We start from the raw sequence: 111,949 nt of genomic DNA, 5'->3' as shown, positions 1-111,949 counted from the left end.
TGAAGAACTACACCGGGGACGTACTGAACTTCGACATGGCGGCGGAGCTCGCCGAGGACGAGGGCATCCAGGTGGCGAAGGTGCTCGTCAACGACGACGTGGCGGTGACCGACAGCCTCTACACGGCGGGGCGGCGCGGCACCGGCGCGACGCTGTTCGTGGAGAAGATCGCGGGCGCCGCGGCGCAGGAGGGCCAGTCGCTGGAGCGGGTCGAGGCGGTTGCCCGTCAGGTCAACGAGAGTTCCCGCAGCTTCGGTGTCGCCCTGAGCGCCTGCACCACTCCGGCAAAGGGCAGCCCCACCTTCGATCTCCCGTCCGGTGAGCTGGAGTTGGGCGTCGGCATCCATGGCGAGCCCGGCCGTGAGCGGCGCGCGATGATGACGTCGCGGGAGATCGCCGACTTCTCGGTGAACGCGATCCTGGAGGACCTGAGCCCCAGGAATCCGGTGCTGGTCCTGGTCAACGGCATGGGTGCGACGCCGCTTCTGGAGCTGTACGGCTTCAACGCGGAGGTGCAGCGCGTGCTGACCGAGCGTGGCGTCGCCGTGGCGCGCACACTCGTCGGCAACTACGTCACCTCGCTCGACATGGCAGGAGCCTCGGTGACGCTGTGTCAGGTCGACGAGGAGCTGCTGCGGCTGTGGGACGCTCCGGTGCGTACGGCGGGCCTGCGCTGGGGCATCTGACCTGAGACCGGTCAACTCCCTTGCCAGGCAAGCACCCAGACCAGCACTACGACTACGCAAGCACCATGCGAGGAGATCCTGTGCTCGACGCCGACTTCTTCCGCCGTTGGATGACGGCAACCGCCGCGTCCGTCGACCGCGAGGCGGCGCGGCTCACCGCCCTCGATTCGCCGATTGGCGACGCCGACCATGGCAGCAATCTGCAGCGCGGCTTCACGGCCGTGACGGCCACGCTGGAGAAGGAGGCGCCGGGCACGCCGGGTGCCGTCCTCATGCTCGCCGGGCGTCAGCTGATCTCGACGGTGGGCGGTGCGTCGGGTCCGCTGTACGGCACGCTGCTGCGCCGTACCGGGAAGGCGCTCGGGGACGCGGAGGAGGTCAGCGAGGAGCAGCTCACGGACGCGTTGCGCACCGGGGTGGACGCGGTGATGCAGCTCGGCGGGGCGGCGCCCGGCGACAAGACCATGATCGACGCGCTGGTGCCCGCGGTCGACGCGCTCGGAGATTCCTTCGCGGCAGCGCGGGCCGCCGCCGAGGAGGGTGCCCTGGCCACCACGCCCTTGCAGGCCCGCAAGGGCAGAGCGAGTTATCTGGGTGAGCGGAGCATCGGGCACCAGGATCCCGGTGCCACCTCCTCCGCCCTGCTGATCGCGGCTCTCGAGGAGGCGGCCGGTGAGTGACGAGAAGCTGGTGGGGATCGTGCTCGTGTCGCACAGCGCCGCGGTGGCCGCCTCGGTCGCCGACCTGGCGGCAGGGCTCGCGGGCGGTGGCACGACCGCGCCGGTGGCTCCGGCAGGCGGGGTCGAGGGCGGCGGCCTCGGCACCAGCGCCGAGCTGATCTCCGCCGCGGCGGCCTCCGTGGACCGCGGCGCCGGTGTCGCGGTCCTCACCGACCTCGGCAGCGCGGTCCTCACCGTGAAGACGCTCCTCGCCGAAGGTGACGAACTCCCGGCCCACACCCGCCTCGTGGACGCCCCCTTCGTCGAGGGCGCGGTCGCCGCGGTCGTCACCGCATCGTCGGGAGCGGACCTCGCGGCGGTGGAAGCGGCGGCTGCGGAGGCGTACACGTACCGAAAGGTGTGACCCGGCCACGGCACAGCCGTGATCGGGGGGCCGGCCGGCTTCTCGGCGGAGCGGACGGTGACCACGGGGGCGGCCGGGCGCTGGTGAGGGCATGCGGTTGGATCGGGCCGCCAGTCCGGTGACATGGCGTGGCGCGCGGTCCCGGTGCGCCGTACGGAGGACTCTGTCACCTGACCGGGCCCGCCCCGCGTGCGGAGGCCGTGAAGGGCACGTTGGCTCGTCCCAGGGCAGCACGGGCGTTTCCCAACCCTCGGCGGCGCATGGGATGTACCGCCAACCGTGCCGCCGGAGGGCAGTCCAATGCGTACTACTCAGACGTTCGTCCGCGCCGGTCTGACCGTGGCGGCCACCGCCGCGCTGCCACTGGCCCTCACTGCCGGGCCCGCCGCCGCGGTGAACACCCAGATCACCGTGACCTCCAGTGGGTCCACGGTCCAGGTCAACACCACCTCGTGCCCGAGCGGCGGCGACGCCTCGCTGCTGTCCAGCGGCCAGACGAACTTCGCTCAGGGACGCCAGGTGGCGCTTTCTGGCACCGGCACCCAGAGCGCCTCGTGGTCGGGCGTCAGCGCGGGCACGTACACCGTCATCGTGGTCTGCGAGAACGGCACGACGGCGGGCACCCAGTCCATCACCGTGTCCACGGGCACAAGCCCCACGATCTCCGCGACGGCCACCCCATCGCCGTCTCCGACGCGGACGCCCTCGCCGACGGCGACGACGACGCGCGGAGTCATGGGCGGTACGGGCGGCAGCGCGAAGGACTACAGCACCGTCACCTACACGGCGGGCGGGGTCCTGGTGGCGACGGGCGTCGGGGCGACAGCCTGGGTCCTGCGCCGCCGCGCGAAGCCCAACCGGCTCTGATCACACCGTCGAGTCCCGGGAAGCCGGGTCCTGCGCGGGCAGTCGCCCGAACTCCTCCAGCGCATCCGTCAGCCAGCGGGTCCAGAACGTCTCCAGGTCGATCCCGGCGCGCAGGATGAGGTGCTGGAGCCGTTCCTGGGGCGTCTGTCTGCCGGGCGGGAAGTCCCGCTGCTGGATCTCCTCGTAGTCCGCCAACTGCTGCCGGTGCAGGTCGAGATGGTGGCGCAGATCCGCCTCGATGCCCGCGGTGCCGACCACGGCCGCGGCGCGCAGACGCAGCAGCAGCGGGTCGCGCAGGGGCTTCGGGTCCTGGGAGGCGGCGGTCCAGCGGGTAAGCTCGGCACGGCCCGCGGGCAGGACCTCGTAGCTCTTCTTCTGCCCGCGGGCCGGCTGCTCGGCCGGCAGGGCCCGGATGTAGCCCTCGGTTTCCAGTTTGCTCAGCTCGCGATAGATCTGCTGATGCGACGCCGACCAGAAGTAGCCGATCGACCTGTCGAAACGCCGGGTCAGCTCAAGGCCCGACGACGGCTTCTCCAGCAGGGCGGTGAGGATGGCGTGCGGCAGTGACATGAACTCATCCTAGGTACGCGGCGGTACGCCTCACGGGCGGGCAGGACGCCCGCAGCCGGTGCACTCGAGCGCTGCGCCCGAAAGCTGATCGATCGCCTACAGCGCCGCCGCCAGCTCCGTGCCCTGCCTGATCGCGCGCTTGGCGTCCAGTTCGGCGGCCACGTCCGCGCCGCCGATGAGGTGCACTCTGCGACCGGCGGCGCGCAACTCGTCGTACAGGTCGCGGCGCGGCTCCTGCCCGGTGCAGAGCACGATCGTGTCGACCGGCAGGACGGTGCTCTGCCCGCCGACGGTGACGTGCAGGCCTGCGTCGTCGATCCGGTCGTACTGGACACCCGGGATCATGGTGACCCCGCGGTGCCTGAGCTCCGTGCGGTGGATCCAGCCGGTGGTCTTGCCGAGCCCGGCGCCGACCTTGGAGGCCTTCCGCTGCAGGAGGTGGACGGAGCGCGGCGACGGGAGCCGCGCGGGCGCGGCGAGGCCGCCGGGCGCCCGGTGGTCCATGTCGACGCCCCACTGCCGGAAGTACGTCGCCGGGTCCTCGCTCGCCTTGTCGCCGCTGTCGGTCAGGTACTCGGCGACGTCGAAGCCGATGCCGCCCGCGCCGAGGATCGCGACGCGGTCGCCGACGGGCACACTGTCGCGCAGCACGTCGAGGTAGCCGACGACGCTCGGGTGGTCGACGCCGGGGATCTCCGGGGTACGGGGCGTGACGCCGGTGGCGATCACCGTCTCGTCGTAGCCGGCGAGGTCGTCCGCGGTCACGTACCTGCCCAACCGCACCTCCACTCCCCGCAGTTCGAGCTGCGTACGGAAGTAGCGCAGCGTCTCGTCGAACTCCTGCTTGCCCGGGACCTTGCGGGCCACGTTCAGCTGGCCGCCGATCTCCCTCGCGGCGTCGTAGAGCGTGACGTCGTGGCCGCGTTCGGCGGCGGAGACGGCGCAGGCGAGTCCGGCGGGGCCCGCCCCGACGACGGCGACACGCCGACGCCGCCGGGTCGGTGAGAGGACCAGCTCGGTCTCGTGGCAGGCGCGCGGGTTGACCAGGCAGGAGGTGATCTTGCCGCTGAAGGTGTGGTCGAGGCAGGCCTGGTTGCAGCCGATGCAGGTGTTGATGGCGTCGGGGCGTCCGTCGCGTGCCTTGTTGACGAACTCGGGGTCGGCGAGCATCGGGCGGGCCAGGGACACCATGTCGGCGTAGCCGTCGGCGAGCAACTGCTCGGCGAGATCAGGGGTGTTGATGCGGTTGGTCGTCACCAGCGGGATCGAGACGGCGCCCATGACCTTCTTGGTCACCCAGGCGTACGCGCCGCGCGGCACCGAGGTCGCGATGGTGGGGATCCGCGCCTCGTGCCAGCCGATACCGGTGTTGATGATCGTCGCTCCGGCGGCCTCGACGGCCCGGGCCAGCGTGATCACCTCGTCCAGCGTCGATCCGCCGGGCACCAGGTCCAGCATCGACAGCCGGTAGATGATGACGAAGTCCTCGCCGACCGCCTCGCGTACGCGGCGGACGATCTCGACGGGGAAGCGCATACGGTTCTCGTACGGGCCGCCCCAGCGGTCCTCGCGGTGATTGGTCTGCGTGGCGATGAACTCGTTGATGAGATAGCCCTCGGAGCCCATGATCTCGACGCCGTCGTAGCCGGCCTGCCGGGCGAGGCGGGCGGCGCGGGCGTAGTCGTCGATCGTCCGCTCGACCTCGTCGTCGGTGAGCGCGTGCGGGACATGGGGGCTGATCGGGGCCTGGAGGGCGCTGGGCGCGACGAGGTCCTGGTGATAGGCGTACCGCCCGAAGTGCAGGATCTGCATCGCGATTCTGCCACCCTCGCGGTGCACGGCCTCGGTGATGACGGTGTGCTGCCCGGCCTCCGCCTCGGTCGTGAGCTTGGCTCCGCCCTCGTACGGCCGTCCCGCCTCATTGGGCGCGATACCGCCGGTGACGATGAGCCCCACTCCCCCGCGGGCCCGGGCCGCGTAGAACTCCGCCATGCGCTCGAAGCCGCGCTCAGCCTCCTCCAGGCCCACGTGCATGGAGCCCATGAGTACGCGGTTGGGCAGGCTCGTGAAGCCCAGGTCGAGCGGGGTCAGCAGATGCGGGTAACGGCTCATGGGCCCCTCCGTGCGCGGTGTCGTCACGTCTGTTGTAGACGAGGGGCCGAGCTTTATGCAACTAGTTGCACAATGATGGCGGGGCCGATGTGACTAGGACCTCGTTCCGATGACGACGGTGCTGTACAGCTCCTCCGACACGGCCAGGCGCGGAACCAGCCCGGCGTCGGCGAAGGTTTCGACGGCGACGGATGCCTGGCGTTCGCTCGTCTCGACCAGGAGGGAGCCCGCGGGGGCCAGCCACAGCGGGGCCTCGGCCGTCACCCGGCGCAGGATGTCGAGCCCGTCGCCTCCGCCGTCGAGCGCCACGAGGGGTTCGTGGTCGCGGGCCTCCGGCGGCAGGAGGCCCACCTCTTCGGTGGGGACGTACGGCACATTGGCGGCCAGGACGTCGACGCGACCACGGAGGGTGCGCGGCAGCGGCTCGAAGAGGTCGCCCTTGTGGACGTGGCCGCGCTCGCCGACGTTCTGGCGGGCGCAGCGCACCGCGGCCGGGTCGATGTCGGCGGCGTGCAGCTCGGCACCGGGGAGGGACGCGGCGAGCGCGGCGCCCACCGCGCCCGAGCCGCAGCACAGGTCCACGACGACGGCCGGTGCTTCCGGGGCCGACGCGAGTGCCTGCTGGACCAGGAACTCGGTACGTCGGCGCGGCACGAAGACGCCCGGCTCGACGGCGATGCGCAGACCGCAGAACTCGGCCCAGCCGAGGACGTGTTCGAGGGGCAGGCCCGCGGAGCGGCGGTCCACCATGGCGGTGAGTTCGGCCGGGGTGCCGGCCGTGGAGACGATCAGCCGCGCCTCGTCCTCGGCGAAGACACAGCCCGCGGACCGGAGCGCAGTGACGACGGCGGCGTACGAATCGGAGGGGATGGAGGAGAAGGGCATGGAAGCCGAGAGCCTTTCGGGAACCCGAAGGGAGCTCTCCCGGTCACCTGGCGGCGGTGAACCCCTGAGGCGAGAGCACCCGAGCTGACACAGCGGTAATGGGGCTCACCTCCTCGGTCCCTGCACGGCTGGGGCGGTCCGCAGCCGGACGGCAACATTACACGGCCCCCGGAGGCCCGCCACGAGGCGGTCGACCGCCGTTCCACACGCAGTGCTCAGCCGGTGACCTCGATGACGGTCTTCCCGCGGGCGTGGCCGTCCTCCACCAGCCGCAGTGCCTCCGCGGCGCGGGTCAGGGGGAAGGTCTGCGTCACGAAGGGGTTCAGCTTGCCGTCGGCCACGAGGTGGGCGACCTCGTCGAGGACCGCGGCGGTGCGGGCCCGGGCGACGGGGGCGCCACCGAGGCGGCGCACTATGTCCTTGCCGCCCGCGGTGATCAACTTCGTGCGGTCGGTGAGGAGTTCGGCCGCGGCTTCGAGGACCTCGCCGCCGATGAGGTCGTAGACCGCGTCCACGCCGTCCGGGGCGGCGGCCCGTACATCGGCCACGAAGTCCGGGCCCGAGGGCACATGCACGGCGCCGAGCGACTCGACGAAGTCCTTCTTGCCCGCGCCGGCCGTGCCGATGACCTGCACCCCGAATGCGCGCGCGATCTGGGTGGCCGCAACGCCCACGCCACCGCCGGCACCCGTGATCAGCAGGGTCGAACCGGCGGGCAGGTCGAGCTGGCGGATGCCGTCGTACGCCGTCGCCCCCGCGACCGCCAGGACCGCGGCGTCAGTGAAGGAGACCGAGTCGGGCTTGTGCGCGGTCACCGCGACGGGCAGCAGGGTGTACTCGGCATAGCCGCCGCCGACCGGATTGCCGAACACGGCGTCGCCCACCGCGAAGCCGGTGACTCCCTCACCGATCTCTTCGACCACTCCCGCGGCCTCGTTACCGAACACCGCGGGCAGCTCGCGCGCGGCCTGGCCGGGGCGGGCGTAGCCGTTGCGCTGCTTGTAGTCGACGGGGTTCACGCCCGCCGTCCGTACGGAGACCAGGAGTTGACCGGGGCCGGGGCTCGGCCGGTCCTGGTCGACGAGGGCCTCGGTCTCCGGACCGCCGAACCGCGTGAAGACGTACGCCTTGGGCATCTCGTTCCTCTTTCTCCACCGGGATTCTCCACCGGGCTGCGCCTGCTCAGCTCAGCATGCCGGGAAGATCGCCGGGCGGCCATTCCCCGAAACCACTCCCCGCGCAGGCGCCGGGTACCGTGGATCGATGCATGTCACCCGAGGCTTCACCGGACGCCCGCACGTCCCCAACGCGGGGCTGCCGCCCGGTCAGTACGACGCGGGCGACGACTGGCCGGTCCTGTCCGCGGAGGTCACGCCCGAACTGGCGCCCGCGGACTGGACGTTCACCGTCGACGGGCTGGTGGCCGAGCCGCGCACCTGGTCCTGGGACGAGGCCCACGCGCTGCCGGCGTCGGCGTACGAGGGCGACATCCACTGCGTGACGAGCTGGTCGAAGTTCGGGGTGCGCTTCGGGGGCGTGTCGCTGGACACGTTCCTGGACCTCGTACGCCCGGCCCCGGAGGCGACGCACGCGGTCGCGTACTCCCACACCGGGTACACCACCAACCTCCCGCTGGCCGATCTGACCGGCGGGTGCGCCTGGATCGTCTGGGAGTACGGCGACGAGCCGCTGCCCGCGGAACACGGCGGTCCGGCGCGGCTGCTCGTACCGCATCTGTACTTCTGGAAGAGCGCCAAGTGGATCGCGGGGCTCAGACTCCTGGACCACGACGAGCCGGGCTTCTGGGAGCAGAACGGCTACCACCACCGCGGCAACCCCTGGGAAGAGCAGCGTTACTCCGGTGACTGAGACTCCGACGACCGAAGACCTTCACGTGACCGGGACGTTCACGCCCCCGACCCGGTTCGCCGTGCCCGGCCGCATCGCCGTGAACAACGACACGGCGACGACCTGGCAGTGCGCCACGCTCACCGAGATCCGCCGCGAGACGCCGCGCGTGGCCACCTTCCGGTTCGCCGTGCCCGGCTGGCGCGGCCATGTGCCCGGCCAGCACGTGATGCTGCGGCTCACGGCGGAGGACGGCTACACCGCCCAGCGGCACTACTCGATCGCGTCGCCACCCGACGACTTGGGGCACATCGAGCTCACACTGGACCATGTCGAGGGCGGCGAGGTGTCGGGCTGGTTCCACACCGTCGCCGAACCGGGCGACCAGGTCGAAGTCCGCGGCCCGAACAGCGGCTTCTTCGCCTGGACCGGCGACCGGCCCGCCCTGCTCGTCGGCGCGGGCTCCGGTGTCGTACCGCTGATGTCGATGGTCCGCCACCACCGTGCGCGCGCCCTGTCCGTGCCGCTGCGCCTGCTCGTCTCGGCCCGCGGACCGGAGGAGTTGATCTACGCGTCGGAATACGGCGCCGAGACCACGCCCGTGTTCACGCGCAGCGCGCCGCCCGGCGTGCCCGTGGGGCGCCTGTCGGCCGCGCAGGTGGCGGCGCTCCTGGCCGACGGGCCGGACGGCGGCTGGGAAGCCTACGTGTGCGGCTCCAACGGGTTCGCCGAGCACGCCTCACGGCTCCTCGTCGAGGCGGGGCAGCCGGTGGCCCGTATCCGGATCGAGCGCTTCGGCTGACGCTGCTCCGCGCGCCCTGAGCGGACTTGCCGAAGTCCGGTGCGGTACCGCCCTCGCTTCAGGGGCCGCAGGCCCCGATAGGGGCGCGGGGCTGTGACATATGCGGCTCCGCCGCGATGGGGGTCCCCCCCGGCTCATGGGGGTCCCCCCGCTCGAGCGGAGCCGAGAGTGGGGGAGAAGCCGAGAGTGGGGGAGCGACCAGCCACAACGAACCCGCAGCTTCGAACCGAACCTCCAGCGGAGCGCTAGTCGTGGGGGACCACCGCGACCGGGCAGGTGCAGTGGTGGATCACGAAGTGGGCCACGCGGCCGAGGCTCCCGCCGACCGTGGTGCGGCGGCCTATGACCAGCAGCCCCGCCTGGATCGACGCCTTCAGCAGGTGGTGTCCCGCCGGGCCGAACACCACCTGCTCCACGACGGTCGTCTCCGGGAACTTGTGCCGCCACGGCTGCAGAATCACCGCCAGGGAGCGGCGGTTGGCGTCCTCCTGCCCGGCCGTGTCGTCCCACGTTCGCGCGCCGACGGCGTAGCCGGGCGGCGGGGGCAGCGTCCAGGCGTGCACGACGTGCAGGGGTGCCGCGCGGACAGCCGCCGTGTCGAAGGCGTAGCCGATGAGGTCGTCGGCCGGGCGCGCCAGGTCCAGGCCGAGGACCACCGGCAGGTACGGGGCCTCGGCCGGCGGTGTCCCCTCGCCGACGGGCACGCGCTCGTCCTCGGGGAGTTCGCCCGCACGCACCAGCACCACCGGGCGCTCGGCGCGGGAGGCGACGGCGAGGGCGACCGAGCCGACCAGGAAACCGGCGAAGTCGCTGAAGCCGCGGGAGCCGAGGGCCAGCGCCTCCGACTCCGCGGCTGCGGCGAGCAGCGCCGGGACCGCGGGGGTTTCGGTGCGGCGGGCCATGATCTCCAAGGCCGGGTGGGCGTAGGCGAGTTGGACGGCGGCCCGGTCGAGCGTCGCTCGGGACGGCCCGCCGTCCGACGGCGATACGGGGTCGGGGCCGGCATGCAGCAGGCGCAGCGCGAGGTGACGGCGGTGAGCCTCGCGGGCCGCCCAGTCGGCGGCGTCCAGGCCGGCGCGGGAACCGTCGATGCCGACGGTGATGGCCCGGGTGTCCTTGCTCATGGCTCGCGCCGCCTTTCCTCGTGCCCTTCCGCGGGTTCCACGTGGGGCGCGGATCAGTCGTGGGCGGGCGGATCCGGCGGGCGCGTGCACTGACCGCCACAGGATGACGACTCAGAGGGTCCGTTCGGCGCCGACGGGGAACTCGGGTGGCGTACGACGCTGACCAGCCGCTCCGGAACCGGACGGAGACGGGGACAGCCGGACGCGAGCGATGAGGAGGTGTGGACATGGGCACGCGGGTGCGCGGCTGGCGTTGGCGGCCCAATCCGCTGCGCCGCCGCTGTGACGTGGTCGAGGCGTGGACGGCCCTGATCGTCGCCGTCCTGCTGTGCGTCGGCGCCCCGCTGACGGGGCTCGCCATGGGCTGGCAGGCGTACGACGCGGCGCGGGGCGCGGCCGCCGAGCAACGGGCCGAACGCCATCGGGTGCGCGCGGAGGTCACCGAGCAGGCACCCGCCGCGATACCCAGCGCCACGGGCGCCAAGCAGCCCGCCTACTGGGTCGGCGTGCGCTGGACCGAGCCCGGCGGGCGAGAGCGCACGGGCGAGGCCCGGGTCCCGGCCGGCACCCGCCCCGGCGACCACACCCATGTGTGGCTGGACGACGCCGGCCGGATCGTCGCCGCTCCGGCGGACAGCACGGCGATCTGGCAGCAAGCGCTCGCGGTGGGAGGCTGCGCCACGGTCGGCGCCGCGACCGCCGTCCTGGCCGGGCGCTTCGTCGTACGCCGGGTCGCCCTCCACCACCGCATGGCCGAATGGGAACGCGAGTGGGCCCGTACGGGACCGGAATGGGGCCGCCGCTGGGCATGACCGGGCCCGACCGGTGCGCGAAAAAGGGTCTGGTGACCCGCTGACGGCCCCCGTACGGTGTGATCATCCGCACCCCGACCCGTGATCCCGTAAAGGCGGTCATCCATGGCCTTGTTCGACCTGCCCCTCGACCAGCTCCGGAACTACCGCAGCGCGTCCGTCGAGCCCGAGGACTTCGACGCCTTCTGGGCCAAGACGCTTCAGGAGGCGCGCGAGTACGACCTGGACGCCTCCTTCGAGCCGGTCGAGACGCATCTCAAGACCGTGAAGGTGTACGACGTCACGTTCGCCGGGTTCGGCGGTCACCCGGTGAAGGGCTGGCTGACGCTTCCCGCCTGGGCGGACACGCCACGGCCGGCGGTCGTCCAGTTCGTCGGATACGGCGGCGGGCGCGGCCTTCCGCACACGCATCTGCTGTGGGCCTCGGCGGGCTTCGCGCACTTCGTGATGGACACCCGGGGTCAGGGCAGTGGCTGGGGCGGCGGTGACACACCGGACCCGGTGGGCAGCGGGCCCGCGTATCCCGGCTTCATGACGCGGGGGGTCGAGGATCCCGAAAGCTACTACTACCGGCGGGTGTTCACCGATGGGGTACGGGCCGTGGAGGCGGCCCGCTCGCATCCGCTGATCGACGCCTCGCGCACCGCGGCGGTCGGTGGCAGCCAGGGCGGCGGCATCACGATCGCGGTCGCCGGACTCGTTCCGGACCTGGCGGCGATCGCCCCGGACGTGCCGTTCCTGTGCGACTTCCCGCGCGCGACGACGCTGACGGACCGCGATCCGTACCGGGAGATCGGCAACTACCTCAAGACCCACCGCGGCCGCACCGAGCAGGTGCGGCGCACGCTGTCCTACTTCGACGGCGTGCACTTCGCGGCGCGCGGCCGGGCGCCGGCCCTGTTCTCGGCTGCCCTGGAGGACCAGACCTGCCCGCCGTCGACGGTGTTCGCCGCCTTCAACGCCTGGCCGCACGAGGACAAGACGATCGAGGTGTACGACTTCAACGACCACGAGGGCGGCGGCGCGTACCAGGAGGCGGCCCAGCTGGCGTGGCTGCCGCAGCGCCTGTAGAAGGTGCGGTTCCGTCGCGGTCCAAGAGTTCGGGGTCCTCGCCGGAGGGCGAGGACCCCGCCGTTCCGGTTCTGTGTTCAGGCCAGCACGGAGCTGAACACGTAGCCGAGTGCGTTGGTCGCCCAGTGGAGTCCCATGGGGGCGAGCAGGCTGCCGGTGCGGTGTCGCAGGTAGCAGAACAGGCAGCCTGCCGCGGTGGTGAGGAGCACGGCGCCGAGGGTGGCCAGGACGGTGCCGAGGGCCGAATCCCCGAAGAGCGAGCCCACGGCCTGGTTGGAGTCGGTGAGATGGAGCGACGGCAGGATGTGCCAAAGGCCGAACAGCACGGAGGAGAACACGGTGGCCGCGACCGCGCCGCGGGCGCGCAGCACGAGTCCGTAGAGGGCTCCGCGGAAGGCGACCTCTTCCAGCAGCACCGTGCCGATCGGCACTTTGATCAGCACCCGGCCGACGACCTCCGCGCCGCTCAGTCCGCTCGCCCTCTCGTCCTCGAACAGCCCGCGTGTGACGGGCAGCGTCGCCGCACACAGGTACACCGCCGCGACGATCCCGACCAGGGCGAGCGCCCAGCCGAGGCCACGGCGCAGCGTGTCCCGGGACAGTCCGAGGTCGGCCCAGCCGCCACCGGCACGGAACATGATCGCGATCAGCGCGGCAGAGGCGATCGCGGAGGTGAGCACGATCCAGGACGGCGCCCATCGGTTGTTGAGGAGGTTCGTGAGCACCAGCAGCGTGACGGCGGCCACGATCGCTGTCGCGGTGGACATCCGGTGGCTGTGCCTGCGCTGCGAAAGCTGCTCTGTCACCTCAGTCGTCCTCCAGGCCTCGGCTACCCCCGGCGCGTCGCCACCACCATCCGGCAGCGTGGGCTGCCGTCGTCCCTGCGGCCGAACTCGGGAAGTGTGTGCAGGTCCACGACGAAGCCGGCGCGGATCAGTTCGCGGCGTACGTCGCTGAGGCGGAAAGCGCGGTAGTACATGACGAACGGAGGGCGCCACACGGCGTTGCGTACCCGCATCGCCGTGTCGAAGGCGAGGAGCGCCCAGTAGCCGGGTGAGCTGGGGCGGGCCGGGGCCACGACGGGGAAGGCGAACCGTCCGCCGGGCCGCACCACCGAGTGCACCTGGGCGAACAGCCCCGGCAGTTCGCGCGGCAGAAAGTGGCCGAACGCCCCGAAGCTCACCACCAGGTCGAAGGCCGGACCGAACGGCAGGGCCCGGGCGTCGCCGCGTACCCACGCCACCGGCGGCCCGGCGGCACGCGTCCGTTCGCGGGCCACGGCGAGCATGCCCGCGCTGATGTCGACGCCGGTGATCCGCTCCCGGCACACGGTGCGCAGCACGTCGATGCCCGCGCCGGTGCCGCAGCACAGATCGAGCCCGCTGTCGAACGGTCCGATCCGCTCCAGCTCTCGTGCGACGGAGCGCAGTACGGGGTCCGGCGTACGGAACGGTGTGTGGTCGAACTTCGGCGCGAGCAGGTCGTATCCGTGCTCGACGGACGACAGCGCCTGAACGGCGAGCTCGCGGAACGTGGGGCCCTCAGGGGTGAACATCGAGGTCAGCTTAGCCAGGCACAAGCGCGCTGTGGTTCACAAAGAGCGAAGGTCACCTCGTGAACCACAGCGCGCTGTCTTCTTGTTACGGCGGGTGGGAACCGTGGCGGTCATGGTTTCCTCCAGTGTCGTGTGGGTGCTTTCACCCCACGACGAACGCCCCCTACGCCGATCGACACTCCGTGAGCCGCTTCTCCAGAAAGCGCCGCTCGGCATCGTTCTCCACCAGTTCCAGCGCCTGCGCGTACGCCTCGGCCGCCTCCCCCGTCCGCCCCATGCGCCGCAGGAGATCCGCGCGGGTGGCCGGCAGCAGGTGATAACCGGCCAGGTCGCCGGCCTTCTCCAGTTCGGCCAGCAGGGCCAGGCCGGCCTCCGGCCCCTCGGCCTTGCCGACCGCCACCGCACGGTTCAGTTCCACCACCGCGGAGGGCACGAAACGCCTCAACTCCCCGTACAGCGCGGCGATATCGGCCCAGTCGGTGTCCTCGGCCGTGGCCGCGGTGGTGTGGCAGGCGGAGATGGCCGCCTGGATCTGGTACGGCCCTGGCCGGCCGCGCCGCAGGGCGGTCTCCAGCAGGGCGGCACCCTCGTCGATCGCGGCGCGGTCCCATGCCGTGCGGTCCTGGTCCTCCAGTGTCACCAGTTCGCCCGCCGCGTCCACCCGCGTGCCCCGCCGGGCGTCGTGCAGGAGCAGCAGCGCGAGCAGGCCGAGCGTCTCGGGCTCGTCGGGCATGAGCCGGGCCAGCACGCGGGCGAGTCGGATGGCCTCCGTGCACAGGTTCGTACGCACCAGATCGGCGCCGGACGTGGCGGCGTACCCCTCGTTGAACAGCAGGTACACGACGCCCAGCACACCCGTCGTGCGCTCGGGCAGCAGATGGGCGGGCGGTACTCGGTACGGGATTCCGGCGTTGCGGATCTTCCGCTTGGCCCGCACCAGGCGTTGCGCCATCGTCGCCTCGGGTACGAGGAAGGCCCGGGCTATCTCGGGCGTGGTCAGCCCCGCGAGCGTACGCAGGGTCAGGGCGACCCGCGCCTCCATGGGCAGCGCCGGATGGCAGCAGGTGAAGATCAGCCGCAGCCGGTCGTCCGTCACTCCGCTGTCGTCCTCGTCGTCCGGGTCGTACGGCCCGTCGTCCCGCGCCAGCACCGCCACCTCCCGCAGTTTCGCCGCGCCCACCGCCTCCCGGCGCAGTACGTCCAGGGCGCGGTTCCGCGCGGTCGTGGTCAGCCAGGCGCCGGGGCGGCGCGGGACTCCTTCGCGCCGCCACCGGTCCAGAGCCTGCGCGAAGGCGTCCTGCGCGCACTCTTCAGCGAGGTCCCAGTCGCCGGTCACCCGGATCAGGGTGGCGACGACCTGGCCCCATTCCTCGCGGAAGGCGGCAGCCACCGCCTCCTTGACGTCGTTCACTCCCAACCGTTCACTCCCAGACCGGCCGCACCTCGACGGAGCCACCGCCCAGCGCGGCGGGATGCCTCGAGGCGAGCGAGATGGCCTCATCAAGGTCGGCGACCTCGATGATGTCGATGCCGGCGACGTACTCCTTGGACTCCACGAACGGCCCGTCGCTGAGCAGGACTTCGTCGCCCTGGACGCGCACCGTGGTGGCGTCGGTGGCCGGCCTCAGCCGTGCCCCGCCCTTGACGATGTCGCGGCTGCGCACCTCCTCGATGTACGAGGTGAAGCGGGGGTCGTCGGCGATCTCCTCGGGGCTGAGTTCCTCGCCGCCGACGGGGGTGCAGATGAACAGTGCGTACTTCATGACCGGGTCTCCTCCACGCCTGCGTCGAACGGGACCGAGAGGTGCTGGTGGACGATCTGCCAGCGGTCGCCGGCGGCACGGTAGCCGGTGGTCACGCGCACCGTGCTGTCCAGCGGTTCGCCGGTGGTGAGCGTGGCGCGCATCCGGACGAGAGCGTGGCTGAAGGCGACGCTCTCGTCCACCCGGACGCGGAAGTCGAGCACATCACGGCTCACGGGTCCGGTGACGGTGGAGAACCACCACTCCTGGGCCTTGCGGAAGGCGTCGACGCCGCGCTGCTCGAGACCGCTCATGGGGTGGAAGACCTCGACATCGGACGCGTAACAGGCCGCCATCCGGTCGATGTCCCGCTCTCGCGTGGCCCGGGTGAGTTCGTCGTCCAGGCGGCGGATCTCTCCTTCGGCGTCCTCGTCCTCCCAGAACGGGCGCACCTCCATGGCCCCGATCGTCGCCACGGGATGCTTCGAGGCCGCCTCGATGGCCTCCTCCAAGCTGTCGCACTCGAGGATGTCGTACCCGGCGACGTACTCCTTCGTCTCCGCGAACGGCCCGTCTGTACGCAGCACTTCACCACCACGCACCCGTACGGTGACCGCCTCGGCGGGGAGCCGCAGCCGGTGGCCGTGCAACCGTACGCCCTTCTGGACGCTCAGTTCCTCGACCCATGGTTCGACGGGGGCCATGCCGGAGGCGTCGGCGGTGTCGTCTCCGCAGACCAGCAGCATGTACTTCATGATCCCTCCTGGTGCTCATGAGGTTCTTGACACCCCACCGACGAACGGGCCGGCGCCGAATCGACACCTCCCATGATTGTCCTGCCGGATGGCAGCCACATCCGGAGCATCCAGGAGTCCTTCCCACGCGGCGCTCGTCCACGGTTGGATACGACGATGACCGACGAGCACGAGCGGATGATGAGGGCCAACCAGGCCAACTGGGACGCCCGTACCCCCGTCCACCTCGCCAGCCGGTTCTACGGCCTTGACACCTCCCTCGACCCGGAGCGCTGGTTCGCCGACTGGGAGTGGGAGGACCTCGGCGAACTGGCCGGCCGTGACGTGCTCCACCTTCAGTGTCACCTCGGCACGGAGACGATCGCCTTCGCCCATCGGGGCGCCTGGGCGGTGGGCCTGGACATCTCCGAGGCGTCGGTGAAGGCCGCGGCCGGTATCGCCGGGCGTGCGAGCGCCGACGTGGCGTACGTACGGGCCAATGTGTACGACGCCGTCGAAGCCCTCGGCGGGCGGCGGTTCGACGTCGTCTACACCGGCAAGGGCGCCCTGTGCTACCTGCCCGACCTGGACCGCTGGGCGGCCACGGTCGCTCAACTCCTGCGTCCGGAGGGCCGGTTGTACATTGCTGAGTTCCATCCCCTCCTCAACTCCCTCGGCCCGAAACCCGCCGAGGGCGAGGGTTCCGAACTCCTGCTGCGTCACGACTACTTGGGACGAGGGACCGCCGTGCACCGCAGCGGCAGGTACACGTACACGGACGGCCCGCCGGTTCAGGGCGCGACCGACAGCTATGAGTGGATGCACGGTCTCGGCGAGGTCGTGGGCGCCCTTGTCGGTGCGGGCCTGCGGATCGAGCGGCTGCGGGAGAGCGACGAACTGCCGTGGCCCCGCTGGCCCGAGATGGACCGCACCCCCTCCGGCTGGTGGCGCCTGCCGGACAGCTCCCCGCGCATCCCGCTCCTGTACGGGCTCCTGTCCCGCCGCTGAACAGAATCCCTCTGTGCTACGGTTGTTCTAGCACTTGTGTACGCCCTTTCTCGGGCGCCGGTGCCGATCTCATCTCAGTCAGCTGATCCGCCCGTCCCTTTCCGACCGGTGAAGCAGCTTCTCCGCACCACCTCTCTTCACGTACGGCCATGGCGTTCTCGCCCGCCGCACGAGAGGTGATGTCTCCGCCGTACGGGGCGTGCCCATGCCGCCCTGTCATTTCGGCCTCTCCCCCTTCATGACCCCATGACCTCATGGTTTCGTCCGCGAAAGGACCCACTCACATGACCACCACACTCGAACGCCCGCCTACTTCGCACACGCAGGAGCAGGCCACCGGCGTACTCGACATCACCTCCAACGGGCAGGGCCACCTGCGTGCCACCGGCTGCCTGCCCGAGTCCACCGACCTCCAGGTCTCCCCCGCGCTGATCCGCCGGTACGGCCTGCGCAAGGGCGACCTCGTCGAAGGCGTAGGCGGAGGCGGAGGCGGCAAGTCGCGCGCCCTCACCGGGATCGAGCGCGTCAACGGCCGCAGGCCCGAAGAGCTGCGCTCCCGCCCGCACTTCCGTGACCTCACCCCGCTGCACCCGCGTGAGCGGCTGCGGCTCGAGCACCCGGCGGGCGGCCTGACGACCCGGGTCATCGACCTGGTCGCGCCGATCGGCAAGGGCCAGCGCGGACTGATCGTCGCCCCGCCGAAGACCGGCAAGACGGTGCTGCTCCAGCAACTGGCCGCCGCCGTCGCCGGCAACCACCCCGAATGCCATCTGATGGTGGTGCTGCTCGACGAGCGCCCCGAGGAGGTCACCGACATGCGGCGTTCCGTACGCGGTGACGTGCTGGCCTCGACCTTCGACCGGGCGCCGAAGCAGCACATCGCGCTCGCCGAGCTGGCCGTGGAGCGTGCCAAGCGGCTCGTCGAAGCGGGCCGCGACGTCGTGATCCTCCTGGACTCGCTGACCCGGCTGTGCAGGGCGCACAACAACGCTGCCGCCACCGGTGGCCGCACCCTCAGCGGCGGTGTCGACGCCGCCGCACTCGCCGGGCCCAAGCGGCTCTTCGGTGCCGCGCGCCTCGCCGAGGAGGGCGGTTCGCTCACGATCCTCGCCACAGCGCTGGTGGAGACGGGCTCGCGTGCCGACGACTTCTACTTCGAGGAGCTGAAGAGCACCGGCAACATGGAGCTGCGCCTGGACCGCGCGCTGGCGTCCAAGCGGATCTATCCGGCCGTCGACATCACCCCGTCCGGCACTCGCCGCGAGGAACTCCTGGTTCCCGCAAGCGAGTTGGCGGCGGTACGAGGGCTTCGGCGCGCCCTGCACTCCCGCGGCGACACGCAGGCGGGGCTCGAAACCCTGCTGGAGAGGATGCGGGACACGCCGGACAACGCCACGTTTCTGCGTCAGGTCCAGCCGACCGTGCCCGGAGGTCGGTGAGCCTCCCCCGGTTCTCGGCTTGGGCCGCTGCGGCATCCGGGTGCTCGATGCCGCGGCTCGGCCCTGATAGCCGAGGATGCGACCGGAGCGTTCCTACGTTTGCGGTATGACTATCGGATTCTTTTGCCGCGTCGCCGTCTGCTGTTCCACCGCCTGTGTGACCGGCGTGCTGGCCTTCGCGCCGAGCCCTGCCGTGGCAGGTACCGGAGCCGGCGTCTCCACTGCGCCCGCGGGAGCCGAGCCGCTCGCGCCGAGCCCGCCGGCTTCGCGGCCGACGGGGCTGTACAGGTCCGGGACGCAGGTACGGCTCAGGTCCGGGGCGCCCAAGGTGCCCGGCAAACTCTCCGCACGGTCGTGGCTGGTGGCCGACGCGGGCACCGGTGAAGTGCTGGCCGCGCACAACGCGCACCGCAAGCTGCCGCCCGCGAGCACCTTGAAGGCTCTGTTCGCGGTGACCGTGCTACCGGTGCTGCCCGCTGCGGTCCAACACACCGTGACAAAACGCGAGTTGAAGGGGATCGGGGACGGCAGCAGCCGGGTCGGCGTCGAGCCGGGCCGCACCTACCGCGCCTCCGACCTGTGGCGGGGTGTCTTCCTCAACTCGGGCAACGACGCCGTGCGCGTCCTGGCCGCGATGAACGGCGGCTGGCGTGCCACGGCCGCCCAGATGCAGGCCAAGGCCCGCGCGCTCGGTGCCCGCGACACGCGGGTCGTCTCGCCCGACGGGTACGACGCGCCGGGCCAGGTGTCGTCCGCGTACGACCTGGCGGTCTTCGGGCGGGCCGGGCTGCGCAACGCGGACTTCGCGCGGTACTGCGCCACGGTGACGGCCAGATTCCCGGCCAAGGGCAGGTCGTACGACATCCAGAACACCAACCGGCTGCTGACCGGGGCCGACGGAGTCAAGCCCTACCGTGGGCTGGTCGGCGTCAAGAACGGTTACACCTCCAAAGCGGGCAACACACTCGTCGCCGCCGCGCGCCGGGGCGGGCGCACCCTGGTCGTCACGGTGATGGACCCTCGGTCGGGCGACCGTTTCGCCGTCTACGACGAGGCGCGCTCGCTGCTCGACTGGGGGTTCGGGGCCGCCGGGCGTGTCGAGCCGGTGGGCTCGCTGGCGCCCCCGCGTGATGTGCCGCAGCCGGGCCCGGCCCCGTTGCCCGCGGCCATGGTGGTCGGCAGCGGCTCCGACCGGTGGGCGGCGGCGGGGGCGATCTCGGGGGCGGCCTGTCTGGGTGCGGGTGTCGTGGCCGTGGTGCTGCGCGGCAGATGGTTCACGCGTGTTTGACCGACGGGCAGCGCGAGCAGCATGCCGAGGGTGATCCACACGTAGATGTTGCTGCCGAGGAAGCCGTCGATGCCGGACGCGTCGTCGAACCACAGCCACACCACGCTGCTGCACAGCAGCACATAGGACACGCCCGCGGCCCACAGCAGCCGCCGGCGCCGCAGCCCCTCCTCGACGAGGATCGCGAAGGACGGCAGCAGCCACACGAGATGGTGCACCCAGGTGATCGGGCTGACCAGGCAGGCGACGAGCCCGGTCAGCGCGAAGGCCCCCATCAGGTCGCCGGCGGCGATGGCCCGGTGGGCGCGCCAGGCCCACACGCCCATGGCGGCGAGAGCGGCCAAGGCCCAGGCGATACGACTCGGTTCGGCAGGGTCGGCGAGCCGGGCCAGTACGCCCTGCAGGGACTGGTTGGACACATAGGCGAGGCGGCCGATGCGGGTCGTGTCCCAGACGGCCTCGGTCCAGTAGAAGCGGGAGGGCTCCGGTGCCGCCCAGGCCGCGAAGGCGGTGGCGCTCGCGGCGACGGCCGCCGCGACCGAGGCGGCGCGAGGGCGCCGGGCGAGCAGCAGCAGAACGATGAAGATCGCGGGTGTGAGCTTGATCGCGGCAGCGAGTCCGATGCCCACGCCCGCCCAGCGGCCCCGCCCCGTGGACAGCAGCCAGGCGTCGCCGAGGACAAGGGCCAGCAGCAGAAGGTTGACCTGGCCGAAGGTGAAAGTGTCACGGGCGGGCTCGAACATGGCCAGCATGCAGACGACCAGGGCGAAGCCGAACCAGCCGTGCCGACGCAGCTCGCGCGGGGCCAGAATGCCGAGAACCACTGCTGTCGCCACAAGGTTGAGGAGCAGGCCGACGGCGATCGCGGCGTGCAGTCCGAGGAGCGCCATCGGGACCATGCTGACCGCCGCGAAGGGCGGGTAGGTGAAGCCGTACGTCGTCCCGGGCACGTGGTAGTCGTAGATACGGCCGCCGTGATGGATCCAGGCGTCCACGGCCCCGTGGTACACCCGCAGGTCGAACCAGCCGCGCAGCAGCGGCACGGTCGCGGTGAAGACCGTCACGGCGGCGACGAGGACCAGTACGAAGGCGAGCCGCCCCCGCTCCGTACGCGGAAGCCTCATGCGGTCCGCTCCAGGACCGGCGCGTTCGACGTCTGGTGGGCCTGCCAGAGCACGACCACCGCGAGCACGCCGCCCGACACGGCCAGGACCAGCTGCTCGAGGTCCGGCGGGCTGCCGCTGGGCAGGACGCCGAGCGCGAGTACTCCGGTCACGGCGGCGACCCGGTGGCGTACGGACGTGCTGGGTGCCGCGGCGGCGATGAAGAACAGGCCCCACAGGGCGTACCAGGGCCGGATGGCCGGACCGAGGACTGCCACCGTCGCAAGGCTGAGGCCGAGTGCGTAGACGGGGCTGAGCCGGGGGCGGCGCAGCCATATGGCGAGTATGACGACGGCGGTGACCACGAGCCCGAGGGCGTGCCACGCGGGCAGGGCGAGGGGCGCGAGATCGCTGCCCAGGTCCTCCAGCAGGGAGCCGGTGGCGCGGCCGAGGACGCTGGTGGGCGACCAGTTGTGCGGTGAGATGGGTGTATTGAGGGCGCTGATCCAGCCGTATCCCGTACCGGCGACGGCGGTTGCGGCGACGGTGGTGGCGAGCGCCGCGGCCGCCGTGGTCACGGTGGCCTTCAACAGGCCGCGCCCTGCGCGCACTTGGAGCACCACGACGGCTGCCAGTCCCAGTACGGCGGGGACCTTGACCAGGGCGGCGAGCGTGACGAGCACGGCGCCGAGGACGGGCCACCGGCCGAGCGCGGCCACCAGTCCGATGCCGAGGAGCCCGAGCATGATGGCGTCGTTGTGCGCGCCGGCGACGAGATGCAGCAGCACGAGCGGGTTCAGCGCGCCGAGCCACAGCGCTGCTGCCGGGTCGGCGCCGCTGTGCCGGGCGAGCCTCGGCAGGGCGGCGGCCATCAGAGCCACCCCGAGCACCGCGACCACCCGCATCCCGAACAGCCCGGCCGGTACTTCGCCCCGTGTCAGCCCGGAGAGCGCGGATGCGACGGCGAGAAAGGCGGGACCATACGGCGTCGCGGTGTGCTGCCACACGGGCGCCACCTCGTCGGCGAGCGGCCCGCCGAGCCGTGCGGGGCCGTGGGTGTAGACGTCCATGTGCGCGTCGACCATGGCACCCTGCGCGAGATAGCTGTACACGTCCCGGCTGAACAGCGGCGGTGCGAGCAGCAACGGCGCGGCCCACACGCCGAGAACTACCAACAAAGCGCGCGGAGTTGGTGGTTCGGGCCCTCGGATCACCCGCCCCAGCAGGGCCCAGGCGGCGATCAGCAGCACCACCCCGAAGTACACACCGACCAGGCCGAGCGCCGCCCGCGCCGAGGCCGGGGCCAACAGCTCCCGCACCGGCAGGGCTCCGGCCGTCTCACCCCCCGCCGCGAGAAAGCCCGAACCCACAAGCCCGAGCACCTGACAGCGACGCAGATCGACGGAGAAACCCATGGCCAACACTCGGGAAGCGTGTCAACGCCGAGTAGCCGGAAAGCGACGTCCGTCCCTCTGATCGGCAGCCGCGATGTGACCGCCGTCTGACCGAACGGCGACCATCCCTCAAATCCACCTGGAAGCAACCGCCTCAGAACACGGACAGTCCCGTCAGAGTCGTAAAACGCTCAAGGGCCGCGACGCCCGCCACCGAGTTTCCCCGTTCGTCCAGGCCCGGGCTCCACACGCACAGCGTGCAGCGGCCGGGAACGACGGCGATGATGCCGCCGCCGACGCCGCTCTTGCCGGGCAGGCCGACGCGGTAGGCGAACTCGCCCGCGGCGTCATAGGTGCCGCAGGTGAGCATGACCGCGTTGACCTGCTTGGCCTGGCTGCGGGTCAGGAGCCGGGTGCCGTCGGCCCGTATGCCGTGGCGGGCGAGGAATCCGGTGGCGACGGCGAGGTCGGCGCAGGACGCCTCGATGGAGCACTGCCGGAAGTACTGGTCCAGGAGCGCGGGAACCGGATTGCCGATGTTCCCGTACGACGCCATGAAGTGGCCGAGCGCGGCGTTGCGGTCGCCGTGGGCGGATTCGGAGGCGGCGACGTCCTTGTTGATGGCGAGCTGTGCGTTGCCGCTTTCCGCGCGCAGGAAATCGAGGAGGGTGCCGACCGTGTCTCCGGTCTGGGTGTGCAGGCGGTCGGTGACGACGAGGGCGCCCGCGTTGATGAAGGGATTGCGCGGGATGCCGTTCTCGTACTCCAGCTGCACCAGCGAGTTGAAGGGGTTGCCGGACGGCTCGCGTCCGACGTGCTCCCACACGACGTCGCCCCCGCCCGCCAGCACGAGCGCGAGGGTGAAGACCTTGGTGAGGGACTGCGCGGAGAACGGCTGCCGCCAGTCCCCCACGCCGTACACCGTGCCGTCGAGTTCCGCGACGGCCATGCCGAACCGACGCGGGTCGCACGCCGCGAGCGCCGGGATGTAGTCGGCGGGCCGACCACGTGCGGGCATGTTCTCGATCTCTGCGGCGATACGGTCCAGGACGGGCTGGAAAGTGAGGGACGACGAAGACACTGCCATGATCACCATTCTGCCGTTCGGTCCCCGCCGAGGCGGGTGGGCACGGGTGCCCGCGCCATCATCGTGCGCCCGACCAGCACACCGCGGGCACCCGCGCGTCTCAGTTGGCCCGCGAGCCCGCCAGTACCTCCGGCCGCAGCAGCGCCGCCAGCCGGTCGGCAGGCAACAGGCCTTTCTCCAGGACGAGTTCGGCAACTCCGCGCCCCGTGGCGAGGGCCTCCTTCGCGATGCCGGTGGCCGCCTCGTAGCCGATGTACGGGTTGAGCGCGGTGACCAGGCCGATGGAGTTCTCGACGGCCTTGCGCAGCACGTCCTCGTTGGCCGTGATCCCGGCGACGCAGCGCTCGGCGAGGGTCAGGCAAGCGGCGCGCAGGTGCGTGATGCTCTCGGACAGCGAGTGCAGGATGACCGGCTCGAACGCGTTCAGCTGGAGCTGACCGGCCTCCGCCGCCATGGTGATCGTGACGTCGTTGCCGATCACCTCGAAGGCGACCTGGTTGACGACCTCGGGAATCACCGGGTTCACCTTGCCGGGCATGATGCTCGAACCGGCCTGCACCGGCGGCAGATTGATCTCGTTCAGGCCCGCGCGCGGCCCGGACGACAGCAGCCGCAGATCGTTGCAGCTCTTCGAGAGCTTCACCGCGATCCGCTTCAGCATCCCGGACATCTGGACGAACGCCCCGCAGTCCTGCGTGGCCTCGACGAGGTTGGCGGCGGTGACCAGCGGCAACCCGGTGATCTCCGCGAGATGCCGGCGCGAGGCCTCGGCGTATCCGGCGGGCGCGTTGAGCCCGGTGCCGATGGCTGTCGCGCCCAGGTTGATCTCGTGGATCAGCTCGACCGCCTCGGCGAGCCGGCTGCGGTCCTCGTCCAGCATCACCGCGTACGCCGAGAACTCCTGACCGAGCGTCATCGGCACCGCGTCCTGGAGCTGCGTACGCCCCATCTTCAGCACATCACGGAACTCGACGGCCTTGGCGGCGAAGGCGTCCTGCAGGACTGACATCGCCTGGAGCAGCCCGCGCACCGCGAAGATGGTGGCGATGTTGACGGCGGTGGGATAGACGTCGTTGGTCGACTGGCCGAGGTTGACGTCCTCGTTCGGGTGCAGGAACTCGTACGCGCCCTTCGGGTGCCCGAGCAGCTCCAACGCCCGGTTGGCGACCACCTCGTTGGCGTTCATGTTCGTCGAGGTCCCGGCACCGCCCTGGATGACGTCGACGACGAACTGGTCGTGCAGCTTCCCGTCGCGGATCTCCTGGCAGGCCTCCACGATGGCCGCCGCCTTGGCGGGCTCCAGAAGACTGAGTTCCTCGTTGGCGCGGGCGGCGGCCTCCTTGACGGCGGCCAGTGCGTCGATCAGGTGCGGGTAGGCGGAGATCGGGGTGCCCGTGATGGGGAAGTTCTCCTTGGCGCGCAGGGAGTGGATGCCCCAGTACGCCTCGGCGGGGACGTCACGGTCGCCGAGCAGGTCGTGCTCGCTGCGATGGGCTGCGGCGGCGGTCATGTCGGTGCGGCTCTACTTTCAGGAGAAGGGGTGGATCAGGCCTGCCGGAGAAGGGATGGATCAGTCCTGCGTGAGCGGTTCCAGTGCGCGGGCCGGCCGGATGCTCCCGACCACCTCCCCTCCCCCGAACAGAGGCGCCGACGCGAACTCGGCGAGCACGGCCGGGTCGACGCCACAGCGCGCGAGCGCGGCGGCGACCACGGGCAGCCGGGCCCGGTCCGCGCCGTCCGCGATCTTCACGGCGACCGCCCGCCCGTCGGGCAGCGCCGCGACATGTACGCCCTCGAAGCCGTCCTTGGTGAGCAGCCCCGGCACGGCCCGCATCAGCGAGGCGACATCGCGGCCGGAACCGGACGCCATCTCGGCGTGCTCGCGCATCGCGTCGGCGACCCGCGCCTCGGGGGTACCGGGCGGCGCGGTGGTGATCCGGGCGGCGGCACGCGCGAGCCCGTGCAGCGAGACGGAGAACAGGGGCGCACCGCAACCGTCCACCGTCACCGCCGCGATGGCCTGCCCGGTGAGATCCTCGACGATCTCCGCGATCGCCTGCTGGAGCGGATGCGCGGGGTCGAGGTAGTCCTCGAGCGACCAGCCGTTCAGATGTGCCGTGTAGAGCATCGCCGCGTGCTTGCCCGAGCAGTTCTGCGCGAGCCGCGACGGCAGCCGCCCCTCACGCACCCAGGCCTCTCGTACGACCGGGTCGTACGGCAGGTCCGGCACATTGCGCAGAGCGTCCTCGGGGAGCCCGGCCTGTTCCAGGATCCGCCGGGTTCCGTCGAGATGCCGCTCCTCACCGGAGTGGCTGGCCGCGGTCAGCGCGAGCAGTTCCCCGTCGAGCGGCAGACCGGCCCGCAGCAGCGCCACCGCCTGTACGGGCTTGAGCGCCGAGCGCGGGTAGAAGGCCGCCTCGATGTCGCCGATCTGCAGTTCCACCGTGCCGTCGGCGCCGAGCACGACGACCGAGCCGTAGTGGATGCCCTCGATGACACCGCCGCGTACAAGATGGGCGACGGGCGCGTGCAGCGGCTCCCGGATCGCGGGCGCCACGGCGAGCGAACTGCCCTGTTCGGCAAGAATGTGGAGGCGGCTCACGCGTCGGCTCCGGACTTCCGTACGTCCGCCACCCGGCCCCGTACGGCGTACCATCCCGCCACCAGGGCCGCCACGATCAGCGGCAGACACAGCACGGTCGTACGTCCCGCTCCCCCGTCGGCGTACATGAGCACCAGCACGGAGGCGAGGAAGAACAGCGTGACGAGCTCGGTCCAGGGCGAGCCCGGCAGGCGGTAGCTGGGGCGCTCCAGCTCGCCGTCCTGGGTCTTCCGCCAGAACATCAGATGACAGATCATGATCATGCCCCAGGTGGCGAGGATGCCGATGGCCGCGAAGTTCAGCACGATCTCGAACGCGTCGGCGGGGACGACGAAGTTGAGGCCGACGCCGAGGACACAGATACCGCTGGTGAGCAGGATTCCGCCGTACGGGACCTGGCTGCGGCTCATCACCGAGGTGAACTTCGGGGCCGAGCCGGACATCGCCATGGAGCGCAGGATGCGGCCGGTGGAGTACAGGCCGGAGTTCAGCGACGACATGGCGGCGGTCATCACGACCAGGTTCATCACGCCGCCCGCGGCCGGGATACCGATGTTGGACAGCACGGTGACGAAGGGACTCTCACCGGCGCTGTACGACGACCACGGCAGCAGCATCGAAAGGAGCACCACGGAGCCGACGTAGAAGAGACCGACGCGCCACATGATGGAGTTGATCGCCTTCGGCATGACCTTCTCCGGGTTCTCCGTCTCGCCCGCCGCGACACCGACCAGTTCGACGGAGGCGTAGGCGAAGACGACGCCCTGGACGATCAGCAGCATCGGCAGCAGGCCGTTGGGGAAGAGGCCGCCGTTGTCGGTGATCAGGGACGGGCCGGGGGTGTTGCCGTCCACGGGCTGCTGGGTGGCCAGCAGGAAGATGCCGATGAACATGAAGGCGACCAGGGCGCCGACCTTGATGATCGCGAACCAGAACTCCAGCTCACCGAAATACTTCACCGAGATGAGGTTCACGGTGAGGACGACGGCGAGCGCGATGAGCGCGATCACCCACTGCGGGATGTCGGAGAACATGCCCCAGTAGTGGGTGTAGGTGGCGACCGCGGTGATGTCGGCGATGCCGGTGGTCGCCCAGTTCAGGAAGTACATCCAGCCCGCGGTGTACGCGCCCTTCTCGCCCATGAACTCCCGGGCGTACGACACGAAGGCGCCGGAGGAGGGCCGGTACAGAACGAGTTCGCCGAGCGCCCGCACGACCAGGAAGGCGAAGATGCCGCAGACGGCGTACGCGATGAAGAGCGAGGGCCCGGCGTCGGCGAGCCGTCCGCCGGCGCCGAGGAAGAGGCCGGTGCCGATGGCGCCGCCGATGGCGATCATGTTGACGTGCCGGGACTTCAGGGACTTGCTGTACCCCGCGTCGCCGGCGTCGACGTGACTCGCCGGTTTCCGTATGTCCTTTTCGAGGGACTGCTCGCTCACTCCGGAGTCTCGCCTTCTGTGGGGGTGTCGGCGCTCTCGGGGCCGTCGGGGCTTTCGGTGCCCTCGGGTCGCACGATCGCGGTGAGGGTCGTCTCGACGCGGTCGAGGTGATGGGCCATGGCTTCGGTGGCGTCGTGCTCGCTGCCGTCGATCAACGCCTCGACGATCGCCCTGTGTTCGCGGTTGGACTGCTCGCGACGGCCGCCGAGTTCGTTGAGGAACGCGGACTGGCGGGCCAGTGCGTCGCGGATCTCCTCGATCACACGGCGGAAGACCGGGTTCTGCGCGGCCTGCGCGACGGCGAGATGGAAGAGCGTGTCCATGGCCACCCAGGCGGTGGTGTCGGTCTCGCTCTCCATCCGGTCGAGCAGGTGGGCGAGATGGTCGAGGTCCTCGGGTGTGCGGCGGGCGGCGGCGTAGCCCGCGACGGGGATCTCGACATGGCGCCGGACCTCTATCAGGTCGCTGGCCGCGTAGTCGCCGAAGGTGGGGTCGACGACCGGACCGTTCGAGACGACGAACGTGCCCTTGCCGGTACGGGACACGGTCAGGCCCATCGTCTGCAGGGCCCGCAGCGCCTCCCGCAGCACCGGCCGGCTGACCTCGAGGCTCCGGCACAGCTCCGCCTCGGACGGCAGCTTGTCCCCCACGGCGTACTCGCCGTGCTCGATCGCACTCCGCAGATGACTGAGCACCGCTTCCATCGCGCTGACGCGCCGCGGGACCGAGCCACCTGTCTGGCTGTCTGACAGGTTCACGGGGTGATCCTGCGGGGAACGGGAGGTGACTGTCAAGCGTTCGGGACCGGCTCCCGGTCGACCCGGTCGACTACGCCCACAGAGCCTCAGCGACCGAAACCCCGACAAAGGCCGCACCGAGCCCCGCGACCACGCTCGCGATCACATTGACCGCGGCGTAGAAGCGGGCCCCGTCCTCGGCCAGCCGCAGGGTCTCGTACGAGAACGTCGAGTACGTGGTGAGCGCCCCGCACAGGCCGGTGCCGAGCAGCAGTTGGAGGTGCGAGGAGGCCGCGCCGGCCGCAGCCGCGCCTGTGAGTGTGCCCAGGATCAGGCAGCCGACGACGTTCACGGTGAAGGTGCCCCAGGGGAAGACCGTGTCGTGACGGGACTGCACCGCGCGGTCGGTGAGGTAGCGCAGGGGTGCGCCGACCATGCCGCCGGCGATCACCAACAGCCAGTTCACGACGGCTTCTTGCCTTTCCGGCCCGCGGCAGCGGAGTTCTCCTCGCGACCTTCGCGGCCTACGTACCTGATGACCTGGCAGTCGTCGAGGATGACGAGCCCCTCCCCCACCAGCTCGTCGAGCTCCGGCAGAAAGCCGCGTACGCGCTCCTCGGTGTCCACGATGACGATGGCCACCGGCAGGTCCTCGCTCAGCGACAGCAGCCGCGAGGTGTGGATCAGCGAGGACGCGCCGAATCCCTCGATGCCCCGGAAGACGCTCGCGCCCGCGAGTCCCGCCGCGCGCGCCCGGTGCACGATCTGCGAGTACAGCGGTTTGTGGTGCCAGGTGTCGTTCTCGCCGATGAAGATCGTCAGCCGTAGGGCGTTGCCGGTCAGCCTTGTCATCGCCGCCTCCATGCCAGTACCCGGCGGGCCGCCGTCACCGCGAGCCACACCGCCATGAGCGCCGCGACCAGGGTGGCGGCGAGGTAGGCGAAGCCGGTTCGGGGGCGGCCCTCGTCGACCAGTTTCTGGATGTCGACGGCGTACGTCGAGAAGGTGGTGAAGCCGCCGAGGACGCCGGTGCCGAAGAAGGGACGGACCAGCCGGTGCGCCGCCCACACGTCGCTGATCACGACCATGAAGACGCCGATCACGGCACACCCGATGACGTTGACCCAGAACGTGGTCCAGGGGAAGGCGGCGGTCGGCGTGGGCCAGATCAGTGAGGCCCCGTAGCGGGCACTCGCACCCAGTGCGCCACCGGCCGCGACCACCGCCACGATCGGCCCCTGTCCGTGCCACGACGACGGCCGCCCGGCGGGCAGGCGGAACTCCCCGGGTCCGTCCACCTTTTCGGATCGGGGCGCTGTCATGAACGTAAGATCTCCTGGTCGTGGCAGGAGATCAGGCTAACGCTCCGGGGTTCTCACGCGCCCGCCGCCTCCCGTTCGATGCGCTCGAACCGGGCCGCCATCGCCTGCTGGAGTGCCTGGGCGCCGGACAGCGGGCGGACCATGACCGTGAGGTCGTCGATCCGGCCGTCCTCGTCGAAGTGCAGCAGGTCGCAGCCCTGGATCTGCCGGTCGCCCACGCGCGCCTCGAAGACGAGGACGAGGTCGCGGCCGTCCGGGTTCTCGATCTCGCGCACGTAGCGGAGGTCCTCGAAGACCCGCATGACGGCGCCCAGGATCGCCGCGGTGATCGCCTTTCCGGCGTACGGCTTGAACACCACGGGGCTGGTGAACACGACGTCCTCGGCGAGCAGTGCGACGACGGCTTCGTGGTCGCCGTCCTCGACGGCCTTGCGGAAGGGGTTCATGGCCGACCTCATAGTCAATTTGTTGATTAGGTGTGTCGGACAGTACGCTCCTCGCATGGCACTGCGCAACGCTCTGCTGGCCACGCTTCTGGACGGCGAGGCCTCCGGCTACGACCTGGCGAAGACCTTCGACGCGTCGGTCGCCAACTTCTGGATGGCCACGCCCCAGCAGCTGTACCGCGAGCTGGACCGCATGGCGTCCGAGGGGCTGATCGAGGCCAGGGTCGTACGCCAGGAACGCCGGCCGGACAAGCGGCTCTTCGCGCTGACTCAGGCGGGCCGGCGTGCGCTGTACGACTTCACGGCCGCACCGCCCCGGCCCACCGCGATCCGCGACGAGCTGCTGGTCAAACTGCAGGCGGTGGACGAGGGCGACGGCCCGGCGGTACGCGCTGCCGTCGAGGAGCGCATCGAATGGGCCCGGGCGAAACTGGCCCGGTACGAACGACTCCGGTTGCGGTTGCTCGACGGCCGCACCGAGGAGGAGCATCTGACCCGGTCCGAGCGTGTGGGCCCGTATCTCACGCTGTTGGGCGGCATCGAGTTCGAGGAGGCCACCGTCCGCTGGGGTGAGCAGGTGCTGGCGATCCTTCAGCGGCGGGCGACGGCGCGCGAGTCGCGTTGACAGCCGGGGTACGTACAGAGAATCCGCTGACCCGGAGGTGCTGTTGTGTACTACCCGCTGACCGTCCGTGACTTCCTCGACCGCGCGGCCCACGTGTATCCGGACCGCGTCGCCGTCGTCGACGAACCGGAGCAGCCAGGACCGAGCCTCGGAGAGCTCACGTACCGGCAGTTGGCGGCGCTGGCGCGGGCGCAGGCTGCTCGGCTGGACCGGCTCGAAGTGCCGGTGGGCGGGCGCGTCGCGGTGGTCTCGCAGAACTCGGCGCGGTTGCTGACCTCGTTCTTCGGGGTCTCCGGGTGGGGGCGGGTCCTGGTGCCGGTCAACTTCCGGCTGACTCAGCCGGAGATCGACTACATCGTCCGGCACTCGGGCGCGTCCGTCGTCTACGCGGACTCGTCCTGTGCGGACGTGCTCGACACGCTCGATGTGAAGCACAAGTTCGTGCTCGGTGAGAGCGACGACGAGGAGCTCTTTCTGCACGGCACCGAGCCGCGGGAATGTGCCGAGCCGGCCGAGGACGCCACCGCCAGCATCAACTACACGTCCGGAACAACCGCCCGGCCCAAGGGAGTTCAGCTCACGCACCGCAATCTGTGGCTGAACGCGACGGTGTTCGGTCTGCACACCACGATCAGCGACCGTGACGTCTATCTGCACACGCTGCCGATGTTCCACGCCAACGGCTGGGGCATGCCGTACGGCGTGACGGGTGTCGGCGGCCGGCACATCGTGCTCCGCCAGATCGACGGCGACGAGATCCTGCGCCGCGTCGAGCGGCACGGCGTCACGCTGATGTGCGCGGCGCCCGCCGTCCTGAACGCCGTGCTCGACGCGGCGGCCGACTGGGACGGCGAGATCCCCGGCCGCGACCGGGTTCGCATCGTCTGCGCGGGCGCGCCGCCGCCGACCCGGACGATCGAGCGCGTGATGAGCGCTCTCGGCTGGGAGTTCATCCAGCTCTACGGCCTCACCGAGACCTCCCCGCTCGTCACGGTCAACCGTGGCCGCGCCGAATGGGACGACCTCGACACCACCGAACGCGCCCGTCGGCTGGGCCGGGCCGGGGTGCCCGCGCTCGGCGTGCGCGTCGACGTGGACGCCGACGGTGAGGTGCTCACCGCTTCGAACCACAATCTGGACGGCTACTGGGAGCAGCCCGAGGAGACGGCGAAGGCGCAGGCGGGCGGCTGGTTCCACACCGGCGACGGCGGATACGTCGACGACGAGGGCTACTTGGTGATCTCCGACCGCAAGAAGGACGTCATCATCTCGGGCGGCGAGAATGTCTCGTCGATCGAGGTGGAGGACGTGATCACCTCGCATCCGGCCGTGCGCGAGGTGGCGGTCATCGGAATTCCGGACGCCAAGTGGGGCGAGCTGGTCACCGCGCTCGTCGTGACGGACGGATCGGGCGTCACCGCCGAGGAGTTGATCGCCCACTGCCGGACGCGGCTCGCCGGTTTCAAGACGCCCAAGCGGGTCGACTTCGTCGAAACGTTGCCACGTACGGCGACCGGGAAGCTGCAGAAGTTCAAGCTGCGCGAGCCGTTCTGGACGTCCGGCGCCGACGATGGAGGTATCGGCAGCGGCGGTACGTGACGAAAGGGCCCGCCCATGCTTCGCGCGTGGGCGGGCCCTCGGTCAGCCGGTGTCCGTCAGTGCGTCACCGGCGGTTGAACAGTGACATCGCCGGAAGCGGCCGGTCGTCGTAGCCGAACAGGGCCTGGTTCTCCCAGGCGTTGCCCGACGAGGGGTCGGTCGGGTCCCAGCCGTTGCCGTTGACCGCGGTCCAGGTGGACTCCCAGTAGAAGACACCGAGGCCGCGGTTGTTCGGGACGGCCTCCACGATGTTCATGATGTCGCGGAACCAGGCGGTCTGCCCGGCCGTGGTGGCCGGGTATCCGGCCACCAGCTCACCGGTCGTGTTGATGATGTCCTCGTGCGCGTCCTCGCTGCACAGCCGGAACGGGTAGGCCGTCTCGGCGACGTAGACCGGCTTGCCGTAGCGGGTCGCCGCGTCGTCCAGGGTGGTCTGGAAGTCGGTGAGGGAGCCGTGCCAGTAGCCGTAGTACGACAGGCCGATGACGTCGAACTTCACACCGTTCGAGCGTGCGCTGTCGAACCACCAGCGGGTGCCCGCGAGGTCACCGCCCTTGGCGAGGTGCAACGCGACGGTCGTGGACGAGTTGACCGCCTTGACCGCGTCGTAGCCGGAGTTGAGCAGTCCGGCGAGCTGGCCCCAGTTGTCGGTGGAGCCCTCGTTCCAGAGCATGCCGCCGTTGATCTCGTTGCCGACCTGCACCATGTCGGCTGTGGTGCCCTGCGCCTTCAGGGCGTTGAGAACGTCGTACGTGTGGTTGTAGACGTCCGTCTTCAACTGGCTGTACGAGTGCCCGGCCCAGGCGGCGGGCTTGTCCTGGCGGCCCGGGTCGGCCCAGAAGTCCGAGTAGTGGAAGTCCACGAGCAGCTTCATGCCCTGCGCCTTGACGCGCTTGGCCATCGCGAGGACGCGGGCTTTGTTGTTGTAGCCGTCGGCAGGGTTCACCCACACCTTGAGGCGGGCGTAGTTGTGCCCGTGGGACTTGAGGATGGCGAGGGCGTCCCCGGTGCTGCCGGAGCCGGTCCGGTAGACGCCGCCTTTGGCTTCGCTCTTGGCGAGTGACGAGACGTCAGAGCCCTTGATGGCCAGGCCGTTCGTCGTGCCCGCGGTGAAGGTCAGGTCGTCGACGTTGATCCAGTTGCCCGCGTTCGCATCGGAGTTGATGCTGATCGTGCACTGGCTGTTCGTCACCCTGATGGGGACGACGACGCGGATCCAGCCGCTGCTGGAGACCGGCAGATCGGTGCGCTGCTCGGCGCTTCCGCAGTTCTTCAGCGCCATGTAGGCGGACTTCTGGCCGCCGCCCGAGCGCACCCAGGCCCTGAGGGTGTAGTTCCCGTTGGTCAGCCCGGAGAGGTACTGGTACGTCTCCACCTTGTACACGGAGGACGCGTAGTGCGTCAGTCGGTAACTGCCGCTACGGCCACCGGACTCTACGAAGGAGGCGCCGGTGGAGCCGTACTCCGACCAGCCGCTGGGCGTGGCGACACCGGCGCCGTCGGCCTCGAAGCCGGTGTTCTGGAGCGTGCTCGCCGCCTGCGCCGACGGTGCGGGAAGGGCGGTGAAGGCGAGAGCGGCCGCGAGCGGCGGCAGCAGGACCCTGAGTGTGCGTCTGGGATGGAACATCGTCGTCCGTCGTCCCTTCGACGTGATGGGTTGGGGGGTGCCCCTCCGCCCACGGCTCGGATGCTCGCACGGGCGGAGGGGAGTCGGCTCAGCCGTCGAGTCGTACGACCCGGACGGCTCCCGCGGGAACCGCGAGGCGGCCCGCGGCGCGTTCGCCCGTCAGCAGCTCGGTGCCGTGCGCCTCCAGTGGCACCTTGGCGTCCGAAGAGGTGTGGTTGATCGCGAAGAGGTAGGTGCCGGACTCCCCACTGCGGCGCACCACTTCGACATCGCGCGGCAGGTCGCCGCGTGGCGCGATGCGGGCGTCGTCGGCGGCCCAGCCCATGAGGGCGTCGAGGCCGTCGTGGGCGAGGCGGGTGGAGACGTACCAGGCGGTGCCCTCGCCGAGCCGGTGCCGGGTGATGGCCGGGTGGCCCGCGGCGAGCCCGTCGGTGTACGTCCAGACGGTGTCGGCTCCGCGTGGCACCACGAACTCGGTCCATACGTCGGCGGCGAGTTCGGAGCCCTCGGGGCCGGTGATGCGGACGTGGTCGCCGGGGAGCAGCGGCGAGAACTCCTCGACGGTCAGGCCGAGTACGTCCCGCAGCGGGCCCGGGTAGGCGCCGTCGTGCACGGCGTCGTGTTCGTCGACGATGCCGGAGAAGTACGAGACGACGAGGGTGCCGCCGTTCTCGACGTACTCCTGCAGGTTCCGCCCGGCGGCTTCCGTCATCAGATACAGAGCGGGCACGACGACAAGTGGATAGGCCGACAAGTCGGCTTCGGGGTGGGCGAAGTCGACGGTGAGGTGGCGGTCGTAGAGGGCTTCGTAGAAGGCGTCGGCGCGTTCGCGCGCGTCGCTTACGACCGCATCAGCGCCGAGATGGTGCGGCTGCTGCTCGCCCAGATCGGCGGCGAGGACCCGGCGGCGGTGATCCTGCCGACGGAGCTGGTGAAGCGCCGGTCGACCTGAGACACAGGGAACTTTCAGGGTTCGCCGAGCAGTAGCCGTACGCCCTCCGCCGACAGCGTCAGGCCGTCCGGCGAACCGGGGTCGATGATGAGCGAGCGGCTCCCCTCGGGCCAGTGGGCCGGGAGCAGGCCGAGGGGTACGAGGTGGTAGGTCTGCACGTCCGGCAGCGCCTGGGCCATCCGCTCCTCCGAGGTGAAGACCTCCACAACACGGCCCGTCAAGGCAAGTTCCGGGACTTCCGCGTCGTCGAGAGGGTCGGCCGGCACCAGCACTCTGCTCCCGGCCAACAGGGCCCGCGCCTCGCTGTCTTGTCCGTCGTACGCCAGGACACCCAAGGCGCGCAGGATGCCGGCGGACGTGTCTTCGTCGGGAGGGCTGGTCATGGGGGTGGCGTTTCGTTCGTGTCCCGCGGACGAGGTGTTCCGTCCGCGTGGGACCGTCCTTGTGAGACAACTCTCGCCTACCCTCCGTCCGCACACTCATGCGAGGCACGGGCGAACGACCGGTAGACTGAGTGATCGCGAAGGGGAGTAGCCCTGCGAACCGGTCGTCGACACACTGGAGCCCCCGGGCTCCCGGTGGCCGGGCCCGCGTGAACATGCGGGTGGGCGAGACCTTCGGCCAGGCATTGATGTGCTCGCACGCCGTGCGGTGCACCCGTCATGCCGGGCCGATCGGTTCTCCCGTCGCCCCAGCCGAGGGCGCTTCGCGAAGATCCGGAAAGGCCCGGCCCGTACAGAAAGCCACCCGGATGTCTCTCGCCCCTCTGGCGTCCTTCGACCCCCTGGCGATCATCACCGCCTTCGGGCTGATCTTCCTCGCCGAACTGCCCGACAAGACGATGTTCGCGTCGCTGGCCATGGGCACCCGTATGCGGCCCTTGTACGTGTGGTTGGGCACGTCGACCGCGTTCGTCGTGCATGTCGCGATCGCCGTAGGCGCCGGCAGTCTCATCGGCCTGCTGCCCGACTGGACCGTCAGGGCCGTCTCGGCCGCGCTCTTCGCCTTCGGCGCCTTCATGCTGCTGCGCGGCGCAGGAGACGACGAGGAGGCGGACGCGGGCGGCAGCCGGACGGTGACCGGCTTCTGGCCGGTCTACACGACCGCCTTCATGGCCGTCTTCATCAGCGAGTGGGGCGACCTGACGCAGATCACGACCGCCAATCTCGCGGCCACGAACGGAATCGCGTCCGTGGCCGTCGGCTCCGCTGCGGCCCTCATGTCGGTCTCCGCCCTCGCGTTGCTGGCGGGCCGCTTCATCGCCAAGCGTGTGCCGCTGAAGACCGTCCAGCGCATCGGCGGGCTGTGCATGCTCGGCTTGGCCGTGTGGTCGGCGGTCGAGATCTTCACCGGGTGATCTGCGGTCCCGCTGGAGGTGAGCCCCGTGACCCGCTTACATGCAACCGCACTAGTTGCATAGTCAACAAAGGTTCATTTTCTGTTACCGTGCATATATGGCAGCGGAGAAGGCCGATTCCCGGCTCGAGGAGCAGTGGCGGGAGATCCTGACGGTGCATGCGCGCACGATCTGCGAGATCGACCGCGAGTTGCATCCGCATGGCTTGGGCGCCAGCGATTTCGAGGTCCTCGACCGCCTCGTGGAGGTCGCGGCCACGCATCCGGGCGAGAAGTGCCGCGTGCAGGACATCGCCGACCGCGTCCATCTGAGCCAGAGCGCCCTGTCGCGCCTCATCGGCCGTCTGGAGAAGGAGGGCCTGATTACGCGCTCCGTCTGCCAGGAGGACCGCCGCGGGGTGTGGGTCGCGCTCACCCGGAAGGGCCGCGACCTGCACACGGAGGTACGCCCCCTCCAGCGGGCGGCGCTTGCACGCATGCTGAAGGGCGACTGAACCTCCGGGGCTCCGCCCCAGACCCCCGCAAGGCCCGCGCCCCTGGGTGCGTGGTGGGTGCGGGGCCGTGGGCAAGTGCGGATGCATTGTGGCTAACGGCTCCGAGAGCGCCCCGTAGGGGCGCGGGGAACTGCGCGACAAGCCACAACGAACCCGCAGCTTTCAAATCGCACCCAGCGGAGTGCTACCGCACCAGGAGGGTGCGCACACCCTCCGAGTCAAGCGTCAGACCGTGCGGAGAACTCGCGTCGATCGTCAGCGACAGGTCCCCGGACGGCCACTGGGAAGCCAGCGCACCCAACGGCACCAGCCGGTAGCGGGAGACGTACGGCAGCAGTTCGGCCATCCGCAGTTCCGAGGTGAACACCGGCACCAGCGGTTCCTCGCCGTCCTGCTCCAGGACAGGCAGCGCCACCACCGTGGGATCGGCCGCCGCCTCGTCGTCGGAGTCATCGGGCACGGGAACCAGCACATCCGTGCCGGCCAGTGTGTCCAGTGCCGCGTCGTCCTCGGTGTTCTCGGCCAACACGCTCAGCGCCCGCTCCGCCTCCGACGTGACGCTGTCATTCGAGGGTATTTCCATGGCACATCCCGACGTAGTGGCGTTCTCGGGCACCCGGAACACCATTCGCCCCGGGCGCGTGACTCGCGTACCCACCCCGGGCTCCACCATTCCTGCCCCACGCATCACGTATGTCGAACCGGGGCTGATCCGGGGCGTGAGAGAAGCGCACGATCTCGGGGTGTGCTGCCGCACGCCCTCTCCACCGATGACTAACAGAGATCGATATGCACCAGATCTATATACGGAGCGTGACGGATCAGTCGCGCCATGCAGTCACCGTGCCGTAGCAGAACAGGAAGAGGAGACGATGTCGGTCCAGCCAAGTACGGACCCGGCCGCCAGCGCCGATGAGCAGGAGCGGGAGCAGCAGAGCCTCGGCACAGCTGCCGCGCGGACCCTTGCCACGACCACCAAGTCCGAACCCCAGATGCAGGGCATCAGCTCACGCTGGCTGACCCGCATGCTGCCGTGGGTGAACGTGCCGGGTGCCACCTACCGGGTCAACCGGCGCCTCTCGTACACGGTGGGCGACGGCCGCGTGACCTTCGTGAAGACCGGCGCGAAGGTCAGGGTCGTCCCGGCCGAACTGGGTGAACTACCGCTGCTGCAGGGCTTTTCGGACGGCGACGCCCTGGGCGCTCTCGCGGAGAAGTTCGTGCAGAAGGAGTTGGAGCCGGGCCAGGTGATCGCGCAGGCGGGCCGCAAGGCCGACCACGTCTATCTGATCGCGCACGGCAAGGTCGAGAAGATCGGCGAGGGCAAGTACGGCGACGAGGCGGTCATCGGCCTCATGGCCGACGGAGACACCTTCGGCGGACAGGTGCTGGCCGGCGCCGACAGCAAGTGGGAGTTCACGGCCCGCGCGGCGACAGCCACCACGCTGCTCGCGCTGCCGCACTCGGCGTACAAGGCGGTGGCGGAGCGGCACGACAAGCTGCGCCAGCACGTGCACGCGCTCAGTTCCGACGGACACAGGCCGCGCAACAAGTCCGGCGAGGCCGACATCGCGATGAGCTCGGGTCACGAGGGCGAGGCCATGCTGCCGGCCGCCTTCGCGGACTACGAACTCTCCCCGCGCGAATACGAGTTGAGCGTGGCTCAGACCGTGCTGCGCGTGCACAGCAGGGTCGCCGACCTCTACAACGAGCCGATGAACCAGACGCAGCAGCAGTTGCGCCTGACCATCGAGGCCCTGCGCGAGCGCCAGGAGTACGAGCTGGTCAACAACCAGGACTTCGGCATGCTGCAGAACGCCGACTACGACCAGCGGATCTCCACGTTCTCCGGGCCGCCGACCCCGGACGATCTGGACGAGCTGCTCAGCATGCGGCGCGGCACCCGATGCATGTTCGCCCACCCGCGCGCCATCGCCGCCTTCGGCCGGGAGTGCAACAAGCGCGGCATCTACTTCGGCGGGGTGGAGCTGAACGGCCATCACCTGCCCGCGTGGCGGGGCGTTCCGCTGCTGCCGTGCGGCAAGATCCCGGTCAGCAAGACACAGACCTCGTCGATCATCGCCATGCGTACGGGAGAGAACGACCAGGGTGTCATCGGCCTCTACCAAACGGGGATTCCGGACGAGGTCGAGCCGGGTCTGAACGTGCGATTCATGGGAATCGACGAGAAAGCGATCATCTCCTACCTGGTCAGCACCTACTACTCGGCCGCGGTGCTGGTGCCGGACGCGCTGGGCATCCTGGAGAACGTCGAGGTCGCCCGCACGAACGGGGGCTGACGGCGGTGTCGTTGATCTCGCGGGCCCTGGCGCCCGCGGCCGCCCATGACCTGGCGGGCATGGTGGTCGGCCTGCTGCGGGATCCCAGACGCCCTGGCAAAAGGGACGTACTGGCACGGGTCAAGCCCGAGGCCGGACGGACCTCCCCCGGGGCATTACGGCTCCCCAGCGGGCCGACCGGGCTCGGCACTTCGGGAGTACGGATCCCCGTACCGAGCAGACAGCCGACGGCGCCCGCCGTCGGCAGGAGGGCAGTCGCCCCGGACTCGTTCCCCCGTCTCCCTTCGGGCCCGACCGGCCTGGGCACTTCGGGGATCCGTCCGCGACCCGACCCCCCGCAGCCCGCCGCTGCGAAGGGCCCGGTGATCTACTGCCCGCCCGCAGTCCGGGACGATCCCGTGCTCGGCGCTGAGGTCAACGAGCGGCTGGTGGAGTGGGCCGAGGAGTGCGGGATCTACCCGGGCCAGCTCGACCGGGTCCGGTCGGCCGACTTCGGCCGGCTGATCATGCTCGCGCACCCCGACTCGGACGACCCGGACCGACTGCTCGCGGCGGCGAAGTGTGCGCTCTCGGAGTGGGCGGTCGACGACCACTACGTCGACGGCGAGGCGGAGGAGGCCCGGCACGACCTGCTCGGCCGGCGTCTGGCGATCGCCCACTCGGTGATCGACCAGGCCCATCTCCCGCTGCGCTACGCACCCGAGCTGGAGGAGGTCGTACGGAAGGATCCCGTCACGGTCGCCCTCCGCTCCGCCCTGGACAACCTGGCCCGGTACGCCACGGCTGCCCAGGTGCGGCGGCTGAGGCACGAGTTGGCGATCATGTTCGTCGCGTACAACCAGGAGGCCGTCTGGCACACGGCCGAACAGACCCCGCCGGTCTGGGAGTTCCTGATGCACCGGCACGAGAACAGCTTTGTGCCGTGCATGGTGCTGATCGACGCGATCGGCGGCTACGAGCTGCCGACGGCCGAGTTCGCCGACCCGCGCGTGCGCCGCGCGTTCACCATGGCCGGGTCGGCGAGCGTGATCGTCAACGACCTCTACTCGATGGGCAAAGAAGACCCCACGGACCTCAGTCTGCCCAGGGTGATCGCCGCCGAGGAGAAGTGCTCGTTGCGGGAGGCCGTCGAGCGCACCGTCCTCATCCACGACGAGCTGATGCACACGTACGAGGCCGAGGCCGCCGCCCTCGCCGCCACCGGATCACCACAGTTGAGCCGCTTCCTGGCCGGGGTGTGGGCCTGGCTCGGCGGCAGCCGCGAATGGCACGCGGGCAGCGCCCGCTATCACCGGAACTGATCAAGGAGTACGCCCATGACCACGTCCGTCAGCAACGTCCTGCGCACCGCCTACCAGAAGTCAGTGGCCGCTTACTGGAACACCGAGAGGGACCCGGTCAACATCCGTCTCGGCGAGGTCGACGGCCTCTACCACCACCACTACGGACTCGGCGACTACGACCCGTCGGTCCTGGAGGGTCCCGCGGAAACCCGCGACCAGCGGATCATCGAAGAGCTGCACCGGCTGGAGACCGCCCAGGCCGAGGTGCTGCTCGACCACCTCGGCCCGATCGGACGCGACAGCCGCCTCCTGGACGCCGGTTCGGGGCGCGGGGGCACCAGCTTCATGGCCAACCAGCGCTTCGGCTGCCCCGTGGACGGCGTCTCGATTTCCGAGGAGCAGGTGGCCTTCGCCAATCGCCAGTCCGAGGAGCGAGGCGTGACCGACCGGGTCCGCTTCCACTTCCGGAACATGCTGGACACGGGTTTCGCCACCGGTTCACGGCGCGGCATCTGGACCAACGAGACCACGATGTACGTCGATCTCTTCGAGCTGTACGGGGAGTTCGCCCGGCTGCTCGAGTACGGCGGCCGGTACGTGTGCATCACGGGCTGCTCGAACGATGTCACCGGCCTGCGGTCCAAGGCCGTCAGCCGTATCGACGAGCACTACACGTGCAACATCCACCCCCGGAGTGAGTACTTCAAGGCCATGGCCGCCAGCGGCCTGGTCCCGATCAACGTGGTGGACCTGACCGCGCAGACCATCCCGTACTGGGAGCTGCGCGCCAGGTCCTCAGTCGCCACCGGCATCGAGGAGCCGTTCCTGACCGCGTACAAGGAGGGCAGCTTCCACTACCTGCTGATCGCGGCCGACCGCATCTGAACACGGCAACGGGCGTCGGTCCCGGGCTCCTTCGCGGGTCCTGGACCGACGTCCGTCGATTCCGGAGTCGTGCTGCTCGGCCCGCGCATGGTGAAAACGGACCAGTAGTGGTGACCGCCGCCCACGCGCCGCCCATGGCGCCGCGCATAGCGTGGGCGTATGCCGATGCAACCCTGGTTTCCCGACGCCAAGCTGGGCGTCTTCATCCACTACGGCATCTATGCCGTGGGCGGCGCTGCCGAGTCCTGGTCCTTCTACACGGGCGAGATGACGCACGAGCAGTACATGAAACAGCTCGACGGCTTCACCGCGTCGCGCTACGACCCGGACGCCTGGGCCGAGCTGTTCGCCCGCGTCGGCGCGAAGTACGCGGTGCTCACCACCCGGCACCACGACGGCGTCGCCCTCTGGGACACGGACCACCGCAATCTCGACGTCGTCCGCGACACACCGGCCGGGCGCGACCTCGTCACCGGATTCGTCGACGCGCTGCGCGCGCGGGACCTCAAGGTCGGCCTCTACTACTCGCACTCCGACTGGAACCACCCGGACTACCCGAGCGAGCGGCACCCGGGACCGCACCTCGTGGAGCCCAACGCCTACTCGCACGCCGAGCCCGGCAAGGAGGACCCGGAGGCTTGGGCGCGCTACCTCACGTACCGCGACGGCCAGGTCGGCGAACTCGTCGACCGCTTCCGCCCCGACATCCTCTGGTTCGACGGTGAGTGGGAGCGCACGGAGGAGCAGTGGCGGATGCGGGAGCTGGCCGATCTCATCCTCGCGGGCAACCCGGACACCATCCTCAACGGCCGCATGCTCGGCTACGGCGACTACGCCACCCCGGAGCAGGGCGCCCCGCTCCAGGCCCCGGAGGGTCCATGGGAGCTGTGCCTCACGATCAACGACTCATGGAGCTACCGGCCGCAGGACCGCGACTTCAAGTCGGTGCGCCAGTTGGTGCGTTACTTCGCGGAGACGATCGGCATGGGCGGCAATCTGCTGCTCGGCGCAGGGCCCCGGGAGGACGGCACGATTCCCGAGGAACAGGTCGAACGCCTGGAGGGCCTCGGCGCGTGGATCGCCCGCCATGCCGACGCCGTGTACGGGACGGTCGCCGGGCTGCCCGCCGGGCACCACTACGGTCCCAGCACGCTGTCCACCGACCGGCGAACTCTGTACCTGGTGTGCTTCGACACGCCCCGCGAGTCCGTCTCCGTACGCGGGCTGCGCAACCGCGTGCTTCGGGCCACTGTCCTGGGTACGGGCACCGCACTGGGCCACCATGTCACCGGCGGCCTGGACGCGGTACCGGGCGTGACCTGGATCGACGCCCCCGCTGCGGCCGACCTGGACGATCAGGCCACGGTGCTGGCCCTCGAGCTGGAAGGGGAGCTGGATCTGTACCGGGGGGCGGGTCGGGACTGAGGCCCCGCCGCGGTCACGCTCATGGGCCCCCAGTGCTCCGGGTCAGGCGAGGGAGAGGAAGAGCTTCTCCAGTCGGGCCCGCATCTGGTCGCGGTCCATGTCCGGCTCGCCGTTCTCGGGGGCCATGCAGTGCTCCAGCCCGGTTGCGATGATCGCGAACCCGGCACGGTCCAACGCCCTTGAGGCAGCGGCCAGTTGGGTGACCACCTCATCGCATGAGCGGCCCTGCTCGATCATGTTGATCACGCCCGCTATCTGCCCCTGGGCTCGCTTGAGCCGGTTGATCACGGACTTCAGCTCGTCGGCCGCCATCTGCAGTTCCATACGGAGCGCTCCCTCGTCGTATACCCCGCCCGGTATTTTACGCCGTCGTTCCCCGGGCCTGTCGGGCCCTCGGTGCAGAGACGGGTCCGCCCCGGTCGGCGGCTGCCGACCGGGGCGGAACGGGTTCCTTCCGGCGTGTTCGTCTCTCTCGAGCCGAACACCGAACCGTCAGGCCAGCGAAGCCAGCGCCTGGTTGAGGGTCGCCGACGGGCGCATCACGGCCGACGCCTTGGCGGGGTCGGGCCGGTAGTAGCCGCCGATGTCGGCCGGCGAGCCCTGCACCGCGAGCAGCTCGTCCACGATGGCCTGCTCCTGCGTGGTCAGCGTCTCGGCCAGCGGGGCGAACGCCTTGGCGAGCGCCGCGTCGTCGGTCTGCTTGGCCAGCTCCTGGGCCCAGTAGAGGGCCAGGTAGAAGTGGCTGCCGCGGTTGTCGATGCCGCCGACGCGACGGCTCGGCGACTTGTCGTTCTCCAGGAACAGGGCGGTCGCGCGGTCGAGCGTGTCCGCGAGGACCTGGGCGCGCGCGTTGTCCGTGGTCTGCGCGAGGTGCTCGAAGCTGGAGGCCAGCGCGAGGAACTCACCCAGGCTGTCCCAGCGCAGGTAGTTCTCCTTGACCAGCTGCTGGACGTGCTTCGGCGCAGAACCGCCGGCGCCCGTCTCGAAGAGGCCGCCGCCGTTCATCAGCGGGACGACCGAGAGCATCTTGGCGCTGGTGCCCAGCTCCAGGATCGGGAACAGGTCGGTCAGGTAGTCACGCAGGACGTTGCCGGTGACCGAGATGGTGTTCTCCCCGCGGCGGATGCGCTCCACGGAGAGCTTGGTCGCCTCGACCGGGTTCAGGATGCGGATGTCCAGGCCCTCGGTGTCGTGCTCCGGCAGGTACTGCTTGACCTTCGCGATCAGCTGCGCGTCGTGCGCGCGCGTCTCGTCCAGCCAGAACACGGCCGGGTCACCGGTGGCGCGGGCGCGGGTGACGGCCAGCTTCACCCAGTCCTTGATCGGGGCGTCCTTGGTCTGGCAGGCACGGAAGATGTCGCCGGCGGAGACGGTCTGCTCGATGACGACGTTCCCGGCCTGGTCGACGAGGCGGACCGTGCCGGTGGTGGGGATCTCGAAGGTCTTGTCGTGGCTGCCGTACTCCTCGGCCTTCTGCGCCATCAGGCCGACGTTCGGGACCGAGCCCATGGTCGACGGGTCGAAGGCGCCGTTCGCGCGGCAGTCGTCGACGACGACCTGGTAGACGCCCGAGTAGCTGCTGTCCGGCAGGACGGCGAGCGTGTCGGCCTCCTCGCCGTCCGGGCCCCACATGTGGCCGGAGGTACGGATCATGGCCGGCATGGAGGCATCGACGATGACGTCGGAGGGGACGTGCAGGTTGGTGATGCCGCGGTCCGAGTCGACCATCGCCAGCTCGGGACCCTCGGCGAGCTCGGCGTCGAAGGAGGCCTTGATCTCGGCGCCCTCGGGCAGGGACTCGAGGCCCTTGTAGATGCCGCCGAGTCCGTCGTTCGGGGTGAGACCGGCCGCGGCGAGCTTCTCGCCGTACTTCGCGAACGTCTTCGGGAAGAAGGCACGCACCACGTGACCGAAGATGATCGGGTCGGAGACCTTCATCATCGTGGCCTTCAGGTGTACGGAGAACAGCACGCCCTCGGACTTGGCACGGGCGATCTGCTCGGTCAGGAACTCGCGCAGTGCGGCGACCCGCATCACGGAGGCGTCGACGACCTCACCGGCGAGTACGGGTACGGACTCGCGCAGCACGGTGGTGGAGCCGTCGTCGCCCTTCAGCTCGATGCGAAGCGCGCCGGCCTCGGAGATCACCGCGGACTTCTCCGTGGAACAGAAGTCGTCCACGCCCATGGTCGCGACGTTGGTCTTCGACTCGGAGGTCCAGGCGCCCATGCGGTGCGGGTGGGCCTTGGCGTAGTTCTTCACCGAGGCGGGGGCGCGACGGTCGGAGTTGCCCTCGCGCAGGACCGGGTTGACGGCGGAGCCCTTGACCTTGTCGTAGCGGGCGCGGATGTCGCGCTCCTCGTCGGTCTTCGGGTCGTCCGGGTACGCCGGCAGCGCGTAGCCCTGCTCCTGCAGCTCGGCGACCGCTGCCTTGAGCTGCGGGATCGACGCCGAGATGTTCGGCAGCTTGATGATGTTCGCCTCGGGCGTCTTGGCGAGAGCTCCCAGCTCGGCCAGGTCGTCCGGGATGCGCTGCCCCTCTTCGAGGTACTCCGGGAAGAGAGCGATGATCCGCCCCGCCAGGGAGATGTCCCGCGTCTCCACGGTGACCCCGGCCGTCGAGGCGTAGGCCTGGATCACCGGCAGGAACGAATGCGTCGCCAGGGCCGGGGCCTCGTCAGTGTGCGTATAGATGATGGTCGAGTCAGTCACCGGGTGCTCCGCTCCACGTCTGCAACATTGCTCGACATCAAGATATCTCGTGATCGGCCCTCCCCGGACAGGGGCCCGTATCAACGAGCACCTGCCCGGCAAGGTCGGGCTCAGGTCATGGGGTCGAACCACGTGGGTGCGTCGGACAGTGCCTGCTTGATCCGGAACAGTCCGTGCTCGTTCAGCTCCGGCAGGGCGTCGACCGGGAACCAGCCGACTTCCAGCGACTCGTCGTCGTTGACGCGTGCCTCGCCGCCGACGGCACGGCAGCGGAAGGTGATGTCCATGTACTGGCAGGTGTCGCCGTTCTCGTAGGTGACCGGCTCCAGGGCCTGCACCAGGACGACCCGCTCGGCGACGCAGCGCACCGCCGTCTCCTCGTAGACCTCCCGTACCGCACAGGCCGCCGGCTGCTCGCCCGGATCCGGGATGCCGCCGATCACCGACCAATTGCGGGTGTCGGAGCGGCGCCCCAGTAGCACTCTCTCCTCGTCGTCGAGGACGATGGCGGTGACTCCGGGAAGCCAGAGGAGTTGCTGGCCGGCGGTGGTCCGGATGGCGGTGATGAAGTCAGGAGTAGCCATGGAGCGACCCTAACGGCCCGGCTCCGTCACTCCGGCGAGGTGCAGAGAGCGTACGACCGGCGTACGGCTACACGTCACCGGCGCGTCGGGCGCGGACTCCCGCCGTCACCGCCCAGCCGAGGCCGGCGGCGGCGAGCAGCACGAGCGCCAGCTCGGGAAGCTCACCGAGACGCGTGCCCGGGGTCTGCGAGGAGCGCAGCGGCACCTCCTGGACCAGCGAGTTGGCCACGAACATGCCGGTCCTCTGCGTGATCTTCCCGTCGGGCATGATCACGGCGCTGACGCCGCTGGTGACCGGGACGGTGACGGTGCGACTGTGCTCGACGGCGCGGACCCGGGACATGGCGAGCTGCTGGTAGGTCATCTCGCTGCGGCCGAACGTGGCGTTGTTGCTCGGTACGGAGATCATCTGGGCGCCGTCGGTGACCGTGTCGCGCACGGCCCAGTCGAAGGCGGCCTCGTAGCAGGTCGCGAGCCCGACCTCGGTGCCCGCCATGGTGAACACGCCCGGCTCGCTGCCCCGGCTGAAGTTCTGGCGCACCATGGACGTCCAGTCCTCGTTGATGGCGCCGACGAGCGAGCGCAGCGGGAGGTACTCGCCGAACGGCTGGATCTGCCGCTTGTCGTAGGTGTCGCCGGGCCCCTTGTCGGGGTCCCACAGGATCTGCTCGTTGTAGAGCTTGCCGTTCTTCTCGACGACGCCGCCGACCGAGATGGGCGCGCCGATCGCCCTGACGGCCGCTTCGATGACGTCGTGCGCGTCGGGGTTGCTGAACGGGTCGATGTCGGAGGAGTTCTCCGGCCACAGTACGAAGTCCGGCTGGGGGACCTTGCCCGCCTTGACCTGCGCGGCCAGGCGCTCGGTCTCCCGGGCGTGGTAGTCGAGCACGGCGCGCCGCTGGGCGTTGAAGCCGAGGCCCGCGCGCGGGACGTTGCCCTGAACGACGGCGACGGTCGCGGTGCCGTCCTCCGCCGTGTCGCTGACCAGAGGGCGGGCGGCGAAAGCGCCCACTACGGGGAGCAGGAAGCTGAGCAGTGCCGCGGCGGCGGCCCCGCGTCGTACAACATGGGTGCGCCGCGCTTCGACGACCTGGCGGACGATCTCGTACAGCCCGAAGCCGCACAGGACGACCGCGAAGCCGAGCACCGGAGTGCCGCCCACCGCCGCGAGCGGCAGAAAGATCCCGTCCGCCTGGCCGAAGGCGATCTTGCCCCAGGGAAAGCCGCTGAACGGCACGCGCGCGCGTGCCGCCTCGCCGAGGGTCCACAGGGCAGCCGCCCACACGGGCCAGCCGGGCAGTTTCGACACCGCCGCGACGCCGGCACCGACGAGCGCGACGAACACCGCCTCGATGACGACCAGGGCCAGCCACGGACCGGGCCCGACCTCCACTCCGGTCCACACGAGCAGGGGCAGCAGGAAGCCGAGGCCGAAGAGATAGCCGAGCCGTAGGCCCGCCTTCCAGGTGCGGCCGCGCAGGGACCAGCCGAAGGCCGCGAAGGCCGGCAGGGCGAGCCACCACAGGGTGCGCGGCGGGAAGCTGACGTAGAGGAGCACTCCGGAGAGCGCCGCGACGGCGGCCGGACCGAACCGCTGGACCAGCCTTGCCCCGCGCGATGCGGGCCGGGCCTGCGGTCCGAGCTGTTCCGGCTGGTCTACGGATGTTGCTGTGGCGGTCACTCGGGGAGTGTACGGCGCGTGACCTGGTCGCCGACAGCGTGGTCAGTCCGCCCCTGGCCAGGCGGCTCCACCCGATAGCTGCATCGTTTCTGCGCAACTTGTCCACAAAGCGGCGCACCACCCGTTACGGTGTGCCGAAGCCCCTCACGTACGGCCGTATCCGGCCAATCGGTCGGGGTCCGTCATGGGTCGGGGGGCGACGGATGGGGTCCATGGGAATGGCGTCGGCCGAGCCGGTGCCGGCGTACGGCACACGTACCGTTTCGGACGTGGCGGGCGTGCTCGTGCTCGGGGTCTTCGCGACCTGGTCTCTGATCACCGCTTCGGTGCACGGTGGCCGGCCCGAGGGAGCGCTGCTCGCGGTGCTCGCGGTGGCCGCCGGTTACGCCTCGGGGCGGATGTGCGGTTCGTTCCTGCCGGTCGCCGCCCCTGCCGCGGGTGCGCTGGCCGGTCTTGGCCTCGCGATCGCCGCCCCGAACACGGCACCGGGGCCACAGGTCATCTCGCCGCTCGGACAGACCGGCTCCACCGCGGCTCTGCTGACCTTGTCCGCGGGGGCAGCGTGCTGTGCGGCCTGGGCGGCGCGCCCGTCGGCCCTGCGGCTCGGGCTGCGGCTGCTGGCCGCCGGGATCGGGGTGGTCTCGGCCTTCCTGGGCTCGACGGCGGGCTGTGTCGCCTGTGCGGGCGTACTGCTGTGCTCCCTCGCCGCCGACCGCATGCGCCGCGGCCCAGGACTCGCCGGCCTCGCCCTCGCCGCGGGCCTGGTGACCGGCGCGACCTGGGCCATCGCCGAGAACGTGCTGCCGGACGGCCTGACCTCCTCCTTGGAGGGACAGCTCACCCAGCAGCGCGTCCAGCTGTGGCGCGACGCGCTCGATCTGGCCCACCGGGAGCCGGGGCTGGGCGTCGGACCGGGGCGTTTCCCGGAGCTGAGCCCGACGATCACGCAGTCGCCGGCGACGGACGGCAAGCCGTACTCCGCGCCCCTTCAGCAGGCGGCTGAGCAGGGACTCGTCGGTGTAGTGCTCCTCGCGGCGGTGTTCGCCTGGGTCCTGTACGCGCTGTGGCGCACGCCGCGCCCCACGCCGGTCGCGCTCACCGCGGGTGCCGCGCTCACGGCTCTGGCCGCGATCGCCGCGGTCGGCAACGCGCTGAGCTTCCCCACGGTGACGGCGGGGGCGGGTCTGCTCGCGGGACTCGCCACAGCCCGTCCCCTGGCCGGGGGACTCGACGTGCCGGGGAGCTCGGTGGATGCGGAAGGGCGCACCGGCAGCGGGCGGCTGGGGCCCTGACCGGGCGGCGGCTTCAGAGCGCGGGGCCCTGAGTCGTCGATCTCGTCGACGCGAGGCGGGCCCGGATGACCCGCACGGCCGCCTCGGCGTTGTCCACCGTGATCGTGAACGAATGGCCGTCGCCGAGCCGGAGCACCAGGCCCTCACCACGCCGGACGACCACAGCGGTCCCCTTCTCGGGCCGCCAGCGATACCCCCAGCCGCCCCAGTGCCGCGGGGTGACCCGGGGCAGGAAGTCCGCGCCGATGATGTGGGACAGGGGAATCCGACGGCGCGGCAGACCGATGTGGCCGCAGCGCACTTCGAGGCATTCCTTGTCGACCTTCACGGCGACATGCACGAACGCGAGTGTGCCGAAGAGGACCAGGAGCCCCCCGGCGATGCAGCCGACCACGGACATGACGAGCGGCACGATGCCCGACGTCCAGGCCGAGTCGACGGCCAGCTCGATTCCCAGAGCCATGCAGCCGGCGCCGCCCAGTGCCAGCAGCCACTGCACGCGGTTGGTCGCGCGGCCGCGCCAGACATCGGAATGCGGGGCGTCGGCAGCGTCCTTCTCGCCGTGGGGGTGCCTCATGGCCTTGAGACTACTCAGGTTCCGCAGTGCGGGCACCGGGTTGCGGGCAGTTACTGGTCCGGGTGGACGTCAGGTGTCCGGTTCGTGGCGGGGCGTTCAGCGGGCGGGGCTGACGGCGTGGAGGAGGCGGCCTTCCGCGTACGTCAGAGCGGTCGCGGGCAGACCGCCCTCACGTCCGCTGAGGATGACCGTGAGGGCAGGGTCGGCGGCAGCCTCTGCAACCGGGCGCTCACCGATCCGGCGCAGCGCCTGGGCGGCGACGGCACCGGCGGAGCCGTGCAGGACGAGCGGCGGGAGGCCCGGCTTCTGCACGGCCGCGCGGATGCGCTGGGCGACCAGCTCGTAGTTGGTGCATCCCAGGACGACGGTCGTTACGTCGTCAGGGGTGAGCGCGGCAGCCGCGGCGATCGCGGCATCGATGGCCGACTCGTCCGCATGGTGCACGGCGTCGGCGAGGCCGGGGCACGGCACCTCGGTGACGGTCACACCGTCGGCGAACTCCCGGATGAGACCGCGCTGGTAGGGGCTGCGAGTAGTCGCGGGCGTCGCCCAGATCGCGACGGGTCCGCCACCCGCGGCGGCCGGCTTGATCGCCGGAACCGTGCCGATGATCGGCAAATCTGGCTCGAAACGGGCACGCAGCGCCAGCAGAGAATGCACCGATGCGGTGTTGCAGGCGACAATCAGGACATCGGGACGATGTCGGGCGGCGGCCTCGGCAACGGCCAGCGAGCGCACCGTGATGTCTTCCGGAGTGCGCGGTCCCCAGGGCATCCCGTCAGGATCCCAGGAGAGCACGAGATCCGCATCGGGCCGCAGCTGGCGTACCGCGGCGGCAGCGGGAAGCAGTCCGATTCCGGAGTCCATGAGCGCGATCTTCACCCGGTCACCATAGACGATCCGCCTCAACGGCCCCTTGTGGTGGGGCAGACTGCGGCCTGTGAACGCCCTTGTGTGGACCGCCGCCGGATCGCTCGCCGCATGGCTGTGGCTGCTGCTGGGACAGGGCTTCTTCTGGCGTACCGATCTGCGGTTGCCGCCGCGCCGGGAGCCGGAGGACTGGCCGTACGTCTGCGTCGTCGTACCGGCACGGGACGAGGCCGCCGTACTGCCGCGCAGTCTGCCGTCGCTCCTCGCGCAGGACTATCCGGGGCGGGCCGAGGTGTTCCTGGTCGACGACGGGAGTTCGGACGGCACTGGTGAACTGGCCCGCGGGCTTGCCGAGCGGCACAGCGGGCTGCCGCTGACCGTCGGCTCGCCCGGGGAGCCGCCCGCGGGCTGGACGGGCAAGCTCTGGGCCGTACGGCACGGAATCGGCCTGGCCCGCGCGCGTGCACCCGAATATCTGCTGCTGACGGACGCCGACATCGCCCACGCGCCGGACAGCCTGCGGGAGTTGGTGTCGGCGGCCCGCACCGGAGGCTTCGACCTCGTCTCGCAGATGGCACGGCTGCGGGTCGATAGCACCTGGGAGCGGCTGGTGGTGCCCGCCTTCGTGTACTTCTTCGCGCAGTTGTATCCGTTCCGCCGGATCGCCGTGAAGGGGTCACGGACAGCCGCCGCGGCGGGCGGCTGCGTCCTGTTGCGCACGGACGCCGCCGAGCGGGCTCGCATCCCTGACGCCATCCGGCACGCCGTCATCGACGACGTGGCGCTGGCGAGGGCGGTGAAGGGCTCCGGTGGGCACATCTGGCTGGGGCTTGCCGAACATGTAGACAGCGTGCGTCCGTATCCGCGACTGCACGACCTGTGGCGGATGGTGTCGCGCAGTGCGTACGCCCAGCTGCGGCACAGTCCGCTACTGCTCGTCGGCACGGTCTTGGGCCTCGCGCTGGTGTACCTGATGCCGCCCGTGGCGTTCTGCGTGGGTCTGGTCGCGGGGAGCTTCGGAGCGGCGGTGGCCGGGGGGCTCGCGTGGCTGCTGATGACGGTGACGTACCTGCCGATGCTCCGGTACTACCGTCAGCCGCTCCTGCTCGCCCCACTGCTCCCGTTCACCGCATTCCTGTACCTCCTCATGACGGTGGATTCCGCAGTGCAGCACTACAGGGGGCGCGGTGCGGCCTGGAAGGGCCGCACCTACGCCCGCCCCGACGCGGCACCCGAGCAGCAGTGAATGATCGCTCCCGGCCGGGTCACTTCCTGCCGGGGGTCCAGTTCATGCCCCACCCGTAGGTGTAGTCGACGGTGCGCTGTGGGCTCACGCCGCGCTCGGGAACCAGGAAGCGGGCCTCGCGCTGGACGACGAGATCGCTGCCGGTGTTGGTGATGAGAGCCAGCGCGCACACCGTCGAGGGAACGGTGCACTCGCCGAGCGAGAAGTCGATGGGCGCGCCGTGCAGCGGCTGGAGGGTCACCGTGGCATCCAGGTCGGCGAAGGATCGCGCTCCTTCGTAGATGGTGACGAAGATGAGGATGCGCCGGAAGTACTGCTGGTGGTCGAGGTTGATGCTCAAGTTCTCGCCACTCGCCGAAGCGCCGGTTCGGTCGTCGCCGTCGAGATGGATGAACGGAGGCTGGTGCAGCGCCCCGAACGCGTTGCCCAGCGCCTGGACGACGCCCTTGCTGCCGTCGGAGAGCTCGTACAAGGCGCACAGGTCGAGGTCGAGGTCCGCGTGCATGGCAACGGCCTGGCCCAGCTTGCTGCGCCACCCCGAGAACTGTTTGCGCACCTGCCAGTTGAGGTTCACGCGCATGGCACCGGAGGTGCCGCCCTGCTTGGTGAGCGAGACCGACGGGGCTTCCTTGGTGAGTGTGACCTTGGTCAGGCGTACCGGGGCTGTGGGCTGGGCGGGCGGCGCGGCCGGTGGTGCCGCCGGCGGGGCGGCCGTGACCGGCGGGGCGACGGGCGCGGGCGGCGGTGGCATCGAGGGCACGCGCGATGGCGTCGTGGGCGCGGGCGCCGCCTGCTGCGGTTCATCCACCGTGATCCCGAAGTCCGTGGCCAGCCCCTCCAGTCCGCTGCTGTAGCCCTGGCCGACGGCACGGAACTTCCAGGTGCCCTGCCGGCGGTAGAACTCCCCGAGCACGAAGGCCGTCTCGGAGGTCGCGCCCTCGCTGTCGAAGCGCGCGACCTCCGTGCCCTGCTGTGCGTCGAGGACCCGGATGTAAAGGCCGGGCATCTGCCCGAACGTGCCGCCGTCCGTGGAGGCGACGAGCACCACCGTCTCGATCGCGGGCTCCACGCGCGCGAGGTCGACGACCAGCGTGTCGGTCACCTGGCCACCGGCGTCCTTCTTGCCCTCGCGCCGCACAGCTCCGGAGGCGTGCGTCGGCTGGTTGAAGAAGACGAAGTCGTCGTCCGACCGGACCTTTCCGGAGACCAGCAACAGCGCCGAGGCGTCCGCGTCGGGGACGCCGGGGCCGGAACTCCACCCCAATTCGACGCGAAGTCCGGCCGTCGGCACCGGAACATTCGAACCTTTAGGCATTGACATGTCCGCCCCCATCGGGTGTCTCCGCGCAGGACCGCGCTGCAGTTCAGTACATGAAGTCGTTCTTCGCCAACCTATTCCAGCGAACGGCGAACGCCCATGACCCGGTTCGCGGGAACGTCGCCCGACCCACCGGTAACCCTCCCGGAACTCGGCCTTTACCGGATCTCAACTTCAACCGACGCCCCTTTTCAACAAGTTTGATCACATTAGGGATGGCCCGTCACTGCCGACACGAAAAACAACCCTCTTATCGGTCTCCCCAACCAGCACATCGTGGGCTTAACTTATGTGCCATGACCTCCCCCCGCTCCACCTATGGCGGCGGTTACTACTCCGCCTCCTTCCCGGACACTCCGATCTACGACTCGCTCGTCGCAGAGCGGGGTACCCCGCAGATCGCGCCGATCCGGGTCCCCTCGGCGTACGACACGGGCAGCCACCTGCCCGCGCTTCCGGCAGCGCTGCCCGCCCTGCCGGCCGCTCCGTCGCCGCAGCCGCCGTCGTACGGCTACCCGCAGGCCCAGCAGCCCCAGCCGCTGCAGCAGGCCGCCGCGCCGTACATCCCGCAACAGCAGACAGCCGGTCCGCGTGGCTATCCGGGCACTCAGGCCCAGCAGCCGCAGCGTCCGGTACAACCGCAGCGTCCGGTACAGCCACAGCGTCCCGTGGCAGGCGGTACGGGCTACGAGGCGATGCGCCCCGCGGCTCCCCGTCCGGCTCCGGCGCCGTATCAGGACCCGTACAACGGGCAGCAGCAGCAATACCGCGGCGGATACTGAGGTCTCGCTCCGATCGGCCGGCTCCCTCGGAGGAGGTTGTCAGTGCCGGCTGGCAGGATGACCTCATGTCGATCTCGGTGCTGCGCTCGATCCACGTCTATCCGCTCAAGGCGGCCAGGGGCCATGCCGCGAGCGAGGCCGTCGTGGAGCCCTGGGGCCTGGCGGGTGACCGGCGTTGGGTGCTGATCGACGAGACGGGCAAGGTCATCACCCAGCGCGCGCATCCGCGCATGGCGCTTGCCGCCGCCGAGCCACAGCCCGGCGGCGGTGTTCTGCTGTCCGGGCCCGGCCGTGAACCGCTGGCCGTTGCGGTGCCCGAGCCTGTCGGCACGACGACGGTCGAGATGCCCCGCGACAAGGTGGAGGGGGTTCCCGCCGACGCCGCGGCGCACGGCTGGTTCAGTGAGTATCTCGGCATCAACGTGCGTCTCATGCATCTCGACGACCCGGCCACCCGTCGCCCCCTCGATCCGGAGTACGCGCGTCCCGGCGAGACCGTCAGCTTCGCGGACGCCTATCCCCTGCTGCTCACCACCGTCGCCTCCCTCGGCGCCCTCAACTCCCTGATCGCGCACGGCGACCGGCCCGACGAGGGCCCGCTCCCCATGAACCGCTTCCGGCCGAACGTGGTCGTCGAAGGCACCGAAGCCTGGGCCGAGGACGGCTGGTCGACGATCGCCATCGGAGAGGCCGTCTTCCGGATGGCCAAGCCGTGCGGGCGCTGTGTCGTGACCACCACCGACCAGCACACCGCCGAGCGCGGCAGGGAACCGCTGCGCACGCTCGGCCGCCACCGCCGCTTCGGCGGCCAGCTGGTCTTCGGGCAGAACCTGGTGCCGGAGTCCCTCGGTGCCGTGCGGGTCGGGGACCCGGTCAGGATCCTCGAATAGGTCCTCGCGTGGGGAACCACGGCGCCGCGCACGCCCGTTGAGGTCTTGTGAGAAGTTCATGAAAGGCCGGTGCGAGGGGTGATTTCGCTCTCTCTTCCCCGGCTCCGTGCGTGGACGGCTCCGCCGGCGGGTTATCACGGATGGGGAAGGGGGTGCGGGACAATGCGGGCCATCAGGGGACTCTGGCGCTGGCGGCACAATCCGCTGCGCCGTACGACCGATCTCGTCGAGGCCTGGCTGGCACTTGCGGCGCTGCTGCTCATCCTGGTCGCCGCCCCCGTGGCCGGCGCATGGGTCGGCTCACTCGCTCAGGACGCCCTGCAGGAGTCCGTACGGCAGCAGCGGCTGGACCGCCACCTGGTGGAGGCGACGGTCGTCAAGAAGGCGGACAGCCGCCCCTTTGACCCGGACCCCGAGACGTCCTCGGCACGCGACTCGCACAACCGTGTGCTCGCCGACTGGAGGGGCCCGGACGGCTCCGAGCGGCACGGCACGGTGATGGCCGCCCTCAAGTCCCCGCAGCCGGGCGACCGGTTCAAGCTGTGGACCGACGAGCAGGGCCGAATAATCGGCCGCCCCCTGGACACCGCCACCGCGACGACGCACGCCGTGCTCGCCGGATTCGGCACGGCGGCGATCTGCGCCGGACTCGTCGAGGGCTCCCGGCGCCTGGTCGTGTGGCGCATGGTACGGCGCCGGTACGCCCGCCTGGACCGGGCGTGGTCGCAGGCCGGACCGGACTGGGGCAGGACCGGCACGGGCAGCTGACAGCCTCCCGCTCCGGTCAACTCCCCCTGCCCGCGCACGCTACGGTGGACCGGCCGAACTGTTCGGCACCGTCGTGAGAGGCTGTTTCCGAACCCCCGTGAGCTGACCGGTCGGGGGCGAGGGGGAGCGACGAGGAGCCTCTCAGGACCCGCGTACGACGAGGTGGGGGCACAACAGCGCCATGGCACAGGGCACGGTCCAGGTGACGCACACCGGCACGTCTCGGTGGCGACGCCGCACGGGTGAGTACGCATCGCTCGCCGCCGCCCTGGAGGCCGCGGGCGACGGTGATGTGCTCACCGTCGCTCCCGGTACGTACCGGGAGAACCTCGTCGTCCAGCGGACAGTGACCCTGCGGGGTCCGGAGGGCTCCCCCGGTTCCGTGCGGATCGCACCCGTCGACGGTGTGCCGCTCACGGTGCGCGCGTCCGCAGTCGTCCAGGACCTGCTCGTGGAGGGCCAGGACGCGGCGGCGCCCGCGCTGCTCGTCGAGGAGGGCGCTCCGGAGCTCACGGACATCCGGATCGTCACGCGTTCCGCGGCGGGGATCGAGGTGCGCGGCGGTGCGCGTCCGACCGTGCGGCGCTGCACGGTCGACAATCCGGCAGGTGTCGGCATCGCCGTACTGGACGGCGGGGGCGGGGTGTTCGAGGACTGCGAGGTCGTGGCGGCCGGCCAGTCGGGCATCGCCGTGCGCGGCGCCGCCCACCCACGCCTGGAGCGCTGCCGGGTGCACCACGCCTCGGGGGCGGGCCTGTCGGCGACCGGTGAGCATTCCGCTCTGGAGGCCGTCGGCTGCGAGGTGTACGAGGTCAAGGGCAGCGGCGTCCAGGTCACCGCGCGGGCGACGGCGCATCTCACCGACTGCGTGGTGCACCGGACCACGGCGGACGGTGTCACGCTCGACACGGACGCCGTGCTCACGCTCGCCGACTGCAGGATCCACGACATCCCGGAGAACGCGGTCGATCTGCGCTCCCGCTCGGTCCTCACGATGACCCGCTCCACAGTGCGGCAGTTCGGGCGCAACGGACTGTCGGTGTGGGATCCCGGCACTCGCGTGGACGCCAACCAGTGCGAGATCCATGACAGTACGGGCGACTACCCCGCGGTCTGGGTGAGCGACGGCGCGACCGTGGTGCTCGACTCGTGCCGCGTGCACGACGTGCCGGACGCCCTCTTCGTGCTCGACCGCGGCTCGCGTGCCGATGTCGTCGACAGCGATCTGTGGCAGGTGCGCAACACCGCGGTGTCGGTGAGCGACGGCGCCACCGCACAGCTCGACGACTGCCGGATCCGGGACGCCGCGACGGGCGCCTGGTTCCGGGATCACGGCAGCGGTGGCACGCTGTCCGGCTGCACCATCGACGGTGCGCAGACGGGTGTGATCGTGACCAAGGGCGCCGACCCCACCGTCGAGCGCTGCACGGTCGATTCGCCCGCGGAGGCCGGTTTCTACGTGTCGGCCGGCGGCCGCGGCAGTTTCCACGGCTGCCGGGTCACGGGCAGCGGAGGCTACGGCTTCCATGTGATCGACGGCTGCCGTACGACGCTCAGGAAGTGCCGTACGGAGCGCTGCGCGCGCGGGGGTTACGAGTTCGCGGACGCGGGCGGCGACCCGGCGTCCGGCAGCGGGCCCGTCGTCGAGGACTGCACAAGCGACGAGAGCGCCGGGGTGCGGCCTCCGGCAGCTCAGACGGCCGTGGAGACGACGAGCCACTCCACCGGTCTGCTGGGCGCCATCCCGGGCCAGCGCACGACCGAGCAGGAGCCGTTCGTCACGGCTCAGACGCCCGGGCCGCCGGAGCAGCCCGCACGCTCGTCGAAGGCCGTGCTCGGTGAACTCGACGCGCTGGTGGGCCTCGACAGCGTCAAGCGCGAGGTGCGTGCCCTCACCGACATGATCGAGGTGGGCCGCCGCCGCCAGCAGGCAGGCCTCAAGGCGGCCTCCGTGCGGCGCCATCTGGTATTCACGGGCTCCCCCGGCACCGGAAAGACGACCGTCGCCCGGCTGTACGGCGAGATCCTGGCCTCGCTCGGCGTCCTGGAGAAGGGCCATCTCGTCGAGGTGTCCCGGGTCGATCTGGTCGGCGAGCACATCGGCTCCACGGCCATCCGTACGCAGGAGGCCTTCGACAAGGCGCGCGGAGGCGTGCTGTTCATCGACGAGGCGTACGCGCTGTCGCCGGAGGACTCGGGACGCGACTTCGGGCGCGAGGCCATCGACACGCTCGTGAAGCTGATGGAGGACCACCGGGAGGCGGTGGTCGTGATCGTCGCGGGATACACGGCCGAGATGGAGCGCTTCCTTCGCGTCAATCCCGGGGTGGCGTCCCGCTTCTCACGGACCATCACTTTCAGCGACTACGTTCCCGAGGAGCTGCTGCGGATCGTGGAGCAGCAGGCCGAGGAGCACGAGTACCGGTTGGCTCCGGGCGCGGGCGAGGCGCTGCTGAAGTACTTCACGGCCATCCCGAAGGGGCCCGCGTTCGGAAACGGCCGCACCGCGCGGCAGACGTTCGAGGCGATGGTGGAACGGCACGCAGGCCGGGTCGCCCAGTTCACCGAGCCGAGCACGGACGACCTCACCCTGCTCTACGCCGAGGACCTGCCCGAGTTGCCCTGAGGCTCACCGTCCGCGCCCGGACCGGGCTGAGAATCGCCATCGGGCGGCGTGTCCGGATCAGGCTCATGAGATCCAAGGGCTCCGCCTTCGGGGCGCGGTCCCGGCACATCCGGCCTGAGCCGGGTGAGCAGCCGCTGCCGCTCCTCGGCGAACGCGGGGTCCGCCTGGTAGTCGGAGTGTCCGAGGATCGGCGCGGGCAGCGGGTGTTCGGCGGTACGGCCGTATGCGAGGGGGTCCTTGAGCGGCTCGCGGTCGACCTTCGGGCCGCAGTCACCGGGCAGCCGGACGGGGCCGCCGATGGGGTCGGTGGCCCGGTGGAGATTGCGCCAGCAGTCGATCTCACGGTGCAGGCCGCTGAGCGCGTCGGGACCGAAGTGGGCCGGGAACCAGCGCCCGTAGAGCCGCTCCAGGGGTGAGCCGTAGGTCAGCAGCGCGACTCGCTTGCGGACCGACGGAGTGAGCTGCCAGGCCGCGGCGGCGGCGAGGACGCTGCCCTGGGAGTGCCCGGAGATGACGAGCCGTCCGCCTGTGGTGCGCGTCCAGGTGGCCATGCGCCAGGTGAGGTCGGGCACGGCGCGCTCGGCGTAGCAGGGGGGTGCGAAGGGATGTGCCGCGCGCGGCCAGAACGTACCGACGTCCCACAGGATGCCGATGGTGCGCCGGGCGGAGGGGTCTTTGTAGGCGCGGCGGCCCCAGGTGACGAAGAGTATGAAGCCGACGCCGATCAGCCAGGAGCCGAGCGACTGCGCGGTCTCGGCCGCGCCCTCCACGAACGCGTACGTCCCTTGCGCGGCCTCGCCCGGCACTTCGTCGGCCGTCATGGCGCCTACGAGGGCCACGATGCCCAGCAGGAGCGTCACCGTGGAGGTGATGCCGATGATGCGGGGGGCCCGGTCGGTGAGCGAGGCCATCGCGCGTGTGCGCGCGATGCGTCGGGTGCGCTCGGTGTCCTTGGGTTCCGAGGGGTAGTCCTGTTTCACCTCGTTCATCGCGGCGCGGCGCAGTTGCACCGTGCGCCGGGCCAGCCAGGCGAAGAGCGCCAGGAGGACGACGAGGAGGGGCGGGATGACGGACGCCTGCCAGGTCAGGAACACGGGCGGGCCCTTGATCGAGCCTCCGGTGCCGTCGAGCCAGTCGGCGACGCGCTGGGCCACGCCCCCGGAGAACACGCCGCCGAGCGCGCAGGCCAGCATGGCGACGGCGGGCCCGGCCAGTCCGCGCATCGCGGTGCGGGTGTCGGGCTGGGAGCGGTAGAGGAGGTGGGCGACCACGCCGATCGCGATCACGAGCAGGCCCTGGACGAGGACGATGCCGCCGAAGGTCGCGTCGCCCGGCAGCCGCGCGACCGACCGCCACTGGGGACGCGACCAGCCCGCGTACACAACGGTGAGGGCGAGCAGGACCAGCGAGCCGACGGGCAGCCAGCGCACCAGGGCCTCGTCGAGCTGCCGGTCCAGTCGCCTCTCGCTGCGGCCCCTGCGGCACACGACCCACACCACAACGACCGTGCCCACGACGAGTGATGCGTTCAGGAGCCAGCCCAGTGCCTCCAGGACGACAGGGCCGCCGTCCCCGCGGTCGTGGCGGGCGGCGGAGGTGCCGACGCCGGCGGTGACCGTCAGCAGCCCCGCGGCGGTGTGGGCGGCGCGCAGCCGGGCCACCAGGCGGCGCCCGTACCAGAAGCCGGGGCGGCCCAGGCCCAGGCGGCCGGTGTCCTCGTCCAGGTCGGCCCCGTCGGTCATCGGCTGCTGGGACTCGTACGCGCTCCAGGTGCGGTGGGAGAGGTACCACAGGAGGCCGGTGAGGGCGGCCGGCACCAGGGCGGCGAGGGCGAGGCGTCGGCCGGGCTGGCTCCACCAGCCGTCGCCGGACTCGACGGGCGCCAGGAAGCCCAGCCAGGAGTGATCCGCGGCGCACGCGCGCGTGCCCGCGCACTGCCAGGCGGCCAGGTCGAGGGCCACCTCGCAGGCGGCGGCGACCAGCAGCACCGTGAGGGTGAGGCTCACCAGTCGGACGAGCAGGCCGTAGAGGCGTACCGTCCTCGTCCGGTTGTCACTCACCGTGGGCCGCATCCAGTGGGCGAGATTGACCACCATGAACGGCAGGAGCAGCAGCCACAGAGCGCGGGCGCCGTTTCCGGAGGTGAGGTTGCACCATACGTACGCCTCGGGCACCGGCTTGCCTCGGTAGTCGTCGGGCCGCTTCTCCGCATCGGCGTCGTCGACGCGGCGGAAGACGGCGGCCGTCTCGTCGCCGGTGACCCGCACGGTGCGCGGATCGTTCAGCATCTCCTCGGGCGTGGTGCCGCCCACGCCGTGGACCAGAAGTTCAAGTGCGGTATCGGCCGTTTCGGGCCGCTGCTCGGGGCTGATCGCCTGCCCCGACGAGGCACGCTCGTGTGAACGCTCCACTGTCTTCGCTTCCCCCGTGATGCCTGGTGGCATGTGTCATGCGCAGGTACAAGAATCCCGGCTGCGGGCCAGGTGCGCACCCCTGGTCACGGAATCTCCCCGATCCGTGTGACTGTGACGGCCCCGCGTTGCCCGCGTGACGTGTGCGCGTGTGCACAGGCAGTGGCGCGAGGGGTGGTCACCCGTGCGAGTATGGGACGCCCTTGGGGCCTCGGGCGGGGAGAATGTCCTCGTCGGAGGGGGTCGGGCGAGTCGGAGGGGGTTCGAGGCAGTGTCGGGCAGAACGAGTCGAAGGGACCGGAGCGGACGTGAGTGAGAATCAGAACCTCCTCGCGGAGCAGCGCCGCGCTCTGATCCTCGACGAGGTCCGGCGGCGCGGCGGCGTCCGCGTCAACGAGCTCACCAGGAAGCTCGGCGTCTCCGACATGACCGTCCGCCGCGATCTTGATGCGCTGTCCCGGCAGGGCATGGTGGAGAAGGTGCACGGCGGCGCGGTCCCGGTCGTCGAGGCGAGCACCCACGAGCCGGGCTTCGAGGCCAAGTCCGGACTGGAGCTGACCGCCAAGGAGGACATCGCGCGGGCCGCGGCGAGCCTGGTCGCGCCGGGCACGGCGATCGCCCTCTCGGGCGGTACGACGACGTACGCGCTCGCCCATCAGCTCCTCGATGTGCCGGACCTGACGGTGGTGACCAACTCGGTGCGGGTCGCCGATGTCTTCCATGCGGCACAGCGCACCTCGGGACAGCGGCAGGGTGCGGCCACGGTCGTACTGACGGGTGGCGTGCGTACGCCCTCGGACTCACTCGTGGGACCGGTCGCCGACCAGGCGATCGGGGCGCTGCACTTCGATGTGCTGTTCCTCGGTGTGCACGGCATCTCGGTCGAGGCGGGCCTGTCGACGCCGAACCTGGCGGAGGCCGAGACGAACCGGCGGCTCGTGCAGTCCGCGCGGCGCGTCGTCGTGGTCGCGGACCACACCAAGTGGGGCACGGTGGGGCTCAGTTCGTTCGCCGCTCTGGAACAGGTCGACACGCTGGTCACGGACTCCGGGCTGCCCGGCGAGGCACGCGCGGAGGTCTCCGAGCATCTGCGGCGCCTGGTGGTGGCAGGCGAGCCCGAGGAGGATACAGACATCTGACGGTCCGCCAGTTATCGTGACCCGTACACCCGTATTCCACCGCTTCACCTCGGGTCTGGCACCGTCCCGATTCCGTTCCGCGAGGGGGTTTTCGCACGTGGCTCGCCAACTGCTCCCGGTGGGGCTCGACTTCGTCCAGTCCGCTCCAGTGCGTCTGGTGTTCGCGAGAGTGGTGAGCGCGCCTCCGGAGGCGGTCTTCCGTGCGCTGGCCGAGGACGTGGCGGGCTGGCCGGAATGGTTCTCGGCGGTGACGCTGGCCCGGCCGACCGAGGGCGGCGCGGGGCGGCAGATCCGGCTCAAGGGCGGTACGCGCTTCCAGGAGACGGTGCTCGCGGCCGAGCCCGCCGAGGTGTACACGTATCGCGTGGACGAGACGAACGCCCCCGGGGTCCGTGCCCTCGTCGAGGAGTGGCGGCTGACCCCGCACGTCACGGGTACGCGGCTGCAGTGGACCTTTGCCGCCGACGGCACCACGGCGTTCCGCTTCGCGGTGAAGCTGGGGCGACCGGGGCTGGGGCGCGCGTTCCGGGACGCGGTGGTGAGGCTGGACCGGCGGCTCGCGTCAGCGCGGGCATAAGGTGGCGTACGCGCGCATGCACCCCAAGCACCCCTAGTCCGGCCAAACTCCCGTGGCCAGCAGTGAGTCGATCGCCTTCGCGTACGGTGCGACGTCCAGCCCCTGCGCGGCCAGCCACTCGTCCGAGTAGTACTTGTCCAGGTAGCGGTCCCCGGGGTCGCACAGCAGCGTGACAACGCTTCCCGTGCGGCGCGTGGCAACCATCTCGGCGACGATCTTCAGCGCGCTCCACAGCCCGGTGCCGGTCGAGCCGCCCGCCTTGCGGCCGATGGACTGCTCCAGTGCGCGTACGGCGGCCACGCTCGCCGCGTCCGGCACCTTCATCATCCGGTCGACGGCGCCCGGCACGAAGCTCGGCTCCATGCGCGGTCGGCCGATGCCCTCGATGCGTGAACCGCAGTCGGTGGTGACGTCCGCGTTGCCCGTCGTCCAGCCTGCGAAGAAGCAGGAGTTCTCCGGGTCGGCCACGCAGATACGGGTGTCGTACTGCATGTAGTGCACGTAGCGGGCGATGGTCGCCGACGTGCCGCCGGTGCCGGCCGTGGCGACGATCCACGCCGGCTCGGGGTAGCGCTCCAGCTTCAGCTGGCGGTAGATCGATTCGGCGATGTTGTTGTTGCCGCGCCAGTCCGTGGCCCGTTCCGCGTAGGTGAACTGGTCCATGTAGTGACCGCCGGTCTCGGCCGCGAGGGCGGCGGACTCCTCGTACATCTTGCGCGGGTCGTCCACGAAGTGGCACTGCCCGCCGTGGAATTCGATCAGTCGGCACTTCTCGGCGCTGGTCGTGCGAGGCATGACCGCGATGAAGGGCACCCCGATCAGCTTCGCGAAGTACGCCTCTGAGACGGCGGTGGAGCCGCTGGACGCCTCGATGACGGGTCGGCCGCGCCGGATCCAGCCGTTGCACAGGCCGTACAGGAACAGCGAGCGGGCCAGGCGGTGCTTGAGGCTACCTGTGATGTGGGTGGACTCGTCCTTGAGGTACAGGTCGATGCCCCAGGTCTCGGGCAGCGGGAAGCGCAGCAGGTGGGTGTCGGCGGAGCGATTGGCGTCGGCCTGGACCTTGCGGACGGCTTCCTTGAGCCAGTGCCGGTACTCCGCGTCGCTGTGGTCGACGTCGAGGGTGGCCATCGGCTCGTGGATGCGAGCCTTTTCTGGGGTTGTCACGGCCGGGCTCCTTAAGGATGGGCCGACACCGGTTCGGCGGGTCGGACGCTTCGATCATAGACAGCTTCCGCACGCTTCTCACCTGCATAAACGTACCTTTGAGCACCTCAAAGGAATCACTGGCACACAGCGATGGGGGGCGCATCCGCCCGAGTGCGCCGAACCGTGCGCCTGACACCTGCGTGCGCACTGGTGCTCGACGCGGGGGACGTGCAGACTGCACCGCAGGGGACGGCGAACCCGACACGAGACGGCGATCCCGGGCGCGACGCACACTGGATCAGGACCGGAGCACAGTCGTAGCGCACAAGGGGGCGGGGCATCATGGCGGAGCCGGAGTTCACGGCCACCGGCGTACGGATCGGAAAGAGGCTGCGTTCGCTCACCCGGGCCGGACAGGTCCGGATCAGCGACGGCAGGCTGGAGTTGCTCACCAGTTACGGCAGCGAGATCGACAGCGCACCCGTGCGGGCGGTCCGCGCGTCGAAGCCGTGGTTCGCTCATGACGACCGCGCATTGGCGGAGGTCAACGGCACCCGCTACACCCTCACCCTGGGCGAACACGACCCCGCTCCGGGGGAGCCCGGACCGCCCGCCGCCCGCCGGTTCATCGAGGCGGTGCGCAAGGCGGCGGGGCGCGGTCACTGAGAGTGCCACGAGTTGCAGGACCCCATCCCCTGAGTCACGCTGATCCCACGTCACTCTGGGTTTACCGGTGATAACGCTGTGAAGCGGCGTGCGCCGGTCATGAACAGCAGGCGGCCGTTGTACGCAGGCCCCCTGCTGGATCCGTACTCGTCTTCTTCCGGACCTCAATTCGGGGAGTCGCAGCCGTGATCAGCCAGCCAAGCAGGCACTGCACGGTGGAGCTCCAAGCCCTGCCGTCGCGGATCGGCCAGGTCCGCAGGATCGTCTCGGCGCAATTGCGCTACTGGCATCTCGATCCCTTGATAGACCGGGCCGCGCTCGGTGTCACCGAACTGCTGACCAACGTTCACCAGCACGCCGAGCCCGACAAGGTCTGCACCGTGGAGATCGAGCTGCTGCTCGACCGGCTCACGGTCTCGGTGCGTGACCACGATCCCCGGCTTCCCGAGGTACGGGACGCCGACGCCTCCGCCACCTGCGGTCGCGGGCTTGCGATGGTCGCCGCGATGAGCGAGAGCTGGGGGGTTCGGCCGGACGGCGAGTCCGGCAAGGTCGTGTGGTTCACGCTCGCGGCGCCGTCCCCTGCGGTGACACTGCCGCCGTGTCCGCCGTATGGCGCGGTTACGGAGGCGCCGGTGCGGGGCGCTCCGCTGGGTGCGGTTGGTTAGAAGCTGCGGGTTGCCTCCGGCGGTTGGGCGGGTTGGGTTCGTTGTCGGGTGCGGGCGCGTTGTGGTTGCTCGCGCAGTTCCCCGCGCCCCTGGGGTGGTCGGTGGGTCGGGGCCGCGGGCCGGTGGGAAGCTGCGGGTTCGTTGTGGCTGGTGAGCATGGTGGCTGGCGGTTCGGGGGCGCCCCTTTAGGGGCGCGGGGAACTGCGCGACCAGCCACGACGGCCCCGCAGTCGCCCATGAACCGAACCCACCCTCCCGGTAGGCGCCCCCGTTCAACCGCCGGAGGCGATGGCGCGCAGCACGTCCAGTCGTGCGGCCCGCCGAGCGGGGCGCAGGCCCGCGAGCGCTCCGGCCGCGACGCCCACGAGCGCCACCAGCGCCAGCTGGGTGGGCGGCAGGGAGAAGGCGAACGCGCTGTCGCTCGCGCCGTCGGACGCCTTGACGAGCACCCAGCCCAGGAACCCGCCGAGGACGAGTCCGCCCACCGTGCCGAACGCGGCGACCAGGACCGACTCCCAGCGGACCATGGCGCGCAGCTGCGCCCGGGTCTGCCCGACCGCCCTCAGCAGGCCCAGTTCGCGGGTGCGTTCGTGGATCGCGAGCGTCAGCGTGTTGGCGATGCCGAGCAGCGCGATCAGTACCGCGAGCGCGAGCAGTGCGTAGACCAGGGTGAGCATCATGTCGATGCCTCCGGCCGAGGACTGTGCGTACTCGTCGCGGGTCTGCACCTCGGGGTTGCCGTACGCAGTAGCGACCTTCTCGACCGCCGCCTTGCCGTCGGCCGTGCTCACGCCGTCCTTGAAGGAGACGGCGATGAGGGTGTCGGAGTCCTGGGTGCGGTGCGGGGCCCAGGCCTCGCGGGTGATGACGTACTCGCCCGCGAGTTCCGACTGACCGTAGAGCGCGCGGACCGTGAAGGTCTCCTTCTTGCCGTCGGTGAAGGTGAGTTGGGCTTTGTCGCCGGTCTTGAGGCCCTGCTTTTCGGCCTCGTTCTCGGTGATGGCGATACCGTCCGTGCCGAGGTTCCGCATCGAGCCCCGGACCGTGCCGAGGTCGAAGGTGCGCTCCAGCGCGGCCGGGTCGGTGACGGTCAACGCGCGCCCCTTGCCGTCGACTTCGGCGACACCGCGGCCGAGACCGACGGCCGTGTCCACCTCGGGCCGCTCCGCGACGGCGCCGGCGAGCCGGGGGCTCAGTCCGCTGCCGCCGGCGCCGAACGACGGGGTGCTGACGGCGACGTCGCCCGCGAAGGACCGCGACACCGTCTGGTCCATGGTGGCCTTCAGTGAGGCTCCGAACACCGTGAACAGCGAGACGACGGCGACACCGATCATCAGCGCGCTCGCGGTGGCGGCGGTCCGCTTCGGGCTGCGCAGGGCGTTGCGGCGGGCGAGTCCGCCGGTGACACCGCGCAGCCGGTCGAGCGGGCTGCCGAGGGCGCGTACGGCCGTGGTGGAGGCGACCGGGCCGAGGACCACGAAGGCGGCGAGCGCCAGCAGGGCACCGGAGCCCGCGAGCCACAGGGACGGGCTCACGAAGACCCCGGTCAGGGTGACCGCGACGGCCAGCGCGCCGAGTCCGCCGCCCACGACGGCACGGTTGCGGGACGCGCCGGACTGGTCGACGGCCGTCTCCCGCAGCGCGGCGAGCGGTGCGGTGCGTCCGGCGCGGACGGCGGGCAGCAGCGCGGAGCCGAGGCAGACCACGATGCCGACCACCAGCGGCAGCAGCATGGACAGGCCGCTGATCACCAAGTCGCCGTCCGGGAACGGGAATCCGATCGCCGGGAACAGCGCCTGCAGCCCGGCCGCGATACCGATGCCGCCCGCGAGACCCGCCGCGGACGCCATGATGGCGACTGCGCTCGCCTCGACGAGCGTCGAGACGGTGACCTGCCTGCGCGAGGCGCCAAGTGCACGCAACAGGGCGTTCTCCCGGGTGCGTTGGGCCACGACGATCGCGAAGGTGTTGTGGATGGAGAAGGTCGCGACGAGCAGCGCCACGCCCGAGAACACCAGCAGGAAGGTGGTGAACAGGCTCAGGAACTGGCCGGAGATCATGTCCGTGTTCTCCGCGGCCGACTCCTGACCGGTGATCGCCTCGATTCCCTTGGGCAGTACGGGAGTCAGGGCGTCCACCAGCTCCTGCTGGCTGGTGCCGGGACCGGCCCGGACCTGGATGGTCGCGGCTTCGCCGGGCTTCGCGGTCAGGTACTTCTCGGCGTCGGCCTGCGTCATGCCGGTGAAGGTCACCTGCGCCATGCCGTCCTCGCCGCCGAAGGTCGCGAGACCGACGATCGTCACCTTGACCGGGTCGGGCGTACGCAAGGTCGTGGTGTCGCCGATCTTCAGATCGCCCCGCTCGGCGGTGCCGCGGTTGACGACGACCTCGCCGGGCTTCGACGGGGCGCGTCCTTCGGCGAGTTGGTACGGGTTGAGCTTCGGGTCGTCGATCCAGTTGCCCGCGAGCGTGGGCGGGCCCGCGCCGCCGATGGGGTCGCCGTCGGCGCCGATGAGCTGGCCCGCGCCCTCGATGTTTGGCACGGCGGCGGCGACGCCGGGCGTGTCCTCGATCCTCTTCACCAGGCCGGTGTCGACGGGCTGCCGTACGCCCTGACTCTCACCCGGCGTGGTGATGGTGTCGGCGCTGCGGACGACGGCGTCGGTGCCGCTCGTCGCGTTGCCGAACATCGTGTCGAAGCTGGCACGCAGGGTGTCGCCCATGACGAGGGTGCCGGCCAGGAACGCGACTCCGAGAAGCACCGCCAGGAACGTACCGGCGAAGCGCCGTTTGTGGGCGCGCAGGGACGACACGCTGATGCGCACAGACGCGTTCATGACGGCACCTCGAAGGCTTTCATGCGGTCCAGGACCTTGTCGGCGGTCGGGGAGGTCATACGGTCGACCAGGCGCCCGTCCGCGAGAAACACCACCTCGTCGGCGTGGGCTGCGGCCACGGGGTCATGGGTGACCATGACGACCGTGCGGGCGGTCTGACGCACCGTGCGGCCGAGGAGGCCGAGGACCTCCTCGCCGGAGCGGGAGTCCAGGTTGCCGGTCGGCTCGTCGGCGAAGACGACGTCCGGCCGGCCGGCGAACGCCCGGGCCACGGCGACGCGTTGCTGCTGGCCGCCGGAGAGCTCTGAGGGCCGGTGGTGCAGCCGGCCGCGCAGGCCGACGACGTCGATCAGCGCGTCGATCCATTCCTTGTCGCGGATGTCGCCCTTGCCGCCCGCAAGGTCCAGCGGCAGCGTGATGTTCTCCGCGACGGTCAGGGTCGGCACCAGGTTGTACGCCTGGAACACGAAGCCGACGCGGTCGCGGCGCAGCAGGGTCAGGCGGCGGTCGTCGAGGGTGCTCAGCTCGGTGTCGCCGATGTGGGCGGTGCCTGAGGTGAGCGTGTCGAGTCCGGCCGCGCAGTGCATCAAGGTGGACTTTCCGGAGCCCGAGGGCCCCATGATCGCGGTGAAGCGGCCGGCCGGAAAGTCGACGCTCACCCCGTCCAGGGCCCGCACGCTGGTGTCGCCGCTGCCGTACACCTTCACGGCGTCGACGACGCGGGCGGCGGTACGTGTGATGGTCGTCGTCGTGGTCATGCCGCACCGCCCTTGCCGGTCCGGCCGAACTGCTCGTCCAGGACGGACAGCCGGCGCCAGTACTCGTCCTCGTCGATCTCGCCGGAGGCGAAGCGGTGGCCGAGCACGGTGATGGGTGAGTTGTCCTCGGCGGCCGGCCGCCAGGGGCCGCGGCGTCCGCGCCACACCGTGCGGCGCAGCAGCGCGATGCCGCCGCCGATGACCAGTGCCCAGATCACCGGGAAGAACAGGATCCACGGGCCGGGCCCGCCGTCGCCGAAGTGCGCCAGGGTCTGCATGATCGGTCAACTCCTCGGTAGCGATGTGCTCTGCGATGTCCTTGCGTGTCGCTTCCGAGAGTCGTCCCGCAGGGGGTCCCGGGTCGTCGTACGGCCAGCGGCAGTGCGCGTACCACCGCGGGAGTACGCGGGCTGCTCACCGCTGCTCCTTGAGGGCTCGACTTCTGTAACTACTGGTATGTACAGTTCCTGCATGAGCACGTCGGAGCGTCTGATCGAGTCCACCCGTGAGCTGCTGTGGGAGCGCGGTTACGTGGGCACCAGCCCCAAGGCCATCCTGGAGCGTGCGGGCGCCGGGCAGGGCAGCATGTACCACCACTTCAAGGGGAAGCCGGATCTCGCCCTGGCCGCGATCCGGCGGACCGCCGAGGAGATGCGGGCTACCGCCGCGGGAGTACTCGACGGGCCGGGAACGCCGTACGAGCGCATCGAGGCGTATCTGCGGCGCGAGCGCGACGTGCTGCGCGGCTGCCCGATAGGGCGGCTCACGATGGACCCCGACGTGATCGCCAGCGACGAGCTGCGCGCGCCGGTCGACGAGACGCTCGACTGGCTGCGGGAACGGCTCGCCGCGATCGTCGAAGAGGGCCAGGAACAAGGCGAGTTCGCACCCTGGCTGGACGGCGAGGAGATCGCGGCAGCCGTCGTCGCGACCGTCCAGGGCGGTTATGTCCTGGCTCGCGCGTCCGGCTCACCCACCGCCTTCGACGCGGGTGTACGGGGGCTGCTGTCCCTGCTCATGACTGCCGCCCCGAAAGACCGTCCCGCCCGTCCCTCCTGAGGAGGCACTGTTGCACGCCATGCAGTACGCGCTCACCCTGCCCGCCGACTACGACATGGCCGTCATCCGCGACCGGGTTGCCCGCAAGGGGCATCTGCTCGACGACTGGGAAGGCCTCGGCATCAAGACGTACCTGATGCGCGAGCGCGGCGTGCACGGATCGCCGGTGAACCAGTACGCCCCGTTCTATCTGTGGAAAACCGTGGCCGGCATGAACTCCTTCCTCTGGGGAGGCCCCTTCCAGGGCATCGTCGACGACTTCGGGCGGCCGTCGGTCCGGCAGTGGACCGGGTTGGCGTACGAGGAGGGCGGCGCCGCCGGCTCCCCCGCGCGGGTCGCAGTATTGCGGCGCCAACAGGTGCCGGGCGGTTCCCAGTTGACAGTGGTGCGGGCTGAGGCGGCACGGGAGGCCGGGCGGCTGGCGGGTGAGGACGGCGCGGTGCTCGCGGCGGCCGTCGTCGACCCGAGCCGCTGGGAGCTCCTGCACTTCTCCCTCTGGGAACACGACACGCCCAAGACGGGCGGTGACGCGTACGAGGTGCTGCACATGTCCGCGCCACAGCGGGGCCAGTTGCCGCTAAGCGCTCCGCTGGGAGAACGGTGATAAACCCGCGGGCCGGTGGGGGCTGGTCGCGCAGTTCCCCGCGCCCCTAACGGGGCGTGATACCGCACCGGACTTCGCCGAGGCCGCTCGGATCACGATCACCCTGCGCTCCGGGCGGACCCCCCGCGCAGAAGCCGGCGCTGTACCGGCGGATCGCCGAACTCCCCGTGGACTACGCGGGGACCGAGCCGCGGAACGTGTTCGTCAACCTGATCGAGAACGAGCCGGTCGCCTGGTCCTTCGGCGAAGGCGTGGCGCAGTACGCCGTCTCCTCCGCTACGACCGGACCTTCGTCCTAGAGGCCCCTAGACCACGGCGATGTCCACGGACGGCCGGAGTTTTGCCGCCGCTGCCAGCGCCTCGTGCGCCGGGTTCGCGCAGAAGGCGTTCAACACGGCCTGGTCCGCGGGGTTTTCGGAGGCCGGGAAGGCGATCTGCTCATACGCCGCCTGGAAGCGTGGGCCCCAGCGGCGGGCGCCCAGGCGGGCCGTGCGGGAGCAGTTGTCGACCATGTATGCGACGTCTCGGGCGTGCATGTACGGCAGCAGCGAGTCGACGGCCTCGATGACCGACTCGTTGACGATCTCCGACCAGGGATGGCCGCGCTCTGCGAACTCGTCGATCTGGGCCGTCATGGTGGCGATGAACACTCCGGCCGTGAACGGGTCGACGCCCAGGGCACGCCCGGCTCGCCGGGCGCGTACCTCGTCGCCCGCCGCCCACATGGGCGAGCCGCCGATCTCGGCCATCGGGCGGGTGCCGAGGCGCTGTTCGGCGAGGATCACGCTGCGCAGTTCGGTGCCGTCGGCGACCTCGTCGTGGATCTCGGCGACGAGGTCACGGGCGGGCCCGTACGTCGCCGTGTACGCGCGGTCGAAGGTGTCCCGCCCCGCCGGGTCGAGGTTCTCGCGCACCGCCCGCAGCCCGGAGCGTGAGATGGTGCGGGCGATCGGGCCGGTGACGTTCTCGCAGGACCGTTCGTACGCCGCCACCGGGTCGTCGCCGGCGAGGCGGAAGCGCGCGTACAGGCTCTCGACGATGCCGTGGACGGCCCCGAGCAGGATGGCGCGCTCGCCGACGATGTCGGAGCGGTACTCGCTGTCCAGTGTGGTGTGGAAGGTGTACGGGGAGCCGAGCGCGACCGACCAGCCCAGCGCACGGTCGACGGCGTGACCGTCGGGGTCGGCGTGCACGGCGAAACTGCTGTTGATTCCGGCACCGTTGATCTCGGCGCCCTGCAGATACAGGCGTCGCACCGAGTCGCCCATACCCTTGGGGCAGACGGCGATCACCCCGTGCCCGGCGGGGAACTCACCGCCGGTTTCCCGGAGATGACCGAGCAGGAAGCCGTGTGACAGGCCGATCGTGGCGCCGGGCTTCAGCGCCGCGAAGAGCTCCCGGTGGTGGGCGGCGAGCGCGGCGTCCGCGATCAGCAGGATCACCAGATCGCTCTCGGCGGTGACGGCGAGCCAGTCGCCGAGCGTGCCGTCCGCCTCGGTGAACCCGTGCGCGCGGGCGTAGGCGGCCGAGGCGGAACCGGGGCGCAGTCCGACGGCGACGCGGATGTCCGTACCGGCCAGGGAGTCCCTCAAGTTGGCTGCCTGGGCGCGGCCTTGAGGGCCCCAGCCGATGACGCCGATGCGGTGGACGCCCGCGAAGGCCCCCGGCAGCAGGGGGAAGAGGTGGCGGCCGCCGCGCAGGATCGTCTCGGTGCCGCCGGGAACGGTCATGGTTTCGAGTGGGAAGACGGTGGAGGCATACGTCGAAGTCACGGTCGGGGTCATGGTCGAGTTGTAGGCTCGGCCCACGTATTGCGGCAAGCGCAATTTGCGCAGCGGGGTGTTGCGGTGGATGAAAGGCACAGGTGAAGGCATACTCAATGATCATCGCGAGCTGCGGCTGTTCCTTCATCTGGCGCAGACGCTGAACTTCGGCCGGACGAGTCTGGACTGTCATGTCAGCCCCGCGACGCTCACCAGAACCGTGCAGCGACTCGAGGCGGAGCTCGGCCACCAGCTCTTCGACCGTGGCCCGCGCGGGGTGTCGCTGACGGCGGAAGGGCACCGCTTCCGCACGTACGCGATGGAGGCGCTGGAGTTGTGGCGCACGTACCGCGAGGAGCACCCGGACCCGGCCGAACTCACCGGCACGCTTGGCGTGTTCGCGACCGTGACGGCCTGTCAGGCGCTCCTGCCCGACCTCCTCGCACGCTTTCGCGCCGCACATCCGCAGGTACGCCTCGACCTGCGCACCGGCGACGCGGCTGCCGCGCTCGCCCGGCTCGACGAGGGCGAGGTCGACGCGGCGGTCGCCGGCATTCCGGCGCGGCTGCCGGGGCCGCTGGTCAGCCGGACGGTGGCGGAGACTGAGCTGGTCTTTGTGACGGCCCGCGACCGCGCGGACGACGGGCTCGACGGGCCGTTCGTGCTGCCGCATCGTGGACTGGTGCGCGAGGCGGCCGACCGATGGTTTCGCGCGCGGGGCGTCACGCCCGAGGTGGCGGCCGAACCCGACGGCCACGAAGGGCTGTTGACGCTGGTCGCGCTCGGCTGTGGCACCGGTGTCGTACCCCGTCTCGTGCTCGAGAACAGCTCGGTGCGCGACCGGCTGGCCGTGCTGCCCGCCACTCCCCCACCGGAGCCGTTCCCGATCGGCCTGTGCGTACGACGCGCCGATCTGCGGCGGCCGTTGGTGTCGGCGCTGTGGAGCCTTACCGGGCCGTGAGCGCGGCGAGCGGGTCGTCGAGCACGGGCTGCCAGGCCAACTCGGCTGCTCCCACCAGGCTGTTGTGGTCGAGCGTGCAGGCCAGGATCGGTACGCCGCCGCTCTGCCCCCACAGACTGCGGTCGGCGACGACGGCGCGCAGGCGCTCCGGGTCGGCGTCGAGGAGGGTGCGGTGGAGTCCGCCGAGGATGATGCGGTCCGGGTTGAGGATGTTGACCAGTCCCGCAAGTCCCAGGCCCAGCCGGTCGATCAGTGCCTCGGCGGCCGTGCGGACGGCCGGGTCGGCGTACTGGTCGCGGATCAGGTCGTTCGCCTCCTGGAGCAGCGAGACCTCGGGGCCGGGGTCGCGGCCCGCCGCGGTGAGGAAGGCGAGCGGGTCCGCCTCGACGTCCAGGCAGCCTCGGCTGCCGCAGTGGCAGGGGCGGCCCTCGGGGTTGACCGTGAGATGGCCGACTTCGAGTGCCAGGCCCGAACTGCCCGTGTGCAGACGGCCGTCGAGCACGAGCGCGCCGCCTACGCCGCGGTGTCCCGTGGCCACGCACAGCAGATCGCGCGCGCCGCGGCCCGCGCCGTGACGGTGCTCGGCTAGCGCGGCGAGGTTGACGTCGTTGGCGGCGAACGCCGGACCGGTGATCCCGGCCGCGTGGATCCGCTCCGCGAAGATCTCCCGTACGGGTGCGCCCGCCGGCCAGGCCAGATGGAGCGGGTTGAGGGCCGTGCCCTCGGGTTCGGCGACGGCGGAGGGCACGGCGAGTCCGGCGCCCACGCAGTGGCGTCCCGTCTGCTGGAGGAGGTGGGCGCCCGCGTCGACGACCGAGCCGAGCACCTTCGCCGGGTCGGCGTCGACGATCTCGCAGCCGGGCGCGGTCGCGACGATACGGCCGCCGAGCCCGACCAGCGCCGCGCGGAAGCCGTCGGCGTGCACCTGGGCGGCGAGGGCGACGGGGCCGTCCTCGGCGAGCCGGAGCCGGTGCGAGGGCCGGCCCTGCGAGCCGGCGGCGGCGCCGGGGCGGGCGTCGACCCGGATCAGCCCGAGCGCTTCGAGCTCCGCGGCCACCGCGCCCGCCGTCGCCCGCGTGACCCCCAGTTCGGCGGTGAGCACGGCCCGCGTCGGCGCGCGCCCCGTGTGCACGAGTTCCAACGCGGGCCCGAGCGCGCCGCGTCCGCGGTCCAGCCGGGTCCTCGTGGTTCCTTCTCCCGCTGCTCGGGGGGTCGGCTTGCCGTTCATGAGTGGGAGTCTCCCATGATCCGGACGGTTGAGGGCCTCGCCTAGAAGCCGCTGGCCCGCAGCGTGATGTTGAGTCGGCCCGTCAGGCCGAGTTCGGGGGGCGCGGTGCCCGGGTGCACACGGGGTACGCCGTGGTACGCGAGCCGGGCGGGGCCACCGAAGACGAAGAGGTCGCCGCTGCGCAGTTCCACGTCCGTGTACGGGCGTTTGCGCGATTCGGTGTTGCCGAAGCGGAAGACGCATGTGTCACCGAGGCTCAGGGACACCACGGGGGCGTGGGACTTCTCGTCGCTGTCGCGGTGCATGCCCATGCGGGCGCCGGCGCCGTAGAAGTTGATCAGGGCGATGTCGTACGGGGCTGTCGGCTCGCCTTCGAAGGCGTCGTCCCCGAAGGCATCGGCCACCGCGCGACGGCCGAGCTCGCCCAGCCATTCCGGGAACGGCTTCACGGACGCGCCGTCACCGTCGACGACCGTGCGCGCGTACCCGTACGGATACCAGTGCCAGCCGAGGCAGACCTGCTGCGACGTCATCGTGCCGCCGCCGGGTGTGTGGACCGTGCGCAGGCCGGCGGGCGGGCGCGACCAGTCACGGCAGGCTTCCAGCAGTTCGCGCTGGCGCCCGGCATCGGCCCAGTCCGGCACATGCACCGCGCCCGGCGCGACCTCCGTACGACTCCGGGGAAACAGCTCGGCGTTCATGGCTCCATGGTCGCGCACTGCTCGGAGACGTACGGGCGAAAAACGTCATGAGCTGCGGCTCGGCTAGCCTGGGCGCACGATGACCGAGCGTATGGCGACACCATGGGGCGAGCACGAGCTGGCCCGCTTCCCCGAAGACCCCCGTGAGCGGCTGCGCGCCTGGGACGCCTCCGACACGTATCTACTGCGGCATCTCGCGGAACTCGCGGAGCGGGGACAGCCACTGGACGGAACCGTCGTCGTGGTGGGCGACCGCTGGGGCGCCCTCGTCACCGCCCTCCACACGCTGCGGCCGGTGCAGATCACAGACTCGTTCCTCGCCCGGGAGGCGACCAGCGCGAACCTGGCACGGAGCGGTGTCGACGCGGACTCGGTGCGCCTGCTCACCACCCAGGACCCGCCGCCCGACCGGATCGACGTGCTTCTGATCCGCGTACCCAAGAGCCTCGCGCTCCTCGAGGACCAGCTGCTGCGTCTGGCGGCCGGAGTCCACGAGGGGACGGTCGTCGTCGGTACCGGCATGGTCAAGGAGATCCATACCTCTACGCTGCGGTTGTTCGAGCGGATCCTCGGCCCGACCAGGACCTCCCTGGCCGAGAAGAAGGCCCGGTTGATCTTCTGCGAGCCGGACCCCGCGCTCACCCGACCGAAGAACCCCTGGCCCCACACCTACGCACTGCCCGAGGGCATCGGTCCCGTCTCCGGCCGCACCGTCGTCAACCACGCGGGCGTCTTCTGTGCCGAGCGTCTCGACATCGGCACGCGGTTCTTCCTCCAGCATCTGCCGTACGGGCCCGGGGCCGGGCACGTGGTGGACCTGGGCTGCGGCAACGGTGTGGTCGGTACGGCGATGGCGCTGGCCGACCCGGAGGCCGAGGTGCTGTTCGTGGACGAGTCGTACCAGGCGGTGGCCTCTGCGGAGGCGACGTACCGGGCAAACTCCGAGGGCGTCGGCAAGGCGGAGTTCCGCGTCGGCGACGGGCTGACCGGCGTCCCGCCCGCGAGCGTCGACCTCGTACTCAACAATCCGCCCTTCCACTCGCACCAGGCGACGACCGACGCCACGGCCTGGCGGATGTTCACGGGAGCGCGCCGGTCGCTGCGGCCGGGCGGCGAGCTGTGGGTGGTGGGCAACCGGCACCTCGCCTACCACGTGAAGCTGCGCCGCCTCTTCGGCAACAGCCAAGTCGTCGCCGGCGACGCGAAGTTCGTGATCCTGAAGGCCGTCAAGAGGTAGGCACGCTCGCAGGGGCGGTCTCGCCGCGCAGGGCACGTGGCGAGGCTCCCAGTTCGCGTCGGCACGCCTTGTTGAAGGCCTGCAGGTCGGGGATGCCGACGGACGCGGCGACGGCCGGGATGGAGAGGGTCGAGGCGCGCAGCAGGTGGTGGGCACGGTCCAGCCTGCGGCGTCGGACGTACGCGACGACCGTGCCGCCCGTCGTGGTGCGGAAGAGCCGGGTGAGGTGGTTGTGCGAGACGCCCGCGGCGCGTGCGACGGCGGGCACGGTGAGCGGGGCGGCCAGGTTGGCCTCGATGTACGCGATCGCGGCGGTGACGGCCGGGTGCGGCCCCGGGCGGCCGGCGTCGGGCGTGAGGTGGGCGATGCGCCACAGGGCCGTCCAGATCTCTGCCCGGGTGCGTTCGGGCGCGCCGGGCACGGAGGCGATCGCTTGGAGCAACAGGCCGGTGAGCGCGGGGAGTTCGGGTCCCGCGTCCTGCATGACAGGGATGGTGCGCGGCGGTCCGGCAGGGGCGATGCACAGATGCGCGTAGAGGTGTTCGGAGCGGCCCTGGTAGCGGAAACGGACCGTCGTGCCGGGTGGTACGAGACTGACCCGGCCGGGGCGGACGGCGTGCGACGTGCCGTCGACGATCAGCTCGGCGTCGTACTGGTACAGGTGCAGTTGCCACAGCTCGGGCAGCCGGAACACATCGGTACGGCTCGCGACGCCGTGCACGCCCACTCCGGCGTTCACCACGACGGGCGGCTCCCCGAGGTGGACCTCCGTCTCCCGCATGGTGAAAAACTACCAGTACGAAAGCGCTCCGATTGGGGTGCGATTTGAAACTGCGGGTTCGTTGTGGCTGGTCGCGCCCACGCGGCGGAGCCGCAAATTGATACAGCCCGCGCCCCTGAAGGAAGGCCTGCGGCCTCCTTCAGGGGCGCGGTATCGCACCAGCTCAGCCAGCTCGTACCACCCTGATGATCCGCGCCACCGCCTCCGTCATCGCCTCGCGCGCCACTGTCAGGTACGCGCGTGAGTCGACCGCGTCGGGGTGTGCGGTAAGGAAGTCGCGGATCGCGCCGGTCATCGCGAGGTTCAGGGCTGTGCCGAAGTTGACCTTGGTGATGCCGCCGGTGACGGCCGTCGTCAGCTCGGTGTCCGGGAGGCCGGAGGAGCCGTGCAGGACAAGCGGTGCGTCGAGGGCGGCGGTGAGGCGTTTGAGGAGATCGTGGTCGAGGGCGGCTGTGCGGGTGGTCATGGCGTGGACGCTGCCGATTGCCACGGCGAGGGCATCCACGCCGGAGTCGGCGACGAAGGCGCATGCCTCGGCGGGATCCGTCCGGGCGGCGGGTGCGTGGGCGTCCAGCGGTGGCCGGCCGTTCTTGCCGCCGACCTCTCCCAACTCGGCCTCGATCCATAGCCCTTGGTCATGCGCCCACTCGACGGCGCTCCGCGTGGCGGTGAGGTTCTCGGCGTACGGCAGCCGCGAGGCGTCGTACATCACGGAGCTGAATCCGGCCTCGGCTGCCTGTCGCAGCAGGCCGTCACTCTGTACATGGTCCAGGTGCAACGCGACGGGCACGGAGGCCTGTTCGGCCGCCGCGGTCGCGGCGCGGGCCAGCGGGAGCAGCCGTCCGCCGCGGAACTTCACGGCGTTCTCGCTGACTTGGAGGATGACAGGGGCGTCCACGGATTCGGCACCGGCGACGACGGCTTCGACGTGCTCCAGCGTGATGATGTTGAACGCGGCGACAGCGGTGCGTTCCGTGGCCGCCCGGGTGACCAGCTCACCGGTTGCTGCGAGGGGCACAAGCCTCTCCTTTCGGCGTGACGGGTTCGCCGGTCAGGGCGTGGTGAGGATGACCGATCGGGTGAGGTGGCGCGGCCGGTCGGGGTCGAGGCCGCGGGCCGCGGCGACGGCCACGGCGAGTCGCTGGGCGCGGACGAGTTCGGCGAGCGGGTCGAGGCCGCCCTCGACCCACAACCCGCCCGTGGCCCGCACCTGTTCGGCCAGTCCGTCCGGCGCGTCACCGAGCATCCAGGTCGCGGTTCCGGCGGAGGTGATGCTGATCGGGCCGTGCCGGTACTCCATCGCCGGATAGGCCTCGGACCAGGCCAGCGAGGCTTCGCGCATCTTGAGCCCGGCCTCGTATCCGAGCCCCACGCTCCAGCCGCGGCCCAGGAACGTGAACTGCACGCAGTCGACCAGCCCGTCGGGTAGCGGCACCGACAGTGCGGTGCGGGCATCGGCGACGACAGCCTCGGTGTGCAGGCCGAGGTGGGCCCGCAGCAGCGTGAGCGCGGTGGTGGCGAACCGGGTCTGCACCACGGACCGTTCGTCGGCGAAGTCGAGCACGATCACGTCATCCGCCGCCTCCATCACGGGAGTTCGCGGATCCGCGGTGATCGCGACGGTTCGCGTACGCCCCTTCAGCCGGCCGAGGAGTCCGAGCACCTCGGTGGTGGTGCCGGAGCGGGTGAGGGCGAGGACGCGGTCGTACGTCCGCCCGTACGGGAACTCGGAAGCGGCGAAGGCGTCCGTCTCGCCCTGGCCCGCCTGCTCGCGCAGCGCGGCGGCAGCCTGCGCCATGAACCACGAGGTACCGCACCCCACGATCGCGACCCGCTCCCCCGCGGCGGGCAGCACGGCCGTGTGCCGCGAGGCCTGCTCGGCAGCCCGGGTCCAGCACTCGGGCTGGCTGTTCAACTCGTTCTCGACATGGCTCATGCCGTGCTCTCCCCGGATGGCCGACTGGATGGCTGACATGGCTCCATCGTCGCGCACCGCTCGGGGAGGGACTGGTCTGAGTGTTCTTGCGAGAGAGACCGCGTCGACCGGCTGCTGTGCGAGCGCGCCGGCGCCACATGTTGGTCGAGCGTCCAAGACACCGCGATGGCATGCTGGTACGCATCCACTCTCGAGGGCTTGAAGGAGCGGCGGCCGGATGGCTCGCATGGCAGCGAAGGACCGACGGGAAGAGCTGATCGCCGCGGCGATCCGCGTCATGGTCCGCGACGGCGTCACCAAGGCCACGACACGCGCCATCGTGGGCGAGGCGGACATGCCGCTCGGCGTCTTCCACTACTGCTTCCACTCGCGCGAAGAGCTTCTGCAAGAGGTCATCACCCGCCTCACGGACAGCAGTGTCGCCAAGGCCAGGGACGTGTTCGCGGCGGAGGGCGACGACCTCGGCACGCGCGTCACCAAGACCTTGTTCACCTTCTGGGAGGGTGTGGAACTCAGCCCGGGAGAGCACCAGGTGGGATACGAACTCACCCACTACGCCCTGCGCCAGGCCGGATTCGAGGAACTGGCCCGCCGGCAGTACGACCACTACCTGGAGGTCCATCAGGAGTTCCTCCTGAAAGCCGCCGAGAGCGCGGGAATCCGGTGGACCGTGCCCCTTCCCGTCCTGGCCCGCTACCTCAACGCGGTGCTGGACGGCGTGACCTTGTGCTGGCTGGCGGACCGCAACAGCGACCACAGCCGCGAGGTGCTCCGTCTGGCGGGCGAGCACCTGATGACGCTCGTCGGCGAGGACGACTGACGCTCCACTCCCCTGCTCGTACTCCGCCGCGGAGGCGAAGAGCTTCGTCATGCCCGCCGGGTCTCTCCGCCTCACCCTCTCTCGCCTCCCCGTTTGCGGCCCGGAAACGTTGACTTTGGTTGGTTCGGAATGAGACGGTCACTCGTACGAGTCAAGCGTCTTGCACAAGTGACCAACTCAGCCCGGGCAACGCAAGCCCCGCGCCAGCAGGGAGCCTCTGGAATGCAGCAGACGGCATCGGCCGCCTCCGCCCTCGTCCCCCTGAACGAGGTCCGGATGGCCCAACTCGACCGGGCCACCGAGCACTTGGATCCGCCGTTCGCCGTGGTGGACCTGGACGCCTTCGACGCCAACGCCGCCGACCTGGCACGACGGACCGGTTCACGCGCCACCATCCGGCTGGCCAGCAAGTCGGTCCGCAGCCGCCACCTGATCCGGCGTGCGCTCGACCGGGAGGGCTACCGCGGCATTCTCGCGTTCACGCTGCCCGAAGCCCTGTGGCTGGCTCGGGAGCACGAAGACGTGGTCATCGGCTACCCGACCACGGACCGCACCGCGTTGCGGCAACTGGCGAAGGACGAGCGCGCGGCCTCACGTATCACGCTCATGGTCGACTCCATCGGCCAACTCGACTTCATGGATGCCGTGTTGGTCGGGAGCCGACCTGACCTCCGCGTCTGCATCGACCTGGACGCCTCGCTGGAACTGGCGGGTGGACGGCTCCACCTGGGCCCGTACCGCTCCCCCGTGCACACCCCGGGGCAGGCAGCCGCACTCGCCAGGGCGATCGTGAACCGGCCCGGATTCCACCTCGCCGGCGTCATGTCGTACGAAGGCCAGATCGCCGGCCTCGGTGACAACCAGCCGGGGTCTCCCCTCAAGCGTGCCGCGCTCCGCGCCATGCAGCGCTTCTCGGCCCGCGAGCTGGCCGAGCGGCGCGCCGCGGCCATCGCAGCCGTCGAGGCCGTGCAGCCACTGGAGTTCGTCAACGGCGGCGGCACCGGCTCCATCGAGCAGACCGCCTCCGAGCACGTGATCACCGAGGTCGGTGCGGGATCCGGTCTCTACGGGCCCGGACTGTTCGACTTCTACCGGCACTTCCGGCCGCGGCCCGCCGCCTTCTTCGTGATGTCGGTCGTACGCCGCCCGTCCGACCGGATCGCCACCGTCCTCGGCGGCGGCTGGGTCGCTTCCGGTCCGCACGGCAAAGACCGTCTGCCCACCCTGAGTTGGCCCCAGGGCCTGCGGATGAACCCCATGGAGGGCGCGGGCGAAGTCCAGACACCCGTACTCGGCAGGGCGGCACAGGGACTGCGGCTCGGTGACCACGTGTGGTTCCGGCACGCCAAGGCAGGTGAGCTGTGCGAGCGCGTGAACACGCTCCATCTGGTGGCGGGCGGGGAGGTCGTCGACCAGGTCCCGACGTACCGCGGCGAGGGACACGCCTTCCTCTGACCCGCCAACTCGTCGATTTCCGCAGCCAGTCACGCCACTATCAGGAAGGAAGGTCGTGGAGACAACCCGCTACCGTACGCCCCGGAGCAAGGCGCACGAGCGCAGGAGGGTGTGGCAGAACTGGGACGGCAACGTCACCGCCCGCCCGGTCCGCGACATCGCTCCCACCTCGGTCGAGGAACTCCGCGCCGTCATACGCCAGGCAGCCGAGGACGGCCTGACGGTGAAGCCCGTCGGCAGCGGCCACTCCTTCACCCCGGCCGCCGTTACCGACGGCGTCCTGATACGGCTCGACCACCTCGCCGGCATCCGTGCCATCGACCGTGCAGCCGGCACGGTGACCGTGGATGCGGGTACGCGGCTCAAGACGCTGAACCTGGCTCTGGCCCGGGAAGGCCTGTCGCTCACGAACATGGGCGACATCATGGAGCAGACCGTCTCGGGCGCGATCAGTACGGGCACCCATGGCACCGGCCGTGAGTCGGCTTCGATAGCGGCACAGGTCCGCGGCCTTGAACTCGTGACGGCGGACGGCTCCTTGCTCACCTGCTCGGAGAAGGGGACCGACGAAGAACGCGCGGTCTTCGCGGCGGCCCGCATCGGACTGGGTGCCCTGGGAGTCGTCACCGCGATCACCTTCGCCGTGGAACCGCTCTTCCTCCTCTCGGCACGCGAAGAACCGATGACCTTCGACCAGGTCACCGCCACCTTCGACGAACTCCACGCGGAGAACGAGCACTTCGAGTTCTACTGGTTCCCGCACACCGGGAACTGCAACACCAAGCGCAACAACCGAAGCGCGGGTCCGCTCGCCCCGGTGGGCCGGTTGAGCGGCTGGTTCGAGGACGAGTTCCTCTCCAACGGCCTGTTCCAGGTGGCTAATTCGCTGGGCCGTACCGTGCCCGCGACCATCCCGGCGATCGCGAAGATCTCCAGCCGGGCCCTGTCCGCCCGTACGTACACGGACATTCCCTACAAGGTGTTCACTTCGCCGCGCCGGGTGCGCTTCACGGAGATGGAGTACGCCGTCCCGCGCGAGGCCCTGGTGGAGACGCTGCGCGAACTGAAGGCCATGGTCGACCGCTCGGACCTACGGATCAGCTTCCCTGTGGAGGTCCGCACAGCGCCCGCCGACGACATCACGCTCTCCACGGCGTCGGCCCGCGAGAGCGCCTACATCGCCGTCCATGTGTACCGGGGCACGCCGTACCACCAGTACTTCTCTGCCGCGGAACGCATCTTCACCGCCCACGACGGCCGCCCGCACTGGGGCAAGCTGCATACGCGGGACGCCGACGACTTCGCCAAGGCGTACCCGCGCTTCGCCGAGTTCACCGCCCTGCGCGACCGCCTCGATCCCGACCGGCGCTTCGGCAACGCGTACCTGCGCCGGGTGTTGGGCGACTGATCCGGTCGGGTGCCCTGGAGGTCCCGTACGCCTGGGCCGCCCGCCATCGCTGACGTTCTGTGCGGCAGGATGAACTCATGAGCATCGTCAAGATCAACGTCCTCACCGTGCCGGCCGAGCAGCGCGAGACGCTGGAGAAGCGCTTCGCCTCGCGAGCCGGACTCGTCGAGAGTGCCGACGGCTTCGAGTGGTTCGAACTCCTCCGCCCGGTCGACGGCACGGACAACTACCTCGTCTACACCCGGTGGCGCGACGAGGAGTCGTTCCAGGCCTGGATGGAGGGTTCGATGAAGGAAGCACACCAGGGCGGGAGCGACCGGCCCAAGCCGGCTGCCAGCGGTTCGACCGTGTGGACCATGGAGGTCCTGCAGCAGGCTGAACCGAAGTCCGACTGACCGTTTTTCCCACCGACGTGCTTGGGAGCGGAGGCCGCTCCCAAGCGCCGCCCCTCCGGGTCACATACCGTCGCGGACCATGGCGGCGACGATCTGGACGTGACGATCGGCCGCCGTGTTCGAGAACTCGTTCTCGTAGTTCAGGCCGTACGGCCAGAAGTGGCCACCGCCGGTGGCCAGTTTGGCGCCAGAACCGTCGAACTGCCTTACCAGTGCCGTGGCCTGCGCACCGGTCCACGTGCCGCTGCCGCCGAGGCGGGACCAGCCCGAGCTCGTCCCTACGCCGATGGTGTGAGCGATCTCGTGCAACGCGGTCCGCTCGGTCATGTAGGCGCGACTGCCGAAGCGGATGGTTCCGTTGATGTTGCCGTCGGCGGTGGGCACACCCGGGTCGTAGCGGACGGTGATGTTCTTACCGAGGTCGCTGAGGTTGTTGTACCGGGCCACCGCCGCGTTCATCGCCCTCGTGATGAGGTCGTACGCAGCCAGCTGGTCCTGGGTCGGGTTGCTCGCCCGTTCGAGCCTCCAGGTGATGCTGGCCGCCGCCACCCGTTCCTGCGCTACCGGTGCGGCTGGCGGAGCGGCTTGCGGGGTGGCTTGCGCAACGCCGGGCCCGGCCAGCATTGCGGCTGCCAGTGCGGCCACGGCCACCGGGTTACGCCAGGGTATGGATGCGCGCTCGGTGGGCACCGGCGTCCGTCTGCGGCTCATGGAAGGGTCCTCCTGTGGGGGTGGGCCGTCGGGTGTGGGGATGACGGCAGGTCAGTCCGGTCCGTTTGTCTTGCTGCGGCGGAATGTCGTACGCCGGGCTCGTGACGCTCAGCCACCGATCTTTCCGACGCCCGCCCCGGCCCGTACGAGCGAGGGAACGTCGGCAGCCGGCTCCAGCGTGTACGAGTAGTAGGTGCGCGGCTCGGTCACGGTGCCGTTGGTCTCGCACGTACCGGACCCGGTGAAGACGTTGCCCCGCTGCACCAGCCGGCCCGGCCCCGACGCGTCGTACCCGGAGGCGGAGTAGCAGGGATACCCAACGCCTTCGAAGTGGTTGCCTTCGACCAGCACCCCCGCGTTCATGGTCGAGGCGACGCCGTACAGGGCGTTCCCCTTGTAGTAGTTGTTGTAGACATGCACCGGTTCGCCGAACCGTACGCGCGGATGCCGCTGCCGCGAGCCGTCGAAGAAGTTGTGATGGATGGACACCTTCAACTTGCCGGTGTCCTGGCCGCTGTTGCCGTCGGAGTGGCCGAGCAGCATGCTCTTGTCGGTCTTGTTGAACCAGTTCCACGACACGGTGACGTACTCGGAGCCCCGGACAATGTCGATCGCCCCGTCGACGGCCCCGACGAACTCGTTGTGGTCGATCCAGAGGTGGTGCGACTCCTGGCCCACGTTGACGGCATCGTCCTCGGCGCCTGTGAACTTGATGTTCCGCACGATGACGTTGTACGAGCGGTAGAAGTCCAGGCCACCGCCGTTGATGACGGCTGAGGAACCGACGCCGACGATGGTCTTGTTCGGGCGCACGCCCTGCTTGCTGGTGATGTCGATGGTGCCTTGAACCTGGATGACCAGCCCCCGTGGTGTCGATGTACTCCAGGAACTGCTCGGTGTTGGTGGCGGTGACGGTCGGACCGCCGGCTCCGCCAGTGGTGCCGTTCTGGCCGAGGGCGTTGACCGCGGCGAAGCCGGTGGGCGAGGTCTCGGCCCGTGCCCTCGATGTCTGCGCGGTGGCACTGCCGCTGCCTGCCGGTACCAGCGTCGCGCCGAGCAACAGGGCGAGCGCGAGAGCGGGAATGCCGCGTGCGGTGCGTAACGGACGCTTCCTTGCGGACGTCTTCGGGAACGACGCCGTCTTGCGGTTCCTCGAGTGCATGTCGGCACTCTCCCGTCAGGAGATGCACCCCGCGCGCCGGATGCGCGGAGGTGTGAATGCAGAGGCACGAGCAGGGAGAAAGCGCTTTCCAAGATTTCCTGAATGCTAATCAGGTGTTTTGAGCATGTCAACAGATGGGGATATGGGAACCCGGCACGTGGCCGCCGGCGAGGTCAGTGCTTTCCGGAGGGGTCAGTCGCACTGCGTGATCGGGCGGGCGGACTCTGCGGCCGTCCGGTTTGCGAAACTTTCGCGGTGTCCGACACCCCTTTCGAGGGCGCGGGCGGCTGACGCATAGTGATGGCGCTGTTCTACGGCCCCCATGAAGGGACAAGATGACGCGGAAGAAAGCCCTGGTGGTCAGAGGCGGGTGGGAAGGGCACCGGCCGGTCGAGGCCACGGAGCTGTTCCTGCCCTTCCTGCAGAGCAACGGATACACCGTCCGGGTCGAGGAGTCGACCGACGTCTACGCCGACACCGCCGAGATGGCCGGCACCGATCTCGTCGTGCAGTGCATCACGATGTCGGAGATCACCTACGAGCAGCTCGCGGGACTGAGTGAGGCGGTCGCGGCGGGCACCGGGTTCACCGGCTGGCACGGCGGCATCGCCGACTCGTTCCGCGCCTCCTCCGACTATCTCCACCTGGTGGGAGGCCAGTTCGCGACCCACCCGGGCAAGGAGCCGTGTGAGCGCCGGGGTGACGCTGAGGACAACTACCTGCCGCACACCATCGACATCACCGAGCCCGGCCGCGCTCACCCCATCACCGCGGGCATCGAGAACTTCGAACTGCACACCGAGCAGTACTGGGTGCTCCACGACGACCTGATCGATGTCCTCGCCACCACCACCCATCCCGCACGGCCGTGGCAGCCCTGGCACCGGCCGGTCCGCTCGCCTGCGGTCTGGACCCGCCTGTGGGGCACCGGGCGCATCGTGGTGACGACACCGGGGCACAGCCTCGACGTGCTCGAGAACCCCAACGTCCGCACCATCATCGAGAGGGGCATGCTGTGGGCGACGCGCACCGCATAGGCGTCGTGGGTCTCGGGGTCATCTCCCGCGCGTACCTGGACACGCTCATCGGCCATCCCGCCGTACGCGTCACCGCGGTCGCGGACCTCGATGCCTCCCGGTCGGCCGCGGTCGCCGCCGACCTGACCGGCGTCGAGGCTCTGACCGTCGAGGAGTTGCTGAGCAGCCCGGACGTGGACACGGTGCTGAACCTCACCGTGCCCGCGGCCCATGCCCAGATCGCCCTCGGCGCCGTCGGCCACGGCAAGAACGTCTACGGAGAGAAGCCGCTGGCCGCGACCCTCCCCGACGCCCACGCCGTCATGGAGGCCGCCGCGAAGGCGGGCGTCGGTGTGGGGTGCGCTCCGGACACCGTCCTGGGCACCGGAATCCAGACGGCACGGGCGGCCGTGGCGGCGGGAAGCATCGGGCGCCCTCTGTTCGCCTCGGCCGTCATGGTCACCCCGGGGCACGAACGCTGGCACCCCCACCCCGACTTCTACTACACCGCCGGGGGCGGTCCTCTGCTGGACATGGGCCCGTACTACTTGGCATCACTCGTCCACTTGCTGGGTCCGGTGCGTGCCGTGACCGGGGCGGCCGGCCGGCTCCGCGCCGAGCGCGTCATCGGTTCCGGACCGCGCGCGGGCGAGCGGATACCGGTCGAGGTGGACAGCCATGTCTCCGGTGTGCTCGAGCACGTGGGCGGGACCCTGACGACGATCACGACGAGCTTCGACGGCGTGGCCACCACGGCCGCGCCGATCGAGATCCACGGCGAGAAGGGGACCCTCACAGTTCCCGATCCGAACGGTTTCGACGGCGAGGTGCGGCTCTTCGAACTCGGCGGCACGCAGTGGCGCACGCTTCCGGCGTCGGCGGGCTACGTCGGCGGCGCACGGGGCGTAGGACTGCTCGACTTCATCGCCGCCGACGTGCGGCGGGCGCCTCGCGCGAACGGCGATCTCGCCCTGCACGTGCTGGAGACGATGAGTGCCCTTCTGCGCTCGTCGGCCGAGGGGCGACGGATCAAGCTGACGACGTCGGCCGAGCCGCCCGTTCCCGTTCCGCTGACGGCTGCCGAGGAGTGGAGAGGAAACGCGGCCTGGTGAAGCCGGCGGGCGTCAGTCCACGGGCCATGTGTGCGCGGGTGCGTTCATGTGCATGTAGTCCATGTACGTGGTGGTCATCTGCCTGAGCGCCTCCCATCGGTCGGAGGTGTCGGCCTTCTCGAGGTGGTGGACCGTCTCCGCCTGCCACAGGGCGCCGTTGCGGGCGGTGACGCAGCGCTGCTCGATGACCCCCAGCAGAGGCTCGCGCCACGCCGCGTCCATGCCGGTCAGTTCGAGGCCCCGGTGGGCCAGGGGCAGCAGGCGCCGCAACACCAGTTCCGTGACGGGTACTTCGCCGACGCCGGGCCAGTAGAGGCGGGCGTCGATGCCGTCGCGGGCCGCGGTGTGCAGATTCTCCTCGGCGACCGCGAAGGACATCCGTGTCCACACCGGCCGGTCCTCGTCGACCAGGGCACGGGTCAGGCCGTAGTAGAAGGCGCCGTTGGCGATGATGTCGGCCACGGTGGGGCCGGCGGGCAGGACACGGTTCTCGATGCGCAGATGTGGCCGGCCGTCAGTGACGGCGTAGACGGGGCGGTTCCACCGGTAGATGGTGCCGTTGTGCAGCGTCAGTTCCCCCAGTTGCGGAACGCTGCCTTGGCCGAGCGCCTGCTGCGGGTCCTCGTCGTCGCACAGGGGCAGCAGTGCAGGGTAGTAGCGCACGTTCTCCTCGAAGAGGTCGAAGACGCTGGTGATCCACCGTTCTCCGAACCACACCCGGGGTCGTACGCCCTGGGCCTTGATCTCCTCGGGGCGGGTGTCGGTGGCCTGCTCGAACAAGGGGATGCGGGTCTCGCGCCACAGCTCCCTGCCGAACAGGAACGGCGAGTTCGCCGCCAGGGCGATCTGTATGCCCGCGATGGCCTGGGCCGCGTTCCAGTAGTGCGCGAACTGCTTCGGGGCGACCTGCAGGTGGAACTGGGTGCTGGTGCAGGCGGCCTCGGGGGTGATGGCGTCGGCGTACATCGACAGGCGCTCCACGCCGTCCACCCTGATCCGCAGGTCCTCACCCCGCGCCGCGAAGATCTGCTCGTTGAGCAGCCTGTAGCGCGGGTCACCGGACAGGGCGCTCTCGCCCACGTCCGCCTCCCCCAGGGTCGGCAGAATGCCGATCATGATCAGGTGCGCGCCCACGGCGGAGGCGCGTTCCTCGGCGTGGTTGAGTGCGTCGCGGATCGTCTGCTCCCAGTCGCCTGGGCCCCCGGCGGTGAGCTGCCGGGGCGGGATGTTGATCTCCAGGTTGAAGCGGCCCAGCTCGCTCGACCAGGCGGGGTCGGCGATCGCCTGGAGAACCTCGGTGTTCCGCATCACCGGCCGCCCGTCGCCGTCCACCAGATTGAGCTCGATCTCCAGCCCGACCCGGGGGCGCTCGCTCTCGAAGGCCGACTCGCGCAGCATCTGCGCCAGCACATCGAGGCAGGTGTGCATCTTGTCCCGGTACCGACGGCGGTCTTCCCGCGTGAACACCAGGGCCGGCACGTCACGTCCCATCGTGGCCCTCCCGAGTTCCCTCGGCGGATACCTCTCGTGCCCCCAGCGTCGCACTTGGGGCGGAATCCGGACAGTCAGCGCACAAGCGCGGTTCCGCAGTACCGAGTGAGCAGGCGGTGCCGGGCCGGTCACAGGTCGAGGACGAGGCGAGGCCCGCATGAGCGGGAGACGCAGATGAGCATGGTGTCGCCGGCGGCCCGCTCGTCCTCGCTGAGCAGGGAGTCCCGGTGGTCGGGCGTGCCGTCGAGTACGTCGGTCTCGCAGGTGCCGCAGGTGCCTTCGCGGCAGGAGAAGTCCACGTCGACGCCTGCCTGCTCCAAAGATTCGAGCACCGAGCGGTCGGGCGGCACGGTGAGAGTGAGCCCGGCGCGGGCGAGCACCACCTCGAAGGCCGCGGCGGGGCGGGCTTCGGCTGCCTGCACTGGGGCGAACCGCTCGATGCCCAGCGTGCCGGCCGGCCAGTCGGCGCACTGCTCCTGCGCCGCACGCAGCAGGGGCTCGGGGCCGCAGGCATGCACAAGGGTGCCCTCCTCGGGGGCGCCGAGGAAGGCCCCGAGGTCCAGCAGGCCGTACTCGTCCTGTGGGCGGAGAAGCACACGGTCCCCGTAGGGCATGAGGCGGTCCAGGAACGCCATGGAGGTGCGGGTACGGCCGCCGTACAGCAGACGCCAGTCGGCCCCGGCAGCCTCGGCGGCCTCGACCATCGGCAGGACCGGTGTGATGCCGACGCCGCCGGCGATGAACAGATGGCGTGGGGCCGGCCGCAGCGGGAAGTTGTTCCGCGGCCCGCGGACGCGCACGGCGGTGCCTTGCGGCAGGTGGTCGTGGACGTACGCGGAGCCGCCCCGGCCCTGTGGCTCACGCAGGACGGCGATGCGCCACGCGTCCGGTTCGGCGGGGTCCCCGCACAGCGAGTACTGGCGGATCAGGCCGCCGTCCAGGAGCAGTTCGAGGTGCGCTCCCGGCGTCCAGGACGGGAGCGCACGGCCGTCCGGGCGGCGCAGGGTGAGGGAGACGACGCCGTCGGCTACGTGGGTACGGGTCGCCACGACGAGGGTCTCCTCGTCCAGGGGCAGCTGGTCGGTCATGGTGGGTCAACCTGGTCTCGTACGGATGTGGGGATGGACGCGGGCGGGAGGTGCCGGGTCAGGCTCGCGGTGGTACGTGCAGCAGCAGCGCGTCGCCCTGGCCGCCGCCCCCGCACAGGGCCGCCGCTCCGGTACCGCCTCCGCGCCGCCTCAGTTCTGTCGCGAGGGTCAGCACCAGCCGGGTCCCGGTCATGCCGACCGGGTGTCCCAAGGCGATCGCGCCGCCGTTGACGTTCACCTTCTCCAGCGGGATGTCCAGCTCCCGCACGGAGGCCAGGGACACACCGGCGAACGCCTCGTTGATCTCGAACAGGTCCAGGTCGGCGGTCTTCAGCCGGCCGTCCCGGGACAGGGCGTCGCGGATCGCGCCGGCCGGCTGGACGAGCAAGGAGGGGTCGGGGCCCGCGACGGTACCGTAGGCGCCGATCTCCGCGAGGGGGGTCAGGCCGTCCCGCCGGGCGCGTTCCGCGCTCATGACGACGACGGCCGCGGCGCCGTCGGAGAGCTGTGAGGAGTTGCCCGCCGTGACGGTGCCCCCGGCGGAGAACGCGGGCCTCAGGCGCCCCAGGCTCTCCGCGGTGCTCCCCGGCCGTATCCCCTCGTCGGCCGCCACCACCATCTCGTCACCCCGGCGCCCGGCCACCGTGACCGGGGCGATCTCCTCGGCCAACGCGCCGGACTCCTGGGCGCGCAGGGCGAGTTGGTGCGATCGTGCGCTGTACTCGTCCTGCTCCTCACGGGTGAAGCCGAACGGCTGCTGGTACCGCTCGGTGGCCGCGCCCATGGAAACCCCGTCGAAGGCGCAGACGAGGGCATCCCGGTCGAGGGCGTCCTCGACCGCGGCCGGGCCGTACTTCCAGCCGGTACGGGATCCGCGCAGCAGGTGCGGGGCCCCCGACATGGACTCCATCCCGCCCGCGACGACCACCTCGTGGCGGCCGGAGGCGATCATGAGGTCGGCCAGGGCGATGGCGTGCAGACCGGACAGGCAGAGCTTGTTGACGGTGCTCGCCGGTACGGCGAACGGAATGCCGGCGCGGACGGCGGCCTGCCGTGCCGGATTGGGACCGGCCCCGGCCTGGACGACATGGCCCATGACGACGGCTTCCACCGCCGCCGGGTCCAGGTGCACGGCGGCCAGGGCGGCGCTGATGGCGTGTGCGCCGAGGTCGGCGGCGGACAGCGGGCTCAGGGCGCCCATCAGCTTGCCGATGGGTGTTCTGGCTCCTGCGACGATGACGGATCCGGGCACGGCCGGGACCTCCAGGTGGGATGCGGACAGGTCAGACGACGGCGTCGACGGCGCGTTCGGCGACCATGTGGGCCGTCTCGTTCACCGAGTGCAGAACGATGCGTCCGCCCGGCAGTCGTCGCACCCGGCTGACCGAGGTGTAGCCGGGGTGGAACCAGAACATGCGGGAGAGGCCGAGCACCGTCGCCAGGTAGGTGTTGGTGATGCCGCCGTGGCACACGACCGCGACCCGCCCGCCGGGGTGGGCGTCCAGGATGGTGTCCATGGCCCGCGCCGCCCGCTCACGGAAGGCGTCCCAGTCCAGGTCGGGTACGAAGTCCTCGTACCGTCCCTCGGAGAGCGCCACCGAACGGGGGTCGTCGGCGTTGATCTGCTCCGGAGGCGTGTAGGGGTGCGAGACGTCGGTGTCCCACTCGCGCAGGTCTTCGAGGACGGTGGCGGACATGCCGGTGAGCCGCTCCAGCGGCGCCACCGTTTCACGGGCCCGCTGGAAGGGGCTGGTGTAGAGGGCGTCGACGTCCTCGTGCACGAGCCAGGCCGCGAGTCGTTCGGCCTGGGCGGTGCCCTCCGGCGAAAGCCCCGGGTCGTAGACGCCCCCCAGAGGGAGACCGTGCCGGATGAGGAGAAGTTCAGTCATGGGGGTCCTTCGTATGTACGGGTGGCGGGCGCGGGTTCTTCCGTGGCTCAGCCGGCGATGGTCCGCTCGGAGCGCCAGTAGGGGCGGCGCATCGCGCGTTTGTCGAGCTTGCCCATCGCGTTGCGCAGGAGGCTCGGGACGAACTCGTACGACTTGGGACACTTGTAGGCGGCCAGCCGCTCGCGGCAGAACCGGTCCAGCTCCTCGGCCGACGGCTCCTCCACGGCGGCCACGACCAGCGCGCGCAGCGACTCACCGAAGTCCGGGTGGGGCACACCGATGACCGCGATCTCGGCGACCGCAGGGTGCCGGCGCAGTACCGCCTCGCTCTCGGCCGGGTACAGATTGACCCCGCCGGAGACCACGACGTCGGCGGCCCGGTCGGTGATGAAGATGTAGCCGCTCGCGTCGACGTAGCCGATGTCGCCGAGCGTGAAGACGCCCGGCGCGAGATAGGCGGCCTTGGTCTTGTCCGGGTCCGCGTGGTAGCGCACCCCCCTGCCCTCCGGTGCCTGGAACGCGAGTAGTCCGAGCTCGCCGGGCGGCAGCGGATGGCCGTCGTCGTCGGTCACCAGGACCTCGTACGGGGGCTGGACGCGCCCGACCGAACCGGGATGCTCCAGCCACTCCGTGCTGCTGATGCGTGCCACGGTGCCCGCCTCGCTGGCGCCGTACGACTCGGTCAGCACTGGCCCGAACCACTCGATCATGGCCCGCTTCACGTCCGGCGGGCAGGCAGATCCGGTGTGGGAGACCTGGAGGAGGCTGGAGACGTCGTACCGGCTGCGCACCTCTTCCGGCAGGGCGAGCAGCCGTTGGAAGTGGGTGGGCACCATGACCGTGGAGGTGACCCGCCACTCCTCGACGCGGCGCAGGAACGCCTCCGCGTCGTATCCGCCGATTACGACCACCTGCTGACCGGCCACCAGGTGCCGCAGGGATGTCAGTGGCGCGTTGTGCTGCAGCGGGCCGCACACGAGGTGCGGTCCCGGCGGGAATCCGGGGCGGGCCGCCATCGCGGCCAGGTACGCGGAGCTGTCGGCGACCGGACCGCCCACCCAGCGCACCTCGGTGCCGCGTGCCCGGCCGGTGGTTCCGGATGTGTAGACGAGGGGCGGCCGGGCGGCCCGGCCTGTGGGCAGGTTCTGTCCGGTGGGCGCCGCTGCCAGCCACAGGTCCCACTCGAAGGCGTGCCCGATGGCCGGGGTTCCGTGCATCACGAGCGGCAGGCCCAGTTCGCGGGCCGCCTCCAGGGCGGCGACCGCACCGGCGGGTCCGGAGATGATCCCGGTCGCGCCCGCGTCGGTGATCTGGTCGACGAGTTCGCCCACCATCAGGTGCCGGGAGGTGGCGACGGTTCCCACTCCGGCGCGCAGTCCGGCCAGATGGGCCACCAGGGTGGGGATCGCGTTGTCGCCGAGGACGGCGACCCGGTCGTCGGGGCCGGGCGCGATTTCCAGCAGCCGTGCCGCCACCCGCGCGACCTGGTCGGCGAGCTCCGACCAGGTCAGCACGTCCTGATCGTCGACGAGAGCGGGCTCGTGGGGTGTCTCCTGGGCGCGACGGTCAAGTGGTAGCAGAGACATGGCTCCTCCGGCGGCTCCTCGGGCCCCTCCCGGTGTGTGGGAGAGTCAATGCCGAGACTGTAGCGTTTATCAAGAAAGTACGGAACACTCTGACCCGAGCCGGAAGCATCCGCCCATGGCTCCGGCGGGCAAGGGGCTGCATCAACTCTCCCTGTTACTGAACCCGCCATCTGGTAACTGCTCTTGAGGAGGAGCCATGTCCCAGCCCGATCTGGACGCATGGCGCACACAGGTCCGGCAGTGGCTGACCACCGTGCTCGAACCGGCCCGGGAAACCGAGGCCACCGGTGACCTCGCCGTCTTCCACAACCTCCCCGAGGACGAGGAACGCCTGCTGCTGGAACGCTGCCGCGTCTACCAGCGCGCCCGCTTCGACGCCGGGTACCAGGCACTGACGCTCCCCGGGGACAAGGGCGGCGCGGGCCTGACCGCCGCCCACGTGGCGGCCTTCGCCCAGGAGGAGTCGGCCTTCGACGTGCCGCCCTCCACCGAGCTGATCAGCGTCACCGTGCGCCTGGTCGGGATGTCGGTCTCCCTGTTCGGGACGACCGAGCAACGCGACGAGTACGCACGGGCGTTTCTGCGTACGGACCTGCTGGCCTGCCAGCTCTTCAGCGAGCCCGGTGCCGGATCCGACCTCGCCGCGGTGCGTACGCGCGCCCGGCGGGACGGCGAGGAGTGGGTCATCGACGGTCAGAAGGTGTGGACCTCGGGAGCCCAGTTCGCCGACTTCGGGCTACTGCTCGCCCGCACCGATCCGGACGTCGTGAAGCAGGCCGGCATCACCGCGTTCCTGGTCCCGATGGACGCGCCCGGCGTGGAGGTGCGCCCCATCCGTCAGATGAGCGGCGGTGCCTCGTTCAACGAGGTCTTCCTCAGCGGCGTACGCGTTCCGGACCGGCTGCGGATCGGGCGCCCGGGGCAGGGCTGGGAGGTCGCCACCACCACTCTCGCCTTCGAACGGACCGCCTCCGGCAGCGGCAACCGGCGCAAGGGCGGCACCTTCCCGGACGTGCTCGCCCTCGCGCGCTCGCTCGACCGCACGGGAGATCCGCTGGTTCGCCAGCAGCTCGCCGACCTGTATGTGCGTACCGCACTCCGTGCCGCCACCGTGGACCGCGTCGCCAGGGCGAGTGCCGCCGGTGACAAGCCGGGCCCGGAGGCGTCCCTGACCAAACTCATGGCCTCCGACCTGCTGAGTCGCACCGGGCAGGTCGCCGCCGAGCTGATGGGCGCCCGGATCAGCGCCGACACCGGGGAACCGGGCACGTTCGCCTGGACCCAGCACCTGCTCGGCGCCCCCGGCTACCGCCTGGCCGGTGGCACCGACCAGATCCAGCGCAACCTCATCGGCGAGCGCGTACTGAAACTGCCGCCGGAACCGCGGGTGGACCGGGTGCCGTTCTCGCAGCTTCCCGGCAACTGACACACCGGCCGCTACGGCCATCACGTCATCACGTCATCACGTCATCACAAAGGAGTGACCTCAATGGATCTGGGACTGACAGGTGCGAAGGCACTGGTGACCGGCGCCAGCCGCGGCATCGGGCGGGCGACCGCGGGGACCCTGGCCGCCGAGGGCTGCGCGCTGGCGCTGTGCGCCCGGGGCGAGGAGGCCCTGGCAAAGGCGGCCGCCGAGTTGCGCGGCGAGGGGGCGACGGTGTTCGCCGAGCCGGTCGACGTCACCGACCCGGCCGCGCTCGCGGGCTTCGTGGAGCGGGCGGCCGGCGAACTGGGCGGCCTGGACCTGCTGGTGTCCAACGTGTCGGCCGGCAACGTCAAGGGCCCCGAGTCGTGGGAGGCCAGCCTGCGAGGTGACCTGGTCCCGTTCGCCGGACTCGTCGAGGCGGCAATGCCCTACCTGGAGGTCTCCGACCGGGCCGCCGTGGTCGCCATCGGCACCACCAACGCCTCCGACACCGCCCGCCCGGCCGGAGCCAACTCCTACTCCGCCATGAAGGCCGCGGTCGTCCAGCACGCTTCCGCCCTGGCGCACGCCCTCGCTCCGAAGGGCATCCGCGTCAACACGGTCTCCCCCGGCCCGATCGACTTCCCCGGCGGCGCCTGGGAGACCATCCGCACCAGCCGTCCGGAGGTCTACGAGGAGGTGCTCACCAAGCTGCCCATCGGCCGCTACGGCACAGCCGAGGACGTGGCCGCGGCGGTGGCGTTCCTGCTCGGGCGGACCGGCTCCTTCTGCGTCGGCGTCAACCTCGTGGTGGACGGCGGGCTGCTGACCCGCGTCCAGTACTGAGCCGTGGCGGGCCCGGCCGGCCGCCTGGACGCCGTACTGGTCTGCGGCGGCAAATGGCACGACTTCGACTATGCGCGGCTGCGGCTGCTGGACCTGCTCGGCGAGCATCCCCAGGTGCGTACGACGGTCCACCAGGACTACGACTGCGTGGCCGAGCTGGAGAAGGCCGACCTGCTGGTCACGTACACCTGTGACGTGCGGCCCCGCGCGGCCGAGCGGGCCGCGCTGGCCCGGTTCGTCGAGCGGGGCGGGCGCTGGCTCGCCCTGCACGGCACCAACGCGGTCATCGAGGCGCCGGCCCCCGGCGGGCCGCGGGTGTTCACCACCCCGCGCCTCCTCGGGGAGCTCGCCGAGGTGCTGGGCAGCCAGTTTGTCGCCCACCCGCCGATCGAGCCGTACGAGGTCCAGGTCACCCGGCCCGGCCACCCGCTGGTCGCCGGGATCGAGCCGTTCACGGTCACCGACGAGCTGTACGTCTGCGAACTGCACGGGGAGCTGGAGGTGCTGCTGCACGCCGAGTACACGGGGCCATGCCGAGGTTTCGCCGAGGGCGACACGGCGGCGATCGACGACGCGCCGCGGCCTGTGCTGTATCTGAAGCGGCACGGCTTCGGGGAGGTGTGCTGCTTCACCCTTGGGCACTGCCGGGGGCGGTATGACGTGCAGGACCTCGGTGTGGATGACACCGGGCGGGTGGACCGGGGGCCTTGGGAGACGCCGGAGTTCGTGACGGTGTTGCGGCGGTGTGTGGAGAGGGTGGTTTCGCCCCCGCCGCCCCTACCCGTCCCGTCCCTGGGGGCGGCCGCCCCCAGACCCCCGCTTTCGGCCTGAACGGCCTCGTCCTCAAGCTCCCCCAGCTACCGCTGGGAGGTGCCCCCAGACGGGCTGATTGATGCGGGCCCGGGCTGCAAAGTTCCGCCTGGGCAGCGGAACTTCAGCTGCAGAAATCAGCCCAGGTCCGCGCAAAATCAGCCCCTCCGGCGATTGAGGAGCGGGGGTTCGGGGGCCGGCCCCCGAAACGGGGTCCGGGGCGGAGCCCCAGAAGGATGGGACGGGTAGGGGCGGCGGGGGCGAAACCCACCCCACGTCCGCCCCACCTCACCCGTGCGGCAGCACCACCGCACGGCCGTTGATATCCCCGGCATGCAAGCGCTCGTACGCCGACAGGGCCTCCTCGATCGAGAACGTCTCGACGTGGGAGGAGACGAGCCCCTGCCGCGCGAGCCCGACAACGTCGACGAGCTCCACCCGGCTCCCCCAGTAGGGCGCCGACGCGGACACCCCGAACGGCAGCCCCCCACCGAAGCCGACCGCCAGAGTCCCACCCCCGATGCCGACGACGGTCACATCACCCGCCACCGCCACCGACGCGGCGGCGACCGCCAAGGTCGCCTCGGCGCCCACGAAGTCCAGCACGACCTCCGCCCCGGTGCCGCCGGTCAGCTCCCGTACCCGTGTCGCCGCCTCACCGTCGGAGAGCAGCGTCTCGTGGGCGCCCACCGTGCGCGCCAGCTCCAGCTTCTCCTTGCTCACATCGAGAGCGACCACCCGTGCCGACGTCAGCGCGCGCAGCAGCTGCACGGCGAGATGGCCCAGCCCTCCGACACCGATCACCACCGCCGTACTGCCGGGCACCAGCTTCGGCAGCGCCTGCCTGATCGCGTGATACGGCGTCAGCCCGGCGTCGGTGAGCGGTGCCGCCTGCACCGGGTCCAGTCCGTCCAACGGCACCAGGTGGCGGGGCGAGTCCACGACCATGTACTCGGCGAGGGCGCCGGGAGAGCCAAGACCAGGCGGCATGATGCCGAGCCCGGGGGCGTGCGGGCAGTAGTTCTCCCTGCCCTCGGCGCAGGTGCGGCAGCGGCCGCAGCCCCATGGCCCGTACACCGCCACCTCGTCGCCCTCCGCGACCTCGGTGACACCGCTGCCCAGAGCGGCGACGGTGCCGACGCCCTCGTGGCCGAGCGTCATCGGCAGCGGGTAAGGAAAGATTTCCTCGGGCCAGCTCATGACCGCCAGGTCGGAATGGCACAGCCCTGCCGCCGTCACCTTCAACAGCACCTGGCCGGGGCCTGGTTCGGGCACCGGAACCTCGACCACCTCGGGCCCGGCACCCACCGTCCGGTACTGAACCGCTTTCATCATCAGACCTCCTTGTCAGGACTGGCTACAGGCTCGGCGGGCGACGGCTTCCGGCGGCGCAGAACCGCCGGTAGCGCGATCCGGCCGCCCGTGAGGACCAGCGCGACGATGAGGACCGAGCCGGTGAACAGGCTCGTGGCCCACTGCGCGCTGGTGGCGAGGCCGAGCCCGGTGATTCCGGTGCCGAGCAGGAGTACGGCGATCACTGTGCCCCAGGCGTTGAAGCGCCCCGCACGCAGCTGGGTCGCTCCGACGAAGGCCGCCGCGTAGGCCGACAGCAGGTACGGCGTGCCGGCGGTCGGCGATCCGGATCCGACGGAGGACGCGAACACGACCCCGGCGAAGCCGGAGAGCAGCGCGGACGTCACCAGGGTCATGAAGCGCAGCCGGCCGGTGCGCACTCCTTGCAGACGTGCCGCGTTCTCGTTGAAGCCGGTCGCGTACAGCCGGCGGCCGGTGGCGGTGTGTTCCAGCAGGAACCAGATGGCCATCGCAGCGAGGAGCAGATACAGCACGGGCAGCGTGATGCCGCCGGCGTCCAGCTGGGCGATGCTCGAGAACGGCTTGGCCAGCAGTTGGAGGCCGGTGATCGAGCTGTCGTTGGTCACCATGGTGATCAGGGACTGGATCAGCGCGCCGGTGGCCAGCGTGGCGATGAACGAGTCGACCCGCAGCACCACCACCACGATTCCGTTGACCACCCCGACCAGCAGGGCGGCCGTCATCGCCAGGGTGATCGCGGTGCCGGGGCCGAGGCCCGCGGAGACCAGGAAATGGGCGGTCAGCACACTGGTCAGCGACATGGTGAAGGCGACGGAGAGGTCGAAGACGCGTGCGGCCAGTGGAGCGACGACGCTGAGCGCCACCAGTCCGGCCACGGAGTTGCCGTTCAGTACCTGCTTGACCGTGGTGGCGGTCGGGAACGTCTCCGGCGCCCACACGGAGAAGACCACGGCGATGAGCAGCCACACGTAGACGGCGCCGATGTTCCGGAACGACAGGGCGGCCGCCGCCCGCCGGCCCAGCGCGACGGGCGTCCCCGCGATGAACGCCGCGGGGGCGTCCGGGTCGGTGACCGGCCGGTGTTCCGCCGCCCGGGTCGGGGTGGATGTCATGTCACTCGGTTCCTTCTCACTCGGTTCCTTCCATGGCGTGCACGAGCGCGGGCTCGGTGACGTCCCGGCCGCTGATCTCCCGCACGATGCGGCCGTCCCGTACCACCAGGACGCGGGTGCACAGCGTGAGCAGGTCCTCCGTGTCGGACGAGGACACGATCACCCCCATGCCGTCGCCCGCCTGACGTTCGATCAGCTCGTACAGCTGCTGCCGGGTCGCGACGTCGACGCCCGCCGTCGGTTCGCACAGCACCAGCACCGGCGGGCGCTGGGCCAGACAGCGGGCCATGACGACCTTCTGCTGGTTGCCGCCGCTGAGCGTGGTGATCGGGGCCCCGCGTCCGGCCGTACGCACGTCCACGCGCCGGATCCATTCCTCGACGAGGGCGCCCTCCCGCCCCCGGTGCAGTCGGCCCAGGCGGGCGCGGAGCCGGTCGAGCAGGGGGAGGGTCAGGTTCTCCGCGACCGAGAAGTCGCCGACCACCCCTTCGGTCGCCCGGTCGGCGGGCACCAGGGGGATGCCGAGTCCGCCGGCGTCCCGCGCGTCGACCCACCGTGGGGAGCGTTCCGGTATCCGCACCCGGCCGCGCACCGGTCCGGTCCAGGCCCCGCACACCGCGTACGGCACTGCCTCGTGGCCGGAGCCGACCAGGCCCGTGATGCCCAGCCGCTCGCCCCTGGCCAGGTCGAAGCCGACGCCGCGCAGCGGGCCGACCCACAGATCTCTGACCTCCAGCGCGGCCTCGCCCCTCTCGCCGAACCTGCCGGTCCCGCCGACGGCGCCGGAGGGCGGCTGCGGCCGGTGGTCATTCTCGACCTCCTGACCGGCCATCAGCTCCGCCAGTGACCGGGGAGTGAGCTCAGCGACCCGGCGGGTGGCGATCCGGCGTCCGCCGCGGATCACGGTGACCCGGTCGGCGAGCGCGAAGATCTCGTCCGTGCGGTGCGAGACGTACAGCACGCCGGCACCCGCGTCGCGGATCTCCCGCACGATCTGGAAGAGGCGGGCCACCTCGCCCGGCGGCAGCACGGCGGTCGGCTCGTCGAGTACCAGCACGCCGCGCCGGCCCTCCCAGCCCTGCAGCGCGGCGGCGATGGCCACCACCGCGCGCTGGACGGGGGTGGCCGTGGCCAGCGGCCGGCGTACGTCGATGCCGAGGCCGAACCGCTCGACCAGTGCGGTCGTCCGCCGTTCCATCTCCGGCCAGCGGATGTTGCCGAACGCCGTACGGGCGAAGCCGCGGCTGAGCGCGAGATTGTCCGTGGCGCTCAGCTCCTCCACCAGTCCCAGTTCCTGGTGGACGAATCGGAGCCGGTCGTGCCGCGAACCGGTGACATGGCCCAGCTCGAACGGCTCGCCGTCGAGTGCGGCGACCGCTCCGGGCTCGGCGTGGTGATATCCGGCGAGGATCTTGATGAGGGTGGATTTGCCGGAACCGTTGGGCCCGATCAGCGCGTGGATCTCGCCGTGGGCGATCTCGAGGTCCACGTCCTTCAGCGCCTGGGTTCCGCCGAATCGCTTCGACAGCCCCTCCACCCGTAGGACCGGGCGGTCCACCTCCGCCGTCCCGGCGTGCCGCCCGTGCGACGTCTGCGTCGAGGTGTCAGCGTTCACCGCTCCTCCATCCGTGGATGCCGCCGCCGGCACGGCGCCGGCGGCGGGCCGTGCCGGTCAACTCAGGCCCCAGAGCGCCTTGAACTGCTGCTTGTAGTCCTCGACGAGCGGGAAGTCGCCGTCGGCGGACGGCAGGTTCTCCTTGGTGATCAGCATGTTGGGCAGATCCGCGTTCTGGTCCACCTTCATGGACTGGCCGGTGAAGTGGCGGGCCAGCGCGTCGACCTGGATCCAGGCGGTCTCGTACGTGTTCAGGGCCATGGCGGCGTCGGTGAGACCGCCCTCGATGTACTGGTAGCTCTGTGCGTCGCCGACGTTGACGATGATGCGCTTGCTGTTGATTCCGGCGGTCTTCAGCGCGGCCGGGACGCCCACGTTGAGCAGACCCAGTGAGAAGACGACGTGGGTCACCTTCGGGTGCGAGCGGAGGTACGACACCACCCGGTCCGGCATGTCCTTGCCGATCGCAGTGATCGGCACGTCGACGGTGTCCAGCCCGCAGCCCTCGCACCACTCGCGGTACTTCGTCTCGAACCCGTCCCTGACGGGCTTGAGGATCGTGTACGCGGGCAGGTCGAAGTAGACGGTGTCGGCCTTCGCGCCGCTGTTCGACACGACCCACGAGGCGATCATCGTGCCCTGGACGTCTACGTCCGCCGGCCCGTTCTTCAGCAGGGAGATGCCGTCGCCCACCACGTCGTCGGCGTTCGACTGGAAGACAGGGATGCCGGCCTTCTTCAGTTGCGCCAGCTGCTTGGCGTACACCGCGCGCGGGAACCCGGAGGCGACGACGGCGTCCGGCTTGTCACGCAGCGCTTGTTCGTAGGCGGCCTGCACGGACTCCGGAGTGCCCTGGGTGGGGATCTGCTTGACCTCCCAGCCGAGCTCCTTCGCTCCGGCGGTGAAGTAGTCGGCCAGGTCCTTGCAGGACTGGACGCCACACAGGATGAAATCGATCTTCTTGCCCTTGGGGATCTCCTTGCCCACCGGCTCGGTGACGGGGATCTTGGCCGGGCGCTGGGTGTACTGCTCCATGGCCTTCGAGGCCGCGGTCAGGCCGGGGGAGTCGGACGCCGCCTCCGGCTTCGATTCGGCGGCCGGAGTGGCACCGCCGCCGCACGCGGAGAGCGTCAGCAGTGCGGTGACGGGGACGATCGCGGTGAGGGCGCGGCGAACCGCGCTACGGGGTCTGGAACTCATCGTTGAGTACTCCCACGCATGAAGGGTCGAGAAGGCTGCGTGAACCGCCGTCGTGGGGTACGGCGCGGGCCGCCGGCGTGACCGCGCGGCACTGCGGCCAGGGCGGCGCAACTCCGCTCAGGCCAAGAAACTTATGAGGCACTACAGCCTCAAGTGCGTCGGAGTGTGACACGCCCCGGCAGCCTTGGGGAGAGGTTCGTCACCACAAATTCAAGCCAGTACGGGACTTTTCCTCGACAACCTCGGCCGATGCGGGATCCGGACAGCGTCGCGAGTGTTGCTCCCGGCCGCACCTGCTAACTACACTCACTCTAAAGTTTCTGCCAGAGGAGAGATGATGGACGAAACGTCGGAGTCGGTCACCGCGCGGTGCCCCGGGCCCAGCGTCCAGGACTACCTCGACCAGGACAGCCGCCCCGTTCCCGCCGCCCTGAGGCATGACAGGAACGACTACATCGGCAGCGAGGACATCGACTCCGCTCGCTTCGTCTCCCGCGAATGGGCGGAACGCGAGATGCGGCAGGTGTGGCGGCGCGTGTGGCAGTTCGCCTGCCTGGAGAGCGAGATTCCGGAGGTCGGCGACCACGAGGTCTACGAGATCGGCGACGACTCGCTGATCGTCGTACGGACGGCCCCCGACGAGATCCGCGCGTACGTCAACGTGTGTCTGCACCGTGGCCGCAAGCTGCGCACCAGTGGCGGCAACGTCGGCGAGTTCCGCTGCTCGTTCCACGGTTTCGCCTGGAACCTCGACGGAACCATGCAGACTCCGCCCTGCGCCTGGGACTTCCCACACGTCACCCCGGAGAAGTTCGCACTCCCCGAGGCCCAGGTGGCCACCTGGCGCGGCTTCGTCTTCATCAACATGGACCCGTACGCGGAGTCCTTCGAGAGCTATCGCGGCACCTTCGACGAGTACTACATCTGGCCGCTGGAGGACCGCTACAAGTCGCTGCACATCGCCAAGGTGCTGCCCTGCAACTGGAAGGTCGCCCAGGACGCGTTCATCGAGTCCTTCCATGTGATCGCCACCCACCCGCAGATGCTGCCGTGGCTGGCGGACGCCAACTCGCAGTACGACGTCATGGCGGACCAGCCCAACTGGAACCGCATGATCAACATCCAGGGTGCCCCCAGTCCCCATGTGGCGGACTCCGTCACGGAGGAGGACGTACTGGAGACGTTCTACGACTCGCGTGCGTTCTACGCGGCGGCCCAGGGCCGTGACCTGGTGATGCAGGAGGGGGACGAAATGCCGGCGATCCCGGCCGGCGGCACCGCCCGCCAGGTCCTCGCCGAGCGGATGCGCGCACAACTGGCGGCCACCTCGACCCAGGACTTCTCCCAGACCGCCGACACCGAACTGTTGGACGCCATCAACTACTTGCTGTTCCCCAACTTCAACCCCTGGGGCGGCGCCAAGTCCAACATCATCTACCGGTTCAGGCCCAACGGTCTCGACCCCAACTCCTGCACCGCCGAGATCATCTTCATGTCGGCCCCGAAGAAGCCCGGCGAGATGCCGCCCCCGGCCAAGATTCGCTGGGTGCCGGAGGACATGCTCTTCGCGGACATCCCCGAACTCGGTGTCCTCGGGCCCGTCTTCGACCAGGACTGCGAGAACCTCCCCTACGTCCAGCAGGGACTGAAGGCGATGCGCAAGCCGGGCATCACCCTGGCCAACTACCAGGAGAGCCGCATCCGTCACTTCAACCAGACGCTCGACCGGTGGATGAACACGTGACCCACCGTGTGGCGGGCCATCGTGTGTCGGTCAGGCCCTCCGGCGTCGAACTCGAAGTGCTCGACGGGGAAGACCTGTTCAGCGCCGCCCAGCGGCTCGGATACCGCTGGCCCACCGTCTGCGGCGGCAAGGGCACCTGCCGTACGTGCTTCGTGGCGGTCGAGGAGGGCACCGAGAACTGTTCCCCCGTGGACCCGCTGGAACGCGAGGGCATCGAAGCCCTGCGCAAACCCGTGGACGGCCTGACCCGGCTCGCCTGCCGGCTCCGGGTCGAGGGCCCGGTGACCGTGACCAAGCGCGGCGTGCGCCGCCGAGTGCAGGAGTGAGCCCCATGTCCAAGCAAGTGATCCATCCGCTGACCGGGCATGTGTACCGGCTCACCGAGGACGGTCTGGTCGAGGTGACCGACCCGAAGTCCGGAGCACGGGGCATCTTTGACTTCCAGGCCCGTTGGCAGTCGGGCGAGCTGCGCCATGCCGACCTCCAGATGGCCGGCTGGGTGGGCCGCCTCGCCCAGCGGCGCGTTGCCGAGCAGCCGGAGGAGTGACCCCGTGACACCCCGTACGACCCGGGTGGTCTGTCTCTTGCGCCGGCCCGACGGAGAACCGGTCCCCGGTGACTTCGCCGTCGAGGAGCGCCCGCTGCCGTCCCTCGGCGAGGGACAACTGCTCGTCCGCAACCTGTACATGAGCGTCGACCCGTCCATGCGCGGGCGGCTGGAGAGCACCGAGAAGCACTACACGCACAACTTCACGCCCGGATCGCCACTGGACGGCCGGGCGCTGGGCGTCGTGGAGGAGAGCCGCTGCGCCTCCGTGCCGGCGGGTGCGTATGTGCGCCACCAGCTGGGCTGGCGGGAGCGCGCTGTTGTCGACGCCGCGGACACCGATGGCGCCGGTCGTATCGACCCCGAACTCGCACCGCTGCCCACCTGGTTGGGGCTGCTCGGGCAGACCGGCTTCACCGCGTACGTCGGACTGGCCCGGATCGCCGCGCTGCGGCCCGGCGACGCCATCTTCGTGTCGGCGGCGGCCGGGGCCGTGGGCAGTGCCGCCGGGCAGTTCGCCCGGCTGCTGGGCGCGGAGCGGGTCGTCGGGACCGCCGGAGGGCCGGACAAATGCGCCCTGCTGGTGAAGGAGTTCGGCTACGACGACGCCGCGGACTACCGCGCCGAGCCGGTGCGCGAGGCGCTGGCCCGGATGGCGCCCGACGGCGTCGACGTCTACTTCGACAACGTGGGCGGGGAGCAACTGGCCGCCGCCCTGCACGCGTTGCGGACCGGTGGCCGGGTCGCCCTGTGCGGCATGATGTCGCAGTTCGGCGGGGAGCGGCGGTCCGCCGACACCAGCCAGCGGTCGGCCGACATCAACCAGTTGATCCAGGCGGTGCTCAAGCGGCTGACCCTGCGCGGTTTCATCGTCCGCGACCACGAGGACCTACGGCCGGAGTTCGAGCATCGTGTGGCCGACTGGCTCCGTTCGGGCCGGATCACCGCGCGCGAGACGGTGGTGGACGGCCTGGACAACGCCGCGGGTGCCCTGCTGTCCCTGCTGGGCGGCGGCAACACCGGCAAGATGCTGGTACGGCTGGGCGACGATCCGTACGGCCGCGCGTAGTTCGACGCGTACGACTCGTACGGAGTTCGACGCGTACGTGGTTCAAGGGGGCGCCGGCCGCGACATCCGCGGCTGACGCCCCTCTTCCGTACCCGTACGCCTATCGCATGGAACGTGACGCCCCGATGCTGAAGATCTCCATGGAGACCCCCAACCGGGTCAATCCGGTCACCGCCGCCCGGAAGTCCTTGATGTGCGCGGTGGTGAAGTGTTCGTCGAGGGCCTGCTGGGACACCCACCGCTCGAACACCCGGATCCGGCGGTCGTCCGTGGGGTCCGCGGTCATGGCGTAGTCCAGGCAGCCGGGCTCTTCCTCACGGGTGCGCTTCCCGACTTCGACGAGGTGCCCGAGCATCGTGTCGCGGTCCGCGGGCTCGTAGTCCATCCAGCCGGCGACGATGATTTCCTCTGACACGGTGGTCCTTTCCCCTTCCACGGTCATGGCTCATGACCGTGGGCCCGCCGCCCCTCTGTCAGGAAGGAGCGACGGGCCCATGGTTGCTCAGATGCCGAGTGCCGCCGGGACGCCGTCCACGGTGACCGTGCCCTTCTCGCCGTCGACCGTGATCACCATGCCGTCCCGCAGCCGCCGCGTACCGCCCTCGACGGAGATGACGGCCGGGATGCCGAGTTCGCGACAGACCACGACGGCGTGGCTGTTGAGCGCGCCCACGTCCACGACAGCTGCTCCTGCCACGAGGAACAGCGGGGTCCAGGCCGCATCCGTGATCGGCGCCACCAGCACCTCGCCCGGCTCCAGCGCCTCGCACGAGGCCGGGTCGGTGACCACCCGCACCCTGCCGGTGTACGTGCCGTGGCTTCCGCCGACGCCCGTCAGCACATCGCCCTCGTCCGCGGTCGCGACGCCCTCCTCGCTGCGCCGCGGCCAGCCGTCGATCTCGGTCTGTGCGTCCTGTGCGACGAAGAACGGCGGTTCCAGCTCGCGCAGCCCCGCATACTCCTGAAGCCGCTGGGCGATGACGGGCCCGAAGCCACCCGGGTCGGCGACATAGTCGTCGAGCTCCGTGTCCAGCAGCATCATCACGTCCTCGGGCTCGGCGAAGCGTCCCGCCTCGACCCCGCGACGACCCAACTCCCTTACCGTCATGCGAATTTCGTTGATGACGGTCACACAGTTGGCCTTGGTCCGCTCACGTGCCGGGATCCACACCTGGGAAGCGTGCATGCCGGCGTCGAACATCGGCCGCGTGTCCTCGGGGAGGGCCGCTCGGATCTCCGTCGCGAGTTGTTCGCGGCGCTCGGTCAGCCTGCGGTGACGCGCGGCCGGGGAGTTGTCGTCGGAACTGTGCCGGATCCGGTCGACCAGGGCCAGCGCCTGGACCGGCGCCGCCTCCCAGGACAGCGCGTGGATGTCCCACTCGTTGGGGCCGCGGTCGCCGGACTCGGCCAGGAACTCGTCGAAGGAGTCACGGAACGCCTTGACGTCGCCGGTCGCCCCTTCGAGGGCCTGCTCCACCGCGGCCGGTCCCCGGTCGAACAGAGCCGTCAGCTCCGCCGAGGCCGCCACCTGACGGGACAGCGTCCACAGGCCGGTCGCCGGAGAGGCGGAGTCGACGCCGCCCAGCCCGCCGATGAGGTCGAGCATCACGCCGGGACGGTCGACGCTCGCGCACAGCGGTCCGAGGATCGCCGGTCCGACGGACGCGGGCAGCGAGGATTCGACATGCCGTTGGAAGGTCGTCTCCACGTCGTCCAGCAACGAGCGGGCGTACGCCACCAACTCGATGTCGGACAGGGATGCCAGGTCGGGCCGCTCGCGCCTGATCCGGCGCAGCCGCTCATGGTCGGCATCGCCTTCCGGGTAGCCGGCCTGACCGAGCATCCCCTGCAGCGTCGCTGTGGCCTTGGCCGTCAGTTCCGCATCCTGGTCGTCGGGGTGCGGCACGTACACCGGTGTGTCGGAGCGCTGGCCCACGAAGGCGGTGTCGATCTGGTCCGCGGTCTGCCCCATGCGGATGCCGAACAGCCGCAGGTGCGACAGGTTGAGGTAGAAGTAACCGCCGAAGATTCCGACGAACGGAGGGCGGGGGCCGCTGATCTCGTCCCCGCGGTAGATGCCGAACTCGACGAAACCGCGGCGCCAGCCCTGCAGGCCGCGCCCCCAGACCAGGCTCCAGCCCAGCGGGCTGGCCGGCTCCGGCAGGGTTTCGCCCGCGTTGGCCCGGGTGTAGTGGGGCAGGCGCTCGCTGCGCTGCCAGTCGGTGATCCAGTGCTTCATGGCGATGGGGCTCCCGCCGTCCGTTCCTCCGCTCACCACTGGGACGTTCCGCCGTCGACGCTGATCATCGTGCCCGTGATGCCCGCGCCGGCGTCGCTCGCGAGCAGCGAGGCGACGCTCGCGATCTGCTCCACGGTGGTGATCTTCTTGGTGGCGGCGTGCTCGGCGAACCGGCCCAGCCACTCCTCGTACGAGATGCCCTCGGCCTCGGCCGCGGCCGGCCCGGCGGCCCTCATCAGGTCGGTGTCGACGGCGCCGGGGCAGATCGCGTTGCAGGTGATGCCCATGGTGCCGTACTCGAAGGCGGTCGCCTTGGTCAGACCGTGGATGGCGTGCTTGTTGGTGATGTAGTGGCTGATCGCGGGCTTGTTGGCCTGCTTGCCCTCGACCGAGGAGATGTTGATGACCCGGCCCCAGCCGCCTTCCAGCATGGGCTTCAGCGCACGACGGGTGCCGTAGAAGTAGGCGTTGAGGTTGAGGTCGAGCGCCTTGTGCCACGCCTCGTCGCTCAGCTCGTGGACCGGGGCGAAGCCCTCGGTGCCTCCGACGTTGTTGACCATGACGTCCAGTCGGCCGAAGCGCTCGACCGTCCAGTCGACCAGTGCCTCGATGTCCGACTGGCGGCTCGAGTCACAGGCGTGGAAGACGGCCTTGTCGCCGGCCTGGAGCTCTTCCAGGGCCTGCTTGCCCTTGGTCTCGGAGCGGCCGCTGAGCACGACCGTGGCTCCGTCGGCCAAGAAGGCCTCGGCGATGGCGCGGCCGATACTGCGCGTGCTGCCCGTGATCACCGCGACACGTCCGTCGAGGCTGCCCGTAGCCACCATGTTGTTCTCCTGCGGTTTCTGAGGGTTCGTCATCTGGACGCTTCGTCCAGGAGGCGGTGGATGGTGCGGTGGAAGTGCTGCAGTCCGGGCTCGTTGCGTCCGAAGACGAAGTCGGTCCCGGCGAGGGCCTTCAGGCCCCGCTGCACTCCGTAGGTGGTCGCGTAGTCCTCGTCGCGGACCACCTCGTAGAACCACTCGCCGAACTGGTCGGCGGCGTGCCGCTCCTCCTCGGTGACGGCCGGCTCGCGCAGCAGGATGATCTGCTGGGTCACCGATTCGGTGGCCGTCCGGGGGATCACGATGGAGACGGCGATCTTGTTGCGCCACGTACCGGCGATGGCCAGGCCGGGGAAGAGCCAGTAGATGGCGCCGACGACGTCGCCGGGGTCGCGCTTGTCCGGAGGAAGATCCACCACGTCGGCGACAGGCCGCAGGGCCGCCCCGAGGCGCTGGTGGGGCCCCCACGTGTCGTAGGCCATCATGTTGGAGAAGTTCGTCTCGAAGACCGTCTTCGTGTGCAGCGAGGCGAAGTGGTACGTCTCCAGATACCCGTCGAGGGTGACCTTCCAGTTCGGGCTGGTCAGCTCTCGGGTCGCGTAGTGGTGGCAGTCCGCGAAGCGGAGCCCCTCCAGCAGTGGCTGCAGATCTCCCAGCCAGGCGTCCAGGTCGTGCTCGGCGTTCGGATCGAGCGATACGAAGACGATGCCGGCGCGCTCACCGACGGGCAGCTGGATCAGGCTGCGCTTCTCGCGTGGTACGTCGCCGAAGGTCTTCTCGGCGTACACGCCGCGCAGCTCCCCCGACAGGTCGTAGGACCAGGCGTGGTACGGGCAGGTGATCCGCTTCGCCACGCCGCAGCCCGGCTCGACGAGTTCGGCGCCGCGGTGCCGGCAGGCGTTGATCATCGCGTGGACTGCGCCCTGGCGGTCCCGGGTGATCAGGATGGGGACACCCAGCACGTCCAGCGCCTTGTAAGTCCCGGGCTTTGGGAGCTCGGACGACATGGCGAGCGGCAGCGGGACGCTCCGGTGGACGGCGTCCATCTCCCGCAGCCAGCGGTCGGCGTCGAGGTAGTTGTCGACGGGTTCCGTCCACTGCTCCTCGGCCTCATGCGTCGTGCTGTTCCGGTAGTGCTCGATGACACGCTCGGCGAGGTCGGCAGCATCCTGCCGCATCGCCACGCCCGCGGCATCGCTGGAGCGGTCCTGGCCGATCCATGAGTGGTATTCCGGGGCGGGGGGCGGCATGGGGCGCTCGTCGCCTGCCGCTCGGGTCTCCGGTGAGATCTGGACCACGATGTCCTCAATCCTCCCAGCCGCGAGCTGGTGAAGGGTTCCTGTGCTACAGCTCCGCTGTGACCGCCACAACAACAGGAGTTAGTGTTGTGTGTCAATAGAAAGTGCCGAAGTTGGTTGTGCGACATTCCCCAGGTCATCTTCGCTTTCTGCTGCGAGGGTAACCCTGGCTCGACTCGATCTTTCTAGGGATCGGCTCCAGCTGAGGGAACGGGTGCGGGTGGCGAGCAGGCGGAAGGGAGTCCAGTGGCCGACGAGATGGCCGAGCCGGCCCAGGCGTCCCGAGGAGTGGCGATGACCCAGCCCTTCGAGGTCGGCGTCGTGGTGCGTGACCTGGAGGTGCTGGAGCACTTCTATCGCGAGATGCTCGGCTGCGTCCCGGTGCACCACTCGCACATCCCGCACGCGATCGGCGGCCCGGCCGGCTTGGGCGGGCCGCTGTTGGTCGTCTGGCTTCAGGTGCCGTCCGGGGGCCGGATCAAGCTGATACGACTTCGGGCGGATGCGGATGCGGATGCGGATACGGACGCGGCCGCGAGGCCGTCGGCCGTACCGCTGGCCGCACGCCGCGGCTTGTCCTATGTCACCTTCCACTTCGACGACATAGTGCCGGTCGTCGAAGCACTGCCGGCCGCCGGCGCCCGGCCGCTGTCGTCCCCGACCGTCGCGGTGGCGCGGGACCGGCGGATCAGCTTCTGGGCGGATCCGGAGGGCAATGTCCTCGAACTGGTGGACCGGCGCGGCGGCAGCCGGGAGACCGGTTGAGCCCGGCCCATAGTAATTAGAGAACCTCTTCAGTAAGGTGCGCCCTGCTGGTTACTGTAGACCGGCACTAGAAAGTCCGATCGGTTGGAAACCTCGCAACGGGGCGAAGGGGCGGACGATGGTTCAAAAGGCACCGCGGAAGTCGGCCGCGAAGGCCACACACCAGGCATCCGCGCAGGTCATCAGGGACCTGCACGAGCGCATGGTGCGCATCCGGCTCTTCGAGACCGAGGCCGGGAAACTCATGGAGGCCGGCAAGCTGCCGGGCTTCCTGCACCTGTACGTCGGCCAGGAAGCCGTGGCCGCGGGGGTGATGGCGGCACTCCGCGACGACGACCAGATCACCTCCACCCACCGGGGACACGGCCACGCCGTGGCCAAGGGCGTCAGCTTCAGGCACATGTACGCCGAGTTGTACGGCCGGGTCACCGGAGCCTGCCTCGGACGCGGCGGCAGCATGCACATCAACGACCTCAGCCTCGGCATGCTCGGCGCGAACGGCATCGTGGGCGCCGGCATCCCGATCGCCGTCGGGGCCGCCTTCGCCGCCCAGCACAAAGGCGAGGACAGCGTCGCCGTCACCTTCTTCGGCGACGGCGCCACGAACATCGGCAGCTTCCACGAGGCCGCCAACATGGCCGCCATCCTGCGCCTGCCGGTGCTGTTCATCTGCGAGAACAACGGCTACGCCGAGTTCACGCCTCAGTCGAAGCACATGCTGATCACCGATGTCGCCGACAGGGCCGCGGCCTACGGCATGCCCAGTGTGATCGTCGACGGCATGGACGCGGTCGCCGTCCACCGCGCGGCCACCGAGGCGGTCGAACGGGCCCGGGCGGGTGAGGGCCCCATGATGATCGAGGCCAAGACCTACCGCTACTACGACCACCAGGGCGTCAAGGGACTGCGTCACCCTTACCGCTCCCAGGAGGAGGTCGACGAGTGGAAGGCCCGCGACGCGATCGACCTGCTGGAGGCCCGCGCCCTCGCCGACGGCACCGCCACCCGCGCGGAGCTGGACGACACCTGGCAGCGCACCCGCGACGCGATCGCCGAGGCCATCGCGTACGCCGAGGCCAGCCCGCTGCCCGACACCGCCGACCTTCTGCTCAACGTCTACTCGGGGTGACCGCCATGACCACCATCACCGAAGCACCCACCGCCGCCCCGGACGCCACGGACCGCAAACTGACCTACGTCAAGGCCTTCAACGAAGGACTGGCGCAGGCCATGCGCGAGGACGAGAACGTCTTCGTCGCCGGCGAGGACGTGGCCGGATACGGCGGCGTTTTCCGCATGTTCGACAACCTGCTCGACGAGTTCGGCCCGCGCCGCATGATCGACACGCCTATCTCCGAGGCCGCGCTGGTCGGCTTGGGCGTGGGCGCCGCCGCCCGGGGTCTGCGCCCCGTCGTCGACCTGATGTTCATGGACTTCATCGGCGTCTGCCTGGACCAGATCGTCAACCAGGCCGCCAAGATGAAGTACATGTTCGGCGGCGGCCTCTCCGTGCCGCTCACCATCACCACCGCCTCCGGCGCGGGCCTGGGCGCCGCCGCCCAGCACAGCCAGAGCCTGGAGGCCTGGCTCGCCCACGTGCCCGGCCTCAAGGTCGTCATGCCGTCCGACGCGTACACCGCCAAGGGCCTGACGGTCTCGGCGATCCGGGACGACAACCCGGTCGTCGTCATGCTCAACAAGGTCCTGCTGGGCAGCAAGGGCGAGGTACCCGAACCGATCTACGGGATCCCGCTCGGGCAGGCCCACACCGCACGTCAGGGCTCCGACGTCACCGTCATCGCACTGGGCCGCATGGTGGGCGAGGCACTCGCGGCAGCCGACGAACTCGCCGCCGAGGGCATCGAGATCGAGGTGATCGACCCCCGGACCGTCCAGCCCCTGGACACCGAGACCATGATCGCCTCCGTCCGCCGCACCAACCGGGCCCTCGTGGTCCACGAGGCCGTCACCTTCGGCGGACTCGGCGCGGAGATCGCCGCCCAGATCCAGGACGCGGCCTTCGATTATCTGGACGCGCCGATCCTGCGCATCGGCGCCCCCTTCTCCCCCGTGCCGTTCTCTCCGGTGCTGGAGAAGGCGTACGTCCCCGACCGCGGCCGCATCGCGCAGGGCTGCCGCCGCCTCCTCGAAAGGTCGTGACGAAGTGGCCGTCGAGGTTCTCCTGCCGAAGCTTGGCCTGACGATGCAGGAAGGCACGATCGACGAGTGGCTCGTGCCCACCGGAGCCGCTGTCTCGGAGGGCGACGCACTGCTGCGGCTGGCCACCGACAAGGTCGACGTGGATGTCGAGGCGGAGGCCGGGGGAATGTTCCATCCCATGGTCCCGGCCGGTACGACACTCCCCGTCGGGGCGCTCATCGGCTGGCTGCTGGCCGAGGGCGAGCATCCGTCGGACCTGGCCGGTTCGCCGATGCCCGCCGAATCCGGGGCCACGGGTACGGCTGCGCCGCCCACGGCTGTGGACGCATCCTCCGGCGCGCTCTCCCTCAATGGCAGCGCCGCGCCGAACGGCTCCGGGGGCCGCCTCCTGGCCTCCCCGAACGCCCGGCGGGTGGCGGCCGAGGCCGTCGTCGACATCACCGTCGTACACGGCACCGGGCCCGGCGGCCGGATCGTCTCCGAGGACGTGGAGGACTTCCTCGCCGCCGCTGCCGCCTCTCCGGCGGCACCGACGGCACCGGCAACCTCCGTTCTGCCCGGCGACTCCGTCGTCCCCGTCTCCCCGCTGGTACGCCGGCTGGCGAAGGAGCGGGGCATCGACCTGTCCGAGGTGACCGGCACCGGGCTCGGCGGCCGGGTCCGCAGGTCCGACCTCGACGCCGTCCCCACGGCGACCGAACCGGCGCCCGCAACAGCGGCCGTC

106 protein-coding genes and 4 pseudogenes (2 of these 110 only partly in view) are annotated in these 111,949 nt (G+C 70.5%); 52 read left to right on the top strand and 58 right to left on the bottom strand.

Annotation, left to right across the window (positions count from 1 at the left end; genetic code table 11):
- The 4 genes from dhaK to ABD357_RS15145 form a co-directional block, all read left to right on the top strand.
- A protein-coding gene (gene dhaK, locus ABD357_RS15160; RefSeq protein WP_344390506.1) for a dihydroxyacetone kinase subunit DhaK crosses the window boundary here: on the top strand, positions 1–686 show its 3' portion. Its footprint begins 307 nt before the window's first position; the window shows 686 of its 993 coding nt (coding positions 308–993); the start codon falls outside the window, past its left edge; the stop codon is at positions 684–686.
- 80 nt (positions 687–766) lie between these two features.
- The gene (dhaL, locus tag ABD357_RS15155; RefSeq protein WP_344390548.1) at positions 767–1,366 is read left to right on the top strand and encodes a dihydroxyacetone kinase subunit DhaL; all 600 of its coding nucleotides are present in this window, start codon (positions 767–769) and stop codon (positions 1,364–1,366) included.
- The gene (locus ABD357_RS15150) at positions 1,359–1,769 is read left to right on the top strand and encodes a PTS-dependent dihydroxyacetone kinase phosphotransferase subunit DhaM (protein ID WP_344390504.1); all 411 of its coding nucleotides are present in this window, start codon (positions 1,359–1,361) and stop codon (positions 1,767–1,769) included. Before dhaL ends, ABD357_RS15150 begins: the two co-directional genes overlap by 8 nt.
- A gap of 300 nt (positions 1,770–2,069) precedes the next feature.
- A complete protein-coding gene (locus ABD357_RS15145) occupies positions 2,070–2,636 on the top strand; it encodes a hypothetical protein (RefSeq protein ID WP_344390503.1) in 567 nt (188 codons plus the stop codon).
- Here ABD357_RS15145 and ABD357_RS15140 read toward each other — a convergent pair whose 3' ends face one another.
- From ABD357_RS15140 to ABD357_RS15125, 4 genes are all read right to left on the bottom strand, one after another.
- The gene (locus ABD357_RS15140) at positions 2,637–3,206 is read right to left on the bottom strand and encodes a PadR family transcriptional regulator (RefSeq protein WP_344390501.1); all 570 of its coding nucleotides are present in this window, start codon (positions 3,204–3,206) and stop codon (positions 2,637–2,639) included.
- A gap of 96 nt (positions 3,207–3,302) precedes the next feature.
- Positions 3,303–5,318 carry an FAD-dependent oxidoreductase gene (locus ABD357_RS15135; RefSeq protein ID WP_344390500.1) on the bottom strand — a complete coding sequence of 672 codons (2,016 nt, stop codon included), beginning with the start codon at positions 5,316–5,318 and terminating at the stop codon, positions 3,303–3,305.
- Positions 5,319–5,411: 93 nt separating this feature from the next.
- Positions 5,412–6,203, bottom strand: a complete 792-nt coding sequence (locus tag ABD357_RS15130; RefSeq protein WP_344390499.1) for a putative protein N(5)-glutamine methyltransferase — start codon at positions 6,201–6,203, stop codon at positions 5,412–5,414.
- A 215-nt stretch (positions 6,204–6,418) separates the two neighbouring features.
- Complete coding sequence (locus tag ABD357_RS15125) at positions 6,419–7,339, bottom strand: NADP-dependent oxidoreductase (RefSeq protein WP_344390497.1); 921 nt, start codon at positions 7,337–7,339, stop codon at positions 6,419–6,421.
- A gap of 127 nt (positions 7,340–7,466) precedes the next feature.
- On the opposite strand from ABD357_RS15125, the gene ABD357_RS15120 reads away from it, so the two are divergent.
- Together ABD357_RS15120 and ABD357_RS15115 are read left to right on the top strand one after the other, a co-directional pair.
- On the top strand, positions 7,467–8,072 hold the full coding sequence (locus ABD357_RS15120; protein WP_344390496.1) for a sulfite oxidase-like oxidoreductase: 606 nt from the start codon (positions 7,467–7,469) through the stop codon (positions 8,070–8,072).
- Between the two features lie 25 nt (positions 8,073–8,097).
- On the top strand, positions 8,098–8,853 hold the full coding sequence (locus ABD357_RS15115) for a ferredoxin reductase (protein WP_344390545.1): 756 nt from the start codon (positions 8,098–8,100) through the stop codon (positions 8,851–8,853).
- Positions 8,854–9,098: 245 nt separating this feature from the next.
- Here the strand turns inward: ABD357_RS15115 and ABD357_RS15110 are convergent, their stop codons facing one another.
- A complete protein-coding gene (locus ABD357_RS15110; RefSeq protein ID WP_344390494.1) occupies positions 9,099–9,977 on the bottom strand; it encodes a universal stress protein in 879 nt (292 codons plus the stop codon).
- Positions 9,978–10,204: 227 nt separating this feature from the next.
- On the opposite strand from ABD357_RS15110, the gene ABD357_RS15105 reads away from it, so the two are divergent.
- Positions 10,205–10,789, top strand: coding sequence for an Rv1733c family protein (locus tag ABD357_RS15105; protein ID WP_344390493.1), 585 nt, complete (start codon positions 10,205–10,207; stop codon positions 10,787–10,789).
- A 105-nt stretch (positions 10,790–10,894) separates the two neighbouring features.
- The gene (locus ABD357_RS15100; RefSeq protein WP_344390490.1) at positions 10,895–11,860 is read left to right on the top strand and encodes an acetylxylan esterase; all 966 of its coding nucleotides are present in this window, start codon (positions 10,895–10,897) and stop codon (positions 11,858–11,860) included.
- 77 nt (positions 11,861–11,937) lie between these two features.
- On the opposite strand, the gene ABD357_RS15095 is transcribed toward ABD357_RS15100, so the two are convergent.
- From ABD357_RS15095 to ABD357_RS15075, 5 genes are all read right to left on the bottom strand, one after another.
- Complete coding sequence (locus ABD357_RS15095) at positions 11,938–12,666, bottom strand: CPBP family intramembrane glutamic endopeptidase (protein WP_344390488.1); 729 nt, start codon at positions 12,664–12,666, stop codon at positions 11,938–11,940.
- 23 nt (positions 12,667–12,689) lie between these two features.
- Positions 12,690–13,415 (bottom strand): class I SAM-dependent methyltransferase, encoded by a 726-nt coding sequence (locus tag ABD357_RS15090; protein ID WP_344390487.1) that lies wholly within the window; start codon positions 13,413–13,415, stop codon positions 12,690–12,692.
- A 163-nt stretch (positions 13,416–13,578) separates the two neighbouring features.
- Positions 13,579–14,832, bottom strand: a complete 1,254-nt coding sequence (locus tag ABD357_RS15085; RefSeq protein WP_344390484.1) for an RNA polymerase sigma factor — start codon at positions 14,830–14,832, stop codon at positions 13,579–13,581.
- Positions 14,833–14,836: 4 nt separating this feature from the next.
- On the bottom strand, positions 14,837–15,178 hold the full coding sequence (locus ABD357_RS15080; RefSeq protein ID WP_344390483.1) for a YciI family protein: 342 nt from the start codon (positions 15,176–15,178) through the stop codon (positions 14,837–14,839).
- Positions 15,175–15,912, bottom strand: coding sequence for an SgcJ/EcaC family oxidoreductase (locus ABD357_RS15075; protein ID WP_344390481.1), 738 nt, complete (start codon positions 15,910–15,912; stop codon positions 15,175–15,177). Before ABD357_RS15075 ends, ABD357_RS15080 begins: the two co-directional genes overlap by 4 nt.
- 156 nt (positions 15,913–16,068) lie before the next feature.
- Here ABD357_RS15075 and ABD357_RS15070 point away from each other — a divergent pair, with 156 nt between their 5' ends.
- The 3 genes and pseudogenes from ABD357_RS15070 to ABD357_RS15060 all read left to right on the top strand — a co-directional run.
- The gene (locus ABD357_RS15070; protein ID WP_344390480.1) at positions 16,069–16,899 is read left to right on the top strand and encodes a class I SAM-dependent methyltransferase; all 831 of its coding nucleotides are present in this window, start codon (positions 16,069–16,071) and stop codon (positions 16,897–16,899) included.
- A 284-nt stretch (positions 16,900–17,183) separates the two neighbouring features.
- Positions 17,184–18,338, top strand: coding sequence for a transcription termination factor Rho (gene rho / locus ABD357_RS15065; RefSeq protein WP_344390478.1), 1,155 nt, complete (start codon positions 17,184–17,186; stop codon positions 18,336–18,338).
- A gap of 76 nt (positions 18,339–18,414) precedes the next feature.
- A pseudogene (locus ABD357_RS15060) lies at positions 18,415–19,347 on the top strand (D-alanyl-D-alanine carboxypeptidase family protein); the annotation flags it as partial.
- Positions 19,348–19,382: 35 nt separating this feature from the next.
- On the opposite strand, the gene ABD357_RS15055 reads toward ABD357_RS15060, so the two are convergent.
- From ABD357_RS15055 to ABD357_RS15005, 11 genes are all read right to left on the bottom strand, one after another.
- Positions 19,383–20,750, bottom strand: coding sequence for a glycosyltransferase 87 family protein (locus ABD357_RS15055; protein WP_344390476.1), 1,368 nt, complete (start codon positions 20,748–20,750; stop codon positions 19,383–19,385).
- Positions 20,747–22,144, bottom strand: a complete 1,398-nt coding sequence (gene mptB, locus ABD357_RS15050; protein ID WP_344390543.1) for a polyprenol phosphomannose-dependent alpha 1,6 mannosyltransferase MptB — start codon at positions 22,142–22,144, stop codon at positions 20,747–20,749. The genes ABD357_RS15055 and mptB overlap by 4 nt, the downstream gene beginning before the upstream one ends.
- 133 nt (positions 22,145–22,277) lie before the next feature.
- On the bottom strand, positions 22,278–23,219 hold the full coding sequence (locus tag ABD357_RS15045) for a glutaminase (RefSeq protein ID WP_344390475.1): 942 nt from the start codon (positions 23,217–23,219) through the stop codon (positions 22,278–22,280).
- A 91-nt stretch (positions 23,220–23,310) separates the two neighbouring features.
- Entirely contained in the window at positions 23,311–24,720 is a 1,410-nt protein-coding gene (gene aspA, locus ABD357_RS15040; RefSeq protein ID WP_344390473.1) for an aspartate ammonia-lyase, read from the bottom strand.
- Between the two features lie 60 nt (positions 24,721–24,780).
- Positions 24,781–25,812 carry an asparaginase gene (locus ABD357_RS15035; RefSeq protein ID WP_344390471.1) on the bottom strand — a complete coding sequence of 344 codons (1,032 nt, stop codon included), beginning with the start codon at positions 25,810–25,812 and terminating at the stop codon, positions 24,781–24,783.
- Positions 25,809–27,251 carry an amino acid permease gene (locus tag ABD357_RS15030; protein WP_344390470.1) on the bottom strand — a complete coding sequence of 481 codons (1,443 nt, stop codon included), beginning with the start codon at positions 27,249–27,251 and terminating at the stop codon, positions 25,809–25,811. The genes ABD357_RS15035 and ABD357_RS15030 overlap by 4 nt, the downstream gene beginning before the upstream one ends.
- Positions 27,248–28,009, bottom strand: a complete 762-nt coding sequence (locus ABD357_RS15025) for a FadR/GntR family transcriptional regulator (protein ID WP_344390467.1) — start codon at positions 28,007–28,009, stop codon at positions 27,248–27,250. The genes ABD357_RS15030 and ABD357_RS15025 overlap by 4 nt, the downstream gene beginning before the upstream one ends.
- A 70-nt stretch (positions 28,010–28,079) precedes the next feature.
- Positions 28,080–28,454 (bottom strand): fluoride efflux transporter CrcB, encoded by a 375-nt coding sequence (crcB, locus tag ABD357_RS15020; RefSeq protein ID WP_344390466.1) that lies wholly within the window; start codon positions 28,452–28,454, stop codon positions 28,080–28,082.
- Positions 28,451–28,840, bottom strand: coding sequence for a DUF190 domain-containing protein (locus ABD357_RS15015; RefSeq protein ID WP_344390465.1), 390 nt, complete (start codon positions 28,838–28,840; stop codon positions 28,451–28,453). Before ABD357_RS15015 ends, crcB (ABD357_RS15020) begins: the two co-directional genes overlap by 4 nt.
- Complete coding sequence (gene crcB / locus ABD357_RS15010) at positions 28,837–29,310, bottom strand: fluoride efflux transporter CrcB (protein ID WP_344390464.1); 474 nt, start codon at positions 29,308–29,310, stop codon at positions 28,837–28,839. The genes ABD357_RS15015 and crcB (ABD357_RS15010) overlap by 4 nt, the downstream gene beginning before the upstream one ends.
- Positions 29,311–29,363: 53 nt before the next feature.
- Positions 29,364–29,756, bottom strand: coding sequence for a nuclear transport factor 2 family protein (locus ABD357_RS15005; RefSeq protein WP_344390463.1), 393 nt, complete (start codon positions 29,754–29,756; stop codon positions 29,364–29,366).
- Positions 29,757–29,811: 55 nt separating this feature from the next.
- Between ABD357_RS15005 and ABD357_RS15000 the strand changes: the two genes are divergently transcribed.
- Together ABD357_RS15000 and ABD357_RS14995 are read left to right on the top strand one after the other, a co-directional pair.
- Positions 29,812–30,381 (top strand): PadR family transcriptional regulator, encoded by a 570-nt coding sequence (locus tag ABD357_RS15000; protein ID WP_344390461.1) that lies wholly within the window; start codon positions 29,812–29,814, stop codon positions 30,379–30,381.
- A gap of 45 nt (positions 30,382–30,426) precedes the next feature.
- Positions 30,427–31,980 (top strand): AMP-binding protein, encoded by a 1,554-nt coding sequence (locus ABD357_RS14995; protein WP_344390459.1) that lies wholly within the window; start codon positions 30,427–30,429, stop codon positions 31,978–31,980.
- 64 nt (positions 31,981–32,044) lie between these two features.
- Here ABD357_RS14995 and ABD357_RS14990 read toward each other — a convergent pair whose 3' ends face one another.
- Together ABD357_RS14990 and ABD357_RS14985 are read right to left on the bottom strand one after the other, a co-directional pair.
- Positions 32,045–33,607 carry a glycoside hydrolase family 53 protein gene (locus ABD357_RS14990; RefSeq protein ID WP_344390458.1) on the bottom strand — a complete coding sequence of 521 codons (1,563 nt, stop codon included), beginning with the start codon at positions 33,605–33,607 and terminating at the stop codon, positions 32,045–32,047.
- 88 nt (positions 33,608–33,695) lie between these two features.
- Positions 33,696–34,445 (bottom strand): annotated as a pseudogene (locus tag ABD357_RS14985) (beta-galactosidase trimerization domain-containing protein); the annotation flags it as partial.
- On the opposite strand from ABD357_RS14985, the pseudogene ABD357_RS14980 reads away from it, so the two are divergent.
- Positions 34,440–34,559 (top strand): annotated as a pseudogene (locus tag ABD357_RS14980) (LacI family transcriptional regulator); the annotation flags it as partial. The pseudogenes ABD357_RS14985 and ABD357_RS14980 overlap by 6 nt on opposite strands.
- 14 nt (positions 34,560–34,573) lie before the next feature.
- On the opposite strand, the gene ABD357_RS14975 reads toward ABD357_RS14980, so the two are convergent.
- On the bottom strand, positions 34,574–34,942 hold the full coding sequence (locus ABD357_RS14975; protein ID WP_344390457.1) for an SseB family protein: 369 nt from the start codon (positions 34,940–34,942) through the stop codon (positions 34,574–34,576).
- 368 nt (positions 34,943–35,310) lie between these two features.
- Between ABD357_RS14975 and ABD357_RS14970 the strand changes: the two genes are divergently transcribed.
- Positions 35,311–35,916: a TMEM165/GDT1 family protein gene (locus ABD357_RS14970; RefSeq protein ID WP_344390456.1), complete on the top strand. Its 606-nt coding sequence runs from the start codon at positions 35,311–35,313 to the stop codon at positions 35,914–35,916.
- Between the two features lie 97 nt (positions 35,917–36,013).
- A complete protein-coding gene (locus ABD357_RS14965) occupies positions 36,014–36,409 on the top strand; it encodes a MarR family winged helix-turn-helix transcriptional regulator (RefSeq protein ID WP_344390455.1) in 396 nt (131 codons plus the stop codon).
- A 184-nt stretch (positions 36,410–36,593) separates the two neighbouring features.
- On the opposite strand, the gene ABD357_RS14960 is transcribed toward ABD357_RS14965, so the two are convergent.
- Positions 36,594–36,992, bottom strand: a complete 399-nt coding sequence (locus tag ABD357_RS14960; RefSeq protein ID WP_344390453.1) for an SseB family protein — start codon at positions 36,990–36,992, stop codon at positions 36,594–36,596.
- Positions 36,993–37,281: 289 nt separating this feature from the next.
- Between ABD357_RS14960 and ABD357_RS14955 the strand changes: the two genes are divergently transcribed.
- The 4 genes from ABD357_RS14955 (at position 37,282) to ABD357_RS14940 (ending at position 42,302) form a co-directional block, all read left to right on the top strand.
- Positions 37,282–38,709, top strand: coding sequence for a family 2B encapsulin nanocompartment shell protein (locus tag ABD357_RS14955; protein WP_344390451.1), 1,428 nt, complete (start codon positions 37,282–37,284; stop codon positions 38,707–38,709).
- A 5-nt stretch (positions 38,710–38,714) separates the two neighbouring features.
- Positions 38,715–40,010, top strand: a complete 1,296-nt coding sequence (locus ABD357_RS14950) for a family 2 encapsulin nanocompartment cargo protein terpene cyclase (RefSeq protein WP_344390448.1) — start codon at positions 38,715–38,717, stop codon at positions 40,008–40,010.
- Positions 40,011–40,025: 15 nt separating this feature from the next.
- A complete protein-coding gene (locus ABD357_RS14945) occupies positions 40,026–40,877 on the top strand; it encodes a geranyl diphosphate 2-C-methyltransferase (protein ID WP_344390446.1) in 852 nt (283 codons plus the stop codon).
- 159 nt (positions 40,878–41,036) lie between these two features.
- Positions 41,037–42,302: an alpha-L-fucosidase gene (locus ABD357_RS14940; RefSeq protein WP_344390444.1), complete on the top strand. Its 1,266-nt coding sequence runs from the start codon at positions 41,037–41,039 to the stop codon at positions 42,300–42,302.
- 42 nt (positions 42,303–42,344) lie between these two features.
- Here the strand turns inward: ABD357_RS14940 and ABD357_RS14935 are convergent, their stop codons facing one another.
- The 4 genes from ABD357_RS14935 to lnt form a co-directional block, all read right to left on the bottom strand.
- Positions 42,345–42,626 (bottom strand): metal-sensitive transcriptional regulator, encoded by a 282-nt coding sequence (locus ABD357_RS14935; RefSeq protein WP_033318546.1) that lies wholly within the window; start codon positions 42,624–42,626, stop codon positions 42,345–42,347.
- A 168-nt stretch (positions 42,627–42,794) separates the two neighbouring features.
- A complete protein-coding gene (locus ABD357_RS14930; RefSeq protein ID WP_344390441.1) occupies positions 42,795–45,014 on the bottom strand; it encodes an NADP-dependent isocitrate dehydrogenase in 2,220 nt (739 codons plus the stop codon).
- Positions 45,015–45,124: 110 nt separating this feature from the next.
- Complete coding sequence (locus tag ABD357_RS14925) at positions 45,125–45,598, bottom strand: NUDIX hydrolase (protein ID WP_344390439.1); 474 nt, start codon at positions 45,596–45,598, stop codon at positions 45,125–45,127.
- A gap of 67 nt (positions 45,599–45,665) precedes the next feature.
- Positions 45,666–47,279, bottom strand: a complete 1,614-nt coding sequence (gene lnt, locus ABD357_RS14920) for an apolipoprotein N-acyltransferase (protein WP_344390436.1) — start codon at positions 47,277–47,279, stop codon at positions 45,666–45,668.
- Between the two features lie 218 nt (positions 47,280–47,497).
- Here lnt and ABD357_RS14915 point away from each other — a divergent pair, with 218 nt between their 5' ends.
- A complete protein-coding gene (locus tag ABD357_RS14915) occupies positions 47,498–48,571 on the top strand; it encodes an O-antigen ligase family protein (RefSeq protein ID WP_344390539.1) in 1,074 nt (357 codons plus the stop codon).
- A 13-nt stretch (positions 48,572–48,584) separates the two neighbouring features.
- Here ABD357_RS14915 and ABD357_RS14910 read toward each other — a convergent pair whose 3' ends face one another.
- Positions 48,585–49,148 (bottom strand): hypothetical protein, encoded by a 564-nt coding sequence (locus tag ABD357_RS14910; RefSeq protein WP_344390434.1) that lies wholly within the window; start codon positions 49,146–49,148, stop codon positions 48,585–48,587.
- A gap of 96 nt (positions 49,149–49,244) precedes the next feature.
- Positions 49,245–50,030, bottom strand: coding sequence for a glutamate racemase (locus ABD357_RS14905; protein WP_344390433.1), 786 nt, complete (start codon positions 50,028–50,030; stop codon positions 49,245–49,247).
- A 58-nt stretch (positions 50,031–50,088) separates the two neighbouring features.
- Between ABD357_RS14905 and ABD357_RS14900 the strand changes: the two genes are divergently transcribed.
- Entirely contained in the window at positions 50,089–51,264 is a 1,176-nt protein-coding gene (locus ABD357_RS14900; RefSeq protein WP_344390432.1) for a glycosyltransferase, read from the top strand.
- Positions 51,265–51,283: 19 nt separating this feature from the next.
- On the opposite strand, the gene ABD357_RS14895 is transcribed toward ABD357_RS14900, so the two are convergent.
- On the bottom strand, positions 51,284–52,579 hold the full coding sequence (locus ABD357_RS14895) for a TerD family protein (protein ID WP_344390537.1): 1,296 nt from the start codon (positions 52,577–52,579) through the stop codon (positions 51,284–51,286).
- 299 nt (positions 52,580–52,878) lie between these two features.
- On the opposite strand from ABD357_RS14895, the gene ABD357_RS14890 reads away from it, so the two are divergent.
- The 4 genes from ABD357_RS14890 (at position 52,879) to ABD357_RS14875 (ending at position 57,648) form a co-directional block, all read left to right on the top strand.
- The gene (locus ABD357_RS14890; RefSeq protein ID WP_344390430.1) at positions 52,879–53,364 is read left to right on the top strand and encodes a DUF6643 family protein; all 486 of its coding nucleotides are present in this window, start codon (positions 52,879–52,881) and stop codon (positions 53,362–53,364) included.
- A 65-nt stretch (positions 53,365–53,429) separates the two neighbouring features.
- The gene (locus ABD357_RS14885; protein ID WP_344390428.1) at positions 53,430–54,254 is read left to right on the top strand and encodes an MOSC domain-containing protein; all 825 of its coding nucleotides are present in this window, start codon (positions 53,430–53,432) and stop codon (positions 54,252–54,254) included.
- Positions 54,255–54,416: 162 nt separating this feature from the next.
- Positions 54,417–55,022, top strand: a complete 606-nt coding sequence (locus tag ABD357_RS14880) for an Rv1733c family protein (protein WP_344390427.1) — start codon at positions 54,417–54,419, stop codon at positions 55,020–55,022.
- A 181-nt stretch (positions 55,023–55,203) separates the two neighbouring features.
- Positions 55,204–57,648, top strand: coding sequence for a right-handed parallel beta-helix repeat-containing protein (locus tag ABD357_RS14875; RefSeq protein WP_344390426.1), 2,445 nt, complete (start codon positions 55,204–55,206; stop codon positions 57,646–57,648).
- Here the strand turns inward: ABD357_RS14875 and ABD357_RS14870 are convergent.
- Positions 57,618–60,059 (bottom strand): hypothetical protein, encoded by a 2,442-nt coding sequence (locus ABD357_RS14870; protein WP_425584874.1) that lies wholly within the window; start codon positions 60,057–60,059, stop codon positions 57,618–57,620. The genes ABD357_RS14875 and ABD357_RS14870 overlap by 31 nt on opposite strands.
- Positions 60,060–60,367: 308 nt before the next feature.
- Here ABD357_RS14870 and ABD357_RS14865 point away from each other — a divergent pair, with 308 nt between their 5' ends.
- A complete protein-coding gene (locus ABD357_RS14865; RefSeq protein ID WP_344390424.1) occupies positions 60,368–61,198 on the top strand; it encodes a DeoR/GlpR family DNA-binding transcription regulator in 831 nt (276 codons plus the stop codon).
- A gap of 97 nt (positions 61,199–61,295) precedes the next feature.
- The gene (locus ABD357_RS14860; RefSeq protein WP_344390423.1) at positions 61,296–61,775 is read left to right on the top strand and encodes an SRPBCC family protein; all 480 of its coding nucleotides are present in this window, start codon (positions 61,296–61,298) and stop codon (positions 61,773–61,775) included.
- Between the two features lie 33 nt (positions 61,776–61,808).
- On the opposite strand, the gene cds1 is transcribed toward ABD357_RS14860, so the two are convergent.
- Positions 61,809–62,906 (bottom strand): L-cysteine desulfhydrase Cds1, encoded by a 1,098-nt coding sequence (gene cds1 / locus ABD357_RS14855; protein WP_344390533.1) that lies wholly within the window; start codon positions 62,904–62,906, stop codon positions 61,809–61,811.
- Positions 62,907–63,266: 360 nt separating this feature from the next.
- Between cds1 and ABD357_RS14850 the strand changes: the two genes are divergently transcribed.
- Together ABD357_RS14850 and ABD357_RS14845 are read left to right on the top strand one after the other, a co-directional pair.
- Positions 63,267–63,590: a hypothetical protein gene (locus tag ABD357_RS14850; protein WP_344390421.1), complete on the top strand. Its 324-nt coding sequence runs from the start codon at positions 63,267–63,269 to the stop codon at positions 63,588–63,590.
- A gap of 185 nt (positions 63,591–63,775) precedes the next feature.
- A complete protein-coding gene (locus ABD357_RS14845; protein WP_344390419.1) occupies positions 63,776–64,258 on the top strand; it encodes an ATP-binding protein in 483 nt (160 codons plus the stop codon).
- A gap of 272 nt (positions 64,259–64,530) precedes the next feature.
- Here ABD357_RS14845 and ABD357_RS14840 read toward each other — a convergent pair whose 3' ends face one another.
- The 3 genes from ABD357_RS14840 to ABD357_RS14830 are packed head-to-tail and all read right to left on the bottom strand — an operon-like array spanning position 64,531 to position 68,131.
- The gene (locus tag ABD357_RS14840) at positions 64,531–67,095 is read right to left on the bottom strand and encodes an ABC transporter permease (RefSeq protein ID WP_344390417.1); all 2,565 of its coding nucleotides are present in this window, start codon (positions 67,093–67,095) and stop codon (positions 64,531–64,533) included.
- Complete coding sequence (locus ABD357_RS14835; protein WP_344390415.1) at positions 67,092–67,853, bottom strand: ABC transporter ATP-binding protein; 762 nt, start codon at positions 67,851–67,853, stop codon at positions 67,092–67,094. The genes ABD357_RS14840 and ABD357_RS14835 overlap by 4 nt, the downstream gene beginning before the upstream one ends.
- A complete protein-coding gene (locus ABD357_RS14830; protein WP_344390413.1) occupies positions 67,850–68,131 on the bottom strand; it encodes an SHOCT domain-containing protein in 282 nt (93 codons plus the stop codon). The genes ABD357_RS14835 and ABD357_RS14830 overlap by 4 nt, the downstream gene beginning before the upstream one ends.
- A gap of 193 nt (positions 68,132–68,324) precedes the next feature.
- Here ABD357_RS14830 and ABD357_RS14825 point away from each other — a divergent pair, with 193 nt between their 5' ends.
- From ABD357_RS14825 to ABD357_RS14815, 3 genes and pseudogenes are all read left to right on the top strand, one after another.
- Positions 68,325–68,912, top strand: a complete 588-nt coding sequence (locus tag ABD357_RS14825; protein ID WP_344390412.1) for a TetR/AcrR family transcriptional regulator — start codon at positions 68,325–68,327, stop codon at positions 68,910–68,912.
- 10 nt (positions 68,913–68,922) lie between these two features.
- A complete protein-coding gene (locus ABD357_RS14820; RefSeq protein ID WP_344390411.1) occupies positions 68,923–69,516 on the top strand; it encodes a DUF4865 family protein in 594 nt (197 codons plus the stop codon).
- A 91-nt stretch (positions 69,517–69,607) separates the two neighbouring features.
- A pseudogene (locus tag ABD357_RS14815) lies at positions 69,608–69,815 on the top strand (tautomerase family protein); the annotation flags it as partial.
- Between the two features lie 6 nt (positions 69,816–69,821).
- Here ABD357_RS14815 and ABD357_RS14810 read toward each other — a convergent pair.
- Entirely contained in the window at positions 69,822–71,300 is a 1,479-nt protein-coding gene (locus ABD357_RS14810; RefSeq protein WP_344390409.1) for a ketol-acid reductoisomerase, read from the bottom strand.
- An 88-nt stretch (positions 71,301–71,388) separates the two neighbouring features.
- Here ABD357_RS14810 and ilvY point away from each other — a divergent pair, with 88 nt between their 5' ends.
- On the top strand, positions 71,389–72,240 hold the full coding sequence (ilvY, locus tag ABD357_RS14805; RefSeq protein ID WP_344390532.1) for an HTH-type transcriptional activator IlvY: 852 nt from the start codon (positions 71,389–71,391) through the stop codon (positions 72,238–72,240).
- Here the strand turns inward: ilvY and ABD357_RS14800 are convergent.
- The gene (locus ABD357_RS14800) at positions 72,227–73,468 is read right to left on the bottom strand and encodes an ROK family protein (RefSeq protein WP_344390408.1); all 1,242 of its coding nucleotides are present in this window, start codon (positions 73,466–73,468) and stop codon (positions 72,227–72,229) included. The two genes, ilvY and ABD357_RS14800, sit on opposite strands and share 14 nt — an antisense overlap.
- Positions 73,469–73,509: 41 nt before the next feature.
- The gene (locus tag ABD357_RS14795) at positions 73,510–74,169 is read right to left on the bottom strand and encodes an alpha-ketoglutarate-dependent dioxygenase AlkB family protein (protein ID WP_344390406.1); all 660 of its coding nucleotides are present in this window, start codon (positions 74,167–74,169) and stop codon (positions 73,510–73,512) included.
- 79 nt (positions 74,170–74,248) lie between these two features.
- Here ABD357_RS14795 and ABD357_RS14790 point away from each other — a divergent pair, with 79 nt between their 5' ends.
- Positions 74,249–75,406, top strand: a complete 1,158-nt coding sequence (locus ABD357_RS14790) for a methyltransferase (protein ID WP_344390404.1) — start codon at positions 74,249–74,251, stop codon at positions 75,404–75,406.
- Here ABD357_RS14790 and ABD357_RS14785 read toward each other — a convergent pair.
- The 3 genes from ABD357_RS14785 to ABD357_RS14775 form a co-directional block, all read right to left on the bottom strand.
- Positions 75,396–76,187: an AraC family transcriptional regulator gene (locus ABD357_RS14785; RefSeq protein ID WP_344390402.1), complete on the bottom strand. Its 792-nt coding sequence runs from the start codon at positions 76,185–76,187 to the stop codon at positions 75,396–75,398. The two genes, ABD357_RS14790 and ABD357_RS14785, sit on opposite strands and share 11 nt — an antisense overlap.
- 163 nt (positions 76,188–76,350) lie before the next feature.
- A complete protein-coding gene (locus ABD357_RS14780) occupies positions 76,351–77,205 on the bottom strand; it encodes a class II fructose-bisphosphate aldolase (protein WP_344390399.1) in 855 nt (284 codons plus the stop codon).
- 33 nt (positions 77,206–77,238) lie between these two features.
- Positions 77,239–78,123, bottom strand: a complete 885-nt coding sequence (locus ABD357_RS14775; protein WP_344390531.1) for an SIS domain-containing protein — start codon at positions 78,121–78,123, stop codon at positions 77,239–77,241.
- 217 nt (positions 78,124–78,340) lie between these two features.
- Here ABD357_RS14775 and ABD357_RS14770 point away from each other — a divergent pair, with 217 nt between their 5' ends.
- The 4 genes from ABD357_RS14770 to ABD357_RS14755 all read left to right on the top strand — a co-directional run bounded on the left by ABD357_RS14770 (position 78,341) and on the right by ABD357_RS14755 (position 82,201).
- The gene (locus ABD357_RS14770; RefSeq protein ID WP_344390396.1) at positions 78,341–78,943 is read left to right on the top strand and encodes a TetR/AcrR family transcriptional regulator; all 603 of its coding nucleotides are present in this window, start codon (positions 78,341–78,343) and stop codon (positions 78,941–78,943) included.
- Between the two features lie 222 nt (positions 78,944–79,165).
- Complete coding sequence (locus tag ABD357_RS14765) at positions 79,166–80,398, top strand: amino acid deaminase/aldolase (RefSeq protein ID WP_344390395.1); 1,233 nt, start codon at positions 79,166–79,168, stop codon at positions 80,396–80,398.
- Positions 80,399–80,453: 55 nt separating this feature from the next.
- On the top strand, positions 80,454–81,806 hold the full coding sequence (locus ABD357_RS14760; RefSeq protein WP_344390392.1) for a D-arabinono-1,4-lactone oxidase: 1,353 nt from the start codon (positions 80,454–80,456) through the stop codon (positions 81,804–81,806).
- A gap of 77 nt (positions 81,807–81,883) precedes the next feature.
- On the top strand, positions 81,884–82,201 hold the full coding sequence (locus ABD357_RS14755; protein WP_344390390.1) for an antibiotic biosynthesis monooxygenase family protein: 318 nt from the start codon (positions 81,884–81,886) through the stop codon (positions 82,199–82,201).
- 60 nt (positions 82,202–82,261) lie between these two features.
- Here ABD357_RS14755 and ABD357_RS14750 read toward each other — a convergent pair whose 3' ends face one another.
- Together ABD357_RS14750 and ABD357_RS14745 are read right to left on the bottom strand one after the other, a co-directional pair.
- Positions 82,262–82,825, bottom strand: coding sequence for a hypothetical protein (locus tag ABD357_RS14750; RefSeq protein ID WP_344390530.1), 564 nt, complete (start codon positions 82,823–82,825; stop codon positions 82,262–82,264).
- Positions 82,826–83,020: 195 nt separating this feature from the next.
- Positions 83,021–83,725 carry a pectate lyase family protein gene (locus tag ABD357_RS14745; protein ID WP_344390388.1) on the bottom strand — a complete coding sequence of 235 codons (705 nt, stop codon included), beginning with the start codon at positions 83,723–83,725 and terminating at the stop codon, positions 83,021–83,023.
- A 684-nt stretch (positions 83,726–84,409) separates the two neighbouring features.
- Here ABD357_RS14745 and ABD357_RS14740 point away from each other — a divergent pair.
- Positions 84,410–85,111 carry a ThuA domain-containing protein gene (locus tag ABD357_RS14740; RefSeq protein WP_344390386.1) on the top strand — a complete coding sequence of 234 codons (702 nt, stop codon included), beginning with the start codon at positions 84,410–84,412 and terminating at the stop codon, positions 85,109–85,111.
- Positions 85,090–86,202: a Gfo/Idh/MocA family protein gene (locus ABD357_RS14735; RefSeq protein ID WP_344390383.1), complete on the top strand. Its 1,113-nt coding sequence runs from the start codon at positions 85,090–85,092 to the stop codon at positions 86,200–86,202. The genes ABD357_RS14740 and ABD357_RS14735 overlap by 22 nt, the downstream gene beginning before the upstream one ends.
- Positions 86,203–86,214: 12 nt before the next feature.
- On the opposite strand, the gene ABD357_RS14730 is transcribed toward ABD357_RS14735, so the two are convergent.
- The 5 genes from ABD357_RS14730 to ABD357_RS14710 form a co-directional block, all read right to left on the bottom strand.
- The gene (locus ABD357_RS14730) at positions 86,215–87,693 is read right to left on the bottom strand and encodes a glutamate-cysteine ligase family protein (protein WP_344390382.1); all 1,479 of its coding nucleotides are present in this window, start codon (positions 87,691–87,693) and stop codon (positions 86,215–86,217) included.
- 128 nt (positions 87,694–87,821) lie between these two features.
- Positions 87,822–88,781, bottom strand: coding sequence for a PDR/VanB family oxidoreductase (locus tag ABD357_RS14725; RefSeq protein ID WP_344390380.1), 960 nt, complete (start codon positions 88,779–88,781; stop codon positions 87,822–87,824).
- A 58-nt stretch (positions 88,782–88,839) separates the two neighbouring features.
- Positions 88,840–90,033 carry an acetyl-CoA C-acyltransferase gene (locus tag ABD357_RS14720; RefSeq protein WP_344390379.1) on the bottom strand — a complete coding sequence of 398 codons (1,194 nt, stop codon included), beginning with the start codon at positions 90,031–90,033 and terminating at the stop codon, positions 88,840–88,842.
- A 31-nt stretch (positions 90,034–90,064) separates the two neighbouring features.
- Positions 90,065–90,670: a histidine phosphatase family protein gene (locus ABD357_RS14715; protein ID WP_344390378.1), complete on the bottom strand. Its 606-nt coding sequence runs from the start codon at positions 90,668–90,670 to the stop codon at positions 90,065–90,067.
- 47 nt (positions 90,671–90,717) lie between these two features.
- Complete coding sequence (locus tag ABD357_RS14710; RefSeq protein WP_344390376.1) at positions 90,718–92,256, bottom strand: AMP-binding protein; 1,539 nt, start codon at positions 92,254–92,256, stop codon at positions 90,718–90,720.
- A 196-nt stretch (positions 92,257–92,452) separates the two neighbouring features.
- Here ABD357_RS14710 and ABD357_RS14705 point away from each other — a divergent pair, with 196 nt between their 5' ends.
- The 3 genes from ABD357_RS14705 (at position 92,453) to ABD357_RS14695 (ending at position 95,341) form a co-directional block, all read left to right on the top strand.
- A complete protein-coding gene (locus ABD357_RS14705; protein WP_344390374.1) occupies positions 92,453–93,682 on the top strand; it encodes an acyl-CoA dehydrogenase family protein in 1,230 nt (409 codons plus the stop codon).
- A gap of 63 nt (positions 93,683–93,745) precedes the next feature.
- Entirely contained in the window at positions 93,746–94,510 is a 765-nt protein-coding gene (locus ABD357_RS14700) for an SDR family NAD(P)-dependent oxidoreductase (protein ID WP_344390372.1), read from the top strand.
- A 3-nt stretch (positions 94,511–94,513) separates the two neighbouring features.
- The gene (locus ABD357_RS14695; RefSeq protein ID WP_344390371.1) at positions 94,514–95,341 is read left to right on the top strand and encodes a ThuA domain-containing protein; all 828 of its coding nucleotides are present in this window, start codon (positions 94,514–94,516) and stop codon (positions 95,339–95,341) included.
- Positions 95,342–95,608: 267 nt separating this feature from the next.
- On the opposite strand, the gene ABD357_RS14690 is transcribed toward ABD357_RS14695, so the two are convergent.
- The 4 genes from ABD357_RS14690 to ABD357_RS14675 are packed head-to-tail and all read right to left on the bottom strand — an operon-like array spanning position 95,609 to position 100,582.
- Positions 95,609–96,652 carry an NAD(P)-dependent alcohol dehydrogenase gene (locus ABD357_RS14690; protein ID WP_344390529.1) on the bottom strand — a complete coding sequence of 348 codons (1,044 nt, stop codon included), beginning with the start codon at positions 96,650–96,652 and terminating at the stop codon, positions 95,609–95,611.
- Positions 96,653–96,654: 2 nt separating this feature from the next.
- Positions 96,655–97,767, bottom strand: a complete 1,113-nt coding sequence (locus ABD357_RS14685) for an ABC transporter permease (protein ID WP_344390369.1) — start codon at positions 97,765–97,767, stop codon at positions 96,655–96,657.
- A gap of 16 nt (positions 97,768–97,783) precedes the next feature.
- Entirely contained in the window at positions 97,784–99,382 is a 1,599-nt protein-coding gene (locus tag ABD357_RS14680; protein WP_344390367.1) for a sugar ABC transporter ATP-binding protein, read from the bottom strand.
- 57 nt (positions 99,383–99,439) lie between these two features.
- On the bottom strand, positions 99,440–100,582 hold the full coding sequence (locus ABD357_RS14675) for a sugar ABC transporter substrate-binding protein (RefSeq protein ID WP_344390365.1): 1,143 nt from the start codon (positions 100,580–100,582) through the stop codon (positions 99,440–99,442).
- Positions 100,583–100,919: 337 nt separating this feature from the next.
- On the opposite strand from ABD357_RS14675, the gene ABD357_RS14670 reads away from it, so the two are divergent.
- From ABD357_RS14670 to ABD357_RS14655, 4 genes are read left to right on the top strand one after another with little or no spacing between them, the layout of a single operon-like run.
- Positions 100,920–102,326: an aromatic ring-hydroxylating oxygenase subunit alpha gene (locus tag ABD357_RS14670; RefSeq protein ID WP_344390364.1), complete on the top strand. Its 1,407-nt coding sequence runs from the start codon at positions 100,920–100,922 to the stop codon at positions 102,324–102,326.
- Positions 102,311–102,652 carry a 2Fe-2S iron-sulfur cluster-binding protein gene (locus tag ABD357_RS14665; RefSeq protein ID WP_344390362.1) on the top strand — a complete coding sequence of 114 codons (342 nt, stop codon included), beginning with the start codon at positions 102,311–102,313 and terminating at the stop codon, positions 102,650–102,652. Before ABD357_RS14670 ends, ABD357_RS14665 begins: the two co-directional genes overlap by 16 nt.
- Positions 102,653–102,657: 5 nt before the next feature.
- Complete coding sequence (locus tag ABD357_RS14660; protein ID WP_344390360.1) at positions 102,658–102,873, top strand: transposase; 216 nt, start codon at positions 102,658–102,660, stop codon at positions 102,871–102,873.
- A 4-nt stretch (positions 102,874–102,877) separates the two neighbouring features.
- A complete protein-coding gene (locus tag ABD357_RS14655) occupies positions 102,878–103,942 on the top strand; it encodes an NADP-dependent oxidoreductase (RefSeq protein ID WP_344390358.1) in 1,065 nt (354 codons plus the stop codon).
- Positions 103,943–104,042: 100 nt separating this feature from the next.
- Here ABD357_RS14655 and ABD357_RS14650 read toward each other — a convergent pair whose 3' ends face one another.
- The 4 genes from ABD357_RS14650 to ABD357_RS14635 all read right to left on the bottom strand — a co-directional run bounded on the left by ABD357_RS14650 (position 104,043) and on the right by ABD357_RS14635 (position 108,300).
- A complete protein-coding gene (locus ABD357_RS14650; protein WP_344390357.1) occupies positions 104,043–104,357 on the bottom strand; it encodes a putative quinol monooxygenase in 315 nt (104 codons plus the stop codon).
- An 87-nt stretch (positions 104,358–104,444) separates the two neighbouring features.
- Positions 104,445–106,217, bottom strand: a complete 1,773-nt coding sequence (locus ABD357_RS14645) for a PEP-utilizing enzyme (RefSeq protein ID WP_344390356.1) — start codon at positions 106,215–106,217, stop codon at positions 104,445–104,447.
- A complete protein-coding gene (locus ABD357_RS14640; RefSeq protein ID WP_344390355.1) occupies positions 106,214–107,038 on the bottom strand; it encodes an SDR family NAD(P)-dependent oxidoreductase in 825 nt (274 codons plus the stop codon). Before ABD357_RS14640 ends, ABD357_RS14645 begins: the two co-directional genes overlap by 4 nt.
- Positions 107,035–108,300 carry an aromatic ring-hydroxylating oxygenase subunit alpha gene (locus ABD357_RS14635; protein WP_344390354.1) on the bottom strand — a complete coding sequence of 422 codons (1,266 nt, stop codon included), beginning with the start codon at positions 108,298–108,300 and terminating at the stop codon, positions 107,035–107,037. The genes ABD357_RS14640 and ABD357_RS14635 overlap by 4 nt, the downstream gene beginning before the upstream one ends.
- A gap of 246 nt (positions 108,301–108,546) precedes the next feature.
- On the opposite strand from ABD357_RS14635, the gene ABD357_RS14630 reads away from it, so the two are divergent.
- The 4 genes from ABD357_RS14630 to ABD357_RS14615 form a co-directional block, all read left to right on the top strand.
- Positions 108,547–109,065: a VOC family protein gene (locus ABD357_RS14630; RefSeq protein WP_344390353.1), complete on the top strand. Its 519-nt coding sequence runs from the start codon at positions 108,547–108,549 to the stop codon at positions 109,063–109,065.
- A 118-nt stretch (positions 109,066–109,183) separates the two neighbouring features.
- Positions 109,184–110,194 carry a thiamine pyrophosphate-dependent dehydrogenase E1 component subunit alpha gene (locus tag ABD357_RS14625; protein ID WP_344390352.1) on the top strand — a complete coding sequence of 337 codons (1,011 nt, stop codon included), beginning with the start codon at positions 109,184–109,186 and terminating at the stop codon, positions 110,192–110,194.
- A gap of 5 nt (positions 110,195–110,199) precedes the next feature.
- Complete coding sequence (locus ABD357_RS14620) at positions 110,200–111,225, top strand: alpha-ketoacid dehydrogenase subunit beta (RefSeq protein ID WP_344390351.1); 1,026 nt, start codon at positions 110,200–110,202, stop codon at positions 111,223–111,225.
- A gap of 4 nt (positions 111,226–111,229) precedes the next feature.
- On the top strand, positions 111,230–111,949 hold the 5' portion of the coding sequence (locus tag ABD357_RS14615; RefSeq protein WP_344390350.1) for a 2-oxo acid dehydrogenase subunit E2. It continues 711 nt past the right edge of the window; the window shows 720 of its 1,431 coding nt (coding positions 1–720); the start codon lies at positions 111,230–111,232; its stop codon lies beyond the right edge, outside the window.

It is taken from the genome of Streptomyces vastus (assembly GCF_039532825.1).
Taxonomy (GTDB): domain Bacteria; phylum Actinomycetota; class Actinomycetes; order Streptomycetales; family Streptomycetaceae; genus Streptomyces; species Streptomyces vastus.
Note: the sequence above shows the minus strand (reverse complement) of the source record. Positions and strands in the feature narration are given on the sequence as shown.

Excerpts from the sequence above, each read along its gene's own strand:
- ABD357_RS14705 (WP_344390374.1), top strand. The coding sequence starts at position 92,453 with ATGTCCCAGCCCGATCTGGACGCATGGCGCACACAGGTCCGGCAGTGG.
- ABD357_RS14795 (WP_344390406.1), bottom strand. The coding sequence starts at position 74,169 with ATGAACGCCGAGCTGTTTCCCCGGAGTCGTACGGAGGTCGCGCCGGGC.
- ABD357_RS14840 (WP_344390417.1), bottom strand. The coding sequence starts at position 67,095 with ATGAACGCGTCTGTGCGCATCAGCGTGTCGTCCCTGCGCGCCCACAAA.
- ABD357_RS14885 (WP_344390428.1), top strand. The coding sequence starts at position 53,430 with ATGTCGATCTCGGTGCTGCGCTCGATCCACGTCTATCCGCTCAAGGCG.
- ABD357_RS15045 (WP_344390475.1), bottom strand. The coding sequence starts at position 23,219 with ATGGTGATCATGGCAGTGTCTTCGTCGTCCCTCACTTTCCAGCCCGTC.
- ABD357_RS14810 (WP_344390409.1), bottom strand. The coding sequence starts at position 71,300 with ATGACCCCGACCGTGACTTCGACGTATGCCTCCACCGTCTTCCCACTC.
- ABD357_RS14975 (WP_344390457.1), bottom strand. The coding sequence starts at position 34,942 with ATGACCAGCCCTCCCGACGAAGACACGTCCGCCGGCATCCTGCGCGCC.
- ABD357_RS14915 (WP_344390539.1), top strand. The coding sequence starts at position 47,498 with ATGGCGTCGGCCGAGCCGGTGCCGGCGTACGGCACACGTACCGTTTCG.
- ABD357_RS15090 (WP_344390487.1), bottom strand. The coding sequence starts at position 13,415 with ATGTTCACCCCTGAGGGCCCCACGTTCCGCGAGCTCGCCGTTCAGGCG.
- ABD357_RS15075 (WP_344390481.1), bottom strand. The coding sequence starts at position 15,912 with ATGAAGTACATGCTGCTGGTCTGCGGAGACGACACCGCCGACGCCTCC.
- ABD357_RS14935 (WP_033318546.1), bottom strand. The coding sequence starts at position 42,626 with ATGGAACTGCAGATGGCGGCCGACGAGCTGAAGTCCGTGATCAACCGG.
- aspA (WP_344390473.1), bottom strand. The coding sequence starts at position 24,720 with ATGACCGCCGCCGCAGCCCATCGCAGCGAGCACGACCTGCTCGGCGAC.
- ABD357_RS14990 (WP_344390458.1), bottom strand. The coding sequence starts at position 33,607 with ATGTTCCATCCCAGACGCACACTCAGGGTCCTGCTGCCGCCGCTCGCG.
- ABD357_RS15110 (WP_344390494.1), bottom strand. The coding sequence starts at position 9,977 with ATGAGCAAGGACACCCGGGCCATCACCGTCGGCATCGACGGTTCCCGC.
- crcB (WP_344390464.1), bottom strand. The coding sequence starts at position 29,310 with ATGACAGCGCCCCGATCCGAAAAGGTGGACGGACCCGGGGAGTTCCGC.
- ABD357_RS14945 (WP_344390446.1), top strand. The coding sequence starts at position 40,026 with ATGACCACGTCCGTCAGCAACGTCCTGCGCACCGCCTACCAGAAGTCA.
- ABD357_RS14620 (WP_344390351.1), top strand. The coding sequence starts at position 110,200 with ATGACCACCATCACCGAAGCACCCACCGCCGCCCCGGACGCCACGGAC.
- ABD357_RS14640 (WP_344390355.1), bottom strand. The coding sequence starts at position 107,038 with ATGACGAACCCTCAGAAACCGCAGGAGAACAACATGGTGGCTACGGGC.
- ABD357_RS14775 (WP_344390531.1), bottom strand. The coding sequence starts at position 78,123 with ATGAGCCATGTCGAGAACGAGTTGAACAGCCAGCCCGAGTGCTGGACC.
- ABD357_RS15055 (WP_344390476.1), bottom strand. The coding sequence starts at position 20,750 with ATGAGGCTTCCGCGTACGGAGCGGGGGCGGCTCGCCTTCGTACTGGTC.
- ABD357_RS14925 (WP_344390439.1), bottom strand. The coding sequence starts at position 45,598 with ATGGCTACTCCTGACTTCATCACCGCCATCCGGACCACCGCCGGCCAG.
- ABD357_RS15070 (WP_344390480.1), top strand. The coding sequence starts at position 16,069 with ATGACCGACGAGCACGAGCGGATGATGAGGGCCAACCAGGCCAACTGG.
- ABD357_RS15100 (WP_344390490.1), top strand. The coding sequence starts at position 10,895 with ATGGCCTTGTTCGACCTGCCCCTCGACCAGCTCCGGAACTACCGCAGC.
- ABD357_RS15000 (WP_344390461.1), top strand. The coding sequence starts at position 29,812 with ATGGCACTGCGCAACGCTCTGCTGGCCACGCTTCTGGACGGCGAGGCC.
- ABD357_RS14970 (WP_344390456.1), top strand. The coding sequence starts at position 35,311 with ATGTCTCTCGCCCCTCTGGCGTCCTTCGACCCCCTGGCGATCATCACC.
- ABD357_RS14700 (WP_344390372.1), top strand. The coding sequence starts at position 93,746 with ATGGATCTGGGACTGACAGGTGCGAAGGCACTGGTGACCGGCGCCAGC.
- ABD357_RS14710 (WP_344390376.1), bottom strand. The coding sequence starts at position 92,256 with ATGTCTCTGCTACCACTTGACCGTCGCGCCCAGGAGACACCCCACGAG.
- ABD357_RS14830 (WP_344390413.1), bottom strand. The coding sequence starts at position 68,131 with ATGCAGACCCTGGCGCACTTCGGCGACGGCGGGCCCGGCCCGTGGATC.
- ABD357_RS14965 (WP_344390455.1), top strand. The coding sequence starts at position 36,014 with ATGGCAGCGGAGAAGGCCGATTCCCGGCTCGAGGAGCAGTGGCGGGAG.
- ABD357_RS14955 (WP_344390451.1), top strand. The coding sequence starts at position 37,282 with ATGTCGGTCCAGCCAAGTACGGACCCGGCCGCCAGCGCCGATGAGCAG.
- ABD357_RS15130 (WP_344390499.1), bottom strand. The coding sequence starts at position 6,203 with ATGCCCTTCTCCTCCATCCCCTCCGATTCGTACGCCGCCGTCGTCACT.
- ABD357_RS15135 (WP_344390500.1), bottom strand. The coding sequence starts at position 5,318 with ATGAGCCGTTACCCGCATCTGCTGACCCCGCTCGACCTGGGCTTCACG.
- ABD357_RS14960 (WP_344390453.1), bottom strand. The coding sequence starts at position 36,992 with ATGGAAATACCCTCGAATGACAGCGTCACGTCGGAGGCGGAGCGGGCG.
- ABD357_RS15145 (WP_344390503.1), top strand. The coding sequence starts at position 2,070 with ATGCGTACTACTCAGACGTTCGTCCGCGCCGGTCTGACCGTGGCGGCC.
- ABD357_RS14940 (WP_344390444.1), top strand. The coding sequence starts at position 41,037 with ATGCCGATGCAACCCTGGTTTCCCGACGCCAAGCTGGGCGTCTTCATC.
- ABD357_RS14725 (WP_344390380.1), bottom strand. The coding sequence starts at position 88,781 with ATGACCGACCAGCTGCCCCTGGACGAGGAGACCCTCGTCGTGGCGACC.
- ABD357_RS14730 (WP_344390382.1), bottom strand. The coding sequence starts at position 87,693 with ATGGGACGTGACGTGCCGGCCCTGGTGTTCACGCGGGAAGACCGCCGT.
- ABD357_RS14850 (WP_344390421.1), top strand. The coding sequence starts at position 63,267 with ATGGCGGAGCCGGAGTTCACGGCCACCGGCGTACGGATCGGAAAGAGG.
- ABD357_RS14660 (WP_344390360.1), top strand. The coding sequence starts at position 102,658 with ATGTCCAAGCAAGTGATCCATCCGCTGACCGGGCATGTGTACCGGCTC.
- cds1 (WP_344390533.1), bottom strand. The coding sequence starts at position 62,906 with ATGGCCACCCTCGACGTCGACCACAGCGACGCGGAGTACCGGCACTGG.
- ABD357_RS14910 (WP_344390434.1), bottom strand. The coding sequence starts at position 49,148 with ATGAGGCACCCCCACGGCGAGAAGGACGCTGCCGACGCCCCGCATTCC.
- ABD357_RS15005 (WP_344390463.1), bottom strand. The coding sequence starts at position 29,756 with ATGAACCCCTTCCGCAAGGCCGTCGAGGACGGCGACCACGAAGCCGTC.
- ABD357_RS15105 (WP_344390493.1), top strand. The coding sequence starts at position 10,205 with ATGGGCACGCGGGTGCGCGGCTGGCGTTGGCGGCCCAATCCGCTGCGC.
- ABD357_RS14895 (WP_344390537.1), bottom strand. The coding sequence starts at position 52,579 with ATGCCTAAAGGTTCGAATGTTCCGGTGCCGACGGCCGGACTTCGCGTC.
- ABD357_RS14800 (WP_344390408.1), bottom strand. The coding sequence starts at position 73,468 with ATGAACGGCAAGCCGACCCCCCGAGCAGCGGGAGAAGGAACCACGAGG.
- mptB (WP_344390543.1), bottom strand. The coding sequence starts at position 22,144 with ATGGGTTTCTCCGTCGATCTGCGTCGCTGTCAGGTGCTCGGGCTTGTG.
- ABD357_RS14770 (WP_344390396.1), top strand. The coding sequence starts at position 78,341 with ATGGCTCGCATGGCAGCGAAGGACCGACGGGAAGAGCTGATCGCCGCG.
- ABD357_RS14875 (WP_344390426.1), top strand. The coding sequence starts at position 55,204 with ATGGCACAGGGCACGGTCCAGGTGACGCACACCGGCACGTCTCGGTGG.
- ABD357_RS15140 (WP_344390501.1), bottom strand. The coding sequence starts at position 3,206 with ATGTCACTGCCGCACGCCATCCTCACCGCCCTGCTGGAGAAGCCGTCG.
- ABD357_RS15120 (WP_344390496.1), top strand. The coding sequence starts at position 7,467 with ATGCATGTCACCCGAGGCTTCACCGGACGCCCGCACGTCCCCAACGCG.
- ABD357_RS14740 (WP_344390386.1), top strand. The coding sequence starts at position 84,410 with ATGACGCGGAAGAAAGCCCTGGTGGTCAGAGGCGGGTGGGAAGGGCAC.
- ABD357_RS14890 (WP_344390430.1), top strand. The coding sequence starts at position 52,879 with ATGACCTCCCCCCGCTCCACCTATGGCGGCGGTTACTACTCCGCCTCC.
- ABD357_RS14625 (WP_344390352.1), top strand. The coding sequence starts at position 109,184 with ATGGTTCAAAAGGCACCGCGGAAGTCGGCCGCGAAGGCCACACACCAG.
- ABD357_RS15125 (WP_344390497.1), bottom strand. The coding sequence starts at position 7,339 with ATGCCCAAGGCGTACGTCTTCACGCGGTTCGGCGGTCCGGAGACCGAG.
- ABD357_RS14835 (WP_344390415.1), bottom strand. The coding sequence starts at position 67,853 with ATGACCACGACGACGACCATCACACGTACCGCCGCCCGCGTCGTCGAC.
- ABD357_RS14715 (WP_344390378.1), bottom strand. The coding sequence starts at position 90,670 with ATGACTGAACTTCTCCTCATCCGGCACGGTCTCCCTCTGGGGGGCGTC.
- ABD357_RS14785 (WP_344390402.1), bottom strand. The coding sequence starts at position 76,187 with ATGCGGGAGACGGAGGTCCACCTCGGGGAGCCGCCCGTCGTGGTGAAC.
- ABD357_RS14685 (WP_344390369.1), bottom strand. The coding sequence starts at position 97,767 with ATGACATCCACCCCGACCCGGGCGGCGGAACACCGGCCGGTCACCGAC.
- ABD357_RS14790 (WP_344390404.1), top strand. The coding sequence starts at position 74,249 with ATGACCGAGCGTATGGCGACACCATGGGGCGAGCACGAGCTGGCCCGC.
- ABD357_RS14670 (WP_344390364.1), top strand. The coding sequence starts at position 100,920 with ATGGACGAAACGTCGGAGTCGGTCACCGCGCGGTGCCCCGGGCCCAGC.
- ABD357_RS14755 (WP_344390390.1), top strand. The coding sequence starts at position 81,884 with ATGAGCATCGTCAAGATCAACGTCCTCACCGTGCCGGCCGAGCAGCGC.
- ABD357_RS14825 (WP_344390412.1), top strand. The coding sequence starts at position 68,325 with ATGAGCACGTCGGAGCGTCTGATCGAGTCCACCCGTGAGCTGCTGTGG.
- ABD357_RS14690 (WP_344390529.1), bottom strand. The coding sequence starts at position 96,652 with ATGAAAGCGGTTCAGTACCGGACGGTGGGTGCCGGGCCCGAGGTGGTC.
- ABD357_RS14880 (WP_344390427.1), top strand. The coding sequence starts at position 54,417 with ATGCGGGCCATCAGGGGACTCTGGCGCTGGCGGCACAATCCGCTGCGC.
- ABD357_RS14675 (WP_344390365.1), bottom strand. The coding sequence starts at position 100,582 with ATGAGTTCCAGACCCCGTAGCGCGGTTCGCCGCGCCCTCACCGCGATC.
- rho (WP_344390478.1), top strand. The coding sequence starts at position 17,184 with ATGACCACCACACTCGAACGCCCGCCTACTTCGCACACGCAGGAGCAG.
- ABD357_RS15080 (WP_344390483.1), bottom strand. The coding sequence starts at position 15,178 with ATGAAGTACGCACTGTTCATCTGCACCCCCGTCGGCGGCGAGGAACTC.
- ABD357_RS14765 (WP_344390395.1), top strand. The coding sequence starts at position 79,166 with ATGCAGCAGACGGCATCGGCCGCCTCCGCCCTCGTCCCCCTGAACGAG.
- ABD357_RS15015 (WP_344390465.1), bottom strand. The coding sequence starts at position 28,840 with ATGACAAGGCTGACCGGCAACGCCCTACGGCTGACGATCTTCATCGGC.
- ABD357_RS14750 (WP_344390530.1), bottom strand. The coding sequence starts at position 82,825 with ATGCTGGCCGGGCCCGGCGTTGCGCAAGCCACCCCGCAAGCCGCTCCG.